Genomic DNA, 115,343 nt, shown 5'->3' with positions numbered 1-115,343 from the left:
TTTTATGCGCTGGCTGGAAAGTGAACAGGTCGAAGCGCAGGCGCAGCATGTGGTGATTGAAGGACGTGATTTCCTGATGGAAGCGCGTCCTATTTATCTGACTGCAGAAGAAGGACAAAGCGATCAGCCGGTCGGCGCGATGATCATGCTGAAATCCACTGCGCGCATGGGCCGCCAGCTGCAAAATTTGATTGTTACCGATGAATCAGAATTTGATCACATCGTTGCTGTCGCCCCCAAAATGCGCCAGGTCGTTGATCAGGCACGCAAACTGGCAATGCATGATGCGCCATTGCTGATTATTGGCGATACCGGCACCGGTAAAGATATGCTGGCTCGTGCCTGCCATTTACGTAGCGCGCGCGGCAAAATGCCGTTCCTGGCGCTAAACTGCGCCTCGCTGCCGGATGATGTGGCAGAAAGTGAACTGTTTGGCCACGCGGCGGGGGCTTATCCGAATGCGCTGGAAGGTAAAAAAGGGTTTTTCGAGCAGGCAAACGGCGGCTCGGTGCTGCTGGATGAGATCGGCGAGATGTCGCCAAGTATGCAAACTAAATTGCTGCGTTTCCTTAACGACGGCACTTTCCGCCGCGTTGGGGAAGAGCATGAAGTTCATGTGAATATACGCGTCATTTGCGCGACGCAGAAAAACTTAATTGAACTGGTACAGCGTGGCGAATTCCGTGAAGACCTGTTTTATCGTCTGAATGTGTTAACGCTTAACCTGCCACCGCTGCGCGATCGTCCCCAGGATATTTTGCCGTTGACAGAAATGTTTGTCGCCCGGTTCGCTGATGAACAAGGTATTCCACGTCCGCGCTTATCGCCTCAGCTCAATGCCTTTCTGACGCGTTATAGCTGGCCGGGTAATGTCCGTCAGCTAAAAAATGCGCTCTATCGCGCGCTGGCGCAGCTGGAGGGTTACGAATTACGTCCCCAAGATATTATCCTGCCGGAGCAGGCTTTAGATGTGTCACTGGATGAGGAAGCGATGGAAGGTACGCTGGATCAAATTACCAGCCGCTTTGAACGTTCAATTTTAACCCGTTTATACCTGTCTTATCCCAGCACACGTAAGCTGGCGAAACGGCTGGGCGTATCACATACCGCGATTGCCAATAAATTGCGCGAATATGGCCTGGGCCAGAAACGCCATGACAGCGAATAAATAGCAGTAAATAAAAAGCGGATACAGGTGATCCGCTTTTTGATCAGCTTAATTTCCAGAAAGGATTACTTCAGTGCTGCCAGCACTGCGTCGTAATCGGGTTCGTGGGTAATCTCATCTACCAGCTGGCTGTAGATGACGTTGTCATGCTCATCCAGCACCACTACAGCGCGCGCCGTTAAACCCTGCAACGCACCGTCCGCAATTTCCACACCATAATCATGTTTAAACTCTGCGCCACGCAGGGTTGATAACGTAACGACATTGTTCAGGTTATCTGCACCGCAAAAACGCGACTGAGCAAACGGCAGGTCGGCAGAGATGCACAGCACCACCGTATTGCTCAGTTCGCTGGCCAGCTGGTTAAACTTGCGCACGGAAGAAGCGCATACGCCAGTATCGATGCTTGGAAAAATATTCAGAACTTTGCGTTTTCCTGCATACTCAGAGAGCGATACGTTTGCCAGCGTTTTCGCGACTAACGAAAACGGTTTAGCCTGATCCCCTGCTTGTGGAAACTGACCGGCAACCGGTACTGGGTTACCCTGAAAATGAACAGTTTGAGACATACTCGTTCCTTTTAATGGTGAAAAGATCTGACGGAAATTTTGCGTCAGATCATGTATAGCCGTTGTTTATGACATATTTTTTAAGGGTTTACGAGCGCATTTATTGCGGTAAACCACGCGTTAAGTCCTGATAGCGCCCACTAAGGAGAGGTAATGAGAACGGTAAAAACGTATCCCGAAGCCTGGCCATTGCATACGCCGTTTGTCATTGCACGCGGAAGCCGTACTGAGGCCAGGGTTGTCGTTGTCGAAGTGGAAGAGGCGGGTGTCAAAGGAACGGGGGAAGCGACCCCTTACGCACGTTATGGTGAAAGCGAAGCTTTGGTGCTGAAACAAATCGCAACGCTGTTACCGCAATTACAGCAGGGCTTGACGCGTGAAGCCTTGCAGCAGGCGCTGCCTCCCGGCGCGGCGCGTAATGCCATTGATTGCGCGCTATGGGATTTGGCGGTGAATCAACAGCAGCAAACCCTGTGGCAACTTAGCGGCACAGCGATGCCCTCGTCAGTCGTGACCGCGCAAACGGTCAGCATTGATACGCCTGAAGCGATGGCGAGCAGCGCGCTGGCCTTGTGGCAAAACGGCGCCACGCTGCTAAAAATCAAACTGGATAACAGCTATATCACCGAGCGTTTGATGGCGATACGTGCAGCGGTGCCGGAAGCCACCTTAATTGTCGATGCCAATGAATCATGGCAGGCAGAAGGGCTGGCGGCGCGTTGCCAGCTGCTCGCGGATTTACAAGTGACCATGCTGGAGCAGCCGTTAGCGGCTGGCGAAGATGCGGCGCTGGCTAACTTTATCCATCCGTTACCGATTTGCGCGGATGAAAGTTGCCATACGCGTGACAGCCTGCCGTCGCTACGTGGTCGGTATGAGATGGTTAACATTAAGCTGGATAAGGCGGGTGGGCTGACAGAAGCCCTGGCACTGGCTGAGGCTGCGGCAAAAATGGGTTTTGAGGTCATGTTAGGCTGTATGCTTTGCACCTCACGCGCCATTCGTGCGGCGTTGCCGCTGATTCCCCAGGCGCGCTATGCCGATTTAGACGGGCCAACCTGGCTTGCGGTAGATGTCGAACCCGCCATTGAGGTGCAAAGCGGTAAAGTGATTATTACTGCCAGCGCAGCAGATTAATCATCATTTCAAGGTAGGATTCCGTAGCTTCGTCCACGGAAATAGCTGGCATTTCGGCGGTCACGCAGGGCAAGCCAAGATCGTTACACCAGCTACCAAACGAGCCCGGCGTGTCGTAACCGACGCTACTGACACGCGGTAGTGCGGTGTGCTGCGCCAGCCACTCCCCAATTGCAATCTGATGAGGATCGTCAATACAGGCCAGCGGCTCATGCCATGTCACAATCCAGCCTGGTTTGAGCTGATGGATGAGTGCGCACAATGCCTGCGTTTCCGGTTCAGAAGCGGGATGGGTGCCCGTTGATAATTTCACATCGCGATCGTCGGCCAGACTGTTCCAGCGATACACCGTGTTGCCGGGTTGCCAGTTAGCGGCCGGAAAGTTGCGATTAAGGTCAACGCCATTCGCGTTAGCGCGCAACCCGAGCTGGCATCCATCGGGATTTACCGCTAACACCACGTGATGGCGCCGCAGATGATCGGGTAAGGTGCGCAGTGCGGCAGACAGCGTAGCAATTGCTGCGTTTTCGTCGCCGTGGGTGCCCGCCAGAATCAAACCGCTGTCAATATCAGCGAGCGGGGCCGGAAACCATAACAGCGGTGCGCCCAACGCTGAGGTGCCATAACGCTGATAAGGTATAGCCAGTTTTCCACGCAGCGGTCGCGGATGTAATGACAACATATTTATATTCTCTCGAAGGGTTTAGCCTAAAAGTAGCTGAAAAGCCGGGGTGGGAAAATAGCTATTTATCAATCAGCAATTTGCGCTAAAGTGCCCAGGGACAAGCTGCGTTGGCAATGCCCTGATGCAGCGCTTCTTAGGGGTAAAGAGGTGATGATGATAACGACGTTTCGCATGACGCTGGTGGCACTTAGCCTGAGTACCATTGTCTCGCCCGTGCTGGCAGCCAATGTTCCCGCTGGAGCACAACTCGCCGAAAAACAGGAAATTGTTCGCCATATAAAAGACGAACCTGCGTCGCTCGATCCGCTTAAGTCCGTGGGATTACCTGAGATCCAGGTTATTCGCGATCTGTTCGAAGGCCTGACCAATCAAGATGCACACGGTAAAATTGTGCCGGGTGTGGCGCAAAGCTGGAGCAGCAGCGACAACAAAACCTGGATTTTCACCCTGCGTAAGAACGCACGCTGGTCCAATGGTGAGCCGGTTACCGCGCAGGATTTTGTTTACAGCTGGCAACGGCTGGTCGATCCCAAAAACAGTTCTTCTTTTGCCTGGTTTGCTGGCCTGAGCGGCATTGAAAATGCGACAGCGATTACCAAAGGTGAAATGAGCCCCGATAAACTCGGGGTCAGCGCGCTGGATAAGCAGCAACTGAAGGTTACGCTGGATCGACCGGTACCGTGGTTTCCGGGTTTAGTGGCTAACGTAGCGCTGTTTCCTGTGCCGCAAAAAGTGATTGCTAAAGAGGGCGACAGCTGGACATCGCCAGGTAAACTGGTAGGTAACGGCGCCTATCAACTTAGCGATCGCGTAGTAAATGAAAAAATTGTGCTGACGCGCAATCCTGAATACTGGGATAACGCCCATTCTGTGCTGACCCGCGTCACCTTTCTTCCGATTAACGAAGAGTCGAGCGCCACCAAACGTTATCGTTCGAATGACATCGATATTACGGAATCTTTCCCCAAAAACATGTATGCATTGCTGAAAAAGACGTTGCCAGGTCAGGTTTATACGCCGGATCAACTTGGCACCTATTATTACGCCTTCAACACGCAAAAAGGACCCACTGCGGACGTGCGGGTGCGTAAAGCGCTATCGTGGAGTATTGATCGCAACATCATTGCAGAAAAAGTATTAGGAACCGGTGAGAAGCCAGCGTGGCACTTTACGCCCGATGTCACTGCGGGCTTTAAACCGCTGCCATCATTTTTACAGCAGCATAATCAAAAAGAGCTGAACGCGCAGGCCAAAGCGCTGCTGGCTGCTGCGGGTTACGGCCCGGATAAACCGTTGCATCTTAAGCTGCTGTATAACACGTCAGAAAGCCATCAGAAGATTGCCATTGCAGTTGCGTCTATGTGGAAAAAGAATCTGGGTGTTGACGTCACGCTGGAAAACCAGGAGTGGAAAACTTACATCGACAGCCGAAACAGCGGTAATTTCGATGTAATTCGTGCCTCCTGGGTGGGCGACTACAATGAACCGTCAACGTTTCTGAGCCTGCTGACGACAGGGAATAGCAGTAATATTGCGCGTTTTAAAAACACCGATTATGACGCCGTGATGGCAAAAGCCAGTACTGAAACCAGCGATCAGGCGCGTAACGTTGATTATAATCGCGCTGAACAGATTCTTGCCGATCAGGCGCCCGTTGCACCCATTTATCAGTACACTAATGGCCGGTTAATCAAGCCTTGGGTGAAAGGGTATCCGATTACCAATCCAGAGGACGTGGCATACAGCCGCGAGTTGTGGATCGAAAAGCATTAATGCTGTCGGCCTGTCGCAGGCCGCAGTTTCACACCTTTCCTCACATTCAGAAGATTGCAACTGCTTACTGTCGCGCTAGACTGTATCGTATTGATTTTGATAATGAGACATCATCGTGGATGTGATTGAAGGTAAAGCGTTACAGATTTCAGATGCCATTATTGCCTGTCAGCTGGACGGCAAGGGCGGCCAGATTGCCATTGAAGATAAAGACGTCATCCATTGCGAAAAACCGTGCTGGCTGCACTTAAATTATACCCATCCTCAAAGTTTAGAATGGCTGCAATCGACACCGCTGTTGCCGGATTCGGTGCGCGATGCGCTGGCGGGGGATAGCATGCGCCCGCGCGTTAACCGCCTGGGCGATGGATTTATGATTGTGTTGCGCAGCGTGAATTACAACAGCGATTCGCGTCCAGACCAGCTGGTGGCGATGCGGCTGTTTATTAACGACAAGCTGATTGTTTCTACCCGCCGTCGTAAAGTCTATGCGGTAGATGAAGTGCTGACTGACTTGCAAAACGGTAATGGGCCGGTGGATTGTGGAAGCTGGCTGGTGGAAATTTGCGATGCATTAACCGATCACACCAGCGAATTTATTGAAGAACTGCATGACAAAATTATCGAACTGGAGGATGCGTTACTCGATCAGCGCATTCCGGCGCGAGGCGAACTTGGGCTGCTACGTAAACAATTGATTGTGATGCGACGCTATATGGCGCCTCAGCGCGATGTATATGCGCGCCTGGCCAGTGAAAAACTGCCGTGGATGGATGATAGCGAACGCCGCCGCATGCAGGACATTTCGGATCGTTTAGGGCGCGGCCTGGACGATTTAGACGCGGGCGTGGCGCGTACTGCCGTGCTGGCAGATGAACTGGCGTCAGTGATGGCTGAATCCATGAACCGCCGTACCTATACCATGTCGCTGATGGCGATGATTTTCCTTCCAGCCACCTTTCTTACCGGCTTATTTGGCGTTAACCTGGGCGGCATTCCCGGTGGCACGTGGCATTACGGTTTTAGCGTGTTTTGCTTGTTACTCGCCGTATTAGCGCTGGGCGTGGCGGGATACCTGAAACGGCGACGCTGGTTATAGGACACTAAAATTAGCGTTATCAAAAAGTTAAATGTAGATAAAAATTCCAGAAGGAACATTAAAGATGATCAATATCAATAATTCCTGGCGGAACCTGACGCAGAATCACTCCCGCAGGTGAATGCAACGTCAAGCGATGGGCGTTGTGCTCCATATTGTCTTACTTTTCTTTAGAATTAATACGTAACACCTTTTAATTCGAATCAGCCGGCCTTATCCGCCGGCTTTTTTTTACCTGACTGGCTCTGTCGTGCATTCTTTTCTATGCTTAAAGAACCTATGCAAGAGAAGGAGAACGGTATGAATGCGATTACTGCCAGCGAACCGATTCCAACCGATCCAACCCCTATCCCTGAGCCGATTCCACAACCGCAGCCGCAACCCGATCCGCCACCAGACCCAGAATTTCCACCGGTTATGGATCCGCCGCCACACAGATAAAAGAAAAGGGCGCACAGCAAAAACTGTGCGCCCTTAATATTTTCAGACGTTATTTGATCTGCAGTATATCGAGCCGTGCGCTCAGGTCGGGCGTCTCTTCGTCTTCTCTCCGCCAGCCAATCGGGTTTATTGGCAACGTTTCACGGTCAAAAGCCAGATCGCCGCCATCTACCACGTCATCACCATGCTTAATACTTTTGAAATCGAATAAATTGACGTCAGCCATATGGGACGGCACCACGTTTTGCATGGCGCTAAACATGGTTTCGATCCGGCCCGGGTAACGCTTGTCCCAGTCGCGCAGCATATCTGCCACCACCTGACGTTGCAGGTTAGGCTGCGAACCACACAGGTTGCAGGGGATAATAGGGAACTGACGCGCTTCGGAGAAGCGAATGATGTCCTTTTCGCGGCAATAGGCCAGCGGACGGATCACGATGTGTTTGCCATCATCGCTCATCAGTTTCGGTGGCATACCTTTCATTTTGCCGCCATAGAACATGTTCAAAAACAGCGTCTGCAAAATATCGTCACGATGGTGGCCCAGAGCAATTTTGCTGCAACCTAACTCACTGGCGGTGCGATAGAGAATGCCTCGACGCAGTCGTGAGCAAAGCGAGCAGGTAGTTTTGCCTTCAGGGATTTTATCCTTAACGATGGAATAGGTGTCTTCTTCGACAATTTTGTATTCAACGCCCTGCGCTTCAAGATATTCCGGCAGGATATGACCTGGAAAACCAGGTTGTTTCTGATCAAGGTTTACCGCTACCAGCGTGAAATTCACTGGTGCACTTTTCTGCAAACTGCGCAAAATTTCCAGCATGGTATAGCTGTCTTTGCCGCCCGACAGGCAAACCATAATGCGATCGCCTTCCTCAATCATATTGAAGTCAGCGATAGCTTCGCCCACATTGCGGCGCAGGCGCTTTTGCAGTTTGTTGAAATTATAGTGATCTTTTTTTGTATCTTTTTGACTTTGTTGCATTTAATTATTGCCTGACATTGGGGGGCACCAGGAAAGCGCAGCCATTTTGCTTGCGTCCTGGTCACTGACCGTAGCGACTTCAAATAGGGTGAATATGGTACGGATTGCCACGATGAAAGCCAGCATGATTTTAAGTGTCGCTCTGCGAATGTGGAACTCTTCCTAGCGTTAATCTGCCCCTGCAAAGCGCGCTAGCGTTACGTTGTAACGAAAAAGCGGATTCACTCTCCTGATGTCTTTTCAGTAAAGGCATCAAAACACTGATGCGACTGCACAGGGAGCAGAGTCCCGCGAGGCAAGTCAGGAAAAGGCGATAAGAGCCAAATGCTCATGCCGCAATAAAATGCGAAAGCCGATTAAATCGGCTATTGCTTTTTTCTCTACGATAAAAGAAAACGGTGGGTAAAAGCGTAATCGCCCATCCCTGGCGTGAAAAATCCATTAAGGCGCCTTTCCAGTAGTGCTACTTTGAGGTGCGACGGCTTATTTTGCCTCCTTTCCTGCCTGCTTCCCTGGCACGTTCCGGATCATTCTTGAAATTTCCTCCGCTTACTTTGCCGCCGGCGCTGCCAGCTTCGCTGGCACGTTCTGGGTTTTCAGCGAAATTCCCCGAACCGCCTCGGTGCTTCTGTTGTGTCATAGATAGGCCTCAACTAAGGGTGTTTTCTTTGAGAAGGACTAGCTAGTCACAGTAATAAGCGTAGCTGGTGGTTTCGATTATGCAAATCGGTGGCACACTTAATTCATTGATTTAAAATGTATTTTACCCGAACCGCCAGGTTTGCTGGCGGTAATTACCTCATAAAAGGCGGCATGCTTTTAGCCGTGGAAGGGAACCTCCGTCACCGTCAAACGCACAAATTAAATCATTTCCAGCGATTGCACTCCTTTGATTTCCATGGCTTTTTCATAGAGATGAGAACCTTTGGCTTTATGTGACAACGTCACCTGAACGCTCAGTTCACATAAACCGCTTTCCTGATCGCGATTGACTACCGCGATATGCCCATAGCGGATGCCCTCACGTTGCAAAGCCAAAAGCACCAGCGGCACACTTTTCGCTTTCAGTAACACCATAATGGTATGGTGTCGGCCAATGAGAAAATGGCTGATGCGGCGGAATACTTCTAACACCACCAGCGCGAGTACCGTCCCGTAAATACCGATTTCATACATACCGCTACCAATCACCAGACCAATGGCGGCCGTTACCCACAGTCCAGCCGCCGTGGTTAAGCCTTTAACGATTTGCTTTTGAATGATAATCGTTCCGGCGCCCAGAAAGCCCATGCCGCTCACGACCTGAGCGGCAATACGGCTGGGATCAAGGGCAACATGGTGATTATCCAGCATGTCGGCAAAGCCATATTTGGAGACCAGCATGAACATCGTGCTCCCAATGGCCACCAAAATATGGGTGCGTAAGCCCGCCTCCTTGGCACGCATCTGGCGCTCCATCCCAATTAACCCACCTAACACGCCCGCAAGTGCAATACGGATTAGCATATCCGTTAACATGGCTTTTCTCCGAAAGTGATAAACCGTTGTGGGCCTGCTGCCACAAGCACAGGCGCTAAACAGGATAATTCTGCTTGCAAAGCAACAAAGAAAATTTTGTAAAAAGCTGTTTCGCCTCTCGACCCCTTACGCTGCCTGACATATGCTGGCTCTGCCTCTAACCTCAACCCCGGAGTCCAACTGATGAAAGCAGCCACCTTTCTGCTGGCCGGTGCCGCTTTGTTGCTATCCGCCTGTAGCAGCCACGGCGATGACAATGAACCGCCACAGCAGGCTACCGCCGCCCATATTCAACCGCACGTTGTTATGTCTTCTTTAGCAGAAAGTAACTGCGCTAATGCTGGTGGTACGCTGGCATTTTCACATCAGTTAGATGGTTCGCGCATTGGCATGTGTCAGCTGGTTAATGGCCGTCGCTGTGATGAACAGGCGCTGATTGGCGGCCGCTGCGCGCGCTAAACCGTGCTGAAGGCCGGATTTTACCGGCCTGCGCACCTTTACGCTGACACCAGGTTAGGGCAGGTCTCGCCCTTACCGAGCTGCCTGAGATTACTTAGCGTGGTGGCTGAAATAGCCGTTAACGCTTCTGCCGTCAAAAATGCCTGGTGTCCGGTAAACAGGACGTTATGACAGGCCGATAAACGACGGAAAACATCATCCTGAATGACGTCATTTGATTTGTCCTCAAAGAACAAGTCGCGCTCGTTTTCATAAACATCCATGCCCAGCGAACCGATTTTTTGCTGTTTCAGTGCGTCAATCGCAGCCTGAGAATCAATTAATCCCCCACGGCTGGTATTAACGATCATCACGCCATCTTTCATCTGGCTGAATGCGTCGGCGTTAAGCAGGTGGTGATTCTCTGGCGTCAAGGGACAATGCAGCGTAATCACATCTGATTCGGCAAATAGAGTATGAAGATCGACATATTCTGCGCCCAGCACTAAAGCCTGCGGGCTCGGGAAAGGATCAAACGCCAGTAAACGCATGCCAAACCCTTTCAAAATACGCATGGTAGCAACGCCGATTTTACCGGTGCCAATCACGCCAGCGGTTTTGTTATGCATATTAAAACCGGTTAAGCCATCCAGTGAAAAATTAGCATCACGCGTGCGCTGATAGGCGCGATGAATACGGCGATTGAGCGTCATCATCAGGCCGATAGTGTGTTCTGCCACCGCTTCCGGCGAGTAGGCCGGTACGCGTACCACGTTGAGATTTAACGCCTTCGCTGCGGCTAAATCGACGTTATTAAACCCAGCACAGCGTAGCGCAATATGCTTCACACCCAGCGCCGCTAACTCTTCCAGAACCAGGCGACTACCGTCATCGTTAACGAAAATACAGACGGCATCACATCCCACGGCATTTTTAGCGGTCGTTTCCGTCAGCAAAAAGTCGAAAAACACCAGCTCATAACCATACGCCTGGTTCACCTGCTCAAGATATTTTTGGTCATAGTGTTTGGTGCTGTAAACCGCGATTTTCATCGTCTTGCTCCTGCATACGGGGATGTCCAAAGAATAACGTTTTCTGCCGCACTTTGCTGAATCACCTTCATTGTCTGTTCAGCAAACCTTCACCTTCCGCGCATAACATGCCATCATCTTTGTCAGATTCCTGTAAGGAAAAGGATTATTGTTGTCATGCCACGGATTTTCCGCCGACGACTTGCTGCGATTCTGGCGCTGATTCTGCTGGTGCTGGGCTTATTGCTGACCCTCACGCAATGGCTGCCGCGACTGGTCGGTATCTGGCTGCCACCCGATACGCGTGTTGAGCTGGAAGGCAGCCCCCGCTGGCGCAACGGCGGCCTGTGGTTTCCCCATATTCGTTATCTGGCGGACGATTGTGTCTTAGCTTCAGTGGATGCGGCGTCCCTGGGTTGGCACCCGTCGCGCTGGCAGCTTAACGTCGGTCAGGCTGCGCTGAACACTGACTGCCTGCAAAAGTTACCCGCGAGTGGAGATCAACCCACAGCACCGAAAAGTCTGGCCGAGTGGCAAGCGATGCTGCCTGGCGCCACTATTCATGTCGATAAATTCATGGTTGCGCCATGGCAAACCTATGCCGGACGACTGGATTTGAAACTGGAAAGCAACCAGCAACAGCTCCATTTTCAGGGCGACAACCTGCAACTTGATGCGGACTTACAAGGCCAGCAACTGCATATCAACAGCCTGACACTGAAAAATGCGGCGCTTACCGAACCCGTCACGCTAAAGGGGCAGCTTGAATTGCCTGAATTCGCTGACGGGCTACCGGTGAACGGTAAGGTCGAAGGTAAACTGGCGCTCGGCGCGCTGCCTGGGGCGCTTGATGTCACACTGAACTGGCAGCAGCAGCAAGGTTTATTGAGCGTCGCGATGCAAGGCATCCCGCAGCCGTTGCTGAATTTGCCGTGGCAGGCCAGCGCAGATCAAATCCACATTGAAAAGGGCCAGTATTACTGGCCGCTGGATACCCAGCCGCTGTCAGGTTTTATCAATATAACGCTGGATAACTGGCGATCCGGGCTGGAAGGGACGCGTATAACAGGCCGCTTCAATCTTCTGACCCAGGGGCGCGGCGGCAAAGGCAACGTAGTTTTGAACATCGGTCCGGGCAAGCTCAGCCTAACGCAAAGTCAGCTGCCGTTTCAGCTCACCGGTGAAAGCAAGCTGGCGGCGATACAGTTGTATGGCACTCTACCTGGAGAGCTCAACGGCCCGGTTCTCGATCCACTCCTCACGCTGAAACCTGGCGCACTGTTGCGTTCGCGTGGTCGTTTATTATCGACCCTGGAAGTGGATGAAGCGCGCTGGCCGCTGGCGGGCGTGCGTCTCTCTTCGCAGGGCATTGACGGGCGTCTGCAAGCGATTCTAAAGGCGCACGATCCCAGCTTTGGCCGCTTCACGCTGCACCTGGATGGTCGGGCGAATAATTTCTGGCCTGACAAAGGAGAATGGAACTGGCATTACTGGGGAACGGGTGAGATGGTGCCGCTTAACGCCCGGTGGGATCTCACGGGAACCGGCGGCTGGCAGGGAACGTTAATTCATCTTGATACCTTATCAACCGGCTTTAACCAGCTGAAATACGCGATGGTACAGGCCAGTAAACCCCGTTTAACGTTAACGGCGCCGGTTAACTGGCAGCGCGATCCGCAACACCCCTCCTTTAACGGCGGTTTTCAGATGAAGTCCGGCCAAACCCAATTCAGCTACGGTGGCTGGCTACCAGATTCTGAGCTGGAATTTGAAGCCAAAGGGCGCGACCCCAGTGATTTCGTCTGGCGTGGACAGCTAAAAGCGGAGGCTATTGGCCCATTGCGCGTCCATGGCCGTTGGGATGGCGAGCGCCTGCGCGGCGAAGCGTGGTGGCCCTCGCAATCACTGACTGTTTTTCAGCCGTTATTAAGCCAGGATCTGAAGATGAAAATTCAGTCCGGCGAACTGCGCGCACAGGTGGCTTTTTCCGCCGCGCCAGGACAGGGTTTTGAAGCAGGCGGTCACTGGACAGTAAAACAGGGCAGCGTCTGGACGTCAGACAGCCAAATCAACGGTGTCGATTTTTCGCTGCCCTTCCGCCTGAAGAACCAACGCTGGCAGCTTGGCGTACGCGGCCCGGTTTCTCTGCGTATTGCCGAGGTGAAAAACCAGTTTGCGCTGCAAAACATTCGGGCCGATTTACAGGGTGCCTGGCCGTGGTCTGAATCACATCCTTTAATCTTGCAGGATGTCAGTCTCGATGTGCTTGGCGGGCAAATCACGTTGCCGTCGTTGCGTATGCCGCAACATGAAGCGGCACGCGTTTCGCTGCGTGATATTAGCTTAAGCAAGCTGATTACCGCCATTAAGCCCAGGCAGTTTGCGATGTCCGGCAAGATTAACGGTGAATTACCGCTGTGGCTGAATAATCAGCGCTGGCTGGTTGAAGATGGCTGGATAGCCAATAGCGGGCCGCTGACATTTCGCATGGACAAAGACATGTCCGATGCGATAACCCATAACAATGTGGCGACCGGCGCAGCGCTGGACTGGTTGCGCTACATGGAGATTTCACGTTCATGGGCCACCCTTAATCTGGATACCCTGGGCGCGCTCACCATGAAGGCACAGGTGCAAGGCGTCAGCCGCTTCAGCAATCGTAATCAAACCGTCAATCTCAACTATCGTCATCAGGAAAACCTGTTCCAGCTCTGGCGCAGTTTGCGCTTTGGCGATAATTTGCAATCCTGGGTGGAGCAGAACGCCACCTTGCCAGTGAAGAAGGATCACCATCCATGAGCCTGAGGGCATTACTGATTTTGGCAGCCGGTCTGCCGCTGATCGGCTGCGTACCACGCATAGAAGTCGCCGCGCCAAAAGAGCCAATCACTATCAATATGAATGTGAAAATTGAGCATGAAATTCACATTAAAGTGGATAAAGACGTGGAAGCATTATTGAAAAACCAGAGCGATCTGTTTTGAGGAGAGACAGCATGAGACGCATGAGCGCTGCGCTGCTTCTGGTGTGGATGATTGCCCAGCCCGCATGGGCGTTAACGCTGGATGAAGCGCGTCAGCAAGGTCGTGTGGGCGAGACGCTTTCGGGTTATGTCGCCGCCCGCCAGCAGGACAACGAAACCCAGGCTTTAGTGAAACATATTAACGAAGGACGCCGTACGCAGTATCAGCGGCTGGCGCAGCAGAACGCTCTCACGACTTCAGACATTGCCAGCATCGCCGGTCAAAAACTGGTAAGCCGTGCAGCCGCAGGCGAATATGTGCGTGGTATTAACGGTCAGTGGCGACAAAAATAACCGGCTGACTCACAACATTTCACGTTGAGGAAGGCGGACAAAAATAAAAAGCATAAAAAAGCCGGGTATTAAACCCGGCAACATACAACGGCATCAAAAATGATTAAGCGGCAACGATTTGTTTGATGGCATTTTTAGCATCGTCAGTGGCTTTGGTCGCCACCTCTGGGCCGTAAGCGATGCCTTCAGCAAAGACGAAATTCACATCGCTGATACCGATGAAGCCCAGGAACCGCTTCACATAGGGGGTTAGCAGATCGGATGCGGTGTCTTTGTGAATGCCGCCACGGCTTGACAGAATCACGGCACGTTTACCTTTCACCAGACCTTCTGGACCTGCTTCGGTGTAACGGAAGGTCACGCCAGCGCGAGCAATCAGATCGAAGTAGTTTTTCAGCTGCGTTGGGATGTTGAAGTTGTACATTGGCGCAGCAATCACGATCACATCATACGCTTGCAGCTCAGCAATCAGCGCATCAGACAGTGACAGCGCTTCTTGCTGACGTGGGCTTAATGGCGCGTCAGAAGGGCGCAGCGCACCCACCAGTTCGCCGTCCAGCACCGGAATTGGGTTTGCAGCCAGGTCACGAAGGGTCACTTCGTCGCCATTAGCTTTTGCCTGATCAACGTAGTAGTCAGCCAGTTGGCTTGATTGTGAGTAACCGGCAAGAATGCTGGATTTCAGAACTAAAACTTTGCTCATGGTATTTTCCTGTCTGTAACGCGGAAGGCTTCCCGCTCAATGATTTACACTCTACGGTTAACAGCCGTAGGGTGAAAGCGCAATATTTCGAGAGCGATGTTCGAATTTATTGAACAAGCCAAACGGTCGTGCGGTGCCGTATATGCTATTATGCGCACAATTATTTATTTAATCAGCGGGTTAGCCCAGCCTCTGGGGCGCTGTATTTCACAGCGATACCGCCTGAGTAAGGTACGTCATTACTATGTCATCACCGGTTTCTTCTCCACTTGCACCGCTCTGGGCGCGGCTTGATGCCTTGATGCTGCGCGATCGTCAGCGCTTGCAACGCCGCCTGCACGGTGCAAAAAAAATTAAAAATCCTGCGGCGCAGCAAGATATTGCAGCAGAGCTCGAACAGGATTTCGCCGCTGCCGAACAGCGTGTGGCGCAGCGTATCGCCGCTACGCCTAAAATCACTTTTCCGGCGAATTTACCGGTTAGTCAAAAGCAGCAGGAGATTGCCGACGCAATTCGCGATCATCAGGTGGTGATTGTGGCGGGCGAAACCGGTTCAGGTAAAACGACCCAGCTGCCGAAAATTTGCTTAACGCTGGGGCGCGGCGTGAAAGGGCTGATAGGCCATACTCAGCCGCGCCGCCTGGCGGCCCGCACGGTGGCGAATCGCATTGCCGATGAACTGGAAACCTCTCTCGGTGGATGCGTTGGTTACAAGGTGCGTTTTAACGATCAGGTCAGCGAAACGACGCAGGTGAAGCTGATGACGGATGGTATTTTGCTGGCAGAAATCCAGCAGGATCGCCTGTTGTTGCAATACGACACGCTTATCATCGATGAAGCGCACGAGCGCAGCCTGAATATTGATTTTCTGCTCGGCTATTTGCGTGAGTTGCTGCCGCGTCGTCCCGATCTGAAAATCATTATTACGTCGGCAACCATCGATCCGCAGCGTTTTTCACGCCATTTTAACGACGCGCCGGTAATTGAAGTTTCAGGTCGCACGTATCCGGTGGAAGTGCGTTATCGTCCGATCGTGGAAGAGGCCGATGATGGCGATCGCGACCAGCTACAAGCCATTTTTGATGCAGTCGATGAGCTTGGCCATGAGAGCCGGGGCGATATTCTGATTTTCATGAGCGGTGAGCGTGAAATTCGTGACACCGCCGACGCGCTGATGAAGCGCAACCTGCCGCATACCGAGATTTTGCCGTTATATGCGCGCCTGTCGAATGCGGAACAGAACCGGGTATTTCAGCCACACAGCGGGCGCCGCATTGTGCTGGCAACTAACGTAGCGGAAACCTCGCTTACCGTACCGGGGATCAAATATGTCATCGATCCCGGCACCGCACGTATAAGCCGCTATAGCTTCCGCACCAAAGTGCAACGCTTGCCCATCGAACCGATTTCACAAGCCTCTGCTAATCAGCGAAAAGGGCGTTGTGGGCGCGTATCAGAAGGGATCTGCATTCGCCTCTATTCTGAGGATGATTTTCTCAGCCGCCCGGCGTTTACCGATCCTGAGATCCTGCGTACCAATCTGGCCTCGGTTATTTTGCAAATGACCGCGCTGGGATTGGGCGATATTGCTGCGTTTCCGTTTGTTGAAGCGCCGGACAAACGTAATATCCAGGATGGCGTGCGGCTGCTGGAAGAACTGGGCGCCCTGACGCTGAACGACGAAAACGGACACTACAAACTGACCGGCTCAGGTCGCCAGCTGGCGCAGCTCCCTGTTGATCCAAGGCTGGCTCGCATGGTGCTTGAAGCACAAAAATATGGCTGCGTGCGAGAAATCATGATTATCACCGCCGGTTTGTCGATTCAGGATCCCCGTGAACGGCCAGCCGAGAAAAAGCAGGCGTCGGATGAGAAACATCGCCGCTTTGCGGATAAAGAGTCAGACTTTCTTGCTTTTGTTAATCTGTGGAATTACCTGAGCGAGCAACAAAAAGCGTTGTCAGGCAATCTGTTCCGTCGTCAGTGCAAGAGTGACTTCCTTAACTATCTGCGTGTGCGCGAGTGGCAGGATATTTATACCCAGCTGCGTCAGGTGGTACGTGAACTCGGCATTCCGGTTAACAGCGAACCCGCTGGATTTCGCGAAATCCATTGCGCCTTGCTCACTGGCTTGCTGTCGCATATCGGTCAAAAAGATGCTGAAAAGCAAGAGTTCACTGGGGCACGCAATGCGCGCTTCGCCATTTTTCCGGGCTCAGGGTTATTCAAAAAGCCGCCAAAATGGACGATGGTCGCTGAACTGGTGGAAACCAGCCGGTTATGGGGGCGCATCGCCGCCCGCATTGATCCTGAATGGATCGAGCCGCTGGCGCAGCATTTGATTAAGCGCAGCTACAGCGAGCCGCACTGGGAGAAATCGCAAGGTGCGGTGATGGCAAGTGAAAAAGTGACGCTTTATGGTTTGCCGATTGTGGCCGCGCGTAAGGTTAATTACGGCCGCATCGATCCGACCTTGAGCCGTGAGCTGTTTATTCGTCATGCGCTGGTGGAAGGCGACTGGCAGACGCGCCACGCCTTTTTCCGCAACAATCAAAAGCTGCGTAGCGAAGTCGAAGATCTGGAACATAAATCACGCCGTCGTGACATCCTGGTTGATGATGAAACGCTATTTGCGTTTTACGATCAGCGTATCGGCAAAGAGGTGGTGTCGGCGAAACATTTTGATAGCTGGTGGAAGCAGGCCAGCCGCGATAACGCTGAATTGCTCAACTTTGATAAGCAGATGCTGATTAAAGAGGGCGCGAATAAAGTCAGCCAGCTTGACTATCCGAATTTCTGGCAGCAGGGCAACCTTAAACTGAAACTGAGTTATCAGTTTGAGCCTGGCGCGGATGCGGATGGCGTAACAGTGCATATTCCGCTCCCGCTGTTGAATCAAGTCGAGGATCAGGGCTTTGAGTGGCAGATTCCCGGCGTGCGGCGTGAATTAATTATCGCTCTCATTAAATCGCTGCCGAAGCCATTGCGCCGTAATCTGGTGCCTGCCCCCAATTATGCCGAAGCCTTTTTAGGGCGTGTAACTGCCATGGAACTGCCTCTGCTGGAGGCGTTAGCGCGTGAGTTTCGACGCATGACGGGCGTAACCCTGGAACGTGAAAACTGGCAATGGGATCAGGTGCCCGATCATCTTAAAATGACATTTCGCGTAGTGGATGAGCACAATCGTAAGTTACAGGAAGGCAAAGATTTGACCGCGCTGAAGGCGCTGCTGAAAGGTAAAGTGCAGGAAACATTGTCAAAAGTGGCTGACGACGGCCTTGAGCAGAGCGATCTGCATATCTGGAGTTTTGGCGATCTACCGCGCAGCTATGAGCAGAAGCGTGGCAGCTATCAGGTAAAAGCCTGGCCGGCGCTGGTTGATGAAAAAGACAGCGTAGCGATTCGCCTGTTCGACAGTGAGCAGGAACAACAAAAGATGATGTGGCGCGGGCAGCGTCGCCTGCTGTTGCTCAATATTCCGTCGCCCGTGAAATATCTCCATGAGAAGCTGCCCAATAAAGCTAAGCTGGGCCTGTACTTCAATCCCTACGGTAAAGTACTGGAGCTGATTGATGACTGCATCGCCTGTGGCATCGACAAGCTGATGGCAGAAGCGGGCGGGCCTGCCTGGCAGCAGGATAATTTCGAGAAGCTGCATGAAAAAGTGCGCGGCGAACTGAATGAAACGGTGGTCGCCATCGCCAGACAGGTCGAGCAGATCCTGACCGCCGTATTTAATATCAATAAGCGCCTGAAAGGACGCGTAGATATGACGCTGGCGTTGGCGTTATCGGATATTAAGACGCAGATGAACGGATTGGTTTATCGCGGTTTCGTGACCGGCAACGGCTGGAAACGGCTGGCCGATACGTTGCGTTATCTGCACGGTATTGAGCGTCGGCTGGAGAAACTGCCGGTCGATCCTCATAGCGATCGCGCGCGGATGTTGAAAGCCCAGGCGGTTGAGCAGGCTTATCAGGCGTGGCGCAATAAATTGCCACCGCTGCGTCAGAATGATGAAGAAGTCGTGAATATTCGCTGGATGATTGAGGAATTGCGGATCAGCTACTTCGCTCAGCAGCTTGGTACACCCTATCCGATTTCCGATAAACGAGTTTTACAGGCGATGGAGCAGGTTGCTTAACGAATAAATACGGGAAGGTTCGCTCGCCAGAAAGCCCGCCGGCGCTTTGCGCTTCGAAAACGCCTCACGGATGAAGCGGGCAAACAGACGCCCTGGATGCCAGTGAGATTCAGGCCGTCTTTACGCAATAACTCAGCCTCTTTGACGGAACACTCCAGTCAGGCTTTACGTTTTACTGCGCCAGGGCTTCTAGCTTATCGCGAAACGATGTCACAGCAATTGCCCGGTTATCCGCCAGATAGCGATCCTTCGCCGCTGGCGCTGAACTTTGCACGGCAATTAACTGCCAGCCTTTATCACTGTTCAGCAGCAACGGGGAGCCGCTATCGCCCGGCAGCGTATCGCACTGATGCGACAATACCGCCCGTTGCGCCCAGCCGGTGATCACACAATCGCTGTGCGAATAGAGCGTATCCAGATGATCTTCAGGATAGCCTGCCTGCGTCACCTTACGGCCTGCCTCTTTTAACGCCGTGGTCAGATCGCTACGCGAACCGGCAAAAAGGGGAATCGGTGTGATGGCGGAAGGGGGGTTACGTAAAATCACCAGGCCATAATCAAGGGAAGCCGCGCTGCTCGGCACGATCCAGCCTTCGCCGTCCGCTTTCAGATGGGTTGCAAGAGAAGGCTCAACGCGTGCATCAATATCGTGGATTTCATAACGCCAGCCTTTATCGCTGGCCATAAAACGCAGCGCCACGGGTTAATCAAAATTGCCCGGTGGCGTTAATAAGCAGTGACCGGCGGTTAACGCCAGATGGGGCGAAATGAGCGTTGCGGTGCATAAGTTGCCGCTTTCGGTCTCAAGTTGACCGATAGCATCCCAGGGGGAATCCATAATATCGCCGATCGCTTTGCGGTGATCTTTACCAAAAAACAGCGTTTTGATTTCGTCAGGATTGGGCGCGTCATCGTCATCATCGGCATGCACAACGGTGTTAAAACTGAATAATCCAATAAGTAACAAAATAGCCAGGCGCATAGTTCTCTCAGTGGCGAGAATAAGTAGGGGATGTTGTCATCACGCTTGAGCGATAACTATAGTCGGTGAGCGGTAAAAAAGGGAGTTTTATTGGGATTATCAGCACACTACAACGACCAGATAAAAAAGCAGGCTGCGACTATGCCGCACAGGATCATCACAATCAGAATAATTTCGAAGCGATAGCGATGCACCATTTCAGCTACTCCAGTAAAGAAACACCCGGCAGGACCGGGTGTTTTTAATCGTCGAATCTTCAGGGCTAAGGTTTATTTCTTAGCAGCTGGTTTTACTACTTTCTTGTGGTGAACTTTCTTAGCTGCCTGCGCTTTCTGTGGAGCCGCTTTTTTCACCGCTTTCTTATGGTGAACTTTCTTAGCTGCCTGCGCTTTCTGTGGTGCTGCTTTTTTCACCGCTTTCTTGTGGTGAACTTTTTTAGCTGCCTGTGCTTTCTGAGCGGCCGCTTTTTTGTGTTTCTTGTGCGCGGTTTTGTGTGCGGTTTTTGCTGGCGCAGCGGTGGTCGTTGCAGCAGTAGGAGCAGGTGCAGCGGTAGTTTCAGCCGCGAAAGCAACAGAGGACAGACCCATAGCAGCGGCGATCACCAGCGCAAATAATTTTTTCATTGCAAATTCCTCGGACTATTTTTTCATGAGTAGCCCACTGCGGGGCCGGTGATAAGACTCTATGTAAAGCGAGGAAAGGTTTCCGTGGGTGTTTGGTATCGGCGTGTAACGGATTGTACGAAGCAGGAGAAATGGCGGCTCCTGAGCCGCCAAAAACTTAACTGTTTAAGTAACGCTGCTCAAGATGCTGACGGAAACAGGCGGGGTTCAATGCTTCGCCAGTGGCGTTCAGCAGTAATTGCCGGGTAGAGAAACGGCTGCCATGCTGCCAAATATTTTGTTGTAGCCAGTCAAATACGGGCTGCAATTCGCCATCCTTAATGCATTCGCTCATCTGTGGAATGGCTTTTTTCACCGCCTGGAATAGCTGCGCCGCATACATCGCGCCGAGTGTATACGTTGGAAAATAGCCAAATGCGCCGTCGGTCCAGTGAATATCCTGCATACAGCCGTCACGATAATTGCCGCGCGTATCAATGCCGAGCGACTGCTGCATTTTTTCATCCCACAAGGCTGGAATATCGTCAACTTCAATCTCGCCTTCAATTAGCGCCCGCTCGATCTCGTAACGCAGCACGATGTGCGCGGGATAGCTGAGCTCATCGGCATCGACACGGATATAACCTGGCTTTACCTGCTGAGTCAGACGAACAAAATTGTCAGCCTGCAAGGCGGGCTGATCGCCCATCAGAATTTTTATGTGCGGCAAAAGGTAGTGCAAAAATTCACGGCTGCGTCCTAACTGCATTTCCATAAACAGGCTTTGCGATTCATGAACAGCCGTTGAGCGTGCCAGCGCCACAGGCTGGCCGCGCCACTGCTGGGGTAAATTCTGCTCGTATCGCGCATGTCCGGTTTCATGAATCACGCCCATCATGGCACTAAGAAACTCATTTTCGTTATAACGCGTGGTGATACGCACATCTTCCGGCACGCCGCCGCAGAACGGATGGACGCTGACGTCAAGGCGACCGTGATTAAAGTCGAACCCCAACGCTTTCATAATGTGCAATCCAAGCTCACGCTGAGTATGAATCGGGAAGGGGCCGCGCGGGTGGATAACCGTCTGTTGCGCCTGTTTTTCTACTACCTGCTGAAGCAGCTCCGGCAGCCAGGTTTTTAACTCACCGAAGGTGCTGTCGAGTTTGGCACTGGTCATGCCGGGTTCGAAAATATCCAGCAACGCGTCATAACGCGAGCTGCCATTCGCCTCCGCACGCAGTTGCGCTTCTTCACGACTTAAACGCACAACTTCTTTCAGATTGACGGAAAATCCTTGCCAGTCGTTAGCCGGACGTTGCTGACGCCAGGCGTGTTCGCAACGTGAACCGGCAATCGATTTGGCTTCAACTAAGGAGGCGGGTAGCAAGGTCGCTTGCTGATAAGCGCGACGCATTTCGTGCAGGTTAGCGCGCTCAACATCGTTCAGTGTTTGCTGTTCAGCAGCCTGAATCAGATCGCCAACACGTTTGTCGGTCAGGATCTCATGTTGCAGTACGCTCATTTCCGCCAGCGCTTCACCGCGTGCACGACTACCACCCGGTGGCATGGTGGTTTGCATATCGCATCCGGCGATGGCGGTAAGATGGCCGAAACGGGAAAGGCGCTGAAAAGTAGCGCTAAGTTGTTGATACGCTGAGGACACGTCATGCTCCTTGTCAAAGTTTTAACGCAGCGGAATTTCCCGCAAGGGTAGATCAACCGGCCAGCAAAAGCGAACGCTGGCACCGCCGAGCGGGCTACTCTCAATAGTCACATTACCGTTAAGCGCCTGGGCAATGGAATACACAATGGCCAGACCCAGCCCACAGCCACCGGTAGCGCGATCGCGGCTTGGATCCAGGCGGACAAAAGGTTCGAACACCCGCTCACGCTCTTCAGGGGGAATACCCGGCCCGTCATCTTCAACCTGTAGAAAGCCTAATGAACCGTCAAACCATAAGCTGATGCGCAGGCGTTGCTGAGCATAGCGCAGGGCATTGTTTATCAGGTTGTCTAACACGCGCTCCATTAATCGGGTATCGGAAATGCCATGATTTTCACGCTGCGGCAGGTCGAGATCGATTTGGGTTTGTGGATTGATGGTGCGGAAATCGTCCAGACGCTCCCGCAGCCAGTTCGCCAAATCGAGGGATTTTAGGTTTAAATCGACGCGTGGGCGATCGAGTCGGGCATAGGTGAGCAGTTCTTCAATCAGGCTTTCGAGCTGCCCAATATCACGGTTCAACGCGGCTGATTCAGCCTCCGTCAGGTTATCACTCATCTCCAGCCGGTAGCGCAGCCGTACCAGCGGAGTGCGAAGTTCATGAGCGATGCCATCAATCAGCTGCTTTTTACTGGCGACCAGCGTATTGATATTGTCCGCCATCTGGTTAAACGCAATGCCCAAACGAAACAGGCTTGAGGCGCTGTCAAAATGGGTGCGGACATTCAACTCGCCGCGTCCGAAACGCTGGGCTGCCTTTTCTAATCGCTGCATCTCCTTCCAGTGCGGGCGCATCCAGATAAATGTCGCTACCGATGTAAAACTGGCCCACCTGCCGATGTAAATCTGACCCACCTAGGGTAAAAATGGCAGTTTTAAGGCACTGCCAATGATGACATTGGAGACCAGAGTGGAGATTAGTGTTTTACACCGTCAGGGCATGTCGATACGCGCCATCGCGCGCCAGCTTTCATGCTCTCGTGAGACCGTTCGCAGATATATTCGTAGCCCGCTGCCCGTAGCGGATATGCGCTACAAGCCTCGCGCACCCAGACCCTGCAAGCTTGACCCGTTCAAGACCTATATCCTTGAGCGCGTGGCCGCTGCCAGGCCCCTCTGGATACCCGCCAGTGTGCTGCTGCGCGAGATCCGTCAGCGTGGTTACGAGGGTGGTTACAGCATGCTGACCGCTTTCCTGCACCCCATTAAGCAGCCCGTCACTGAAGAGGTAACACGCTTCGAGACCGAGCCTGGCTTTCAGATGCAAGTTGATTTCACCATCATCAGACTCGGTCATAACCCATTGCTGGCCTTTGTCGCCACGCTGGGCTGGAGCCGCGCGACTTTCGTCAAGTTTTACAGCAACCAGGACTCCGCTGCCTGGTGTGACGGCATTGAGTCTGCGCTCAGGTTCTTCGGCGGGACGCCGCATCAGCTGCTGTTCGACAACGCCAAGGCCATCATCATTGAGCGCGATGTCTACGGCCCCGGTAAGCATCGCTGGAACCCGCAGTTGATGCACGTCGCCGAGAAGTATGCCTTTACTCCCAAGGTCTGCCGACCCTATCGCGCCAAGACCAAGGGTAAGGTTGAGCGGTTTAACCATTACCTCAAGAACAGCTTTATCGTGCCTCTTACCGCGACCTTCCGGCAGGCCGGGCTGGTACTGGATGTACCTGCTGCCAACACACGCATCGGCGAGTGGCTGGTCACCGTCGCGAACACACGAGTGCATGGCACCACAGGCGTACCGCCTGAGCAGCGCATGCCGCGCGAGCGTGCTGCGCTATTGCCGTTACCGAAGGTCACGTTGGCATTGCCTGCACCTGTCCCAGCGCTCAGCCAGCGTCCGGTGCCGACCGAGAGCCTGCAACATCCTCTGGCAACGTACCAGGCCTTGCTCGAGGTGCCAGCATGAACCTTCAACATGATCGTATTGCCGCGCTCTGCGAGCAACTCAAGCTCGACCGCCTGCCGGCAGAGTGGCCGGGTGTGGCACAGGCGACCATCGACAACAGCGGCACGCATGCCGACTTCCTGGAAGCCGTTTTGCAGCTCCAGCATGATGGCCAGAACGAACGGCGTCGCCAGACCATTTTGCGGTTATCAGGCCTGCCGGTGATAAAAACACTGGAGCAGTTCGATTACGCCTATGCCAGTGGCGTTCCACGAAGTCAGATCCAGGAGTTGGCGGGTCTGACATTTATCGAACGTCAGGAGAACGTTGTCCTGCTCGGGCCTTCTGGCGTCGGCAAAACGCACCTGGCGACCGCCATTGGCTATAAGGCCGCGATGGCGGGTTTAAGCATTCGGTTCATTACCGCCGCCGACATGATGCTGCAACTGATGGCGTCACATCGTCAGGGTGACCTGAAGGGCTACCTGAACCGCGTCGTAGGTAAACCTAAGCTGTTGATCATCGACGAAGTGGGATATCTGCCGTTCGGTAAAATGGAGGCGAACCTGTTCTTCCAGGTAGTCGCTAAACGGTATGAGTCAGGCAGCGTGATCCTGACCAGCAACCTGCCGTTTACGCAGTGGTCCGGAACGTTTGGTGATGACGAGACACTGACGGCAGCGATGCTGGATCGGCTGCTTAACCATGCGCATATCGCCCAAATCAGCGGCCAAAGCTATCGACTGAAAGATAAGCTGAAAAGCGGTCAACTCCAGAAGAAAACGAAAGCAACAACGCTCGAATGATTCAAAGGGGGTGGGTCAGTTTTACTTTGGCAGGGTGGGTCAGAATTCGATCGGTATTGACAGATAAATACCGGCAGCGCCAGCGACATGCCGATAAAAACCAGCAGGGCAATGTCCAGCAGGCGCATCTGGTGTAGATAAAACAGATAAGGAATCGGCCCAACCGATAACACATAATGGCTACGCGGGATGTGTTGTAAGAACGTGTACTGATCGTCAAGCGCGACGATTTCACCGGCGCGCAGGCGCCGCATATCGTTTTCGTCCAGCTGATATTTATTCAGCGGTTCAATGTGCAGATCAAATGACAAGCCGAGATCAAGGCTTTTAATGGTTTTGTTCCAGTTGCGCGGGGGGATTTCACGTAGCTCGCTGCGGATCAAATACAGCGAGCTGGCCATCAAATCATTCATTGATTGTCGCCCGGCACGTTCAGCCGTGAATTTATAAACCAGACCCACCAGCAACGTCATTACCAGAAAGCAGACAAACAGCAGCAAATAGAACTGAATAAAAAGTTTTCTCATACAGCGCGTGTATCCCACGCCTGTGGAGCAAAAAGATACCCTTTGTTACGAATCGTTTTGATGCGGAACGGTTCGGTCGCGCTGTCGTGCAGCTTTTTGCGCAGGCGCGAAATAGCCACGTCAATACTGCGATCTAACCCATCATAACTTACACCGCGTAAGGTCTTGAGCAGCGCATCACGATTAAGGATCTGTCCGGCGTGGCTGGCCAGAAACCATAACAGCTCAAAATCTGCGGTAGAGAGGGCGATTTGCTCATCAAACAGGGTGACCTGACGATTGAGGGCATCAATCGTTAAAGAGCCAAAACGCAGCATTTTATGCGGCGTATTGCTGATGGGGGATTCACCCGTCTGGCCTTGTTGTGACTGGCGCAAATGAAGGCGTAACCGGGCCAGCAACACCGCAGGAGGAGTAGTTTTCAGAATATAATCTTGTGCGCCCATCTCAAGAGACAGAATATGGTTCATATCGCTGTCAAGCGACGTCAGTAACACAATCGGGCCTTGCCAGTTGGCGCGCAAATCACGGCAGATCGTCATGCCGTCTTTACCGGGCAACATAATATCCAGCATCACCAGATCGGGCTGTGCCTGAGCAATGGTTGCCTCAGCGCGATCGCCGCGCGTCTCAACAATCACATCTATATCATGACGCCCCAAATAAGCGGCAATCAGTGAGCCAACTTCAGGCTCATCTTCAACGTAAACGATTTTGTTCATAATGGGCAAAGGCATGTAAGTACGGGCCGCAGCATAACTTTTCCCGCTATTAAGTTCCGCGCTACCGCACGAAATATCCTTATGTTACTGGTATAGAGCCAGCATGATGTGGCATCATTAGCTCTGCGTTTTTTCGCGCAAGCTTCGGAACCGCAACGATAAACATGAGGAGCGTGAGTGTGTCTGATAAAGAGCTGGCTTCAGCCATATACTGTGACCGCATCTGCTTCAATTACACCGATTTCCTTTCCGCATCTTGTAAAAAACGCTGGAGTTTCGTTGATGCCATTTATGGCGTATTACCGATTTTTGGCATGGTAACACGCAAATCTGCGCACAGTTTACAGGCCAGCGATGAGCATCTAAAAGAATTAGCATTACAAATCATTTCAACGCAGGTGAGTGACGAGATTAACATTGCTCGCCTGATCACGCTGGCTGAACAGCAACATATCAGCCGCTTTGATATTCAGCTGCCTTATCCGCTCTCTGGCCAGCAACTGGATGCAATCCAGCAGGAATACCGTAAACCTCTGACGTTGTCACAGCAGGGTGACCTGCTGTGCGTCTCCATTCCCGGCCAGTCTCATTAGGCCATTAATCGCCACGTTGCAGGCAGTGTTGCTGCAATAATTAATCCCATTGCCACGCGTTCAAGTGACGTAAGCGCAATATCGCTACGGCCGCCACGGCGCGCAAATAAAAATAACAGCATACCTGGCGCATAGAGCACCACCGACATTAGCAGGTGCATTGGACCAGACGCATAAAGCAGCCAGATACCATATAGGCTGGCACCGATACCGATGGCTAACGCCAGCGGCTGTTGCTGACCGCGCACGACCTTGATGAGATATAAACCCACCAGTAAATAGGGCACCAGAATCATTTCGGACGCAATATTTAACAGCGTATTGTAATCGGCATGCGTCAGAGCGATAGCAATCAGGCAAATCTGAACGCTGCCATTCGTCAGCCAAAGTGAAGCAGCAGGCGCATTTCGCGGATTCTGACGAGCGATACTGCGGGGGAAAGCCCCTTGCTGTGCAGCAATAAAAGGGATTTCCGCTGCCATTATCGTCCAGCTCAGATAGGCGCCGCAAACGGAGACAATCAGTCCCAACGCAATAACCGCATCCCCTCCGTAACCAATCAAATGCGTCATTAAACCCGCCATGGAAGGATTACGCATTTCTGCCAGCTCAGCGCGCGGTACGATACCTAACGACAATAATGTCACCAGCAGGTAAACCAGCAGTGCAGCTAACACAGCCAGTAAGGTGGCGCGCCCGACATCTTTTTTATTTCGCGCCCGTGCAGAAACCACTACTGCGCCTTCAACGCCAATAAAGACCCACAAAGTAATTAGCATGGTCTGCTTAATTTGCTCCCACAGCGGTTGTCCGAGCGTGACGCCCGAAAAGTCGAAGTGAAAGCGGTCATAACTGAACGCCATTACGGCCAGGATGATGAACAGCAAGAGTGGAACTAATTTACCCAGTGTTGCCAGCAGATTGATAGCTGCCGCGGTTTGCACCCCACGAAGCACTAAACTATGTACCAGCCACAGGAGCACTGACGCGCCCAGCATAGCCTGCCAGGTGTTACCGTCGCCAAAAACGATACGATCCGGCGTGTCAGTAAAAAAGCTCAGCGCGGAAAATACAATCACCAGATAAGAAACGTTGGCGATCACCGCACACAACCAATATCCCCATGCTGAGCAGAACCCCATCAGTTCGCCAAAACCGGCGCGTGCGTAGGTAAAGATGCCGCCATCTAATTCAGGTTTAAGACGCGTCAGCATCAGCATGGCCAGCGCAAGAAAAATAATGCCAACCCCGGTAATTAGCCAGCCAATGAGCAACGCGGCTGGGCCGGCTACGGCTGCCATATTCTGTGGCAGGCTGAAAACGCCTGCGCCCAGCATGGAACTGAGCACCAGCGCTGTCAGGGCGCCAAGACCTAATTTTTTCTCCAAAACATCCTTCCTGCTAGCATAAGTAACTGGGTAAAACGGCGAATCTTAAATTTATATCGTAGCTCAGATGGAAAAGACGATAAAATCCCCTGAAAAGCAGGCGGCAGATTTTACGGAGTACAGGAAGAGATGGCAACGCGTGTTTATGCAAAATTGGGCAGGAATTATGCAAACAGCCGGGCGGCTGGCACCGCCCGGCGATGATTACTTAAAGAGGTCCGCGGTGACGGTTAAATTACCGCCGCTCTGATTCTGCCATTGGCGTGTGACGTGGTAATATTTGGCACCTTTATCAGCTGCGCGCTTCGCCACTTCTTCAGACACTTCGGTTGGTGAACCGAAATGACCAGTGAAGGTTACGGTATCAAATGGCTGCATTTGCGCTGCGGTAATCGCATTCACTTCCTGAATGGATTTCCCATCTGGCGTCGTTACGGTGTAACGTTTGCCAGTAGAGCTTTGCGTTTCAAAGAAGCGTCCCACGCTGCGGCTTGGTGTTTCAGACGATGCGACGCCCGGAAATTCTACTTTTTTCGCTGCTGCGCCACCCGCTGCCAGAGCAGTTTTACCTGACTGAGAATCAGCCGGAATCAGGTTCGGACTTTGTACCTTACGTTCTTTGGCATCCGCTTTATAAACATAGGCAGTGATGTATTGGTTGCCGCCGTTGTTGGCATCGATCTGACGAATAATAAAGAAAGAGGCTGCGCCTTTAGCTTTCGCGGCTCTGGAAATGGCGTCATTGACATCTGGCTGACTGGCGAAAAAACCACTGGCTGAGACGGTATCGAACGGCTCCAGTAAATAGGCTTCCGCCTTTGGCAGCTCTTTCACACCATTAAAGCTGCGATAGGTTTTTTTGTCTTTCTTTTCAGCTGCATTCGTTTTGTACAGATCGGCGGTGACGCGCCAGTTGCCGCTGTTGCCGTTGCTGTCATTGATACCCTGAATGTAGTAGTAGGCAGCGCCTGACTCATCTGCGCGCTTTGACACCGCGTCGGCAGCATCGCCAATCGCGTTGAAACGGCCGGTGATATTAATACGTTCGAATGGCTTCAACGCGGCCGCTTTTTCCGGCGTGAGTTCCTGTGCAGCAAATGCATTGGCTGCTAACAGCGATAACAAGGTGGACGCCAGAATAGTGTTCTTCAGCTTCATAAAAATGATCCTTCGCCTTACGCAAAAATGAGTACGAAAACGTGCTGGACTCTTGACGTATAACAGATTAGCCGCTGATTATTACATGTTATAAACAGGCTGTCGCAGCCATTTTTTGCGACATATCTCGTTAACCGCTATCGCTTTTTCATTCAATCGTCACGCCTTGCTGTTATGGCTGTGTTTCATTGGGATAACCACTATTAGTGGTAAGGCTTAATGTTATAACAGTTAATGCATTGTTAAATAAAGGTTTTTATCGAAGTGATGTGCGCCATGATACGATTTTTCATAGTCGATAATTTTATTTAACGGACGAATGCCAGTGATAAAAGGCGGAATTTATTCTGTGATACTGAATAATAATGTGAATGTCATAAGGATGTATTATCGCTATAGATCACTCGTCATATTTTCAGTAGGTTATAAACACTTCGAAACAAGTACATTTCATTCATAAGCGCCTGAAACAGTGTTTCAGGCGTTGTGTTGTTGTGTAGCTAACAGGCCATCATCCTTTAACCGATGAAAGGGAACATTATGTTAATTGGAATTCCCAAAGAACGGTTGTTAAACGAATCGCGCGTAGCTGCTACGCCAAAAACGGTTGAACAACTGATTAAGCTGGGTTTTAGCGTGACCATTGAGCATGACGCCGGTAAACGCGCAAGCTTTGAAGATGAAAGCTACGTTGCCGCAGGCGCGACACTTGCTGACCGCCAGCAGGTTTGGCAATCCGCTATCGTTTTGAAAGTGAACGCACCAGACGATGAGGAGATCTCGCTGACCCGTGAAGGCAGCACTCTGGTGAGTTTTATCTGGCCAGCACAAAATCCTGCACTACTGGAAAAACTGGCTGCACGCAATGTTACCGTGATGGCAATGGATTCGGTGCCGCGTATCTCGCGCGCTCAGTCCCTTGATGCGCTGAGCTCAATGGCGAATATTGCGGGTTATCGCGCAATTGTAGAAGCTGCCCATGAATTTGGTCGTTTTTTTACCGGGCAAATTACGGCAGCGGGTAAAGTCCCCCCGGCTAAAGTTATGGTGATTGGCGCAGGTGTGGCAGGGCTGGCGGCAATTGGAGCAGCAGGTAGTCTGGGCGCAATTGTGCGAGCCTTTGACACCCGGCCAGAAGTAAAAGAGCAAGTGCAGAGCATGGGCGCCGAGTTCCTTGAGCTGGATTTTGAAGAGGAAGCAGGTAGCGGCGACGGCTACGCCAAAGTGATGTCGGAAGCCTTCATCAAAGCCGAAATGGCATTGTTCGCGAATCAGGCTAAAGAGGTTGACATTATTGTCACCACCGCTCTGATCCCAGGGAAACCCGCACCAAAGCTGATCACCGAAGAGATGGTGGCCAGCATGAAACCGGGCAGTGTTATCGTCGATCTGGCGGCCCAGACCGGGGGAAACTGTGCTTTAACTGTCGCCGACCAGGTCACAGTAACGCCGAATGGCGTAAAGATTATCGGTTATACCGATCTGCCAAGCCGTCTGCCAACACAATCTTCACAGCTATACGGTACTAATCTGGTCAATCTGATTAAATTACTGTGCAGAGAAAAGAACGGCGACATTGCTGTCGATTTCGACGACGTTGTGGTGCGCGGTGTGACTGTGATTCGTGATGGCGAAATCACCTGGCCAGCTCCGCCGATTCAGGTGTCTGCCACACCGAAAGCGGCAGCTACCGTTGAGCCGGTGCAAAAAACTGACGCTAAACCGACATCACCGCTGCGTAAATACCTGCTGATTGCCCTGGCGATTGTGCTGTTTGCCTGTCTGGCAAACGTAGCGCCGGGCGAATTCCTGTCGCACTTCACGGTTTTTGCGCTGTCCTGCGTGGTGGGGTATTACGTGGTATGGAACGTGAGCCATGCACTGCATACGCCGCTGATGTCGGTAACCAACGCCATCTCAGGCATCATCGTGATCGGCGCGGTACTGCAAATGGGCCACGGCGGATGGGTCACGTTTATTTCCTTTATTGCGGTGCTGATCGCCAGCATCAATATTTTTGGTGGCTTTACGGTCACCCAACGCATGCTGAAAATGTTTCGTAAGGGGTAACACATGTCTGGCGGATTAGTCACTGCAGCATACATTGTTGCCGCAATTCTGTTTATTTGTAGCCTGGCTGGCCTCTCAAAACACGAGACGTCTAAGCAGGGTAATACCTTTGGTATCAGCGGGATGGCGATCGCGCTGATCGCCACTATCTTTGGTCCAGACAGCGGTAATGTGGCCTGGATACTGTTAGCGATGGTGATAGGCGGCGCGATTGGTATACGTCTGGCAAAAAAGGTCGAAATGACCGAAATGCCCGAGCTGGTCGCCATTCTGCACAGCTTCGTTGGTTTAGCCGCAGTGTTAGTTGGCATCAACAGCTATATCGACCATGCGCCTGGCCTGCCGGATGTGATGGAAAACATCCACCTGAGCGAAGTTTTTATCGGGATCTTCATTGGTGCCGTAACGTTTACGGGTTCACTGGTGGCGTTTGGCAAGCTGTGTGGCAAGATTTCATCGCGCCCGCTGATGCTACCGCATCGCCACAAGCTGAACCTGCTAGCGCTGATCGTTTCGTTCCTGTTACTGCTGTGGTTTGTTAATACCGACAGCACCGGCGCGCAGGTATTTGCGCTGTTAGTGATGATAGTGATTGCACTGGCTTTCGGCTGGCATCTGGTGGCGTCAATTGGCGGCGCGGATATGCCTGTGGTGGTTTCCATGCTGAACTCCTATTCGGGGTGGGCGGCAGCGGCAGCGGGATTTATGCTGAGCAATGACTTGCTGATCGTCACCGGCGCGTTAGTCGGTTCTTCGGGTGCCATTCTGTCCTACATTATGTGTAAGGCGATGAACCGCTCCTTTATTAGCGTTATCGCGGGTGGATTTGGTACGGATACCCGCATCGATAGCACAAGCGAAGAAGTCGGGGAGCATCGTGAAATCACCGCTGAAGAAACGGCTGAAGTGCTGAAAGCGTCCTCTTCGGTGATTATCACGCCAGGCTATGGAATGGCTGTGGCGCAAGCGCAGTATCCGGTTGCTGAAATCACCGATAAGTTGCGTGCTCGCGGTATTAACGTCCGTTTCGGCATCCATCCGGTAGCGGGGCGTTTGCCAGGACATATGAACGTACTGTTGGCTGAAGCCAAAGTGCCCTACGATGTCGTGCTGGAGATGGATGAAATCAATGACGACTTCAGCGATACCGATACTGTACTGGTGATTGGTGCTAACGACACGGTGAACCCAGCGGCGCTGGAAGATCCGCACAGTCCTATTGCCGGGATGCCCGTGCTGGAAGTGTGGAAAGCGCAGAACGTGATTGTATTTAAGCGTTCAATGAATACCGGTTACGCCGGCGTGCAGAATCCGCTGTTCTTTAAGGACAATACACAGATGTTATTTGGCGATGCCAAAGCCAGCGTCGAAGGTATTTTAAAAGCACTGTAGTAACCTGTAGAAAAAAGGGCGGCTAAATAAGCCGCCCTTTTTTCAATTCTAATGACGATTAATCGTCCTGATCCTCTTCGTCATCCAAATTAATCGGTGATTTAAAATCATCTGGCTTAATCGCCAGTAAATCACAGCGTAAATGATCGATAACCTGTTCAGCGGTATTACCAAGGAAAGCCGCCGATAAACCGGTACGTCCAATGGTGCCTAAAACCACGACACCTGCGTCTAAATGCCCGGCTAAATCGGGAATCACCTCTTCAGACAATCCCCTCGCAACGTGTGTGAACTCTTCACTAATCGAGAACTTTTGACGCAAGGCTTTCATTGCTACTAAATGCTGGCCGCGAATGGCGTCGTTATATACGCTGGGATCAAAGTCAGGCAGTTCGATGGCGATATTGATCGGCGTGATGGGATAAGCACCGACCAGATGTACTTCGGTGTGGTTAACCATTTCGGCAAGCTTCACCGTTTCGCGAATCAGTTTCTGATTCATTCCATCATGATGCGGCTCTTCGCTGGCGAGGTTAACTGCAACAACGGCTTTGCCGCCTTCCGGCCAGGGCTGATCTTTCACCATCCACACCGGACAAGGACATTTGCGCAACAGATGCCAGTCGGTAGGCGTAAAAATCACCGCTTCGAGGCGATCATGTTGATGCGCCATTTTCAGGACTAAATCATGATTGTGGCTCAAGACTTCCTGAATAATGGCTTCATAAGGTCGGTTGTGCCAGATAACCTTAATCTCAATTTCAACGCCCGCCTCAAGATAAGCATGCGCCTGTTCACAAATCCATTCAGTTCGTTGGCTAATAACACCCTGACGCATTGAAGAGCGTTCATCAGGCGAAAGCAGGGTAGTCATCTCATACGAAAAATCATAAATAGGCAAAAAGGCTTTGATTTTGCCGCCGATGAGTTGATTAAGATAAACCGCCCGGCGTAATGCCGGTTGATCGTCTTGTTGTGCATCAATGGCGACCAGAATATTTTGGTAGCGGGACATAAGGGCACTCTCCATAAACCAAAGCGATTGGATCAAAGATAGCCTATGTTCATGCGGGGAAAAAGAGAAAAAGTTGTTGCCGGATCAATTAAATAACATTTAACGAACCGGCAAATTTATTAAGCTGCCTGATGACTCTGTCCTGCGAGTTCAGCCAGTAACGAATGGTTTTCAATAGTAATATATTTTCCTTTAACCGCCAGCATGCCGCTTTTTTGGAAGCGTCCTAATAAACGACTAATCGTTTCAACGGTCAGGCCGAGATAATTACCAATGTCTCCGCGTGTCATAGTGAGGCGGATTTCGCGCTGTGAAAAACCGCGTTGACCAAAGCGACGCGAGAGATTCCAGACAAACGCCGCTAAACGCTCTTCTGCATTCTTTTTCGATAGCAGCAGGATCATATCCTGATCGCCTTTAATTTCGCCGCTCATCAGACGCATCATCTGCTGACGTAGGGCGGGCATTTTACCGGAAAGATCGTCCAGCGTTTCGAAAGGAATTTCGCATACCATTGCCGTTTCTAATGCCTGTGCAAAGCTGGGATGATTTCCGCCCATGATGGCATCAAATCCCACTAAGTCACCCGCCAGATGAAAACCGGTGATCTGTTCGTCACCTTGTTCAGTGATGGTATAGCTTTTTAGGGTGCCGGAGCGGATGGCGTAAAGCGATTTCAAATCATCACCCGCTTTGAAGAGTGTTTGACCTTTTTGGATGGGTTTTTTACGCTCAATAATATTGTCGAGTTGATCCAGCTCATGCTCGTTAAGCGTAAAAGGGATACATAGCTGGCTGATACTGCAATCCTGGCAGTGAATAGCACAACCGCCTGACTGAATACGTCGAATGCTGCGTTTTTCAGGTATCATAATGATAGCTCTACGATAGTTGCCTGGGGGGAATTTTAACATTTTTCAGGCTGAAGGGAACGTATGCAGGCAGCTTTAAGCTTACAAAGTATAAGGTTGGTTTAATAAATCTAAAACAGAGGAACCACGGGCCGTGAAGCTCAGGCAATGGCGGTTTTGTCACGAAATGTTGCCGTTTTTTTGATCAAAAACATAAATTTTCTTTTGCTGGCTCTCACCAAAAATGCGTTTAGCGTAGCAACTGCCTATTTACTATGATTTCTGACTGAGCCAGTTTTGCATTTCCTCAATAAAACAGGTGTGAATAACCATGAATCTTGATGACGACAATATTTTTCGAGCTGCCATGGGTGAGGTCATTCCACTGAAAGATACGGCCAATACCTTATGGTTAAAATCACCGTCTACTAAGGCACCCCGGCAGAGACAACCCGAAGCGGAGCAGGAAAACTTCCTGACGCGAGGCTATCTGGATATTGTGCCGCTGGATACCTTGCTGGAATACAAAGCGGATGGCATTCAGCAAGGTGTACTGGACAAACTGCGCAAAGGTGGATATCCCCTGGATGCCAGCCTGAATCTGCTGCGCCAGCCGGTTGAAACCTGTCGTCAGGCAGTGTTTAGCTTTATCCAGCAAGCACGCAAAGACAGCCTGCGTAATTTGCTGATTATCCATGGTAAAGGGCGTAACAATGAATCCCACGCTAACATCGTGCGCAGTTATTTGGCTCGCTGGCTGAAACAGTTCGATGATGTACAGTCTTTTTGCGTGGCCCAGAATCAACACGGCGGCAGCGGGGCGTGTTATATGTTGGTATGCGCAAAACCGATAAAGCGCGTCTGGATAACCGCGAACGGCACGCCAAACGCAGCCGTTAATTGTGGAATTTGCGGATGGTCGCCATCAGAACTTCAGCGCTCAGACTCAACGTATTACCGGTCCGGGTGATAATTCCCACCGGTTCGCCGGGGCCAGAAGAGTTAATCGGCAGGGCGCAAACGGCATTGTGGGTCAGATCTTCTTTAATCGCGCCAGAAGGGACAAACCAGATATAGTCATAACGTAATGCAAGCTGACGCGCCAGAGACGTTGATGACGTCTCGACACAATTAGGCGGCAGCACGCAGCCTTGTTCATCCAGCATCTGCTGAGCGATGCGGCGTGGTGCTGTACCTTTAGGTGAAATCACGACTGGCCACTGCATCGCGCGCGAAAGCGTGACGTTGTCACTCAGAAGCGGATGTTCGGGCCGCACCACCAGCTTTAACGTTTCGAGAAACAGTAATTCGTAGGTTAAACCGGTCATCATTTCGCTATCGGCCATTCGGCCAATGCCAATATCAAATTCGCCCGCTTTTAGTCCAGCCAGTAACACATTATTATGCAGCGTCGCAACCTGTACCGTCGTGTTCGATTGCAACTGATGAAAGCGATCCAGGATTTGTGGCAGCATACCCATGGCAGCCGTTGTCAGCGCACCTAAACGAATGATAACAGGACGATCGCTGAGCGGTTCATTAAAACTCTGGCCGGCGCGATTCAGCGCATCCAGAACTTTTACGGCGTGAATAAGAAATTGCTCACCCATCGTCGTGAGTTGCGCGCCCAACCGACCCCGCTCAAAAAGCCGTACACCGGTAAGTTCTTCCAGCTCATTAAGTGTTTTTGATAGCGCAGGCTGACTCAGACTAAGGGTTTCTGCCGCCCGGCCCAGCGTTCCCTGCTGCGCAACGGCAACAAAGGTATGTAAGTGACGCAAGCGAATGCGCTGATTAAAAATGATGTTTTTGTCCATTATTCAAACTTAATGATAATTTCAGCGTGCCAGCAAGCTTAAAAGCTGGAAATTGTTAACTTTACTGCAAAATTACATTAGCAAAATAGCGGCTCGCAGTGGAATCAGCAATAACCTACTGAAATTTGAAAAGAACATGCACCAAAGGGAGTGCCATCGCTGTTTTCAGAGCGGCAGGATAATCAATACCTTACTTATAAAAAGGTTGAATAATTATCAATACGCTATAAAAATCGAACGCCTTATTATTAACGATCGGCTATTATTAGCGCCGTTTTTTTTACTAAAACTGATGTTTAATCCCGATCGCGAAGTGAGGAGTTCTCAGTGACCAGCGTCGAGGCGGTGGATGTTCGCCAGTTAATCAACCAATGTGCGTTAAGCCGTTGGCAAAAAAGGCTGATCGCATTGTGTTTCATTGTGGTCGCCCTTGATGGTATGGACATCGCCATGATGGGATTTATCGCGCCAACGCTTAAAACGGCGTGGGGCGTAACTAATCATCAGTTAGGTATGGTAATCAGTGCAGCCTTGTTTGGACTGGCGCCAGGCGCCATGATCGCAGGACCGCTGGCCGATCGTTATGGTCGCCGAATGATGGTTATCCTCAGCGTCTTTTTCTTTGGTATCTGGACGATCGCCACCGCATTTTCACAAAATATCGAACAGATGATGCAGTTCCGCTTCCTGACCGGGCTGGGATTAGGCGCCGCCATGCCGAATGTGGGGACATTAGTCGCGGAATACGCTCCTGAACGTCGCCGCGCCTTTATTATTACCGTGGTATTTTGTGGCTTCACCTTTGGCGCCGCCAGCGGTGGTTTTGCGGCTTCGTGGCTGCTACCGCGTTATGACTGGCATTCGGTACTGTTACTGGGCGGCGCTTTGCCCTTAATGGTGTTGCCTTTCTTACTACGTGGCCTGCCTGAATCTGTGCGCTTTCTGATTAATCGGCGCGCATCCGCGGCACGTATTCATGCCGTTCTGGAACGTATGCTACCCGGCACCACACGGCCCGATACCGATTTTCATGCTATCGAACCCGTTTCTCAACAAAGCGGGGCCATCAGGACGGTTATTTCCCCGCGCTATTTGTTTGGCAGTATCATGCTGTGGGGCGGCTATTTTATGGGGCTGTTTCTGGTTTATCTGATTGGCAGCTGGCTGCCATCGCTGGTCAGTACATTAGGTATGTCGGTGACTGAAGCCGCGATCATCACTGCAATGTATCAGGCTGGCGGCACTATTGGTTCGCTGTTTGCCGGATGGTTGATGGATCGTTTCAATGCCAGTCTGGCCTTAGCGGCGATCTATTTCTGTGGCGGATTAGCAATTATCGCGCTGGGATTTTCACCTGCTCAGGTAGGCATAATGAGTGGCGTTGCATTCTGTAGCGGCTTCTGTTTTAACGGCGCGAATACCGGAATGAACGCGCTTGCTGCCAGTTATTATCCAACCCATGCCCGCGCCACGGGCTCCAGCTGGATGCATGGCGTGGGACGCATTGGCGCCATTCTCAGCGCCTTTGTCGGTGCGGAAGTCCTGTCGCTTGGCTGGTCGTTTAGTTCTATTTTTTCATTGCTCGCCGTTCCCGCCGTGATCACCAGCCTTATGCTGATACTGAAAAATCGCTATGGCTTTAAGCCGATCACAAAATCATGATTTTTCCCGCTGGCACTATAAGCATTGCATTTAAAGTAGCAGCAATGCTCATACTGCCAGGGGAACAAGATGGACAACTTTCAAAGTGCGGATGCCATCCGTACACGCTTCTCTCAGGCGATGTCAGCCATGTATCAACAGGAAGTGCCGCAATACGGTACGTTGATGCAGTTAGTGATGACGGTTAATGAACGCCGGTTAGAAGCCGATGCTGGCCTGAAAAATCGGCTGTCAGCAGCAGATGAACTCAGCCGCCTTAATATAGAACGTCATGGCGCGATTCGTGTTGGCCGCGCGGAAGAGCTCTCAATGCTGCGACAAATGTTTGCGGTGATGGGCATGTTTCCCGTAGGGTATTACGACCTCTCACAAGCCGGTGTGCCCGTGCATCCTACGGCTTTTCGCCCTGTTGATGATGCCGCCTTACGGCGTAATCCTTTCCGCATTTTCACTTCACTGTTGCGTCTTGAATTAATTGAAGATGAAGTGCTGCGCAAAAAAGCGGCAGAAATTCTGGCGGTTCGCGATATTTTCACGCCACGTTGCCGTCAGCTGATCCTGCAACATCAGCAGCAAGGTGGCTTACATGCAGAAGACGCTGCAATGTTTGTCGATGAAGCACTGGAAACTTTCCGCTGGCATTCGCATAGCAGTGTGGACAGTGAGACTTACCATGTGCTAAATCAGCAGCACCGGCTAATTGCTGATGTGGTGTGCTTCCCCGGCTGCCACATTAATCACCTGACGCCGCGGACACTGGATATTGATCGGGTGCAGGAAATGATGCCGTCGCGCGGTATCGATCCCAAAGTCCTGATTGAAGGTCCGCCCCGTCGCCAGATCCCTATTTTGCTGCGCCAGACCAGTTTTAAAGCGCTTGAGGAACCTGTAATTTTTAACGACGGGCATCAGGGAACACACACCGCACGTTTTGGCGAAATCGAGCAGCGGGGCGTGGCGTTAACCCCCAAAGGCCGCGCGCTTTATGATCGCTTACTGACCGAAGCGGGGAGCGGCACAGATAATCAACAGCATCAACAACAGCTTGCCCGCGTATTCCGTGATTTTCCTGATGATGAAGCGACTCTGCGGCAGCAAGCACTGGCATGGTTTGACTATCGTTTAAGCGAAAAAGGCCAGGCAACGCCACCACGCCACGGGGAAGACCTGGAGACGTTAATTGCTGAAGGGCGCGTGATAGCCGATCCTGTTATTTATGAAGATTTTTTGCCTGTCAGCGCCGCAGGCATTTTCCAGTCAAACTTAGGTGATAAAACGCAAGTGCACTCTGCCGGACAGTCCAGCCGCGCGAGCTTTGAGCGCGCCTTAGGAAGTGAAGTAAAAGATGAGATGCAGCTGTATGCTGAGCGGCAACAGCGTTCGCTTCAGCGCTGTGGCTTAGTGAACTAAAAGAGAAGGCGATACGCTTCGCCTTTTTTAGATTTATCCATCAGGCGCCTCTGCCGGTCACAATAAAATGCGAAAGAAAGCCACGCCGCTGCCCGTTCTGTAGTTTTGATTAGCTTGCTCAACGCTTTTTCCCTCTTCAGCATATTCTGCAAATGGGGTAAGCGTCTCATCCAGACCGTATTGACGCTCAGACAAAAGTGAGATCGACCTTCCAGGGCAGCAGATCACGGACCCGGTTCACCGGCCAGTCCTGGATATGACCGATGACGTAACGCAGCCACGCCTCCGGTTCCACGCCGTTAAGCCGGCAGGTGCCGATCAGCGAGTACAGTACCGCAGCACGTTCCCCGCCCGCGTCTGAACCCGCGAACAGCCAGTTTTTCCGCCCCAGGGCAACGCCACGCAGCGCGTTCTCTGCGATGTTATTGTCTATCTCGGCCCAGCCGTTGCTGCAGTACAGGTTCAGCGCATCCCACTGCTTCAGCAGGTACGAGAACGCCTTCGCCGTATCCGAGTGGCGCGACAGCACCTTCATCTGTGCCTGTACCCAGTCGTACAGCGACTGCATCAGCGGGACCGTCTGCTCTTTCCGGACCGCCAGCCGCTCCTCTGCCGGGCTGCCGCGTATCTCCGCCTCGATGGCATACAGTTTACCGATGCGCTTCAGCGCTTCGGTTGTGACGTCGGTCGGTGTGCGGACGTGAACGTCATGGATTTTTCGCCGGGCGTGCGCCATGCAGGCCGCTTCGGCGATACGGCCGTCTTCGTACAGTGCGTTGTAGCCGCCGTAAGCATCGGCCTGCAGGATACCGCTGTATCCGGCAAGGTGTTGCTGCGGATGTATCCCCTTACGGTCCGGCGAGTACGCGAACCACACCGCCGGGGGAAGCGGTGAGCCCGCGTTACGGTCGTCCCGCACGTAGACCCACAGCCGGGCCGTGCGGGTTTTACCGCTGCCCGGCTCCTGAACCGGCACAGGGATATCGTCGGTATGCACCTTGCCCGGAATCAGCACGTACTGGCGCAGCAGGTCATACAGCGGCTCCAGCAGTTCGCTGACCGCACCGGACCAGCGCCCCAGTGTGGCACGACTCAGCTCCACGCACTGACGCCGGTATATCTCTGACTGACGATAGTGAGGCGTGTGCTCTGCGAACTTTGCCGTGACGATGCGCGCCAGCAGCCCGGGACCCGCGTAGCTGCGCTCTATGGGTTTTGCCGGCATGGTCGCCTGAACGATGTGGTCACATCCACAGCAGGCCAGTTTTGGCCGCTGCGTTTCGATAACCTTAAAGGCGCTGCTGATGAGCTCCAGCTGCTCCGATACGTCGCAGCCCAGCGCGCTGAGCTCTCCGCCGCACGACGGGCAGGCGGTTTCTGCCGGCGACAGCGTGCGGGTTTCGCGGGGGAGTGTGGCCGGTAATGGTTTACGGGCAGAAGACTGGCGCAGCGGTTGCGGAACCACCGGGTCATGCTGCTCACCCAGCGCCTCAGCCATCTCCTCCTGCAGGGCGCCGATGCGCTCTTCAGCCTCGCGCACCTGGCGCTGCGTTTTCTCACGCAGCTTTTCGGAGCTTTTGCCGAACTGCATGCGCTGAAGCTTAGTGATCAGCGCCTTCAGCCGGTTGATTTCGCTGGCGTACGCCGCCACCCGCTGTGAGAGCAGGCGGTTATACTCCGCCATTTTGCGGATGGTGGTCTGCTGCTCCAGCAGCAGCGCCCTGAGCCGGGCGTTTTCATCGGGAAGGGATGCGTCCATAACCCCATTTTACAGCAGGTTATATCCGCAGGCCAGGCCGTTCAGTCCGCTGTGGGTGCTTCCAGTTAATGCCTTCCAGCAGCCTGGAGAGCTGCGCAGGCGTCAGATGCACTTTTCCGTCACGGGTCACCGGCCAGACGAAGCGCCCCCGCTCCAGTCGTTTGGTGAACAGGCACAGGCCGTCCCGGTCGGCCCACAGCACCTTTATCATGTCGCCGCGACGACCGCGAAAGATAAACAGATGACCGCTGAACGGATCGGTGCGAAGCGTGTTCTGCACTTTCGCTGCCAGCCCGTTGAAGCTACAGCGCATATCTGTCACGCCAGCAACCAGCCAGATCCGCGAACCTGCCGGAAAGCTAATCATGACTCACCCTCCCTGAGTTCGCTGACCAGTGCGCGCAGAAGTTCAGGCGTCAGCGGGCCAGTCAGGTTGAGGCTTCCACCTGGCAACGTCAGCCTGCAGCTGATGACCGGTGGCAGGTCTGCTGATACGACGCCGTTTTGCCTGGGCGGAGGGACAACAGGCTCCATAGTAACCGGAATCAGAGTCGCTCTGTTGGCCGGATCCAGTAGCCCCTGACGATGCAGATTGCGCCAGTTGAACAGCAGATTATCGTTAATGCCATGCTCACGGGCAATTTGAGCCACACAGGCGTCCGGCTGCAGGGTCAGCTCCGCCATGCGAATTTTGAATTCCAGAGGCCAGTCCGGCCGGCGTTTTTTTACAGGAAGATTTGTCTCAAGATTGAAGGCATAGAGCTCTTCCTCCAGGCGTTCAGGCGTGTATTCTTCCGACAATGGCCAGTTAATTCCGGTTCGTCGAAAACGCGTGAACATTTTATGTATGGCAGATGAGCTAAGGTTCAGTTGTTCTGCTATTTCACGGTAAGTCAGAGCCTCATTAAAGCGCAGGCTCAGCGCTGTGAAGATCCATGGTCTTCTGGTGTAAGGCGTATTTTTGTCCACGGTAGTGTCCATGTTCGCGAAAGTGTCCATGGTAGGAAACGCGGGCAAAAATAAAAGACGGTCTGGATGAGACGCTTACCAAATGGGCCTCAGTCATAGACAAGGTCTTAAGCCCTGCAAATAATGGAAAGACGCTTGAACAGGGAACTGGTAATGAAAAATGAAACAGGTCTGAGGATTATGACTGCGGAAGGCGAGTTGCGAGGGAGCATGGACGATGATCTCTTTGTCTTCAAAGGCATACCCTATGCCGCTGCGCCAGAAGGCCCGCTTCGCTGGCGCGCCCCGCAACCCGTTAAGCCCTGGCAGACTGTGCGCGACGCCACACTTTTTGGTGCTGCCAGTTGGCAGAACCGTGAATATTGCCTGGCTGTAGGCGGTGGCGATCCCGGGAATTTTAGTGAGGATTGTCTGTATCTTAATGTCTGGACACCAGACATCGAACCGGTGAAGCCGTTACCGGTGATGGTCTGGCTGCACGGCGGCGGCTACACTATCGGCGCGGGCGGGTTAGCGCCTTATAACGGCAAACCACTGGCATCACGCGGCGCGGTTGTCGTTACGGTCAATTACCGTTTAGGGCACCTGGGATTCTTTGCCCATCCCGCGTTGGACAAGGAATGCCCAGCCAATGGGATGGTGAATAATTTTGGCCTGCTCGACCAAATTGCCGCGCTGCAATGGGTACAACGCAACATTCCTGCTTTTGGCGGCGATCGCCGCAATGTCACCCTGTTTGGCGAATCATCAGGCGCACGTAGCGTGCTGTCGCTGTGCTGTTCACCGCTGGCCGAAGCTCTGTTCCATAAAGGCATCGTTCAAAGCGCCTACAGTTTGCCAGACGTACCACGCAAAAAAGCGTTGCAGCAGGGAATTAACGTAGCAAAACATTTTGGTTTAGACGAGAACGTCAGCGCTGAGCAGTTGCGTGACTTGCCAGCCGATGCGTTCTGGTCATTAGATCGGCCATTGATGACTGGTCCGGTCCCGATTGCGGGTGATGTCGTTTTACCTGAGCCGATGCTGGAGACATTTTTCGCTGCCCGACAACATCGCGTGCCGCTTATAGCGGGCAGCAATAGCGATGAAGCCAGCGTACTGGAATATTTCGATGTCGATGCCACAGCGATTCTTCATCAGTTGCGTGATAAAAATCGTTTCAGCTATCGCCTGTTAAAATGGATGTATGACATCCATGATGATAAATGCCTGGGTCGGGCAGTCGCGCGCGACATGGCCTTTAGCATCATCCCCTGGCTGGTTATGCGTGCGCAACATAATGTCGGCATGCCCGGCTGGCGCTACTGGTTTGATTACGTCTCGGAAAATGCCCGCGATCTTTATCCTCACGGCACCTGGCATGGCAATGAAGTCCCCTACGTAATGAATACTTTAGCCCATATGCCGAACGCGAATGATGATCGGGTCTATACCGCAAAGGATCGGGCCTTTTCTGATCGGGTAAGTCATTACTGGTTTACCTTTGCGCGCGATGCCAGCGAGTTTAAGCAGACGCTGGAAGGCGAAGTGCCCTGGCCTGCATGGCACCCAGGCGCAGACATCACGCTGTCACTGGGCGATCAACAACAGGATCGGCTGGTGCTAAAGCGCAACTTTATGAAGGCTCGCATGCGGCTGTTTCGCCTGATGATGACAAAGATGGTTAAGCTCTGAACGAACAATATTTTAATCTGTTAGCAAATTTATTTGCGTATAACACCACGATTATTAAGCTATTTACCAGCGGAAAACGGTAAGTTAGTTAACATAGCTAACAAACATGTTACATCTTCATTGTTCCCTGCCGATAACCCCTGTATGCCCGTTTTAAGCGGGCCAACACCGGTTATCACCGTAAAGGATTTGGTATGGGAATTTTCAAAAACTTCACAATTCGCACTGTCCTGCTCTCCGTTCTGGGGCTGTTTTGTTTACTCTGGAGCGGCGTCGGTCTGTTTAGTATTCATTCTCTTGGCACATTAAGCGAAGGCAATGAAGTTGACCGTCATCTTGTAGAACAAATGACAGTGCTGAGTCAGGGCAACGACCAATATTTTCGCGTTGTGACGAGGCTTTCACGTGTGATGGAAAGTAAAGCGTCTGGCGCAACACCCGCCGATAGCGCGTGGGAGCCGGTACAGCTTGCGCTCGGTAACATGACCCAAAAGCTGGCGCGCTTTAAGCAGCTGGCACCCGGCCCGATGGATGTCGAGGTGGTCAATAACGTTATCGATAGCTGGCAGAAGTTGCTGGATGAAGGCGTTTCGCCACAATTGCAACGTGCTCGCCAGGAAAGCGTTGATGCCTATCGCCAGCAGGCCAATAACGTTACGCCAGCATTAAGCCGCGCCTTTGGTGCCAGCGCCGAGAAGTTTAATCAGGCCGCGGCAGTTAAACTGGGCGAAACACGGATTGCTGTTGATCACCTGACCGCGATAACTAAAGTCATTATCATGATTGCGGTGATAGCAGGCTTACTGATTTTGCTGTTCACCGATCGTTACTTAGCGGCGATGCTGGTTAAGCCCTTAGGGCGGTTGCGTGCGCATTTCATCCTGATTGCCAATGGTGATCTGAGCCAGCCAGTACATGAATTTGGTCGCAACTGTGTGGGTAAACTGGTGCCGTTGCTGAGTGCGATGCAGGAGAGCCTGCGTGAAGCGGTTGGCGCTATTCGTAGCGGGGCTGAAAATATTTCACGCGGAGCCGCTGAGATTTCTGCCGGCAATAATGATCTGTCGTCACGCACGGAAGAACAAGCCGCGGCGCTGGAGCAAACCGCTGCCAGCATGGAACAGCTGACCTCCACGGTAAAATTCAATGCCGACAACGCGCGCCAGGCCAGTACGCTGGCTGAAACAGCTTCAACCACCGCGCAGCAAGGTGGCAATCTGGTCAGTGAAGTGATCAATACCATGAACGGCATTTCAGGTAGCTCGAAGAAAATTGCTGAAATTACCAGTGTGATTAACGGCATTGCGTTTCAGACCAACATCCTCGCCCTTAACGCGGCGGTTGAAGCGGCACGCGCCGGTGAACAAGGGCGTGGTTTTGCTGTGGTTGCCAGCGAAGTGCGTAACCTGGCGCAGCGCAGTGCCGGCGCAGCCAAAGAGATCGCGACGCTCATCGAAGACTCTGTACAGCGCGTGGAGAAGGGCGCTGAACTGGTTGGCACCACCGGTACAACCATGAATGACATTCTTAAATCGGTACAGAATGTGGATGCGATCATGAAGCAGATTGCGGCCGCCTCAGAAGAGCAAAGCAAAGGTATATCGCAGGTTGGCGTGGCAGTGACAGAAATGGATAGCGTTACACAGCAGAACGCCTCGCTGGTAGAGGAAGTTTCCGCCGCAGCCAGCGCGCTGGCGCTTCAAACCGAAGCACTACAAGCCTCGGTAGCGAAATTCCGCCTGTCAGAGAGCTGCCACGCTCTTCGGCCAGCGCCAGCGGTCAGCCAGCCATTAAAATCCCCCGCTTTGGTTCCGGCTCAGGCTAAACCGGTCGCCGACAACGGGGATTGGGTCACTTTCTGAGACTGACACAGCCAAGCCACCAAATCCTGCAGGAAAGGTGGCGCATCACCCGCCGGTCGCTGCAATAAACTGTACGCCGCCCCGGTCTTCACCTCGCCAGCGAAAGGCGCTATTAGCCTGCCGCTGGCAATATCATTCTCCACCAGATTACTGTCCGCCATAGTGACGCCAAATCCCTGAATGGCCGCACTGATAGCCAGATCCATGGTCGCGAAATGCTGATTACGCTTCATGGATACCTCTACCTGACAGGCATCCAGCCATAACTGCCAGTCGCGTGTATCATGGGTGGGATGCAAAAATGTCATACCCGCTAAATTAGCTGGCGTGGCGGGAGGCGGTGAGCCCGCCGCCATTACCGGCACCATCGATTCCTCAAATAACAGAATCGCTCCGGGTTGCGGCTTGCCATAGACAATCGCGGCATCAAAATTATCCAGTTGCGAAGCATGATCGAGCGTGGTGGTTAAGGCGACATGCAGCTCAGGGTGCTGTTGTTCAAGCAAAACCAGCCGTGGCACCAGCCAGCGCATGGCGCAGGTGGGCGCTTTAAGGCGAATGCTGGCATTACTGCGGCTGGCCTTTTCAGTTGCCTTCAGCATGATTCCAAAGCCCTGACGCAGTTCAGGCAACAGCGCCGCGCCCTGTGGCGTCAGGCGCAAGCCGCGCGCATGACGATCAAACAGGGCGAAACCCAGCCAGCTTTCCAGCGCTGCGATCTTACGGCTCACCGCGCCTTGTGTCAGGCACAGTTCGCTGGCCGCATGGGTGAGATTTTCATGGCGTGCCGTCACCAGAAACGCATGAATGGCATTGAGTGGAAGCGATGAGCGTGACACATGAACCTCAAGCTATGCATTTTTATCATGGCTATTATGACAACAATTCGCTTGTTGTCTCAAGCAGTAGTCCGTTGAATAGAAATTTACGCATTTTAGCTGTTTATGCATTTAACCGGAGTAACTATGTCTCTGAAATCGCCCGTACAGATCTCCTCAAAACTGCCCGACGTCGGCACCACCATTTTTAGCGTCATCGGACAGCTCTCGACCCAGCACAAGGCAATTAATCTGTCGCAAGGCGCACCGAACTTTCCCTGCGATCCCGCATTGGTAGAAGCGGTTAGCCGGGCAATGCGGGAAGGCCATAACCAATACGCTCCCATGACCGGCTTACCGGCACTGAGAGAAGCGTTAGCCAACAAAGTTCATGCGCTTTACGGCCAGCGCTACGATCCTGCCAGCGAAGTATTAATCACTGGCAGCGCCAGCCAGGGCATCTACATGGCGATTTCAGCGCTGGTGCATCCGGGGGATGAAGTCATTTTCTTCGAACCGGCGTTCGACAGCTATGCGCCAGTGGTACGTTTGCAGGGCGGCAAACCGATTGGCCTGAAATTGCAGATGCCAGAATTTGCCATTAACTGGGATGAATTGCAGGCAGCGCTGACGTCGCGCACCCGGATGATCATCATCAATACGCCGCACAACCCAAGCGCACAGGTGTTGACGCCAGCGGATCTTGACCGGCTGGCGGCCTTAACTCGTCACACCAATATTGTGGTGTTGTCTGACGAAGTATACGAACACATTCTGTTTGATGGCCGCAAACACTGTGGTATGGCAACACACCCGGATCTGGCCGAGCGCAGCGTCATCGTTTCGTCGTTCGGCAAAACTTTTCACGTTACCGGCTGGCGTGTGGGATATTGTCTGGCTCCGGCTGCGCTAATGACTGAACTGGTAAAAGTTCATCAGTTTATGATGTATGCCGCCGACACGCCGATGCAGGTGGGTTTCGCACACTATTTGCAAAATGCCGAAAATTATCTTTCGCTGTCGTCTTTTTATCAGCAGAAGCGCGATCATCTACAAACGTTGATGCAGAATTCCCCTTTCAGGCTGCTGCCGTGTGCGGGTTCGTTCTTTATGTTAGCGAGTTACGGTCATTTCAGTAACGAATCCGATAGCGAAATGGTTAAACGCCTTATTGTCGATCACGGTGTGGCCACCATTCCGTTATCGGCATTTTATATGGATGGCACAGACAATAAACTCATCCGTCTTTCGTTCGCAAAAGACGACGCGACGTTGCAGGCTGGCGCTGCGGCGCTGTGCGACGTCAAACAATAATCAGGGGTTAATGAAGAATGAAAAAACTGAATGCGCTGTTTCTCGCTCTGGGTATGATGACGTCAATACACGCATTTGCTCAGGAAAGCCTTCGTTATGGTCTCGAATCACAGTATCCGCCCTTTGAAAGCCGTAACGCGCAAGGTGAGCTGGAAGGATTCGACATTGATCTGGGGAATGCCATCTGTAAAGCAGGTAACTTTACCTGTAACTGGGTTGAAAGCAGTTTTGATGCGTTAATTCCGGCGCTGACCGCAAAAAAATTCGACGCAATTAACTCCGCAATGAATATCACTGAAGCGCGCGCTAAAAGCATCGATTTTACCAACCCGATTTACCGCATTCCAACCATGTTAATTGGTAAAGAAGGGCAGGTGACGGCCCCCACCGCAGACGCGCTGAAAGGCAAAACATTGGCGTATTGCAGGGTTCGATTCAGGAAACCTATGCCAAAAAGCATTGGGAATCACAGGGCGTTACCGTAACGTCATATCAGGATCAAAACCAGGTTTATAACGATATGGTCGCAGGTCGTCTGGACGGCACGCTGGTCATGTCTGCGGCTGGACAGTCAGGTTTCCTCAGCAAGCCGCAATGCAAGGGGTTTTCTTTTATCGGCAAGCCGGTAGAAGACGATACCATCCTGGGAACGGGCATTGGTTTTGGCTTGCGTAAAGGCGATGCCGGACTGAAGCAGTCACTGGATGCGGCAATTGTCAAAGTCCAGACTGATGGCACCGTGAAGAAGCTGGCTGAAAAATACTTTCCTGGCATTGATGTCAGCGTGAAGAAATAACTGGATACTGTCGGGCGCTATCACACCCGACAGTTTTCTCAGCGAGCCGCCAGATAACAGAGTTTTTCCGCAACCTGATAAGACTTCACAAACGAGGTAATGGGCAAAAATTCGAAACGCGAATGGAAATTATGCGCGCCGGTAAAGAAATTAGGCGTAAGCAAACCTTTTGCTGATAACGCAGCGCCGTCTGTACCGCCACGCATCGGTATCACCTTCGGCTCAATATCCAGTTCGGCCAGCGCCGTGAAAATCAAATCAATTGCCCGACGATCGTCACCCAGCGCATTACTGATGTTGCTGTAAATATCGGTTATAGCAATGTAGACGTGGCCGGTTGGGTAACGTGCGGCGATATCTTCGACTGCCTGTTGCAATTTCTCTTTGCGCGCCTGATAGCTATTCAGATCAAAATCACGAATCGAGGCTTTCAGCGTTGCCTGGCTGGCATTGGCCTGAATTTCATTGAACCAAATATAGCCTTCGCGGCCTTCGGTATGTTCGGGCGTCTCCTGACGATCAAACTGGCTGATAAAATCATGTGCCATCAGTAAAGGATTCACCAGCACGCCTTTACCTGACATAGGATGAGCAGGCACGCCAGTGAACTTTATTTCTGCCGACGCGCCGTTAAAGTTTTCATATACCACTTCGCCGAGTTCGCAGCAGTCGATTGTCCAGGCAAAATCGACGTTAAAGCGTGTTTCCAGGTCGAGAGCTTTTGCGCCTCGCAGGCCGATCTCTTCATCAGGCACAAACGCCACCACAATGTCGCCATGCTCGCCCTGAAGATTTTCCATTAGCGTCATGACTACCGTCACGGCCGCTTTGTTATCTGCGCCCAGCACGCTGGTGCCATCGCTGAAGATAATCTCTTCCCCCAGATAGGGCGCAATCTCTGGATGTTCATCACGGCGCAGCCAAATATCCTGCTGTACATTCAGGCACAGGTCTTCCCCTTGCCAGGTTAAAATTTGTGGATGAATATCTGGCGACAAGCCCACATCAACGGTATCAATGTGAGTGATAAAACCGATGCGCGGCGCATCAGGACGATTTCCACGCTTAATGGCGGTCACGGTGGCGTGCTGGTCGATAATGATCTCATCCAGCCCCAGCGTTTGCAGTTCGTCAGCGAGCAATTTCGCCATGGCATGTTGACTCGGCGTACTCGGCAGCGTGGTGGATTTCGCATCGCTTTGGCTGCTTACTGCCAGATAACGGAAAAATCGCTGCGTTAATTGCGTCTCTAATTTTACGGTCATCACTATTCCTTATTGTTCCAGGGTTCGCCAGCAAGCCGAATCATGCTATCAATTAAGCATCTCAATGATTCATTTAGATATTCTGCTCATCGGAAGTCAATAAAAAGCGAGGATGATAATGAAATTGAAGATAGCCATGTTAACGCTGCTTGCCGCTGGGATGAGTATGACCGCAAGCGTCAACGCGAAAACGTTAGTCTATTGCTCGGAAGGTTCGCCAGAAAACTTTAACCCACAACTCTACACCTCCGGTACTAGCGTGGATGCCAGTGCGGTGCCGGTATTTAACCGTTTGGTCGATTTTAAAACCGGCACTACCGAACTGGTGCCGAGCCTGGCTGAACGCTGGGAAATCAGCCCGGACGGCACGGTTTACACCTTTCATCTGCGACATAACGTTAAATTCCAGAGCAACAAATTTTTCAAACCCAGTCGCGATTTCAACGCGGATGACGTCATCTTCTCTTTTATGCGCCAGAAGGACCCCAGCAACCCTTATCACGCTGTTTCTGGCGGCACCTACGCTAATTTTGACAGCCTGGAACTGGCTACGCTGATCAAAAGCATTGAGCGCGTTGATGACCATACCGTGCGCTTTACGCTATCTCATGCCGAAGCGCCATTCCTCGCCGATTTAGCCTGGTATTTTGCGTCAATTCATTCCGCTGAATATGCCGACAAGATGTTGAAAGCGGGTACGCCTGAAAAAGTCGATATGAATCCCATTGGCACCGGGCCATTCGAACTGGCGCAGTATCAGAAAGATTCGCGCATTTTGTACAAAGCTTTTCCTGATTACTGGCAGGGCAAAGCCAAACTAGATCGACTGATTTTTAGCATCACGCCAGACGCGTCAGTGCGCTATGCCAGGCTGGAAAAAAATGAGTGCCAGGTGATGCCGTTTCCCAACCCGGCTGATTTAGAAAAGATGCGCGACAACGCAGACATCACGCTGGCACAGAAAGCGGGACTTAATACCGGTTTTCTGGCCTTCAATACCACCAAAGCGCCGCTGGATAACGTTCAGGTACGCCAGGCGTTAGCGATGGCAATCAACAAGCCCGCAATCATTGACGCCATTTTTAAGGGCACAGGCTCTGTGGCTAAAAACATTTTGCCGCCAGGCGTCTGGAGCGCAGATAAGGCGCTAAAAGATTACGATTACGATCCTGAAAAAGCCAAAGCACTGTTACAGCAGGCGGGTATTAAGCCAGGCACTGAAATCTCGCTCTGGGCCATGCCGGTTCAGCGTCCCTACAATCCAAATGCGCGCCGTATGGCGGAGATGATTCAGGCCGACTGGGCAAAAGTGGGAATCAAAGCCAATATTGTCAGTTACGAATGGGGGGAATATCTCAAGCGTGTACGCAGCGGCGAACACCAGGCGGCATTGATGGGCTGGACTACCGCGACAGGCGATCCGGATAACTTCTTCGGCCCGCTTTACAGCTGCACTTCGGCTAAAGGCGGTTCCAACGCCTCTAAATGGTGCTATCAGCCATTTGAAAAACTGATCACCGAAGCGCGAGCCGAGCCGGATCAAGGCAAACGCACCGCACTCTATATGCAGGCGCAACAGATAATGCATGATCAAATGCCTGCGGTAATGATTGCCCATTCGACCATCTTCGAGCCGGTACGTAAATCGGTGAGCGGCTATGAAGTCGATCCGTTTGGTAAGCATATTTTTTATCAGGTGGATATTAAATAGTGACTGCGGGCTGCGGCCCGCATTTTTATGTGCTCTGACGCAGTTTGCTGTCCATCCCAGTGATGGGCCGCTGGGCGGGTACATTCGTCGTCATATCCATGAACCAGCCAGTTTTACCGAGCAGGAGAAGCATGCGGCCCCCTTGAAGGCACTATTTGGTCGCCAGAAATCATTAATCCTGCTGGCGATTGGCCTGATGGTAATCTCAACAGCCGTCAACTACATGCTCAACTACATCCCGACTTATGCGACTAAAACGCTGCATTTCGGGATGGGTAGCCTTTAGCGCAACGCTGGTGGCCGGGATCATTTTAACCGTGGTGACGCCGATCATGGGATTATGGGCTGAGCGTCTTGGTCGATTGCCGCTGATGTGGGGTTCGCTGCTGTTGCTGATCGTGACTATCTCTCCGGCGTTTAAAGCGATGGTCAATCACACCACGCCAACCACGCTAATTTTGCTGGTGGGATGGATGGCATTGCTGAAGTTGCTCTCTTTCTCCACTGTGCCGTCAGTGATGGCCGATATCTTCCCGGTGACCACACGCACCCGCGGCATGGCGATCAGCTATAACGTGGCAGTGACGGTGTTCGGCGGATTCGCACCATTGATATGTAGCATGTTGATTAGCACCACCGGCATCAGGTTATTATTTAATGGCGGTGGCATTGTTAAGTGGTCTGGCCTTGTTGCGCAGCGGTAAACGCGTGACATAAAAACCGGGCCGCTGAATAAACGGCCCAGCTCTATTTAACTGAATTGCAGATAAGCAACGTGCGTTTGCAGAAACTCTTCCAGGCCATGTTTACCGTCAGCCCCGCCAACGCCAGATTTACGCCAGCCCGCATGAAAGCCTTGCATCGCTTCAAAGTTCTCACGATTGACATAGGTTTCACCAAACTTCAGCTTACGCAGCGCGTTCATCGTGGTATTGAGGTTTTGCGTATAGAGCGAAGAGGTCAGGCCATATTCACAATCGTTAGCTAATTCAATCGCCTCGTCCAGCGTTTTAAACGTCATTACCGGCAGTACCGGACCAAAGATCTCTTCCTGCATGATCTCCATATCCTGACGCACATGCGTGATGATAGTCGGCTCAAAGAAGAAGCCTTTATCACCGGCACGTTTTCCACCCAGCACCACGTTAGCGCCATCCGCAACGGCGTTCGCCACTTTTTGTTCCACGCGCTGTAACGCCACCGCCGTAATTAACGGCCCCATATCGATATCCGTTTGCTGCGCCGGATCGCCAAACTTAACCTCTTTAAACGCTGCGGTGAGGGCGGTGATAAAGCGATCGTAGATGCCTTCCTGCACATAGACGCGCTCAGCACAGTTACATACTTGTCCAGTATTGATCACGCGAGAACTGACAATGGCTTTGACGGCGATATCAAGATCCGCATCATCCATGACGATGGCAGGCGCTTTGCCTCCCAGCTCCAGGGAAACTTTCGTCACGTTTTTTGCCGCGGCAGCCATCGTCGCGACACCTGCGCCGACGCTGCCGGTCAGGCTGACTAATCCTACCTTTGGATTGGCCGCCAGCTCCTGGCCAACTTCCGGGCCGTAACCATAAACAAAGTTGATAACGCCTTTGGGTAAACCAATTTCTTGCAGGATTTCAGCAAAAATGCCGGCATTGTTGGGTGTAAGTTCACTTGGTTTGATCACGATGGTGTTGCCGGTAATCAGAGCAGGCGCTGCTTTACGGGCAATCAGAAAGAACGGGAAGTTCCAGGGCAGAATGCCAGTGGTCACGCCAATGGCTTTTTTAAACAGGAAAATGTTTTCGTTTGGACGATCGCTATTAATGATTTCACCTTCGTAACGGCGCGCCCATTCAGCCATGTATTCAAGGTAGTCAGCCGTAAACATCACTTCTGTTTTTGCCAGGCCTTGCGTTTTTCCACCTTCAGCAACAATCGTCGCAGTGAGTTCAGGCTCACGCTCGCGAACCGCTGCGGCGATTTTGCGTAACCAGACGCCGCGCTCAACGGCAGGTAACGCTTCCCAGCCAGGCTGCGCTGTTTCTGCGGCGGCAATCGCGCGGCTGGCGTCTTCAGCGTTGCCTTCAGGAATGCGCGACAGCAGCGCCTCGGTTGACGGGTTAATTACCTCAATCCACTTATCACTCTGATGGGAAACAAATTCGCCATTAATATAATGTTGAAGATGTATTGTCATTCGCAGGTTCTCCGCTATCGGTACGTTACAATTATGTAATCAATGCAGCGTGAAACAGTTCCGGGTGCAGCACCTTTTTCTGATTGCCAGCGCCTTACTTTGTATGGCAACCAACCGCAGGTTGGCATGACATTGACAGCAGATTTGTGAATTTGTTGTAAAATAAAGAGTGAGTTAAGTTAAATTGAGGGCGAAATCATGGCAAATGGTTGGGCGTCTGAAGGGGCAGTACAAGAGCAGATCGACAGTACAGTTAACGATGAAATTACGCGCGTGCGTCAGTCTCTGGGCCATGGCGAAAGCGCGACGGAATGTGAAGCCTGTGGCGAACCTATTCCCGAGGCACGGCGACGTGCGCTACAGGGCGTACGCTATTGTGTGGACTGTCAGGAGAAAATGGATAAGCAACAGAAAGGGGCTGGGCTGTTTAACCGCCGCGGCAGTAAAGACAGCCAACTACGCTAATACGCGCTTCAGGAGCCAGGCATGGCCAGGCCACTGCCGATAAACCAGGCTAAAAAACCCACGCCCGCAATAATAATGGCGATGGGAAACAGAATGCCAATTCTCATTATTTACCTGTTAATGACTGTTGTAAACGGGGTGCTAATGTTATCACGCTATTTGCAACACTGCGCGATGGGTTTTCAACATCGTGAATAACTGAAATTGTGTAGCGTCATCGACATCACGCGACACTTCACCCTTCTTGTAAGTCAGGCGGTGGATTTGTCCAGGCTGCCGCCAGACCACGAGCGCTGAGGCAATCAGCGCGCAATCTTCCGCGTTTTGCAGACACTCCACCGTCGCGTACTGCGATTCATCCAGCCCATTAATAAAAACGCTCACCGCGCCAGCAGGTAAAAAGGTGCGCAGATCATCCAACATTACGCGGCTGACCGAGCGTGAAAGAAGCAGCGTTAACCGCTTCGTTGTCATCACAATCCCTTATATTGATGAAAATTCGTTTATACGGTTTCAACACGCCGATGAAAAGCATTCTTTCTCTCTTTGCCAGACTGCCCGCTATGGCGGCAATCAGTACGAAAATGTGCTGCGCCACACCACAAAAAAACAAAAAATATCTTAATAATAAGCAGCTTAACAGGTTGAGCATCTGAATTTCCGACAAATGCTAATTTGTGATCTCCAACAGGAGTAACGGGCAAATATTGCCATCAGGCTGGCGTCTCCGGCAGCCATCCAAAGGCTGATGAATTCCTGCAAACCGTAGACTGCCTGTTAAGCGGGAACCGCTGGGTTTCCTGTAGGCCTCAACCTTACCAAGGAATAACAATGAACAGTGCCATTATTGCAGGTATCTTCTGGCATTTTGTCGGAGCTGCCAGTGCCGCGTGCTTCTACGCGCCTTTTAAACAGGTGAAAAGATGGTCATGGGAAACCATGTGGTCAGTGGGCGGTGTGATGTCATGGCTGATTTTGCCATGGGCGGTCAGCGCTGTATTACTGCCAGACTTCTGGGCATATTACGGCAGCTTTAACTTCTCTCAGCTGCTTCCGGTGTTCCTTTTTGGCGCTATGTGGGGCGTAGGGAACATCAACTATGGCCTCACTATGCGCTATCTCGGCATGTCGATGGGAATAGGTATTGCTATTGGCATTACGCTGATGGTGGGTACACTGATGACGCCGCTGATTCAGGGACGCTTTGGCGAGCTGTTTGCCTCAACGGGTGGGCGGCTAACGCTGCTGGGCGTGTTCGTCGCGCTGATTGGGGTGGCGATCGTGTCGCGCGCCGGTCTGTTGAAAGAGCGTGCGCTGGGCATTAACGCCGAAGAGTTCAACCTGAAGAAAGGCTTAGTGCTGGCGATCATGTGCGGCATTTTCTCGGCAGGCATGTCGTTTGCCATGGACGCAGCAAAACCCATGCATGAAGCCGCCGCGCAGACCGGTATCGATCCGCTCTACGTCGCGTTGCCTGGCTATGTCGTTATTATGGGCGGCGGTGCGCTGGTTAACCTGGCATTCTGTTTCTTCCGCCTGGCAACCAAACCCGAGCTGTCGGTGCGTAAGGATTTCTCACTGGCGAAACCGTTGCTGCTGGCTAACATCGCTTTTGCCGTACTCGGCGGCACCATGTGGTATCTGCAATTCTTCTTTTATGCCTGGGGCCACGCCAAAATCCCACCGCAGTACGACTATGTGAGCTGGATGCTGCACATGAGCCTGTATGTGCTGTGTGGTGGTTTGGTTGGGTTATTGATGAAAGAGTGGAAATCAGTCGGGCGTCGTCCGATTGGTGTGCTATCAATTGGCTGCGTCGTTATCGTCATCGCCGCTAACATCGTGGGTCTTGGCCTGGCGGCTTAACGTCAAAGCAATGGCGAGCCTGCAATGCAGGCTCGCTTTACGGTTTTGCCATAGCGGTGGTTTGGCTGGCGGGGCGAGGTGCAAAGAAACGCTGGCGCCAGGCACTGGGCGTCAGACCTGTATCCCGGGTAAACACCACCGAAAAATAGTTGCTGTCATCAAAGCCACAGCGGGCAGCGACTTCTCCAATCAGACAATCCTGAGTACGTAACAGATATTTCGCCTGGCAGAGTTGCAACTGACGCAGGTAATGACCAACGGTCATACCGGTTTGCTGGCGAAAAAGCTGTTTAAGCGCGCGTTCATTAAGTTGATTTTGCTGACAAAATAGCGCCAGATCGAAAGGACGAGCAATCGCGCCTTGTAAGGCTGACATCAGCAAGTCGAGCTGTTCGCCTTCAGGCAGTGCCCACGGGCGATCGGCTGCATAACCATGACGACGTAAAATCAACGCCAGTTGTAGGAATAATGCTTCAGATAACTGTATCGAAAGCGGATCGGTTTTGCGGCTTTCACGTTCAAGCTGGGTAATCACGCTGCGCGCTAACGCCATACCGCGCGTCGTTAAGCGCCAGCAGCGGGGTGCATCATCGCCTTGCGGTGGTAGCAGTTGATTCCACTCCAGCCCGAGACCAAAGCGGTCGCGACAGTACAAGATATTATCCAGCACCAGGTCGTTGACGCTATCGTAACTGTGGCAGTCATTATCGCGAATATAAAAGACGTCGCCGCAGGTGATTAGCCAGGGGCGATCGTTGAGGATATGCAGGCCATTACCGCGCCAGACGATAACAATCTCGCTGAACTCATGTCGATGAGGCGGAAAAGAGGGCTGAGGCATACGTTCGGCCACCGCCACCGGCAAACTGGCGGCGGGAAAGTAATCCTCTCGACTGAGTATCAACGTCATGGTTGACTCCTTTACAATATTTGTTGGCGCTCCGCGCGTGGAGCGCAGCCAAATTCGCGCCTGAACAGGGTAGAAAAATGGTTGCTGTCACCGAAACCGCACTGAAACGCGATATCGGTAATACGCATGTCACTGTGTCGCAAGAGATGACGCGCCTGTAGCAGGCGTAACCGGTTAAGATAGCGCTGCGGCGTACTGCCGGTTTGCTGCTTCATCTGTCGATGCAGCGTGCGTAGCGACAGCGAAAACTGATCTGCCAGCGCCTCCCAGACAATCTCATCACTGTAATGCTCATTCAGCCAGTCAAGCAATCGGTGTAACCGCGCTTCCTGATCCTGAGCCTGCTCATTGCGACAGGTCTCACGTAATAAAACCAGTAATTGTAAAAACAGCTGTTCCTGACGCGCCTGTTTTTCCAGCGACCACGCATCATCCTGCCGCATCTGGCTAACCACATTCAGCGCCTGAGCCATCACTTTGTGATTGATGCGCCAGTGCGAGGCATGCTGGCCTTCATCATCCACAGGCAGCAGCGCCTGCAACCCTGACAGAAAGCGAAACGCATCAGGGCTGCGATAAAGTACATTGGTCAGGCAAAGATTCGCTGTTTGTTCATAAAGATGACGATCGTGATCGCGCACAAAGCAGACGCAACCGGCACAGAGCGTTTGCGGCTGGCCATTAAACACATGAATTCCCGACCCCTGTTCTACTAATACTATTTTATGAAAATCATGATGATGTTCAGGAAAGGCCTGCTGCGGTACGCGAGGCTCAATAGCAATCGCGTAATCGCCTTCCGGGAAAAAATCAGCACTGTGTAGAATGGTCATAATCGCCTCTTGTTACTGTTAACAAAACTGTAACCGAGTCTAAACAGGCCGCCCGCACCTTACCTTGAATTTTTATCTTAACTCAGCAGGAATCATGCTGTTTATTCAAGAAATTCTCAGCAGATAACAGAATTGCGGCGAAGGTCACATCTCGTTCCTTGCTGCCTCTGTGATCTCTCTCACGAACTTCTTTGCAAGTCTGCCAGCGACAATGGCTCACTGGCAGTATGGGGAAGGTGGCAAAACCGCAAGGTTCCTACTCTGTGATCGTCAAATCACAGGAATAACACGCCATGAGTAAGCGAAATATCGTTGCCGTAGATTTAGGCGCTTCCAGCGGACGGGTAATGCTCGCGCAATGGGATGCAGCAGCTCGCCATCTCAGCCTACGGGAAGTGCATCGCTTCGCCAATCAGCGTCAGCACCGTGTCGGTTACGACTGCTGGGATGTTGAACAACTGGAGCAGGAGATTCGCGCAGGTCTGGCGCAGCTTGATGCTGAAGAAACAGTGGCAGACAGTATTGGCGTCGATACCTGGGGCGTAGATATAGTGTTGCTCGACGCTCAGGCCAAGCGCGTCGGCGAAGCCGTCAGTTATCGTGATGCACGGACCCACGGCATAATGGAACAGGCGCTGCGGGATTTAGGCAAAAACGCCATTTATAGCCGCACCGGCATTCAGTTTCTTCCTTTCAATACCCTGTATCAAATGCGGGCGCTGCATCAAATGCAGCCCGACTGGCAGGCTCGCGTGGCGCATGCCTTGATGATGCCGGATTACCTGCATTATCGCCTGACCGGCAACATGAACTGGGATTATACCAATGCCACCACGACGCAGATGCTCAATATTGAGAGCGGTGAATGGGATGCTGATCTGCTGGCCTGGGCGGGTGTCGATGCCAAATGGTTTGGCAAGCCGCAGGCGCCAGGTAATACCGTGGGTCACTGGCAAAGCGCCACTGGCGTACAGGTTCCGGTGATAGCTGTCGCCACGCACGATACCGCCAGCGCGGTGTTAGCGACGCCGCTGATACAGGACGATGCCGCCTATCTAAGTTCAGGCACCTGGTCACTGATGGGATTCGAAAGTTTACAACCTTATGCCTCTGAAGCCGCGCTGCGCGCCAATGTGACCAATGAGGGCGGTGCAGAGGGCTATCGCGTATTAAAAAACATCATGGGGCTGTGGCTGCTGCAACGTGTTTGTAGAGAGCTGAATATCGACGACCTGTGTGCCTTCATTGCTGATACAACGCATGAGCCTGCGTGTCGTTCGCTGATTAACCCCAACGATTCGCGATTTATCAATCCCGACAGCATGGTCAGTGAAATCCAAAATGCCTGCGCCGAGCAGGGCATGCCGGTGCCGCAATCAGCAGCTGCCTTAGCGCGCTGCATTTTTGACAGCCTGGCATTGCTTTACCGTGAGGTGATTAACGAACTTGCGGCGCTGCGCGGCAAACCCTTCAGCCAACTGCATGTGGTTGGCGGCGGCTGCCAAAACCATTTCCTTAACCAGCTGTGTGCCGATGCCTGCCAGATTCCGCTGCTGGCTGGGCCGGTAGAAGCCTCAACGCTAGGTAATATTGGTTGCCAGCTTATTGCGCTGGGTGAATTCACCGACGTGGCAGATTTCCGCCGCTGCGTGGCAGACAACTTCCCGTTAGAAAAATTTGAACCGCAAACTAACAGCGCCTTTGCTGCCTGTCAGGCACGCTTCACGGCGCTGAGTCAACCTGCTAAGGAACTTGCTTATGACTAAGCTGATTGAACAAGCCTTTGAACTGGCGAAACAACGTTACGCTGAAACAGGAGTCGATGTTGAACAAGCCATTCAGCGTCTGGACAGCGTGTCTGTGTCTATGCACTGCTGGCAGGGTGATGATGTACGTGGATTTGAAAACCCGCAAGGTACGTTGACGGGGGGAATCCAGGCAACCGGTAACTACCCAGGCCGCGCCCGTAATGCAGAAGAACTGCGCGCCGATCTCGATAAAGCCTTGTCATTAATCCCAGGCCCCAAGCGCCTCAATCTGCACGCCATCTATCTTGAAAGCGATCAACCTGTTGAGCGTGATGCGATTGAACCTAAGCATTTCGCCAACTGGGTAGAGTGGGCAAAGCAAAACGGTCTGGGACTCGACTTCAACCCAAGCTGTTTTTCGCATCCGCTGAGTGCCGACGGCTTCACGCTGTCGCATGCTGACAAAAACATTCGTCAGTTCTGGATCGATCACTGTAAAGCCAGCCGTCACGTCTCCGCTTATTTCGGCGAACAGCTTGGTACACCGTCAGTGATGAACATCTGGGTACCTGATGGCATGAAAGATATCACGGTTGATCGTATGGCACCGCGTCAGCGACTGCTGAGCGCACTGGATGAGGTTATCGCCGAGAAATTAAACCCCGCGCATCACATTGATGCAGTGGAAAGTAAGTTGTTTGGCATTGGCGCTGAAAGTTACACCGTAGGTTCCAGTGAGTTTTTCCTGGGCTACGCCAGCAGTCGCCAGACTGCGCTGACGCTAGATGCCGGTCATTTCCATCCAACGGAAGTCATCTCTGACAAAATTTCCGCCGCCATGCTCTATGTGCCACGCCTGCTGCTGCACGTTAGTCGTCCAGTGCGTTGGGACAGCGATCACGTTGTGCTGCTTGATGATGAAATGCAGGCGATTGCCAGCGAAATCGTGCGCCATCAACTGTTCGATAAGGTTCACATTGGCCTCGACTTCTTTGATGCCTCCATCAACCGCATCGCGGCGTGGGTTATTGGTACACGCAATGCGAAAAAAGCCTTACTGCGCGCCTTGCTGGAGCCAACGGATCACCTGCGTAAGATCGAAGCGGAAGGCGATTACACCGCGCGCCTGGCGCTGCTGGAGGAGCAAAAATCTCTGCCGTGGCAGGCCGTGTGGGAAGCCTGGTGTTTGCGCCATGATGTCCCGGCAGATGCCAGCTGGTTAAGTAATGTGCGCCATTACGAACAACAAATTCTGAGTCAACGTTAAGGATTCACTATGCAAAGCATTCTTTCTTCCTGGTTTGTTAAAGGAATGGTTAAAGCCACCAGTGATATGTGGTTGAAAGGCTGGGATGAGCGCAACGGTGGGAACGTCAGCTTGCGTTTGCTGGAAGAGGAAGTGAAGCCTTTTGCCGCAGATTTCTATGCCAAACCACGCTGCATTGAGCTGACGCAACCCGCACCAGCGCTGGGCAACTGCTGGTTTTTAGTCACCGGTTCCGGCAAGTTTTTCCGTAATATACAACTCGATCCGGCTGATTCTCTGGTTCTACTGCAGGTCGATGACAAAGGTCTTTCGTATAAAATTCACTGGGGCTTAATCAATGGCGGACTGCCTACGTCGGAACTGGCATCGCATTTTCAGTCGCACTGCGTACGCAAAGCGGTCAGTAATGGTGCCGATCGCGTCATCATGCACTGCCACGCCACCAATTTCATGGCGCTAAGCTATGTGGTTAAGCTGGATTCTGCACGCTTTACCCGTTTGTTATGGGAAGGCAGCACTGAATGTTTAGTGGTATTCCCAGATGGCGTCGGCATTTTGCCGTGGATGGTGCCCGGCACAGATGGCATCGGGGCCGCGACCGCAGAACAAATGGCATCACATACGCTGGTAATGTGGCCTTTCCACGGCATTTTCGGTACTGGCCCGACGCTCGACGAAGCTTTTGGCCTGATCGACACCGCTGAAAAATCGTCAGAGGTGATTGTGAAAGTGTTGTCGATGGGCGGCATCCGTCAAAGCATTACCACTGAACAACTGGTAGCGCTGGGTGAGCGTTTTGGCGTAACGCCATGGCAGGCAGCGTTAGACGTGGAGCCAGCTAATGCTGCGTAGAGCCTTTGTTATGCAGGTGCATGGGAATTGCCACGCTGAGTACGAGCGTCGTCATTCTCCCATCTGGCCAGCACTGGAACAGACACTGAAAGCACACGGTGCGCACAATTACGCTATCTGGCTGGATGCCGATCGTAATTTGCTTTTTGCCAGCGTGGAAATTGAGTCGGAAGAACGCTGGAATGCGGTAGCGCAGACGGAAGTTTGTCAGCGCTGGTGGGCGTCAATGAAAGATCTGATGCCGTCAAATCCAGACAACAGTCCGGTCAGTCAGGCGCTAAAGCCGCTCTTTTTCCTTGAGTGATTCCTTTAGTCATAAATATCCTCCGGCATAGCCGGAGGTTTTTCAAATGCGCCTGTAAGGCTCTGTTACCTACGACCTGACATCTGCATCCGGATTCGTTATTTACGGCCCGTAAACGGACTGCCCGGATACGGAATCGATAGAGCTGCTCTCCCAGCTTGTCCTGTTCCAGCTGGTGCCTTATGTATTCCTGTATCTTCGAAGTGTTTTTTCCACCGTATCTACGTAATACCTCCGGCACCAGAACTCTCGATTCCTGTATTTGTACTTTAAATCCCCAGGCTGTTCGGCGCAAAAAATGCATGATATTTACAGTTCCATCGGGTGCGCGCTAAGCTCTTTTCGTCCCCCCCATTGGGACTCCCTTTTGGTTTCTTGTTTAACTTTTGCAGTTGCCAGACCGCAAGGTAGTTTTAACAAATCAAAAGGGGTTTTTATAACTGACTTATCGCTGAAAACTTTACGGAACCCCCGGTCTGGCTGGGGGTTCCTGCGCACAAAAAACAGGGCGGTATATCCGCCCTGTTTTTAAACTTTCTGCTGACATAACCCAGTCAACGTTGGCCACATCGCCATAAGCGTATCGATAATGCTGTCTAAGTCTTCGCGCGATGCGCCTTCGCGGGCGCGCACCGACATGCCTTGCAGCATACAGGCAAGATAACGTGAAAGGGCGTCAATATTCACCGTAGGGGCTAATTCGTGGCGCTGCCGGCGAGCGGTTAAAAAACCTCTTAACGTCATTTCCTGTGACTGATGCTGCTGTTGCAGCATCGTTGCGATCTCACTCGACGATGCAGACAGAGCTGTTGAGGTGCAGATAAAAAAGCAGCCTGAAGGTGAATTCCGATCGGTAAAGCAGGCGGCAGTAGCACGAAAATAGCCTTCAATCGCTTTATCAACCGGCAGTTTGTCATCGTTAAGTGCAGCTTCACGGTAAGCGCTGAATTTTTCTATATAGCGCTCCATCGCTGCTCTGAACAGGCCCTCTTTATTAACAAACTCAGCATAGAGCGTAGGTGCTTTTGCGCCCGTCGCGGCAACTAAATCCGCCAGCGATGTGCCTTCGTAGCCATGTGTCCAGAAAAGTATCAGTGCCTTATCCAGTGCAGCTTCGCGGTTAAACACTTTTGGGCGGCCCCGACATTTCTTCACATCACAATCTGGTAGCTGGCTCATACATCCTCTCTGCTGTGAAAACACTCCATTAAATTACCGATCATTAAATAAACATGCAAGGCGGTCTGCCAGTATGACATAGATGCATTGGCAATTTGTGCGTTACCACAAGCCATTTGCTCCTGTGGTTAAAGTAAAAAGGGCAATAAATCCAGCGTTTACACGATTTTTATTAAAATAACGCTCGTTAAAAAAATATTGACGATGCCTGGGGTTCAGCTCTATCATTTATTTAACGGTCGTTAATTAATTTGCGACGCCGATTCTAAAACCTGATTTATAAGTGAGTAAATTATGAAAAGTATCAAAATCACGCTGGCCGCCGTTGCGCTTTCTAGCCTGACATTTGGCGCTTTTGCCGCAGAACAAGTCTCCAGCGATCCGCTGAATCAACAAAAGATTGGCACCATTTCAGCTCAGGGGGGGAGCAGTCTGGATTCAATCGAAGCACAGCTGAATGCGAAAGCGGAGGCTGCAGGTGCGAAATCATTCCGCATTACCTCAACAACCGGTCAGAACAAATTACACGGCACCGCCGTGATTTATCAGTAATTGAAAAGTTAAGAAGGGGTTCGTTATGAAAAGTTTGAACATTGCTGTGCTGGCGTTCGCGCTAAGCAGCGTTTCATTTGCATCACTGGCTGCGCAAAAAGTTCGTGAAGCACCGATGGATCAACAAAAAATCGGCGTGATTAGCGCCACCGGCAGTACCAATTTGACCTCACTGGAACAGCAATTGTCAGATAAGGCCAGCGATGTAGGCGCAAAGTCTTTCCGCATCACTTCGACCTCTGGCAGCAACAACCTACATGGCACCGCAGTTATTTATAAGTAATTGATTAAGCAGGCTTCAGATAAGGCGACTTATCTGAAGCCTTTTTTCTTAGCCATTAGAGCGTAACTGAGGATAACGACGGAAGATATAAACACACCACAGCAATGCAACCAGGCCAATGATTCCGCCTACATTACCCACATCAGCCATTTTCATATGCACGCTGACCTGGTTCCCCAGTAACGCGCCCGCGCCAATGCCAATATTATAAATTCCTGACATCAATGACATCGCAACGTCTGTTGCGTCCGGCGCCAGCGATAACACCCGCACCTGCATAGCCAGACCAATCATCATCATTGACATGCCCCAAATGACGCAAAGCGTTGAGATGGTGGCAGGACGAACCGCAGCGAAAATCAATAATCCCATGCACAGAGTGATTAAGGCGATAGCCGCGATTAACAGCGCAGAGGGAAATTTGTTACCCAGCGAACTAAACAGGAGACTGCCTAATATCCCCGCCGAGCCAAACAGCAATAGCAGCAGCGTAGTGAAGTTTTCACCGGAATTCGCCACCACTTGCATAAAAGGTTCGATATAGCTATATGCAGTGTAATGCGCCGTGACAACCAGCGTCACCAGCAAATACATGCTAACCAGCGCGGGGCGCCGGAACAGCATCGGGACGCTGCTGAGCGAGCCGGTATGTTCACTCGGTAAACGCGGCAGAATGCGCGCCAGCATAATCATCAGGACTAAGGCAGAGAGTCCGATCATACCAAAGGTGGTACGCCAGCCAAGATATTGCCCAACCACGCGGCCAATTGGCACGCCTAAAACCATGGCTAAAGCGGTGCCGGTCGCCAGCATACTCAGTGCCTGTGTTTTTTTCCCTGCCGGCGCGACACGTATCGCCAGTGAAGCAGTAATCGACCAAAACACCGCATGCGACAAAGCAATGCCGATACGTGAGACGATCAGCGAGTTAAAGTCCCAGGCAAAGGTTGAAAGTATATGGCTGCCGATGAAGATCAGGAACAATATCGCCAGCAACAAACGCCGTTCGACGTTCCGCGTCAGTAGCATCAGCGGTAGTGAGAGCAGCGCGACAACCCACGCGTAAATCGTCAGCATAATGCCGACATCAGCGGTTTTCATCGAAAAGTCAGCGGCAATATCGGATAACAGGCCAACAGGCACAAATTCAGTGGTGTTAAATACAAACGCGGCAATTGCCAGCAGCACCACGCGCAGCCAGGCCGTTTTACGGGAAACAGTAGTTGATTGCATGAAGAGTCAATTAGTCAGAACAGCGAAATTGGATGACATCGGGCATCCAGCGAAAGTGACGTGCATCACAAATATGTGACTATTGTGGATGAAGAAAGCAGATTGCGAAACCTCAAAGCACGGTTTTATTGCTGAATAATTTTTATCGCCTCAGCAAGGGCGATAGCCTGGGGTTATTGATCGCGACGGGGGCGAGGCATCATACGCAGCAGCGTGTTGTCTTTCAGAAAATAGTGATGAAACAGCGCCGCGACGGCATGCAGTCCCACCAGCCAGTAACCCAGCGGCGCCAGCGTTTCATGCCAGTCGGTCAGAGTATCAGACAGATCGAAACGGGGCTCTCTGGCTACCGGCATGGAAACGCCGAATAACCACCAGTCACGGCCACGCAGATAGCGTGAAGTCAGCCCTAAAACGGGCAGGGTAATAAACAATGCATACATCAGCGTATGGATCAGATGTGCCATACCCGTTTGCCAGCGCGGCGCAGAGGGCAGAATTTCAGGCGTGCGATGGCGTATGCGTAAAAGCAGCCGGGCCAGCATCAGGACCAGCACCGTTGCCCCGGCGCTGAAATGTGTGATGATCAGTGCGTAGCCCTGCCAGGATCCGCGCTGAACAAAACCACGTAACTCAATGGCGGAATACGCAACCACGATCAACAAAAACGTGAGCCAGTGTAGCGCAATCTGTGAAGCCGCAAATTTTTCCCGCATATTAATCCCAGATAAAACGTATCAAAGTGGCTAACATAACGGAAAATACGAAAACTACTTAACAAATTGACGCAGCGGCCGCGCTTTTTGTCTGCCGCGGCGGGCAGGCGATTATCAGAGACTGACCATATGCTTTAGGCCCACGCTATGCTGGACGTTCAGGTTTTTTTTTACCGTGACCGGGCAACAGTTATCACAGCCCAACGCGCCGGGATAATATTTTCGTGCTTGCTGAATCGCTGCTGTTGGGGTGTAGAAACTCCCTAAAAACAACCTGTCTTGCAGGGATGGCCGGTATTTACATCCGTAAGCATGAACGACGTGATTATCATTATAACCCGCCTGTTTATTGACGTAATAGTAAATAGCCATAGACACCTCATTGCTGTGAAAAATAAAAATTACATTTATCATTGGAATGAAAACGATTATAGCGGGAAATGAGGGGTTTTGTTTTGCATGGTCCTGATAAACAGGTGACTTATTGGCTGGGCATAAAAAAGGGCGCGGACGCGCCCTCGTAAAAATGATTAATTTAGCTACAGTTTTCGGCACTGCAAACGCCAGGCCACCAGCAATGCGAGCAGCAGCAGCGCAGCGATAAATAGCGTAATGCCTGCCCAGCCGTAGCTGTGCCAGAACACGCCGCCCAGGGTTCCGGCCACGCTGGAACCGACATAGTAGCTAAAAAGATAGAGCGATGAAGCCTGGCCTTTTGCCCGCCGGGCGCGAGGCCCAATCCAGCCGCTGGCGACTGAGTGAGCGCCAAAAAAACCGGCCGTGAATAGCATCATCCCAACAAAAATCAGCCATATCGAATTAAAAGAGGTAATAAGCAGGCCGGTCAGCATGATTGCGGTTGCGCCCAACATGACCGGACCACGACCCAGCTTACTGGTAAGCGCACCGGCTTTCGGTGAGCTCCACGATCCCGTCAGATAAACGAGCGACAGCAAGCCGACCACCGCCTGGCTGAGGTGCCAGGGCGCGCCTAACAGTCGATAGCCAATATAATTGAATAAAGTGACGAACGCCCCCATAAGCAAAAAGCCTTCGGCAAACAGCAGTGGTAAACCCTGATCGCGCCAGTGCAGGCGAAAATTGATAAACAGGCTGCGTGGCCGAAGCGAAGCAGGACGAAAATGGCGCGATGCCGGTAGAATTTTCCAGAACATTAAGGCCGATGCCAACGCGAAGCAGCCGATCACCGCAATCGCAATGCGCCAGTTAAAGAAATCCGTGATTACGCCGCTAAGCAAGCGGCCGCTCATCCCGCCAATTGAATTCCCGCTGATGTACAGGCCCATTGAAAAAGCGATCATACCGGGATGGATTTCTTCGCTCAGATAGGTCATCCCGACTGCGGCTACACCGCTCAGAGACAGGCCAATCAGCGCACGCATCAATAAAATCCCGTGCCAGCTGGTCATACACGCCGAAATCAGCGTACAAATCGCCGCGAGCATCAGGGCTGTAACCATTACCGATTTTCGACCAATGGCATCGGAAAGCGGGCCGGTTATCAGTAAACCCAACGCCATCAGCCCGGTAGAAATAGAGAGCGAAATGCTGCTTGCCGCCGGTGATACACCGAACTGTTGTGATAAGACCGGCAGAATAGGCTGAACACAATAAAGCAGCGCAAAGGTGGCAAGACCGGCAGAAAACAGCGCCAGGGTGACGCGCATAAATTGCGGCGTTCCCCGTTCAATCCAGCCTGACGACGACGTGGAATCAGGCGAAGGGGATAGCTCGTCATCATTGAGTATCACAGCCTGGGAAGAGCGACTCACGGAATTTCCTCATTTTTAGTAATAGATGCCCACTCTAGAAAAGCTGGATTAGGTTGTCTAATATATTAATAATCTCAAATAAGACGTATGAAATATGAATATTGAGCTTCGTCATCTTCGTTACTTTGTTGCGGTGGCAGAAGAGTTGCATTTTGGACGTGCCGCTCAGCGCTTAAATATTTCGCAGCCGCCGCTTAGTCAGCAAATCATACAGCTGGAGGCCGAAACGGGGGCGCAGCTGTTCAATCGCACCAATCGCAGCGTGCAGCTAACCGCCGCCGGGCAGCAGCTATTGCAAGACGCGCGCGTCATTTTGTTGCAGATGGAGCAGGCAGCAGCGCGCGCAGCGCGATTGCATCGTGGTGAAGAAGGGGAATTACGCATCGGTTTTACCTCATCCGCCCCGTTTACAGGGGTGCTTTCTGACGCGTTGTATCAGTTTCGCCAGCGCTGGCCGAGCGTGCATATTCAAATGCAGGAAATTAACACGCGTCAGCAACTGGCGCCGCTGCACGATGGCCGCCTCGACCTGGGGATCATGCGTAATACCCCGCTGCCAGCCGATTTGCGCCATCAGCTGTTACTCAGTGAGCCGCTTTATGCGGTAGTGCACTGGGCCCATCCCTTAGCTGATGCGGAAAAAATTTCGGTTCGCGATCTGGCGGCCGAGCCTTTTGTTTTTTTCGATCCGCTGGGCGGCACCGCGCTTTACAGTGAAATTTTGGCACTGCTGCATCGCTACCAGATCAAGCCCTACATTACTCAGGAAGTAGGCGAAGCAATGACGATTTTGGGTTTAGTCGCAACCGGATTGGGCGTGTCGATATTGCCCGCTTCCTTTCGCCGGGCACGACTGGCCGATGTTATCTGGTTGCCGCTGGAAGAAAGTGATGCGTTATCAGAGCTGTGGTTAGTCTGGTCGGGAGAGCGGGAAATAAATGCACAGATGGATCGAATGATGCAGCTTCTGGGGCGCGGTTCAGCAAATTAATTCTGCGTTCCCAAAGGTTTATGTGCGATAAATCACATTTCCAGTCAAATATTTTACGCTTCTGCGTAATCTGCCTCACCATATCTCATGTTTATTTAGAAGCTCGAAAATAACCGGGGGCAGGGTGTGAATCTGGACAGTCAACCTGGCCATATTGACCAAATTAAGCAGACCAATGCGGGCGTCGTTTACCGGCTGATTGACCTTTATGGTCCCATCTCGCGTATCGAACTCTCCAAACGAGCGCAGCTTGCGCCAGCCAGCATCACAAAAATTGTGCGTGAAATGCTGGAAGCGCATTTGGTACAGGAAACAGAGTTTCAGGAGCCAGGCAGTCGTGGGCGACCCGCGATTGGTTTAATACTGGATACCGAAGCCTGGCACTATTTAGCTATACGCCTGCATCGCGGCGAGATGACAATCACACTACGCGATCTTAGCAGCCGTTCACTGGTTGAAGATTGTCGGCCGTTACCCGCTGCACAAGAGCAGCCATTACTGGCTTACCTGATAAAAGAAGTCGATGCTTTTTTTATCCGCCACCAGCAAAAGCTGGAACGTTTGACAGCGATTGCTATCACCTTACCCGGCTTAATTAATGCGGCCTCGGGCGTGGTACATCGCTTGCCGGACTATGACGTGCAGGATATGCCACTGGGCGACACCCTGGCAGCGCGCACCGGATTACCGGTTTTCGTTCAGCATGATATTTCTGCCTGGACGCTAGCCGAATCGCTGTTTGGCGCCTCGCGCGGCGCGCAGGATGTGATCCAGATTGTCATTGATGAAACGGTCGGGGCAGGCGTGATTAGCGGTGGCAAATTGCTACATAAAAGCGGTCGCGCATTGGTTGAAATTGGCCATACCCAAATCGATCCTGATGGCAAACAATGTTACTGTGGGAATCATGGTTGTCTTGAAACGGTCGCCAGCACTGGCAGCTTATTGACACTGGTCGCGCAACGACTGGCATCACAGCCGGAGAATGCGTTGCATCAGCAGGCGTTAACACTTGAATCACTTTGCACTGCGGCACAAGCCGGCGATCGGCTGTCACATGATGCCATCGTCAGCGTTGGCCAACATATTGGCCGCATGCTGGCAATGATGGTGAATATCTTTAATCCACAACAAATTCTTATCGGTTCCCCGCTTAATCAGGCCGCCGATGTCCTGTTTCCGGCCGTTAGCCGGACCATTTATCAACAGGCACTGCCAGCATACAGCGCCCGTATACAACTTACGTCAACTGAGTTTCGGGAGCCAGGCACCCTAGGTGCCGCGGCGTTGGTTAAAGATGCGCTTTATAGCGGGCATCTGCTGGTAAAGCTATTACAAGGTTAAGCCTGACTGAACTTTGCGCTAACGCAAATTGCTTACCTATCCCTTTACTTAAAATGCGCCTTCGCACCAAAGGTTTATTGTCGAATGAAACCAAGTCCGAAGGAGAATGAGGTGGAAACACTATTTATCACGGGCACCGATACGGCTGTAGGAAAAACAGTCGTATCGCGTGCATTGCTGCAATGTTTTACCCAGGCGAACCTGAGCGCGGTGGGTTACAAGCCCGTTGCACGCTGTGCTACAGCTACACAAAATGGCCTGAGAAATAAAGATGCACTGATTCTGCAAAACGCATCTTCACTCCAGCTTCCTTATGAAGCCATTAACCCGCTGGTTTTCGCAGAAGAAGAAATTTGCCTCCATCCCTATAACGTCATTGATTATGAGCAGCTAACCCAGGGCTTAAACCGCCTGCGTCAGAAAGCCGGGCGTGTGGTCGTGGAAGGAACCGGCGGCTGGCGCAGCCTGATGAACGATGCACGTCCGCTTTCAGCGTGGGTAATTGAGTAACAGTTACCGGTGATTATGGTGGTGGGCATTCAGTCAGGTTGCATAAGCCACGCGCTGTTAACAGCAGAAAGTATTGTTCACGACGGGTTGCCGCTTCTGGGCTGGGTAGCGAATCGAATTAATCCCGGACTGGCGCACTATGCCGATATTATTGATGTGTTGCGTACGAAAATAGCCGCGCCTTTATTGGGTGAACTGCCTTATTTGCCTCGCCCCGAGCAACGCGATCTCACCTCTTACCTGCAGCTATCTTCATTAATCAGCACAGAGGTGCACTTTGAGCGTGCAAAAATCGCCCGAAAATAAAACAAAAAGGACCATTGCGCTAAATGGTGAACCTAAAGTTTCATGATCACCATCGCTTCCGTGAAATTAAATCCTGTTAAATAACAATTGTGTGGAAGGGATTCGACAGCTTCATCCGATGGGTGGCGCAGAAAATGCATCGGCTTAATAAATATTTTGCCGGAGCACCATCATGTCGCAATCCCATGAGAAAGGTTTGTTGTACGGGCTTGATGCCCGTATCGGTCCAGTCGCTGCATTTTTTGCTGCGCTACAGCATGCTCTTGCCAGCGTGGTAGGGATCATCACGCCGCCGTTGATCATTGGATCTGTTCTGGGGCTGCAGGCTTACACGTCTTATCTGATTAGCATGTCCTTACTGGTTTCCGGTCTGGGCACTTTTCTCCAGGCGCGTCGTTTTGCCGGAGTGGGTGCTGGCATGATTTGCCTGCAAGACACCAGCTTTGCTTTTCTTGGCGTAATGTTGTCTGGCGGTCTGATGGTTAAGGCGCGAGGTGGCTCGCCGGAAGAGATTATGGCGATGTTGTTCGGCTGCAACCTGGTCGCGGCCCTGATCCCCATGCTGTTAAGTCGCTGTGTGGGTCAGTTGCGTAAAGTATTAACGCCTGTGGTGACCGGCACAGTGATTACCCTGATTGGCATCAGCCTGATAAAAGTCAGCATCACCGACTGGGCTGGAGGACATAATGCTCAGGATTTTGGCGCGCCGGGTAATCTGGCATTAGGAGCATTAACGCTGCTGGTGATTATTGCCTTAAACCGTGCGCGTAACCGCTGGGCGCGCCTGGTTGCTGTTGTGGCCGGTATTGGGGTGGGTTGTCTGGCCGCAGCATTGACTGGACATTTGCAGCTCAAACCTACCGCCGGAACCGCCTGGCTGGTGATGCCTTCTTTCTTCAGGTTCGGCTTTGATTTTAACTGATCCATCTTTGTCCCGATAGCGCTGGTTTCGGTGATCGCTGTAATTGAAGCCGTAGGGGATCTCACCGCTAACTGTATGTTGTCGCAACAGCCTATCGTCGGGCCGCAATTTCAGCAGCGTTTACAAGGTGGAATTATGGCGGATGGCATCAGCTGCCTGTTAGCGGCCACGTTTTCTGCGTTTCCAAATACTACTTTTGCGCAGAATAACGGTGTAATCCAGATGACCGGGGTCGCCAGTCGTTATGTGGGTATGGTGCTGGGCCTAATGCTGGCGCTGTTAGGCATTTTTCCGGCTATCGGTTTGCTGTTGCAGCAGATTCCATCGCCGGTTTTAGGTGGGGCAACAGTGGTGATGTTTGGTAGTGTGGTCGCGGCAGGCATTCGGGTGATGACGCAATCGCCGCTGGGGCGTCGAGAAATGCTGATTGTTGCGATCTCTTTTGGAATTGGTTTAGGCGTAGAGGCGGTCCCCGATGTGCTTAAACAGTTTCCATTATTGATTAACAATCTGTTTGGTCATGCGGTAACCACAGGCGGCATGCTGGCGATTATCCTGAATATAATATTGCCAAACGAGCAGGGCACGCAGACAGTGCCACAAAGCAAAACGGTAAATGAGTAATCACGGTAAACGAGTAATAAAGGAAAAAAGGGCCATTTAAGGCCCTTTTTACTATGGATTCAGGCGACGGCGTGTTCGGCCTGAACTCAGATAATCCGCAATATAATCCTGCGAAATCTCCCCGCTATAGCGTCCCTCTTCATCAACAATGGGCATCCATACCGTGTTGTGCTCGTACAGTTTCGATAACACCACCCGCAGGTTTTCCTCTGCTTTACCGGTCACTTTAAAGGTATGTAGCTTCTCTTCGCAGTTGCCGCTGGCGTTACGCGCCTCGCGACGTTTTACAAAGCCCAGCGGTTTACCGTCATTATCTACCACGGTAATGGAACGCATGTCATTATCATCCATCGTGCCAAATGCTTCAGCCAGCGGCGTCGAACGCTTAACCGTAATGGTGGGTTGTTGATCGGTGACATCTCCCGCCTGTACCAGCAGCAGACGTTTCAGCGTTCGGTCCTGTCCGACAAACGAACCAACAAACTCATTTGCCGGGGTTGCCAAAAGCTCATCCGGGCTGGCGCACTGCACGATTTTACCCTGACCAAATACGGCAATGCGATCGCCAAGTTTCAGGGCTTCATCAATATCATGGCTCACCAGCATGACAGTTTTCTTTAGCTGGCGCTGCATATCGAGAAATTCGTTCTGGATCACTTCACGGTTGATCGGATCGACGGCACCAAAAGGTTCATCCATCAGCAATACCGGCGGATCCGCAGCCAGTGCACGAATAACGCCGATACGCTGCTGTTGACCACCCGACATCTCTCGCGGATAACGATGCAAAAACTTAGTGGGATCGAGCGCTACCATGCTCATCAGTTCTGTTGCCCGCTCGTGGCAGCGTTTCTTGTCCCAGCCCAGCATACGAGGCACAGCGGTAATGTTCTCTTCAATTGTCATATTCGGGAACAGGCCAATTTGCTGAATAACATATCCAATGTTGCGACGCAGCGTAGTCGTGTCCTGAGTACTGGTATCTTCACCATTAATCAGGATCTTACCGCTGGTCGACGGGATCAGTCGGTTGATCATTTTTAATGTGGTGGTTTTGCCGCAGCCTGACGGACCGAGCAGCACGCACATTTCCCCGGCCGGTACTTCCAGGCTGACATTGTCCACGGCTTTCACCACGGAGCCGTGCTTTTGCGTAAAGGTTTTCGTCAGGTTTTCCAGCTTTATCATTATCGAATCCCCTTAGGAGTCAGCGCCAGCTGCAAACGGTGCAGCAGCCAGTAAAAAATAAGGGCCAGCAGGCAAATTATCAGCGCCCCGGCAATTAACATACGAATATCACTGCCGCTGATGCCATCCAGCAGTAACAGGCCAAGCCCGCCAGCACCGATGACAGCAGCAATCGCCATTACGCCCACATTCATTACCACAGCGGTACGAATTCCACCGAAGATGACCGGTAATGCCATTGGAATTTCCACCCAACGCAGACGCTGCCAGAACGTCATACCGATGCCGCGTCCCGCTTCACGCAGGCCCGGCGGTAAGTTTTCCAGCGCGGTATGGGTGTTACGCACAATTGGCAACAGCGAATAAAGAAATACGGCGGTAATGGCGGGCAAGGCGCCAATGCCCTGACCGATCATTGAAAACAGCGGAATCATCAGGCCAAACAGGGCAATTGTCGGAATGGTCAGCACCACCGTTGCAATGCCCAGCACAGGCGTCGCCAGCCACTTAAACCGCACAATTAAAACCCCAAGCGGAACGCCGATGACGATGGCACATCCTACTGCCACCAGCACCAGCCAGGTATGCTGCCAGGTCAGGTTTAACAGGTTGTGCCAGTTATTCATGATGTAGTGAAGGGTATCCATAATGCCTCCTTACAGCATGTGTTTTGAGTTAAGGAAGTCGCGAGCCACCTGTTGAGGAGACTGATGATCAATGTCCACGCGTTTATTCATTTCAGTGATCGCGTCATCGGTAATCAGTGGCGTTAGCTGATTTAACGCCTCTGCCAGTCCCGGATGGCTATCCAGCACATCTTTACGGACCACTGGCGTGACGTTGTAACTTGGAAAGAAGTGCTTATCATCTTCAAGCACTTTGAGGTCAAAGCCCTTAACGCGGCCATCGGTGGTATAAATCAGACCCGCATCAACAAAACCATCACGCACGGCGTTATAGACCAGACCGGGATCCATCTGCCGAATCTGCGGGCGGTCCAGCGGCATGTCGTAGGTTTTTTGTAACGGTTTCAGGCCATCTGAGCGTCCGGCAAATTCCAAATCCAGTCCCAGACGCCAGTTGTGATCAGGATCGGTTTTGCGTACCTGCTCCAGCTTAGCCACTAACTGCGACATGGTGGAAATTCCCTCTTTCTCGGCACGTGAGCGCTGCATGGCAAAGGCGTAAGTGTTATTCATCGGAGCCGGGTCCAGCCAGACTAAACCCAGTCTGGCGTCCAGTTTCTTTACCGTTTCATAGGCTTCTTTTGACGACATCGTTTTGTTGATGTGGTTAAAGATAATCAGCGAGGTGCCGGTATATTCCCATGTCATATCGATCTGCTTATTCAGCATCGCATTACGGCCAATAGTGGTGGCGATATTGCGTTTCGGGATGATCTGAAAACCTTTCTTTTGCAGCCACATCACCGTCATTGCCGAAAGAATGTGCTGTTCGGTGAAACTTTTGGTCGCCATGACGATCGGAGCCGCAGCCTGTGCCGCCTGGCTCATCGCCAGCGTGGCGGTTAAGGCCAGGGCTGTGTTTTTTATCCAACGCTTTAGCATCGCAAAACTCCTTATGTTATGCCGCCGCATGCGGGCTGAGGAAACGGCCTAATGCGGCCAGCAACATATCCAGTATCAGTGCGACTAAAGCTGTTGCCACAGCACCGAGGATGAGAGTTGGGAAGTCATTCAGGTAGATGCCAGGAAAGATCAGTTCGCCAAAACTGCTGGCACCAATCAAAAATGCCAGCGGCGCGGTACCGACATTAATCGCCGTGGCAATACGCACACCTGCTAATATCACCGGTAGCGCATTGGGCAACTCCACCTGTCGCAGACGCTGAAGCTTAGTCATACCAATACCGTCTGCGGCTTCAATAAGCGAGGGAGGCACTGCATTCAAGCCGGCATAGGTGTTACGCACAATCGGCAGCAGTGAAGCGAGGAATAGCGCAATTAACGCCGGACGATCGCCAATACCAAGGAGCACCATCGCTAAGGCTAATACGGCAAGAGGAGGCAAGGTATTACCGACGTTGAAGATTTGCATCGCATATTCTGCCCATCGGCGGGCAAAAGGGCGGCTAAGGATGATCCCGCCAGGCACGCCGACTAACAACGCAAACAGCATTGACCAGAATACTAAGAAAAGATGTTGTTGCCCGAGATAGAGTAAATCGACTTTACGCGCAACCAGCGTATCCCAGCCAATCCCCCCGATGAGTACTGCCAGCACGACAATGATGGCAAGCAGAGCAAGGCCGGCGCGTTTAGCCAGCGAAGCATTTTGCATAATGTGAGTCTCCCTGTTTAATCAGTCGGTCTCATTTGTTATGACGAACAGTGACGGCACAACAGAAGCAACAAAACAGGTGGTCACTTCCAATACTGTGTCTGTCGTAAATTGCAGATAAAAGGGCCGTTTATCTGCGCTTTTTCAGCGAATACTGAGAAAGTTGTCTCAAACCTATAGCAGTGCAAAGCGAAGCACGCTAGTTTTTATGCGCAAAATCAGGCAGATAGAATACGGCCAAAAGCGTGGTAAACCCGCGTGGTTATTGGCGCGAGTTGACAATAAAAAAATTTCATCGACTTTAAGTGACGCCGTCACAACAACAGCGCACAACGAGGAAATTGCGGTGGTGATTTTTAGGCTAGCCTTGCAGCTTCAAAAGGGAGTGTTATGACTGAGAGCGCGCAACTTCAAACTGGCCAGCGGCATTGGGTATTAATCGCCTGCATGCTGGCGATGTTCATGGCGGCAATTGAGGTAACGATTGTCGCTACGGCCATGCCAACCATTATTGCTGAACTTGGCGGTTTTTCGCAGTTTGGCTGGGTTTTTTCTGTCTACCTGCTTACACAGGCCGTTAGCGTGCCTTTATATGGACGGCTTGCCGACATATGGGGACGTAAACGCATGCTGTTCCTTGGCACCTCTATTTTTCTGGCTGGCTCGATATTGTGCGGTTTCGCTCACAGTATGACGTGGCTGATTGTATTCCGCGCCTTTCAGGGGCTGGGGGCGGGGGCGATTATGCCGCTGAGTTCAACCATCGTTGCTGACATCTATTCACCCCGTGAGCGCGCCAGCGTTCAAGGGTGGTTGTCCAGCGTCTGGGGCGTAGCAGCGATAGTGGGCCCGCTTAGCGGCGCGTGGTTGGTGCAGCACTTTACCTGGTCGGTAATTTTCTGGGTGAACTTACCGATAGGTATTGTGAGCATGCTTATGCTGGCGCGCTGGTTGCCCGCGCATCAACTGGCCGAAAAACCTCAGCCGCTTAACCTGGCAGGCAGCGCATGGTTAATGCTGTGCATTAGCGCGTTGTTAACCGCTTTACTACAGGCTGAGCGCTTAGGTTACTGGCTGCTTTTGGTTGTTGCAGTGTCACTTTTTGCTGGCTGGCAGCTCAAACGCCACGAACAGCGGGCGGACGCGCCGCTGTTTCCTGCGATCATCTGGCGTAGCCGGGTAATCATTGCGGGCAATGCCGGTAATCTTATTATTGGCGCCGCGATGATGGGGATAAGCGCTTTTCTGCCTACCTGGATTCAGGGCATCACGGGCGGTTCGCCGTTACAGGCGGGAAGCGCGCTGGCAATGATGTCGATTGGCTGGCCGCTCGCCAGCACGTTTAGCGGGCGCCTGATGCTGGCTACCTCCTATCGCTTCACCGCTCAGCTTGGAGCTTTGTTATTGATCGCCGGCAGCGCCTTGTTGCTGTTGTTGCACCCTGAAAGCACGATTTATCAGGCCGGGCTTACCGCTTTTGTCATTGGCACCGGCATGGGGATGACCAGCACCACATTTTTAGTCTCGGTGCAGAATCATGCAGATTACGATATACGCGGCATTTGCACCGCATCGATCATGTTCAGCCGTATGATTGGCTCAGCCATTGGCACGGCATTAATGGGCGCGATCCTCAATATGAACCTGGTATGGCGACTGCCACATGCACAGGACCCGGTACAGCAAATTATGTCGGAAGAGACGCGCAACGCATTGAATCACGACACGCTACAGCATCTGGTGGCAGGAATAGCGGCATCGTTGCATTGGGTATTTATCGTCGCGCTGCTGATTGCTGTTTTAGCGCTATGGGTAGCGTGGCTGATGCCGCGTCAACGGCTGGAACATGAGGGGTAAAGAAAAGGGCGACAAGGTCGCCCTGAACGTTACTGAGCTGGCGCGTCCTGAGAACTGCCAGCACTGGCCGGGACGCTGGATTCATCGTCCCGGCTAATTTTCTTATAAACAATTTTCTGTGAGTCATTTTCGCAGTGACCCACGACCTGACCACCCGCTTGATCAACCTGATCATTAGCAACAATATCCAGCGTGAAGCCAGATTCAGGAACACCATTTTGTATGATCTTCTGGCTAATATCGGCTTTAACCGATTCGCAAGAAGCCTGCGCCAGTATCGGCATAGCGAATAACGTTGCAACTAACCATCCAGTCTGTTTCTTCATTACCTTCTCCTTATGTAACAGGTCCGTCATTACTATAGCAGCCGGTTAACATCAGGGGGTAACCGGGCGACCAGAGCGACGATCAAGGCAGCGTAAGGTATTGGGTTCCCAGTAGGCGTTGATGTTCATACTTTGCTCGCACTTATCGCGGGTATCAAACGCCCGGTCGGTTTTGTCGAACTCTTTCTCCACGCGTGTATTGACCTTATTACGCAACATACGCGTGTCGTTCCATTGTTCTTTGCTCTGACGTGCCGCTTCATTGCTGGCGGCGCTGCTGCCATCTTCAATAATCACCCGATTAGTGGTGGCGCTGGCAGTAAATGCTGATGCAGAAAGCAGGGCCACAATCAGGGCCGGAATCATTTTTTTCATCGTAATTTCCTTCGGTTAACGTAGACATCGCCAACGGGAACGGCTGTTACCACGGATAGGCTTAGTATATCATTGCCGTTTCTGTGCTCACCAGCGATGAGCCTTTCGTTTAAGTTTGTGAGAGAGAGATGCTGGTTAAAACCGTTTTACTGTTTTTCCTTACTGCGCTGGCAGAAATTATTGGCTGTTTTTTACCGTGGCTGTGGCTAAAGAAGGGCGCTTCGGTTTGGTGGCTGATTCCCGCAGCAGCAAGTCTGGCTCTGTTTGTGTGGTTGTTGACATTACATCCCGTTGCCAGTGGACGCGTGTATGCAGCGTATGGCGGCGTGTATGTTTTAACCGCGTTGCTATGGTTGCGTCTGGTGGAAGGGGTAAAGTTAAGCGTCTGGGACTGGAGCGGGGCTTCCATCGCCTTCATCAGGCATGTTGATCATGGTGATGGGTTGGGGACGAGCCTGAAAACAGCCAGCCGCGGTGGGCTGGCTGTTTATATCATGGCTTATGCACTTTCAGCCCTGCCAGCGTCTGGCTGACTGGCATCATCTCCAGGCTGTTTATATTGACATGTTTCGGCAATGTCGCTACCCAATAGACCGCTTCAGTCACATCCTGCGGCGTTAATGCTGTCGCCCCTTCGTAAACCTGTCCCGCTTTATCGTCGTCACCCTTAAAGCGCACACTAGAAAATTCAGTGCCGCCAACCAGCCCTGGCTCAATATCTGTCACACGTAGCGCGGTGCCGTGTAAATCCGTGCGCAGGTTAAGGCTGAACTGACGCACAAAAGCTTTGGTCGCGCCATAGACGTTACCGCCCGCATACGGCCAGCTTCCGGCAATCGAACCAATATTGATGATGTGGCCGATATTGCGCTCAACCATCTGTGGCAGCAGGGCGCGAGTCATATACACCAGTCCTTTCGTATTGGTGTCGATCATGTTTTCCCAGTCTTCAACATTTGCTTTATGCGCCGGTTCAATCCCCAGCGCCAGCCCGGCGTTATTCACCAGAACATCAATGTCGCGCCATTCAGACGGTAATGCGGCGACGGCTTCTTCAATAGCAGCGCGATTACGCACGTCCAGTTGCACCGTATAGACGTTATCTCCCAGCTCCTCTTTCAGCGCCTGTAAACGTTCGGCGCGGCGTCCGCTGGCAATAACCTTGTGACCTGTCTCAATGAATCGGCGGGTGATACTTTGACCAAAACCGGCTGTCGCACCGGTAACAAAAATAATCATCTCACTGTTCCTTATGTAATTTCAGGTTCGACCGTTTCACCATAACATTTAGATTTCCCTTCTGCCTGCCGAATTCCATAGCCCGCTGTAAATGAATTTTTCAACCAGCCGCAATGCGCTGTTTTGGCGCACCGCGCACGGTAATAGTGCATAAATTTTTCGATCTGAACTTCTCTTTCGTAATGAAAAATATATTTTCAGGGAAGCTTTTCGCGGAGCAAACGGTTGCCAATGTAAGCAACCGTTTGCGTTGAACTAACATATTCAATGTTATCAGCAATAACTCCCATTCATCATAACTGACTGATAATTAACAATAAAACAAGTAACAGCTTTGGCATAGTGTCGCTACCGATGTAAAACTGGCCCACCTGCCGATGTAAATCTGACCCACCTAGGGTAAAAATGGCAGTTTTAAGGCACTGCCAATGATGACATTGGAGACCAGAGTGGAGATTAGTGTTTTACACCGTCAGGGCATGTCGATACGCGCCATCGCGCGCCAGCTTTCATGCTCTCGTGAGACCGTTCGCAGATATATTCGTAGCCCGCTGCCCGTAGCGGATATGCGCTACAAGCCTCGCGCACCCAGACCCTGCAAGCTTGACCCGTTCAAGACCTATATCCTTGAGCGCGTGGCCGCTGCCAGGCCCCTCTGGATACCCGCCAGTGTGCTGCTGCGCGAGATCCGTCAGCGTGGTTACGAGGGTGGTTACAGCATGCTGACCGCTTTCCTGCACCCCATTAAGCAGCCCGTCACTGAAGAGGTAACACGCTTCGAGACCGAGCCTGGCTTTCAGATGCAAGTTGATTTCACCATCATCAGACTCGGTCATAACCCATTGCTGGCCTTTGTCGCCACGCTGGGCTGGAGCCGCGCGACTTTCGTCAAGTTTTACAGCAACCAGGACTCCGCTGCCTGGTGTGACGGCATTGAGTCTGCGCTCAGGTTCTTCGGCGGGACGCCGCATCAGCTGCTGTTCGACAACGCCAAGGCCATCATCATTGAGCGCGATGTCTACGGCCCCGGTAAGCATCGCTGGAACCCGCAGTTGATGCACGTCGCCGAGAAGTATGCCTTTACTCCCAAGGTCTGCCGACCCTATCGCGCCAAGACCAAGGGTAAGGTTGAGCGGTTTAACCATTACCTCAAGAACAGCTTTATCGTGCCTCTTACCGCGACCTTCCGGCAGGCCGGGCTGGTACTGGATGTACCTGCTGCCAACACACGCATCGGCGAGTGGCTGGTCACCGTCGCGAACACACGAGTGCATGGCACCACAGGCGTACCGCCTGAGCAGCGCATGCCGCGCGAGCGTGCTGCGCTATTGCCGTTACCGAAGGTCACGTTGGCATTGCCTGCACCTGTCCCAGCGCTCAGCCAGCGTCCGGTGCCGACCGAGAGCCTGCAACATCCTCTGGCAACGTACCAGGCCTTGCTCGAGGTGCCAGCATGAACCTTCAACATGATCGTATTGCCGCGCTCTGCGAGCAACTCAAGCTCGACCGCCTGCCGGCAGAGTGGCCGGGTGTGGCACAGGCGACCATCGACAACAGCGGCACGCATGCCGACTTCCTGGAAGCCGTTTTGCAGCTCCAGCATGATGGCCAGAACGAACGGCGTCGCCAGACCATTTTGCGGTTATCAGGCCTGCCGGTGATAAAAACACTGGAGCAGTTCGATTACGCCTATGCCAGTGGCGTTCCACGAAGTCAGATCCAGGAGTTGGCGGGTCTGACATTTATCGAACGTCAGGAGAACGTTGTCCTGCTCGGGCCTTCTGGCGTCGGCAAAACGCACCTGGCGACCGCCATTGGCTATAAGGCCGCGATGGCGGGTTTAAGCATTCGGTTCATTACCGCCGCCGACATGATGCTGCAACTGATGGCGTCACATCGTCAGGGTGACCTGAAGGGCTACCTGAACCGCGTCGTAGGTAAACCTAAGCTGTTGATCATCGACGAAGTGGGATATCTGCCGTTCGGTAAAATGGAGGCGAACCTGTTCTTCCAGGTAGTCGCTAAACGGTATGAGTCAGGCAGCGTGATCCTGACCAGCAACCTGCCGTTTACGCAGTGGTCCGGAACGTTTGGTGATGACGAGACACTGACGGCAGCGATGCTGGATCGGCTGCTTCACCATGCGCATATCGCCCAAATCAGCGGCCAAAGCTATCGACTGAAAGATAAGCTGAAAAGCGGTCAACTCCAGAAGAAAACGAAAGCAACAACGCTCGAATGATTCAAAGGGGGTGGGTCAGTTTTACTTTGGCAGGGTGGGTCAGAATTCGATCGGTATTGACAGGTAAGAAGCGTTAATGGCAGGGATTTCAACATAGCCGTGCAGGGACGGAACAATTTTTGAAATTTATGCTGACGGCCAAAGCCATGATGGCTAATTAAGAGAAACGTTACCTGTCAGAATCTGGCCGGACTGAAGCACCTTAAGTACCTTATCGAAACCGAAGGGCTGGGATAGGTGTCATTCCTTTACTGACGTATATTGCCGGAATGACACAGCATGTCTACTACTCCCGCTTAGTGACTAGTCGGATCAGTGATTTTAACCTGTTCCATCCATATCTTATTTTTTACCTGCTCCCACGGGCGGCTGTATATCAGTTCAATCACGCCATGACCGGCCTTTTCTGCTCTGAAGGTAAAAACCTGCGCGCCATCGCAGCCGGTCATGCCGGATTTACATTCGTCTGATTGTCTGTAATCAGATGAAACAAAGGATACCTGCGAAGGCAGGATGCGCAATATCCACGTTTAGCCGGTGGAAGGGTTTGCTGGCAGCGTTAGGGTGAACAGTTGTCCGGTGTTTACCTGTTGATGGTGCTGCGTTACCGCCGGTGCGCTGTGGTTTTCAGGCGCAACGGCACGCCCGGTCTGTGCTTCAGCCATGGTGGCGGCAGGAAGCAGTAATATGGACGCCATTGCGGCTGCGGTCAGTCGTTTTTTCATTTTCTTTCCTTTGTTAATGTCATTGACATTGAGAGGGATCCTTTCTGATTGCCGTCAGGCTCAGGCTTCAATACTGAGGACGGAGACAGGTAAAAATACAGGGGCCGCATTGTTGCATAAAATTTATCAGTCGCGATTTGATATGACATCGAATCCTGTTCCGTTGAGACGTGCCGGTTTTGACAGGACGTTAAAGCTGGTTTTATTGAATAAATCATAGCAGGGGAGCAAACAGCTTCGTACTGGTATTGTTGTTATGCAGTGCGAGGTTATTCCACGTTGTGTCCAGACATCCACTTAAGTCAACGCTTGCTTGCCAGAACCCGGTTATATCCTTTTCGGCTATGAGCGCTAAACCTCAAGCCCTGCATTTATATCGCAGGGCGCTTGTTTTCGCTCGCAGGCCAGGCATGGAGCCAGGCAGCTTCATCTTGACGGTAAAAATATGGCAGGCGGGGGCAGAGATATGAGTGTTGGATAAGCGGCGGAGTGTTAATTTAACATAATATACATTATGCGCCTTCTGGTTGGGAGTCCAATTTGATAATGCCACTTTTGGACATACGGCGAGTTTGTCACTTTATCTGGCTGCTCTCTGCTGATGCTGTTAACCATGTCGAAAAAAGCTACGCCGTCATTCAGGCTGTGTAATCGAAAAACGTCTGCGTCGCTGGAGCGTCTGCCTTGGCGAATTTATCCTTACGTTGAATTTAACAATTATTTGACGTATAAAAAGTGTCTCCGAGGGGCGTCCTGTAATGGGCTGAGACGGCGAAAGCCGAACCCTTTGAACCTGATCTGGGTCATGCCAGCGAAGGGACGGGTTGGCAATCGCACTCAGCAAATGCCTGTTCTTATCTCAGTATGCCCGGATCTCCACTTATCACTGGAGGTCCTGTGTCTCTTTCAATGTTCAACGGGGGTCTTTACGGACGCCTTCGCCAGCAGGCTGGTCATCACTGACACGATTATGTTTCTCATGATTTTGTTCAACAATTAGCGAGCGGCACCCTTCCCCAGCCCGCTTTTCGCCACTATCTCACGCAAGATTATCTGTTCCTGCTGCACTTCGCCCGCGCTTATGCACTGTTAGTTAGCAAGCTTCATACCTTGCCAGAAATGCGTGCTGCAACGATTTCCCTGAATGCCATCGTCAACGAACTGCCTTTACACCTTTCTTACTGCACACAATGGGGATTGAGCGAAAGCGACATCGTTAATCAATCCGAAACCGCTGAAACCATGAATTACACCCGTTATGTACTGGACACCGGGCATTCAGGCGATGCGCTGGATCTGCTGGCGGCATTGATGCCTTGCGTGGCCGGTTATGCCGAAATTGGTCTGCGATTGTTAAGCGATCCCGCTACGGTAATGGCCGGGAATCCTTATGCTGCCTGGATGCAAAACTACGGTGATGAAAGCTATCTGGCGGGCGTACAGGCTTCGCTGGAGCTGTTTGAATCCATTGCCCGCCAGCGCGGCGGTGAAGGCCGTTTTGACGCATTAGCCAACATCTTTACCACTGCGACCCAGTTAGAAAGCGCATTCTGGCAAATGGGATTAAATGCCACAAACGGGTTGAGTTCCTTATGAGCCTACGCAGCACACCGCCTGGCATTAAGGTGAGAGATCTCAGCCTGACATTCGGCCAGCACATCATTTTTAACCGGCTGAATCTTACTATCAGCGGCGGTCAGTTCGTTGCGCTGTTAGGTGCCAGCGGTGCAGGCAAAACCAGTCTGTTGCGGATTATTGCGGGGCTGTCACAACCCACATCCGGCACAGTCACTGGCAGTGATGATCTGCCTTTAACGGATCGCATCGCCTGGATGGGACAAAAAGATCTGCTGTATCCGTGGCTGACAGTGATTGAGAATGTCGCACTCGGCGCTCGCCTGCGTGGTGAAAGGCCCGATCGGGACTGGGCCAGGCACTTACTTGAACGCGTAGGGTTGCATCGTTACGAAAATGCGCTGCCCGCGACGCTGTCCGGCGGTATGCGGTAACGGGCGGCGCTGGCACGCACGCTGTACGAGCGCCAGCCGATTGTGCTGATGGATGAACCCTTCTCGGCGCTGGATGCCATTACCCGAACACAAATTCAGACGTTAGCGGCGGAGCTTCTGGCAGAACATACGGTTCTGCTGATCACCCACGACCCGGCGGAAGCCTGCCGCCTGAGTCACCAGCTGCTGGTGCTCTCACCGTATCCGGCAGGCATTGATGATTCACATAACATCGCAGGGTTGCCACCTCGTGCCCCTGACGATCCTGAACTGATGCGAAGCCAGGGCGAGCTGTTACAACAGTTACTCGAGGCGGCAGGATGAAGCAGAGTACCGGCACGCGTTTCGGCCGCGGATTAACGGTGTTTATCGGTTTGACGGCATTATGGTGGCTGGCAACCCTTAGCGACAGCATTCCCGCCTTCCTGTTGCCCTCGCCTTCGTCGGTGATCCAGGCGATGTGGAACAACCGTCTGTTTTTGGCTTATCACAGCCTGATTACGCTGTCAGAAATTGCCAGCGGATTAGCGATTGGTGTACTGCTGGGATGCGGCCTGGCGCTGGGCATGATTTTTTCGCCGCGCTTGCAACGCTGGCTGATGCCGCTGGTGCTGACCAGCCAGGCCATTCCCGTCTTTGCCCTAGCGCCGCTGCTGGTATTGTGGTTTGGTTTTGGTATGAGCGCCAAAGTCGTGATGGCGGTGCTGGTCATTTTCTTCCCGGTGACGTCCACTTTTTTCGACGGTATGCGCCGTGTTAACAACGATTACCTCGATTTAGCGCGCACCATGCGCGCCTCTCCGCTTGCCCTGTTACGCCACGTGCGGATCATGGCCGCCTTACCGGCCTTTGGCTCAGGTTTACGCATGGCGGCGGCCGTCGCGCCAATCGGCGCGATTATTGGCGAATGGGTCGGCTCGGCTGAAGGACTGGGCTACGTCATGCTCAATGCGAATGCTCGCATGCAAAGTGATATTTGTTTTGCCGCGTTATTTATTTTGGTGCTGATGACCCTTTTCATCTGGGCGGTAATCGATGCCCTGCTGCGCCGGCTGATCAACTGGATGCCGGAAAATGATTAATAACCTCAACAATAAGAGTAAAAACATGTTCAGACCGCTAGTAAAGGGCGTGTTATTCAGCGCGGCCTTCGTCACTCAGGCCAGCGCCAATGAAAAACTGACGCTGATGCTCGACTGGTACATTAATCCCGATCACGCCCCGATTATGGTGGCCGAACAGATTGGTGCGTTTAAAGCACAAGGGCTGGATGTAAAAATCGTCCCGCCATCCGATCCTGCTTTGCCGCCTCGCCTGGTTGCGGCAAAACAGGCCGATTTGGCCATTACTTACGAACCACAGATCCACTTCTTCGCCGATCAAGGCTTACCCCTGGTTCGGGTTGGTACGTTGATCAACACGCCGCTTAATACAGTTATCACGCTGGATAAAAATGTAAAATCGCCAGCCGACCTCAAAGGTAAAACGGTAGGTTATTCCGTTAGCGGTATTGAGCAGGCCACGCTGGCAACTATGCTGAAGCATGACAATCTTAATGCTGATGCGGTAAAGCTGATTAACGTTAATTTTCAGCTCACCAGCGCGTTATTGACCGGTAAAGTGGATGCGGTCATCGGCGGTTATCGAAATATTGAAGCGCTGGAAATAAAGCTGCAGGGCAAAGATCCGATGGTGCTGAATGTCGAAGATTACGGCGTGCCCGCTTATGATGAATTAATCATTGTGGCTAATCGTGATGCGGTCGCCGAGCCAAAGATTAAAAAATTCCTTATCGCACTGGAAAAAGGAGCCGAGTATCTCCAGGCGCATCCTGAAGAGAGCTGGAAAGTTTTTGCCAGCCGGCATCCTGAATTAAACACTGAATTAAATCATCAGGCATGGATAAAATCGCTGCCCTTATTTGCCACTCATCCGGCAAAACTGGATACAGCGCGTTATCAGGCGTATGAGCAGTTTTTATTTGATAACAAACTCATCAGAAAAATAACGCCCGTAAAAAATTACGCAACGGAAATTCATTAATCGAAAGGATCCGGCTTAATGTTCAGCCCGCCTCTTAACGCGGGCTTGCTATCAATCAAATTCAGCCACACCGCAGGCCTTAAAGGTTTTTCGCCCTCACCACATCTGCCATCACCGATAAAGCAATTTCAGCAGGGGTTTTGCTGCCAATCTTCATACCGACCGGGGCCTGTATTCGCCTCAGTTCTGCGTCACTCAGGCCGCCAATATCACCTAATCGCTGGCGTCGTTTGGCGCTGTTGCGGGCCGAACCCATCACGCCAAGATAAAAAGCGGGCGTGTTTACGGCCTCCATCATAGTTAGCTCATCAATACGCGGATCGTGAGTCAGTGAAAGAATGGCCATTTTGCTGCTAATTTTATGCTGTTCCAGCCATTTCGCCGGATGTTGCGGCACGATACAGACGTTAAGATCCGTACCAAATTGCTGTTCAATTTCTGCAAGCTGACTGGCTCGATGTTCACATACCGTCACCTTAAAACCGAGAATTAGCGCTAAACGAATGCATTCAAAAGCCACCACTGAATAACCCGCAATCAGTAATTGTGGGATCGCGCCAACCGGGATCACCACTTCTTCCTGGGAATGGGAAAGCACAGGTAATACCGTATCCGCAGGAAAGCATTCCCACTGCGCGCGCTGGCCGGGTTGCAATTTTTTTACCAGATAGTGTTTACCGAATAACGCGGCGTGCATAGCGCTCAGGAGTTCTGCACTGGCAGTATCAACAGGCAGATATTCGATGAGTACATCCACGCTGCCGCCGCACGGTAGTTCGACGTTGGGACGCAATCCGCCTTCGCCATAACGTACGATTTGACTGCTGTTCTGATAAGCCCCGCTGGCCAGCTGCTGGAGGAAATCCTCTTCAATACAGCCGCCAGACAGCGAACCGCAAGAGTCTCCCTGATTGTTGATGCCCATCATCGTGCCGGGCGCCCGCGGCGATGAGCCATAAGTATGCAAAACCGTGCAAAGCCAAACAGGTTGCGATGACTGAAGCCAGCGTATAGCGCTGTCTATCACGCGTTGGTCAAGCGTAATCATGCATTTCTCCCTGACGCTAAACTGGCGGGGTAATCGACATCGCTCAGGCAACCCGGATCGTCTAAAGGAAGTAACGTTGCGGGATGCGTTGTCAGCAGCGAGCGGGCGCCTTCATCGTGTTCCAACGCCACCAGCTGTGAGTAAAAAAATTTGCTGAAACCTACCGGATGTCCCGGCTGGTTATTCACCCAGGGGCGAACAACCTGTTCGGACCGTAATGCATCCATCACCGCCAGGTAACTGGACGTTTTCAGCCACGGCATATCACCAAGCGCAACGATCCAGCCGTCATAAGTCGCCGCTGCGTGTACACCCGCAGCAATCGATTCACCTAAGCCGCGACTTTGACAATAAACCGGCTGGCAGCCGCTTAGCAGGGAGTGAATCGCCCGATCTTCGGGTTGGGTAACCACGAAAACATCTGCGCCCGTTGCCAGCGCCTGATTTAAGCTATGGCTCAATATCGGTAACCCCCGAATTTTCGCCAGTAATTTTTGCCCGCCGCCCTGCTCGCGAAAACGCCGACCAAAACCGGCTGCCATTACCAAGATTGCACATTTCATTAATTACGCACCGGCTTTGCCATAAGAAAAGCGCGCAGGCGACACAGCCCTGCACGCCGATTCTGGGTTTAAATCAGTTTATCCATCGTGATGGGTAAATCGCGTATCCGCTTACCGGTTGCATGAAAAACAGCATTGCTGATAGCGGCTGCCATGCCGACAATGCCCAGTTCACCAACTGCTTTGCCGCCCATGACGGTGGCTTTGTAATCGGGTTGCCCGACGTCAATGGTCGTAATTTCTGGCACATCCGCGTTTACGGCAATCCGGTAATCGGCAAGGTTGTTATTAATCACCCGACCGTTGCGCGGGTCGATCTGCCCCTCCTCCAGTAACGCCTGACTCATCCCCATGACCATTCCGCCGATCCACTGACTGCGCGCCAGGGTGGGGTTGTAAAGTCGCCCGCTGTCAAATGCGCCGACCAGACGTTTAACCCGAACCGTGCCGAAATCTTCATCCACGGCAACTTCGACAAACAGCGCGCTCCAGCTATGCGCTGAAACGTCTTCAGGTTGAGTGATGGTACTTAATGTACTGATTAACTTCTTACGCTCTTCGGCAGAAGCATCTTTTTCAAAGGTGTTGGCGGTTATATTCAACGCGGGTAAACCCACCAGCTGCAACAGCTGTTCGAGCGTGACTTTACGGTTGGGACGCATCGACATAATGACTGCGTTATCCGTTATCACCAGTTTGTCGCGTGGTGTGCCGTGCAACGGCGAACCTTGCGTCTCCGTTGCCAGCGTGAACAGCCGCTCACGTAATGCCACGGCGGTCTTAAATACCGCCGCCGTCAGGTTGCCCGCTAGCTGCGACCCCCCTGCCACCCCTGCCAGCGGAAGCCGGGTGTCGCCCAATGCTACGCTAATGCGATCTTGCGGAATTTTCAGTACATCGGCAGCCGTCTGCGCCAGAATGGTGTAAGTGCCGGTGCCAATATCCGCACCAGCACTTTTTACAGTCAATTGTCCGTTCGATTGTAAAACCAGTTCCGCTTCAGCGGGTTGTCGGCTGACCGGATAGGTCCCTGATGCCATTCCCCAGCCGATCAGTTCACGGCCCTGGCGCATTGAACGTGGCGCCATGCTCCGTTTGCTCCAGCCGAAAGCTTCAGCGCCCTTTTGATATGCCTCTTTCAGTTGACGAGAACTCCACGGTTTTTTCATCTGATAATCATAATCTGCCCAGTTTTTCAGGCGCAACGTCAGTGGATCCATATTGAGCTCGTAAGCCATTTCATCCATGGCGACTTCGAGGCTGAACGCGCTGGGATTTTCCCCCGGCGCACGCATCCAGCCAGGGGTTACCGTATTGATAGGCACCACGCGGTGATGCGACGTAATGTTTTCAATACTGTACATCCGGGCAGTGACGTGATTTGTGCCCTCGGCAAACACATCATCAAGCGAAGTCTCGTTATATCCGTCATGAATAATGGCAAGGATTTTGCCCTCACGCGTGGCGCCCATCTCCAGAGATTGATGCGTGGATGCCCTGCCTCCAAAGCCCGTAAAAGTTTGCGGACGCGTTAAACAAACCTTCACGGGACGTTTCAGCTCGCGTGATGCGGCACAGGCTAAGGCAACATGGGTGGCCGGTGATGCTTTTGAGCCAAATCCTCCGCCGACATACGGTGAGATGATTTCAACGTTTTGACTTTCAATGCCCATCCATTCAGCAATTTCCTTACGTGCGCCAGACACCCACTGACTGGGTTCCCATACCGTCAGCCTGTCGTCTTGCCAGTGAGCAATGCAGGCGTGCGGCTCCATCGGCTGATTATATTCACGCGGCGTAGCGTACTTCTGACTGATCCTGACTTCTGCGGTTTCCATCGCCTGTTTTGCGTCGCCAAGCGTGATAGTCAGCGACGACTGATCCTGCGGCGTTGCCCCGTTGTCTTCAGGAAAAATCAGTGCAGGCGTTTCAGCGTATTCCACCCTGATCAAAGAGGCCGCATACGTAGCCTGCTCAAACGTGTGCGCCACGACCAAAGCAATATTTTGCCCGTTGTGGATGATGCGATCGTTCTGGATCGGCGTATACGTTGACTGCGCCGCCCCGCCTTCGGCTATTGCCTTTGGCTTATTGATCTTCAGGCTATTGAGATGGGAATAGACGGCGACCACGCCTTCGGCATTGCGAGCGGCTTGCGTATCCATTCCAGTCATGCGACCGCTGGAGATTGTCGATTGTACAACCACGCCATACAGCAGATTATCAACCTGATATTCTGCTGCGTATTTCGCATGGCCGCTAACTTTGAGCGTGCCATCTTTCCGCTGCGGCACAGCGCCCAGCCCGTGTTGAGAATGATTTTGAGCGCAGTCAGGCGCTTGTTTTTGCTGAGCAGCGTGTGTGTTTTTCACTTGTAGACCTCCGGCGGCGGCAACAGAAACTGCAGCAGTGGCTTTAAGCAGATTTCGTCGCGTTTTGTCGGTAAAGTTTTTCATGTCAGTTTCCCCACGCTTAACAAGGCCCGACTAATGACGCGCGGTACAAGAATAATTTTGGCGTGGTTATGCGACAACGCACGGGCATTGATTACCGCCCGTTCCGCAGCCTGCCGAATCAGGGTTTCATTGAGTGTTTTACCGCGTAGCGCCTCTTCAACTTCATAAGCGCGCCAGGGGATAGTCGCGACGCCACCTAAAGCAATATGCACGTCTTTGATGGTTTCCCCTTGCATCTCAAGCCCAACAGCGGCGCTGGCCGCGGCAAATTCATACGAGGCGCGATCGCGCACCTTCAAATAATGAGACTGAACCAGGGCTGATGTTAATGGCACTTCCACCGCCACAATCATTTCATCATCCGCAATATCATGTTCCTGATCGGGGGTATCTCGCGGCAGCAGGTAAAATTTTTCAACCGGTACGCGGCGTTCCTGCTGTTGGGCATTGCGTAAAATCACCTGCGCCTGAAAAGCCGTTAACGCAACAGCCAGGTCGCCAGGGTATACCGCTACACAGGCTTCGCTGGCGCCTAAAATGGCATGGCCATTATTGATGCCGTCAATGGCTGAACAGCCTGAACCCGGATGACGCTTATTGCAGGCAGGAAAGGTTTCAGGATCGCGAAAATAGGCGCAACGCGTGCGCTGGCGCAAATTACCGCCAATGGTCGCCATATTACGAATCTGCGGTGAAGCCGCCTGCCAGAGGCTTTCGTAAATGGCCGGAGCCTGGCGCTGGCAATCAGGATGCGCCGCTAATTCACTCATGCGCACTAATGCGCCGACGCGCAGGGTTCCGCTGTTAATGTTAATTTCGCGCAGTGTGGTTAAACGCGAAATATCCACTAGCTGCTGTGGCGTTTCGACATTGCATTTCATCAGGTCAAGTAGCGTTGTGCCGCCCGCCAGAAATCGGGAGGGGCCAGCAACGTTCAGCCTGACGGCTTCGTTGGCAGAGTCCGGCGTTTTGAAGGTAAATTCATTCATGATGCGCATCCCCTGACATTTCTGTGGCGGCCTGTTTAACGGCTTCGACGATATGGGGATAAGCGCCGCAGCGGCAGATATTGCCGCTCATGTATTCACGGATCTCCGCCTCGCTGCCCGCGTGCCCTTCCTTGATACAGGAGACAGCAGACATAATCTGGCCCGGTGTGCAGTAACCACACTGAAAAGCATCGTTAGCCATAAAACAGGCCTGCACCGGATGGAGATTGCCTTGCTTATCGGCTAATCCTTCGATTGTGGTCACCTCGCCGCCCTGAGCCTGTACCGCCAGCATCAGGCAGCTCAGTACCCGTTGGCCGTTAAGGTGCACGGTACAGGCCCCACACTGGCCCTGATCGCAGCCTTTTTTGGTGCCGGTTAACTGAAGATGCTCACGAAGCGCATCCAGCAGCGTGACCCTTGGATCAATCGTCAGGCGCTGCGTTTCATCATTGATAACCAGTTGGATAGTTATTTTCTCAGACATTGCTTTTACCTGTTCCAGTGAAGGGAAAGATCAAGCCAGTTGATGTCTTTATCATTGCCGCAATGTAAAACGACGACACCAGCAAGCAAAACTCAGAAACATCCAGGCTTGCGCCTTAAACGCCGTCAGCGAAGGATGCGATTCCAGCCTTTTGCGGGCAGAATAAAAACCACACTATTTACGGTGTGTTATAAAAATCCTAACAGAAATTTCTAAAACCATTATGCCAATTGATTCATGAGCCTGTTTAGCTCACTAATAAATGGATGAGAAAAGGCGTGATCGCACAAAGAGTGAAAAGGATGAAGCCTGGACAGAGAGATCAAGCGGAATGATAACCGGCAACGCAGGCGATTTCAGATGTCTGCGTTGCGTCTCATTACAGCCCGGCAATACGCCGTAAATCGGCTTCTGCCCCAGGTGCTACCGCCAGAACCTGAGCGCCTTTGTTGAGGCGTTCGCCTTCAGTATTAAACGGGTGACACCAACCGCCCGCTTCTTTCACCAGGCAATAACCTGCCAGGCAATCCCAGGCATGCATATAAGGTTCGTAATAACCGACAACGCGCCCTGCTGCTACCCAGGCCAGCATAAGCGCACCAGAACCAATACGAATAAAATTGCCGCCCTCTGCCAGTAATGACGCCAGAATCTCGCCAACTTTTTCCGGGCTGACGTAGCTGTTAGCCCCAAAACCGGTGACGTGATTTTGTAACGTCCGGGTGGCATCGACCTGCAGTTTTCGGCCATTTAAAGTCGCCCCTTTGCCCTGCGCCGCAACGTAACATTCCTGATAATAAGGCGCAAAAATCACGCCAATAACCGGCACGCCTTCGTGCAGCACTGCCACAGATACGCACCAGTTTGGCATGCCATTTAAAAACGGGCTGGTGCCATCAATAGGATCAACCACCCAGGTGTAGGCGGTGCTTCCTGGCTGAAAACCATACTCTTCGCCCAGGAAACCGTCTTCTGGAAACGCTTCTCGAATACGAGCAGCAATGAGTTGCTCAACGTCCCGATCGGCAATTGAGACGACATCCTGCAAATCATATTTGGTTTCCACTACCAGCGTTTCGCGTTGATTAAAATAGTTCAACGCCATCGCACCTCCGCTCCGTGCGACTTCTTCGGCTAACGTCAGACGGCTGAGTAAATCTGTTTGCTGTTGTTCCATAAGTTGTCCTTGTAATAAACCGAATTAACGGGCGATCAGGGCAAGCCCCTGCGGTTTGAAATCCACCGCAACGGTTGTCGATAGCGGCAGCCTTTGCTCCATCATCGAGTCGATAATAAATAGTGATCCCAGCTCGGTTTGAACTTCATATTCGATATGATCGCCAAGCCAGGTGCTGTGGGTGATCTCTCCCTTCAATGCGCCCGGCCCTTCACCACGCAGCGTGATAAACTGCGGCCGCACTGCAAGCTGGGCTGCACCGGCCTGTGCCACCGAACCGCGTATGCGGTATTGCTGGCTGCCGACTTTTACCAGAGCATCGCTGCCATCCAGACGTTCAACTTCACACGGCACGATATTGGCTTCCCCCATAAAATCCGCGATAAATACTGAGCTGGGCGAGTGGTAAAGCTCCTCCGGCGCGCCTTGCTGAGCAATATCGCCCTCTTTCATGACAATGATTTTATCGGATACTGCCAGCGCCTCTTCCTGATCGTGAGTCACATACACAGCGGTAAAGCCCAGCCGTTGCTGTAAATCACGAATATCGGTGCGTACTCGCCTTCTCAGGCGCTCGTCCAAATTAGATAGCGGCTCATCCAGCAGCAGTACCTGCGGCTCCAGCACCAAAGCACGGGCAACCGCAATACGCTGCTGTTGTCCGCCTGACAATTCTGACGGCAGCCGCAGCCCTTGATGTTCCAGTCCCACTAGCTTTAATCCTTCACGGGCGCGATCCCGCGCTTCCCGTTTGGTGATGCCGGATGAAAGTAGCCCGTACATCACATTGTCCAGGGCGTTCATATGGGGAAATAGCGCGTAAGACTGAAAAACCATCGCCACGTCTCTTACATTGGCGGGTAGCTGGGTAACATCCCGACCCCCAATTAAAATCCGGCCCGATGTCGGATGCTCCAGCCCGGCTAATAGCCGCAAAGTGGTGGTTTTGCCACACCCGGAAGGCCCCAGCAGCGTGACCAGCGTACCCGCCTCGACAGTTAAAGAGAGATCGGGCAGCGCAGTAAAATCCGCAAAACGCTTAGCGACATGTTCAAACACAACTGAACCTGGCGAAATCATACGGCTCTCTCCTGGGTTAAGGCGGTGGAATTAGGGGGTGTGGGAATATCAATCGTGCGGCTGGCACGGCGCAATCGACGCTCACCGACCAGTAGCTGAAACGCGCCGATGATGATCAGCATGACCACGATCAACACCGAGGAGTACGCAATCGCAACGCCATATTCACCGTTTTCGACCAGGCCGACGATATACGAGGTCGCCATATTGTACTGGGCGCTGACCAGAAAAATGACGGCGCTAATCGAGGTGATGGCGCGCACGAAGGCATAGACCAGAGCAGCGCTGATGGCGGGTTTTAGCAGCGGAAGCACAACTTTGCGCAAGGTGCGAAAACTGTTGGCACCCAGGGTTAACGAGGCTTCATCAAGGCTTTTATCCAGCTGGCTCATTGCGGCAATGCCGCCACGTACGCCTACTGGCATATTGCGGAAAACAAAGCAGGCAATCAGGATCATTGCGGTTCCGGTGATTTCCAGCGGCGGCAAATTATAAGCCATAACATAGCTGACGCCGATGACGGTGCCGGGAATAGCAAAGCTCAACATCAGCATGAATTCAAACGTTTGTCGTCCTGCAAATTTTTGCCGCACGATTAACCATGCGGTAAGGAGACCGACAAGGGCGGTAAGAGGAGCCGCGATCAACGCAATTTCCAGCGTGGTCCAGAATGAATTCCAGGCCACACCGCGCCAGATGACGCTGCCATGGTTAATGCTGATGCCAAATGCATGAATGTAGTGATCGAAGGTAAGATTATTATTCAGTCCCCAGGACTGAACGAAACCGCCGATCAGGATCATGCCGTAAATCACCAGGGTAAACATGCCCCACGGGATCACCATACCGTACACGCTGTAACGCACTACGCCTGGCAGTTTTCCATGCATGCCGCCATCGCCTTTGCCAGTAACGGTGGCGAAACTTTTACCGGACAACCACAGGCGCTGAATGAGAAAGGCCGCGAGTGTAAAGCTCAGCAGGATCATTGCCAGCACCGCAGCGCGACTCGGGTCGTTTTGCGCCCCCACCACGGAGAAAAAGATCTCCGTTGACAGCACGCCGTGACTGCCGCCCAGTACCATGGGATTACCGAAATCAGCCATGCTTTCGATAAAGCTGATCAGAAAAGCATTCGCCAGGCCCGGCGCCATCAGTGGCAGAGAGATGCGGCTGAAGGTGCGCCAGCGATTCGCACGCAACGTTTGCGAAGCTTCTTCCAGCGAAGGGCTGACCCCTTCCACCACGCCAATCAAGACTAAAAACGCGATCGGCGTGAAGGACAAAACCTGGGCTATCCAGATGCCGGTTAAGCCATACAGCCAACGGCCTGGTTCAACACCAAATAGCGCGGCGAGGTGTACGGTTATTACGCCGGATCGACCAAATCACAAGATTAATGCCAGGCCAATAACAAAAGGCGGCGTGATAATCGGTAAAACCGTCAACATGCGCAGCGCTTTTTTACAGGGCAGCGGTGTGCGTGTGGCAGCCAGCGCAAAGGCTAACCCTAAGAGCGTTGAGCCGCTGGCAGTCATAATAGCCAGCCATAAAGTACGCCAGGCCGTGCCGCAGGTTCCGCCTGTCAGGCATGACAGGCTCCAGATAACAGGATCCTGAATGTTGCTGATCAAACCATCTGGCTTGAAACTACCGTCAATATCCTGCACTGAAGCAACGAACAGGCTCAGTACCGTATAAAGCACAAAAAGCGTGACCAGTGCCACCAGCGAAACGATTGAGGCAACGACAAACGCATCACCTCTCAGGACACCGCGCTCGGCCAGCGCAAAGGAGAAAATAAACAGGAAAACAGTCAGCAGCAGCAGCGCACCTGCCCCCATGGCGGGCTGCCCTTGCGCTAATGGCCCAAACCTGTTTTCCAGCCAGAGCCAGCTCCAGCCGCTGTAGCCTATAGCATGCCCTTCCATCACTAAATAGATGACGCCTGCCGCGCTTAACAGCAGTAGCAGCCGGCTTCGTGCCTGAGTTACAGGAAGAAAGCCGCAGAGCGCGCACAGCAAAAACAGCCCAGCGGCAATGCCCAGCCACGAATGCTGAAAGGCGATAATTTGCCAGAGTCCGGGCGCGCTCGCCGCATCTGTCCACAACGTTGCCAGCCAGCCTCCGCTAAAAAAGCCATTTTCCAGGCTGTACCACGGCAACAAAAGCAGCGCGATGGCGCCCGCGATTAGCACGCCGGTTAAGCGGCGGTTATACGCATTCATTAATTACCTCGACCTGAATAGGAAGCGGAAATCAGGCTTATGCCACCGCTGTTCAGCGTGAAAATGGTCCGGTAAGCGCTACCGAACGTAACGATCTAACTACTGCGCGCTGGCGCCGATCTCTTTATCCCAGCGCCCTAACAGCGCTTTGCGTTTTGCCGAGTCGCCATAGGTTTTAAAGTCATAATCGATCAGCTTGATGTTCTCAAAGCGCGGGGCGTATTCAGAAATCTCAGCATGACGATTTGACGGCAGCTGGAAGGATTTCGCCTCTTTCATATGCGACTGTGCCTCAGCGCTGAGCGCCCAGTCATACCAGGCTTTCGCGTTGGCCAGATTACGGGCGCCTTTAATAATCGACATGGAGCCGATTTCATAACCCGTCCCTTCGCACGGTGCGACGGATTTAATGGGAAAGCCATCGACCTGCATAGCAACCGCATCATGCATAAAAACAATACCTACTGTGGTTTCGCCACGCGCCGCTGCTTTTACCGGTGCCGAACCTGATTTGGTATATTGAGAAATATTGGCATTAAGCTTTTTCAAATAGTCGAACGCCTTGTCTTCGCCCATGATTTGCACCAGCGTCGCCAGCGTGTTGTAGGCGGTCCCGGAGGAGTTAGGATTAGCGATTTGAATCTCGCCTTTGAAAGCGGGATCGATTAAATCTGACCAGCAGGCAGGGGCTTTGAGCTTTTTCTCTGCCAGCAATTTAGTGTTATAACCCCAGCCTAATGCACCTGCATAAATACCCACGGTGCGGTATTTTGAAATCTCAGCCTGCTTTTTCGCCCAGTCCAGCTGCTGGTAAAGCAGAGGCGATTTATACGGCTGCGTCAGCCCTTCTTCCGCGGCCTGCATATGCGGATCGCCCGTTCCGGCCCACCAAATATCCGTTCTGGGATTGCGTGCCTCGCTGCGAATGCGTGCATAGGCCTCACCCGCTGACAGTCGCACCATATTGACTTTAATGTCGGAATGCGACTGACTAAAAATGCGCGTCATGTGCTCACAAACCACCACGTCTGCGGAACAAATCATGTTGAGATTACCTGCGGCATGAACGGCAAAGGGCAATGTCGTACAGCTCAGAACGATTACGGCGGCGAGCGATGAGTAACGCATTTTATTCTCCTGATTTTTCGGGTGGCGCTTCACTGGCGCCTGTTTTTGCACGTGTGTGCAAATTAGTAAGGAAGCGCAAACACCCTGTCAATCTGCTTGTTGTGCAATTGTTAGGCGGCGTCACAAATTTGAAACATTACGTGCTAAATATTTTTTGCACAGCTTTGCAATCTCAGGCAGACTCACTCCATTCCGTGGGTGGTATGGAAAAGGCAAATGAACAATGATAAAGGGGGGTAAGCGCGCAAGATGTGGCGAACAGAGCAGGCGTTTCCCGCTCTGCCGTTTCCCGGACCTATACACCAGGAGCGAGTGTTTCAGCGGCAACGCGTGCGCGCGTATTAAAAGCAGCGGAAGAACTGGGGTATCACGTTAACCATTTAGCGCGCGGTTTGGTACGTAATCGTAGCGGTATCATTTGCCTTATCGCCTCGGAAGTGAATACGCCCTACCGTGCTAATCTGGTGCGCTGGCTAACGCAGTGCCTGCAGGAAGCGGGCAAAATCGCCATGCTGATTAACACCGATCGCTCCGATCACAGCGTTTCTGCTGCCTTACAGCAGGCCATTAACTTTCGTGCCGATGCGTCAATTATCCTTTCTGGTATGCCAGACAGCGCCATTACACGGCTTTGTTCGAAACATGGTCAACATCTGGTCCTGATCAACCGTGATGAAGCCTTGCCGGGCTCGTTAAGCATTAATCTTGATTCCCGCGCTGCTGCCGACATGGCGCTGAAAGCTTTTTTACGCGCAGGTTGTCGTCATCTTGCTTTTGCTAATTCTTTAGCCGGCACGCCCAGCCTGATAAAGCGTGAAAAAGATTTTCTTGCCGCCGCAGATAAAGCAGGACTGGCGGTAACGGTAGAACGCTTTGGTTCCACCTCATATGAAAGCGGGCAAATCCTCGCGCATCGCTTGCTGACGCGTGACGATCGTCCTGATGCGGTATTTTGTGTCACCGATCTTATTGCCTGTGGTTTTATGGATGAAGCCCGGCATCGCTTTTCGCTGCGTATACCGGAAGATTTATGCATCGTAGGTTACGACAACATCCCGCAGGCAGGCTGGTCGTCTTACAATCTCACCACCTTTGCCCAGCCGGTTGAGCAGTTCGCGCGCGATGCCGTGCAATGGCTGATTGGTACTGAACGCCAGGATCACACCTTACAGCTCCATGCTGAGCAAGAGCAAACATGTCGCATTTATCAGGCAGAGGTGAAATGGCGCAGTTCAGTACGTGGCGGATAAATCGCCTTTTAAAAATTGTGTTATCCGGCATTTTAATTTGCGGGAGAAACTTTTCCCGCAAATTAAATAGCTTTCCGTTTTCCCCCGCCATTATGCTTGCTTTGCTTTCGTTATTATCTGAATTGTTTTCGCTCCCTGGTTAAATAGTCAGCGTTTAGATGTGACAAATATCACCTTTATGCCAGACTTATATTTTCCGATAACAATGTTCAAGGAGCTACAGATGACAACGCCAACGAACAAGACCCTCGATTTGAATGAATTTCCTAAACCACCTTTTGAAGAACAACCGCAAAACCCGCCAGGCTTAGCAGGAAAAATGGTACCGGTTCCTGACCATGGTGAAACCAGTTATCGCGGCAGTGGCCGTCTTACCGGCCGCAAGGCGCTGATCACCGGGGGAGACTCAGGTATTGGCCGTGCGGTTGCCATTGCCTACGCACGTGAAGGCGCAGACGTGGCAATTAATTATCTGCCTGAAGAAGAATCGGATGCAAAAGAAGTTATTAAGCTGATTCAGGCTGAAGGACGTAAAGCGATTGCGCTGCCAGGTGATATTCGGACGGAAGCATTTTGCCAGCAACTGGTTAAAGAAGCTGTCGAGCAATTAGGGGGTCTGGATATTCTGGTGAATAACGCTGGACGCCAACAATTTAATGAGTCCATTCGTACCTTGAGTACCGAAGATTTCGACGCGACGTTTAAAACTAACGTCTATGCCATGTTTTGGATCACCAAAGCCGCTGTCGATTATTTACCGCGTGGCGCAAGTATTATTAATACTTCTTCCGTTCAGGCGTTTAAGCCCAGTGAAATTCTGCTGGATTATGCGCAGACCAAAGCGGCAATTGTCGCCTTCACTAAAGCGCTTGCTAAGCAGTTAGGTGAAGAAGGCATTCGCGTCAACTCCGTCGCGCCAGGACCGTTCTGGAGCGCATTACAATCCAGCGGCGGCCAGCCCCAGGAGAAAGTTAAGCAGTTTGGCGCTTCAGCACCGCTCGGTCGTCCAGGCCAGCCGGTTGAAATTGCGCCGCTTTATGTCACCCTGGCCTCAACCGAAACCAGTTATACCTCCGGCCAGGTATGGTGCACCGATGGGGGCACCGGCACGCTGTAATCTTTTCCCCTTCTGTGGCCGCTTAATGCGGCTACTTTTTTGATCTTTTCTTACAGGGACAGTCATGGAAAACCAGACATTTTCTACGCCGGAACGTGAGAACGGTTTTGCCGAACTGGGGAGTTACGCCGCGATAGGTGAAGGACGTTCAGTAGCGTTAATTGCGCCCGACGGTTCGATTGACTGGTGGTGTGCGCCTAATCTGGACTCTAAACCGCTGTTTGATCGTCTGCTTGATCCGCAGGTCGGCGGCTATTTCCAAATTGTTCCTGACGCGCCTTATCGCGTAACACGTCAATATCGTGAGAACAGCAACGTACTGGAAACGCAGTTTGAAACAGAGTCTGGCTGTGTACGTATTACTGAATCCATCAATAGTACGCTGGCGGGTAGACTACCGTGGAGCGAACTCGTCCGCCGTATTGAAGGGATCGAAGGTCAGGTTAAGTTGACCTTTCACCTGCGTTTCGGGACGGCGGCAGAAACGCGTTCACCGTGGGTTGCCGACAGCGATCAGGGAAAAGTTTTTCATATCGCGAAGGTAATGGCGATGGTGCGCACCAGCGAAGATGTTGAAATCGATTACTTAGATGATGAAAAAGTCACGGGGCGGTTGCTCACCTCGCCCGGCTCGCGCTCGTTATGTGCCCTGTTAATCAGTGAAAATGAACCCCTGGCCGTGCCGGAACTTGCATCAATCGACAAACGTATCGAAACCAGCGATACCGCATGGCGCGATTGGGTAGACAGCCTGAGCTACCAGGGCAGTTTTCCCGAGCTGGTTAAGCGTTCTGCCTTATCGCTAAAATTTTTGTGGTATTCACCAACCGGCGCGCTGGCTGCGGCAGCAACTACCTCGTTGCCGGAAGGCATAGGTGGCGAAAAAAATTATGATTATCGTTACGCCTGGGTGCGAGATGCCAGCCTGATCATTAAAGCATTCGTCTATCTGGGCGCGCTTGAAGACAGTAAGGCGGCTTTCTCCTGGTTGTCGCAAACGATCATTCGCCACGGCGTCAACCTGCGGGCCTGCTACACGCTTAAGGGCGATGCGGTGCCTGAAGAGCGCTATCCTGCTTTAGCCGGTTATATGGGATCGCAGCCAGTACGCGTCGGCAATAATGCGCGCGATCAGGTGCAGCTCAGCATGTTTGGCGATATGTTGGCAACGGCTCAGCTATTTATCAGCGCGGGACACGTATTAGACCTCACCACCTCCCGCATGTTGGGTGAACTGGCCAACAGCTGTGCCGATAACTGGCGGCAGATGGATTCAGGCATCTGGGAACTGCCCGAACAATACCATTACACACACTCGAAGATGGCCTGCTGGCTGGCGCTCGATCGTGCAGTGGCAATGGCCGAAAGTCAGCATATTGAGCCGACCTGGGTTGGACGCTGGAAGCGCGAACGCGATCGCATTCGTGACTGGATTGAAACGCATTGCTGGTCGGAGCAAAAACAGGCATATGTGTTTTACGTCGGCAGTGAACAGCTTGATGCCTCGCTGGCACTGACTCATCACTATGGCAAGACGGTGAATCCTGACCGCATGCTCGCCACTTATCAGGCGATCAGAAAAGAGCTGGGCAATGACAGCGCCATGCTTTATCGCTATAGCGGCGCTGAAAAAGAAGAAAGCACGTTTCTCGCTTGTTCATTCTGGCTGGTTGAAGCCTGGGCAGCCTTAGACGAAAACGATTTAGCGCAGCAATCAATGAACGAGATTCTGGAAACGTTTAACCAGCATGGCAACGTCGATATTTTTAATGAAATGTTTGATGTGCGAAGCAATAGCTGGCGCGGCAATATGCCGCAGGGTTTGAGCCATCTGGCGCTAATTTGTGCCGCACAAGAGATAAAGCAGGAAAAATAGAGCGGGCATTTTTCCTATTGTAAGGCTGCTAAAATCTTAAATGCCGCTTTGACGCGTTCTGGATTGGGATAATTTTTATTAGCCAGCATAACAATACCGGTGTTCTGATCGGGGATAAAAGCAATATAAGCGCCGAATCCTCTGGTCGCACCGGTTTTATGTATCCAGGCTGCACGAACCGGCGGGCGCACGGGGAGTAACCTTTCTGTGGGTTGAGCCTTCAGCGCCACGCTGTTATCACTGGCATCGGCCACGGTTTGCGCTTTTACCGGCCAGTCATACATTTCCCACCCCAGCCCCTGATACATCGAACCGGTTTTAAAATAGCGTGACTGCGATGTGAGTATGGCATTTCTGAGCACAGTATTGCCGGAAGATAAGCCATTGGGATTCGCGTTCGCCTGCATGAAAGTTAGCATGTCGCGTGCGGTGGTTTTTACGCCATACGCTTCGGCATCCAGCATACCCGGCGAAACGCGGATCGGCTGTTTATCTTTGTATCCCCAGGCATAATCGAACATCATCGATTTTGGCACGGTGATAAAGGTGCGCGTCAGGCGCAAAGGCTGAAAGACATGCTTTTGCATCGCCGCTTCAAAACTGCCCTTCACCATCAGATGACCAAACAAACCTATGCTGGCATTAGAATACTGACGCGTGGTGCCAGGCGCTGCTTGCGGCTGCCATTGCTGGTAATAGTTGCGCAGTGAATCCTCATCGGTCACCGTATCGGGCAGTTGCAAGGGCAGATTCCCCGCCGTGTAGGTGGCAAGATGCAGCATGCTGATCGTTTGCCACTGCGGCCCTGAAAGCGCTGGCCAGTATTTTTTCACCGGATCGTTTAGCCGTAATTCTCCCTGCCTTACCAAAACACCCGCCAGCACGCCAGTGAAGTTTTTGCTGACCGATCCTAATTCAAAAATGGTGTTTTCAGTAACCACACGACGCGATTCCAGGCTGGCCACGCCAAAATTAACGAACTGCGTGCGGCCTTTATACAAAACCGCGACCGACATGCCGGGAATCGCCTGTTGTGCAAGCAGCGGTTCGAGGGTCTGTTTAACCACAGCAGTAACCTGCTGTGAGGTTAGCATCGGTGATGCGGCCAACCAACTGGGCGCAAGAGAAAAAAATAAGATCAGAGGGAGCAGCTTTTGCATTATCGACGCGTTGTTTCTTCACGGAACCAGATTATTTACATTGAGAGGCATATGATTGCACGCATATCTGCGCCTGTGAACTACAGGAACCATTATCCCTGTTTTTACATTGCGAACGTTCAACATAACAATTCGTCTGGCAAGCAGAAACATCACATTTGGCGGCAATGGGCGTTAACTGCGCAATGGGCGCACGAGAAGGAAGATAGCGGGTCGTTTGAGCGAAGGTGCTGCCGACCAAAAGACTGGACAACAGCACGCTGAGGCTGAGGATAAGTTTCATGATCGATCTCCAGAGGGACGCTGTAATCAGTATGGCCAATGCGGTACGTCACGTCTGAAAAATCTTTCTAATTTGCGGTCTGCGGCGGATGTAACCTGAATGCCGTTACGCCACGCTGATAAATATCGTTGAGCTGCTGAATGTAGCGCGACGGACAGTGCTGCTCTTTGATACGCGTAATGGCGGCCTCGCCTTTTTGCTGCACGATACCGGGGTTTTCTATGATTTCCAGCAACACGAGTTTAAGCGCATTAACCAGCGCCTGTCGCAGCTGATCCCTCTCCGCTACGCTGCCTATGCTGTACTCCCGGTCATCGTTCAATGTGCCGCCGATGCACCAGCCCGCCTCGGGCGGATTGATTTCAGGCAATGCGCGTACGTTGCTGGTTATCACCGGGCAACCGTTGGACTGCATTTCTAATACCGAGAATCCATATGTCTCCTGCCAGGTTGGCAGCAAACCAAGGTCACTGTTGCGGAACAGTTCCATCAGGGCGGCATTATCCATTCGCGACTGATGTTTGAAACAGGAATAACGCTGAATGCGGTTTTCAATATCGCGATAGAACGCTTCATTGTCCTGATATTGACGATGAGCAATATTATGACGCTTGCTGAGTTCGCCAATTAACTGAACGTCCAGTTGCGATTCATCAATCTTTTTTTCCTCCAGCAGCTGCGAAATGGCCAGCACCACTTCGGCTCCCCCTTTGCGGTAAAACTCATTACCGGCAAATACCAGCCGTAGTTTTCCTAGCGGGCGCGGCAGTTTTTGCTGGCAAAAAAGCGGTTGTGGAGGATGAAGTACCACCGTTTTTTCCCGCATACGTTTGGCAATATCAGGCGTATGTTTAAACAACTTCATCTGAATGTTTAATGTTGCCTCTGAAATCGCAATTAAACCGAAGCAGTTATCTTTTAATACATGTGGGATCAGGCGGTGCAGCTCAGTATTCTCATGCTTAGCCACACCCGCGACAGGCAATACGCGCGGCAATTCAGTCTCGAAAGTGGCTAACCATTTATGTCGCGTGATCGCCACTTCGTTAAACAAATGTAAAATATCTGGTTTTTTTGTTGCTAAAAAAGGAATCGGAAGAAATACAAATACTTTATTTTTTTTAAGTACCCGTGTGCGAAAAGGGTTCATAAAATAATAGATATTGCGTTTCTTTAGATTGATATAGGTGTTTTCCGGGTTAACTAAGATATTACGTTGCTCCGGGTACTGGTTATTTGTTATGCCTATTTTCATAATTTACTTTCGATGTGAAATGTTATTCGGGTGATCTATAACATGAGGTTCGCAGGCGTGGGACTGAGGAATATCTTAAAAGATATAATAATCTCTACAGTTGATAAATATTAATGGATGAAACCTCAGCCATCTTTATCGTCTGGGTATTTTTTAACGTGATTTTTAATAAAGTGAACCTGAGCTTATCTGAGTCTGTTCGTATAAATTCGTGATTTGTCATGCTATTTTACCGGAAAAAAATCACTGGCTGTGAAGACGCCATCGGTATTATCAGGCGTCATGGTGAAACACCAGACGCGCACTATCTAAAATCAGTTGATAACTTTTAAACTGATTAGCAAAACTGTAAAAAAAAGGAAAATTTATACTGGCAATGCTTAACTAAAATGGAGTTATGCCCCCTGCTATCACCCACCTGAAACAAAAGATACAGGCTGCTTTTCAGCCAATCCATACGCACCATTATGGGGCGCAATTGCACCATCTAACAGTGCAAATCAAAAATCCCCTTCTGCCGTAACCATCGACATGAAGATGTTATTTGCTGATTCTTAAGTGATAAAATGCGTATTGCACACTCTTTTTCAGTTGGTACGAAAGTTGCAAAGATAACATCAAACTGAAGGAGACACTATGAAAGCAATTGTGATCGGCGGTGGTATTGGCGGCATGAGTACGGCGATTGCGCTGGAAAAGATGGGTTATGAAACAGCTGTTTTTGAAGCAGTTAAAGAAATTAAACCGGTGGGTGCCGCAATATCCATCTGGCCAAATGGCGTTAAATGCTTAAACGCATTAGGGATGAAAGCTTCCCTGCGCGCATTAGGCGGCAATATGACGTATATGGCATATAACGATTTCGCAACCGGTACAACCTTAACGCGTTTTAGCATGGCCCCGCTGGTGCAACAGGTTGGAGAATATCCGTACCCGGTTGCCAGGGCAGAATTGCAAGCCATGTTGATTGATACCTATGGCCGTTCGCGCGTTAACGTTGGCAAACGCGTTATTCAGGTAGAGCAAAACGAAAACGGCGTAATCTCCACGTTCGACGATAACAGCCAGGCCAGCGGTGATTTTTTGATTGCAGCCGACGGCACACATTCAGTGATTCGGCAATATGTATTAGGCGAAACCCTCGAACGCCGCTATGCCGGTTATGTGAACTGGAACGGCCTGGTTGAGACGGATGAAAGCATCGCTCCCGCTAATCAATGGACCACATTTGTAGGTGAAGGTAAGCGCGTCTCGTTAATGCCTGTTAGTGGTAATCTTTTTTACTTCTTTTTTGATGTGCCTTTGCCGAAAGGTCTGGCGGAAGATCGCAGCACGGTAAAAAAAGATCTGCGTGGCTATTTTAGCGGCTGGGCTGAACCGGTGCAGAAGCTGATCGCGGCTATCAATCCAGACACGACAAATCGGGTCGAGATCCATGATATTGAGCCCTTCAGTCGTTTTGTCAAAGGCCGAATCGCATTGCTTGGCGACGCCGCCCACAGTACCACGCCCGATATTGGCCAGGGTGGATGCGCAGCAATGGAAGATGCGATTGTGCTGGCATCAACGCTGGCGGCGCATTCGTTAGGTATTGAAGATGCGCTACTGCGTTACCAGGCGCGTCGCGTTGAACGCGTAAAAGATTTAGTACTGAAGGCGCGTAAGCGAAGCGATGTCACACACGCTAAAAATCCAGCGATTACCGCTGAATGGTATCGATCGCTTAAAACGGAAACCGGTGAGCATGTACTGGCGGGAATGTGTGAAACCATTGAAGGTGGTCCGCTCGGTTAATTCAGGAAGAAGGCAACAGGCGGTGGCAAACCAGCCCACCGCCCTGCTATTAACCGCTTATTCAGCTAAACCGCGATTCTTCAGCATCGGTCCAGTTTGCGGTTCTGCCCCCCGCCAGCTTGCATACAGCTTTTTCAAATCACTGCTGTTGCCGCGCGACAGGATTTTTTCACGGAAAATCTGGCCATTTTCGCGCGTTAATCCGCCGTTTTCGACAAACCACTGATAGCCGTCATCAGCCAGCATCTGCGTCCAGATATAGGCATAATAACCCGCCGCATAGCCGCCGCCCCAGATATGCTGAAAATAGCTGGAACGATAGCGTGGCGGAACGGCCGCTAATGCCAGATTATCGCTTTGCAGCGCCTGCTGTTCAAAGCTGTCCACTGAGGATACAGCCGTGCTGCTGTTCAGGCTGTGCCAGTGCAAATCCAGCAGCGCGGCTGCCAGCAATTCGCTCATGTCATAGCCTTTATTGAATTTTTCGGCGCGAATGATTTTCTCATGCAGTCCGGCGGGCATCGCTTCGCCCGTTTGATAATGACGTGCAAAATGGCGAAATACCTGCTTTTCGCTGGCCCAGTGCTCGTTGAGCTGCGATGGAAATTCGACAAAATCACGTGGCGTGGCGGTGCCAGATAAACTGGGATACCGCTGGCTGGCAAACAGCCCATGCAGAGTATGCCCAAATTCGTGGAACAGTGTGATGACATCATCCCAGCTTAATAATGCCGGTTCACCGGCTGGTGGTTTTGTGTAGTTGCACACGTTGTAAATCACCGGTTTGCTATTCAGCAGCGTGGACTGATTGACAAAATTGCTCATCCACGCGCCGCCGCCCTTGCTGTCACGCTTGAAAAAATCGGTGTAGAACAGCGCCATCGGCGTGTTATCCGCATCGAAAATCTCATATACCTGCACATCAGGATGATAAACCGGCAAATCATGGCGCTCAGTGAAGGTAACACCGAATAGCTGAGTCGCTGCCCAAAAAACACCGTTTTTCAGTACCGTGTTCAGCTCAAAGTAGGGTTTGATTTGGCTTTCATCCAGATCATATTGCGCATGGCGTACCTGCCCGGCGTAAAAGCGCCAGTCCCACGCGCTCAGGGTAAAACCACCGTGTTGCTGATCAATGGTTTGCTGAATCACTGAGGCTTCACGTTCGGCACGGGCGCGGGCGGCGGGAACAATGTTACGCATAAAAGCAAAAGCGGCATCCGGCGTTTTCGCCATTTGATCCTGTAATTGCCAGGCCGCAAAACTGGCGAAACCCAATAGTTTTGCCTGTTCGGCGCGCACTTGCGCCAGACGCAGCACTAACGCTCGCGTATCGTTATCATCGCCCTTTTCGCAGCGTGTCCAGGCCGCGTGGAACAGGGTCTGGCGGGTATCGCGATTGATCAAACTTTGTAAGGCAGGTTGCTGAGTCGTGTTTTGCAATACCAGCAGCCAGCTCTTTTCCAGACCACGCGCCTGCGCTGCCGCCTGTGCTACCGCAAGATCCGCCGCGCTCAAGCCAGCAAGCTGTTGTGCCTCTGCTATGACTAAACCGCCAGCTTTGGTTGCCGCCAGCAGTTTATTAGTGAATTTCGTGCTCAGCTGGGCCGCTTCCTGGTTCAGCGCTTTTAGCGCCTGCTTTTGCGCGTCTGGCAGATTAGCGCCTGCCAGTTGAAAATGTTGCCAGGTGACTTCAACTAAACGTTTGGATTCAGCGTCCAGTTTTGCTCGCTGTTGGTACACCGCATCCAGGCGGTCGAACAGCGAGCGATTGAGCGTAATTTCATCATCCAGCGCCGTAAGCTGCGGGCTAATCTCTTCATCAATCTGTTGCAGATAATCGCTGGTATGCGCAGACGTCATCGCACTAAACACTAAATTAACGCGATTTAATAACTGACCGCTGCGTTCCAGCGCTTCATAGGTATTAAGGAAAGTCGGCTCATCTTTATTACTGGCAATCGCCAGCACGTCCTGGCGCTTCTCTTCAATACCGGCCTGTAAAGCGGGCAAAAAATCCTGCTCCTGAATCTGATCAAAGGGCGGAGCCTGATACGGCAAGGGGCTGACACTGAAGAAAGGGTTCTGTCGGGTATTCATGATGATGACTCCTGGACGACCAACGCAAAAAACTCATCCTGGCAGGTTGCCTGCTGTTGAACAACTCAGACGAGCACCTGCTGCTGATAAATACTGATAATTTCGCCAGCAATCGCGACGGGAAGCTTGCCTTTTACATCGGGTAAACCAATCGGGCAACGCAGGCACGCCAGGCTATCGGCTGGAATGCCTTTGCCTTCCAGCCGATAGCGAAACCGCTGTGCTTTGGTTTGTGAGCCAATCACACCGGCATAACGGAAATCACCGCGCTTTAAAATCGCTTCGCTCAGCGCCAGATCAAGCGGATGATGATGGGTCATCACCACAAAATAGCTACCGGGTGCCGCTTGTGCCACGCAATCCAGCGGATCTTCTGGTTGAATTACCACCACCCCTGGCGGGACATGGGTAAACTGCCCGGCACGACTGTCGATCCAGCTGATGTGACAGGGTAACGTTGACAGCAGATTGACCAGCGCCAGACCAACGTGCCCTGCGCCATAAACCTGGATCATCGGCTGCGCCTGCAATAGCGGTTCAAACAGCAGGGTTGTCATACCGCCGCAGCATTGCCCGAGGCGTGCGCCAAGAGAAAAATTTTCGCTGTGCGGCGTTTGCTGGCCGCTCTGCAACATGTCGCGCGCCTGGGCGATGCATTGATATTCAAGATGGCCGCCGCCGATGGTCAGAAAAGTTTCATGGGGCGTCACTACCATTTTGCTGCCGCTATCGCGCGGCACCGAACCGCGCTCGCTTAGAACGGTAATTAATACGCAGCTTTGACGCTTTTCACGCAGCACGTGCAGCACGGTAATCCAGTCATGATAAATCATCACACGCTCCTGCCAGCCGCTGTGCGCCCCAAAATACCCGTTCAGGCGTGGCGGGCGCATCCAGCATCGGATGCTGGCGATAGCCATCAACGCTGGCAATGGCATCCTGTAATGCGCACCAGGCGGCAATACCGAGCATAAATGGCGGTTCGCCGACCGCTTTGGAATGGAACACGGTGTCCTGCGGATTCTGACGATTTTCTACCAGCGTGACGCGCATATCGGGCGGCACATCGCTGATCGCCGGAATTTTATAGCTGGCCGGGCCGTCAGTGAGCAGCCGCCCTTTGTCATTCCACACCAGCTCTTCGCAGGTCAGCCATCCCAGCCCCTGCACGAAACCGCCCTCCACCTGACCGGTATCAATCGCTGGATTAAGGGATGCGCCAACGTCATGCAGAATATCGGCTCGCAACAGGCGATATTCACCGGTCAGCGTATCAATCACCACCTCGCAGCAGGCGGCCCCGTAAGCAAAGTAGTAGAACGGCTTACCCCGGCCGGCCAGACGGTCATAATGAATACCCGGCACGCGATAATAGCCGTTTGCTGACAGCGGCACCTGATTAAACCATGCCAGCTGTGCCACTTCGGCAAAGGTGTAATATTTTTCACCCGCGTGAATGATGCCGTTGCGGAAACCTATTGCGCTGGCGCTGCAATTGTGGATTTTGCAGAGCATTTTCGTTAACCGATCTCGCAGAATCTCAGCCGCGTTCTGTGCCGCTTTACCGTTCAGATCGGTGTCGCTTGAAGCCGCAGTTGGTGAGGTATTAGGGACTTTGCCGGTATCAGTGGCGGTGATTTGGATCTTATCGACGTCAATTTGCAATACTTCGGCTACGATCTGCGCCACTTTGGTGTTCAGGCCCTGGCCCATCTCGGTGCCGCCGTGATTAAGCTGAACCGTGCCGTCGGTGTAAATCAAGATCAACGCGCCAGCCTGATTGAGAAAACTTGAGGTGAATGAGATACCAAATTTAACGGGTGTCAGCGCCAGCCCACGTTTCAGAAACGGGCTGTTGGCGTTGAAATGGGTTATCTCAGCGCGGCGTTCCTGATATGCGCTGCTGCGCTCCAGCTGTTCGGTCATCTCATCCAGCAGATTATCCTCAACCTGCTGATGATAATGGGTGATGTTACGTTCGGTTTTACCGTAGTAGTTGCGCTTGCGCAGCGTCAGAGGATCCAGGCCGCGTTCGCGGGCGATATGATCCATGATCTGTTCAATCGCCACCATGCCTTGTGGGCCGCCAAAGCCGCGATAAGCAGTGTTCGAGGCCGTATTGGTGCGGCAGCGATACCCGGTAATCAGCGCATCACCTAAGTAATACGCGTTATCAGCGTGGAACATAGCGCGATCAACGATCGATCCACTAAGATCGAGTGAATAACCGCAGTTTCCGGCCAGATCAATTTTTACGCCGCAAAGTCGTCCTTCATCATCGACGCCCACCTCGTAGCGGACAAAGAATGGATGACGCTTACCGGTAATGCGCATGTCGTCACGTCGTGCCAGACGCATTTTCACGGCGCGCCCGGTTTGCCGTGCCGCCACGGCGCATAAGCATGCGACACCAGCGGCCTGGGTTTCTTTGCCTCCAAATCCCCCGCCCATACGGCGCATATCAATGGTGACTTTATTCATGGTAATACCCATGACTTCAGCCACCAGCTTTTGTACTTCGGTTGGGTTTTGCGTGGAGGAAAAAACCTGCAGCGTGCTGTCCTCGCCAGGGATGACAAGCGCCGTCTGCGTTTCCAGATAGAAATGCTCCTGTCCCCCGATATGAAATTGCCCTTTAATGCGATGTGGCGCACGCGCTAACGCCGCATCAGCGTCTCCTCGCTGATGAACATGCGGCTCCTGGACAAAACTGCCTTGTGCCAGGGCCTGTTCGACATCTAACAACGGCTCCAGCACTTCATATTCGATGATAGCGGCTTCAGCGCCCAGGCGAGCAGCGTCGGCTGTTTCGGCGGCGACGGCAATGATGATTTGTCCAGCGTAATCAACTTTTTCGTGTGCCAGCAGCGGCTCGCCCGGTTCAAGTGGGCCAACATCGTTGACGCCCGGTACATCTTGCCAGGTTAATACGCTGACTACGCCGGGAATGGCGTAACAAGGCTGAATATCTAAACGCGTAATATGCGCATGGGCATGTTCGCTCAAACGTGGACACAGATGTAGCAGCCCCGGTAACTCAGACTTATCATCAATGTAAATTGCTTCGCCGGAAACGTGTTTTTCTGCGCTTTCATGCTTATTGGCCTAGTGGGAGCGAAGCTGCAAAATGCGACATCTGATTTTTAACTGGATCTGAGTAAAAATCACTCACCTGTGAGATATTTGTCGATGCAATTACCCATTGATGATTCAGGGAGTTGAAATGTTGTCACAGGAGCGGACTTTTGATGACTGGGACAAGTGGCGTTTGTTTACAGCCTCCCACTCACAGCTTCAGCCCCCCTTTGTTAAATTTATCCTGTTGATTTTCTTTTTGTATATTGCGATGTAGCCCGAAAAAATAAGGCGGTTTTATATAGAAATAAAAAACCCCGCCTCATTGGGTTACGTAATGAGGCGGGGCTAATGAGATGGTCATCCCCACCCTGTGAGCGGTGTTCAGACCGGAGACATGGTGTACACTTTTTAACATTGTTTACCCATCTGAATGACCTCTTTTTGAGGTCGATTACACCCACTTTATGACTGTACCACCACACTTCATAAACACCGTCAGCGCCACTTTCGTTTGTCCCCAATGGCGAAAAATCAGCCAAACGGTTCTGGGGGATGGATGGTTTTAATTACCTATATGTGAAATCGGATCCTCGACGGGCTGTTATAACCTTCAGTTCCCCGCCACATTGCATTGATAGTCCTGAATTTCGCCAGCCGAACCCAGATTCAGATCGGTCAACTTCAAACGGTTCGCCAACAGCAGCATCTCGCCCTGCGGACTGACAACCAACGCCAGACCATAATTGCTGATGCTGTCGCCCTGCTCAACCACATAGTTTTGCAGCAAGCGAAAAGGATCTTCTTTAGTCAAATCGGTATCCGACAATTTTCTGGCCAGATATTGATGGCCGACCAATTTCACCGCCAACGGACGCCACTATTGATCAATTTGGTGTGCCTGTTCACTCAGCACGTTATAGACATCCTGCCGCAAGCAGGCAACGTGAATATGCAGTTGATTTTGAGAGCGGCCATACTTCGAATTGACCGCCAGAGAAACCCATGCATCTTTTAACGGTTTACCCATTTCTGTGGAGATATGTGTGCGGTTATTCCAAGCTACAGCGAGATAAGGCGGAGCCTTTTCTGTTTGCAATGTGGGGCTCTCGATGCCGCTGACTTTTTCGGTCGGCATTACCAGATCGTGGTAAGGACCCTTGTTATCTTTAAAGAGCACATAACCATCGGTTAAATCGACCCTTAAGCACGGTGCCGGATTATTGTTCTGCTGCTGATTAGGTACGCACTGCTGGCTGACGATCTGCCATAGTGCATTCGGATTGCCACGCCCGAAGAACCACCACAGCACTGCAGCCAGCAGTAAAATAACAAGCAAAATAATTAATAGTCTGAAAATTCTTTTCATCACGACGCCTTGTTGTCTATTTGATACTGGAGTGCCCGTTTGTGGGAGGTACTGGCATCCCTGACACCATTGTTGTTGCTGCCGTTATTGATCAATTTTTTCTCTGGCGGAAGCAGGTATATAGATATCGCTCCCGTTCTGCCAGCGTCCGGAGAGACGACGCCTTGCGGAGACCATATCTGTGAATTCAGGTTATACCTTTTAAGCATAGCTCTGGGGTGTTGTACTTTTTCCAGAAGATAATAATCTAGAGGAAGTGACACAAGTGATATCCGGTAATCCGAAATGACATGTGCCACATTGGTATTTTTATTTTTTTCACCTGCAGGCAACGCCAGACAGGCTGGCGAGATTAACAGCATCGCCATATATAATGTTCTAATTTTAATCAGAAAACTCCTTTTAGACAGTAAAAAATCATTTAACACAGACACTAACTTTGATGCTCATTCGCCTTAATGCTAAATGTTAACCTCCGGCCTTATCCCGCAAACGACTAACAGTCTGCCGCGAGGTGCCAAATTCTCTGGCAATAGCGCTAATGCTTGCTCCAGCGTTAAGACGTTCCAGCACCACCTTTTGCTGTTCCTCATTGAGTGACGAAGGGCGACCGAAGCGTTTTCCCGAAGCCCTAGCTCGCGCAATACCCGAATGCGTGCGCTCAATCAGCAGGTCTTTCTCAAACTCAGCGACAGCCGAGATCACCTGCATGGTCATTTTCCCCGCCGGGCTGGTCAGATCCACGCCACCCAGGGCCAGGCAGTGAACCCTGATACCCGATGCCGCCAGTTGTTCCACCGTTTTCCTGACGTCCATAGCGTTTCGTCCAAGACGATCCAGTTTAGTGACAATCAGAACATCGCCATTTTCCATTCTGTCGAGCAGGCGGGTAAATCCCGGGCGCTCGCTGGCAGCAACGGAGCCACTGATGTGCTCCTCGAGCAGCCGCTGGGATTTGACGGCAAAACCGGCAGCCTCTATTTCCCTGCGCTGGTTTTCCGTGTTCTGCTCCAGTGTGGAAACACGGCAGTAGGCAAAAGCGCGTGACATAGTTAAAATCCCGTCCGAAAAGTATGTCCGAATCATAATGCATATCCGAAATTAATTTCACTTACTTTCGGACAGTATTGAGATCCAGTGTACGAAACCGAACGGTTCCGGACACTATCAGGCGGCCAGCGCCAGCCGCTGATCCATGTTCAGCTCGATACGACCATACGGATTAACATGGTGGTATATCAATGGCGTCAGACCACGCCAGTCTTCTTCTGTCATTCGCTGCTGCCAGAGCGGCTCTGCCAGCACATTCTGGATCAACAATGTATTGATATAGACCAGACTGATTTGCAACAGGTGCAGAGAGAGCATCGACAGCTCCTGATCCGCAGGCCGGTTGCTGGTGAATTCTCCGTGTTCGCCATAAAAAATAAATTTATTGGCACTGTTCCAGTTTTCAACGACGTTGAGACCCGCATTAATTTCGCAACGCAGTGACTCATCGTGCAAATAACGGCAGAGGAAGATAGTCTTAATCGCTTTGCCCAGCTCTGCGAGTGCCTTATAGGTAGGGTGCTGAATGTTATTGCGGGTGAATCGTCGTAATATGGCCTCGGGTTCTGCTGTTCCGGTTCTCAGTGCCGCAGTATATTTGATTATCTCGTCATACTGTTGTGCAATAAGCTCCCAGTCGATCCCCCGGGTTAAAACCGGCGTCAAATGCGGGTACAACGAGGCATCTTCCTTTTCACACACATACAGTTTCTGTCGGGCGATCGCTTTCAGGCGCGGCAACAGATCGAACCCCAGCACATCACTGAACGCAAAAGCCACCTCACTTTGCCCGTGGCTGTCCACATACTGGTGGTTGATTTCCATGTCGGTACAGTGCTGCAGAACACCTTCCATCATCGCGGCCAACTCCGAT

Annotated in this window: 98 protein-coding genes, 16 pseudogenes and 1 riboswitch (2 of these 115 running past the window's edge); of the genes and pseudogenes, 49 read left to right on the top strand and 65 right to left on the bottom strand. The window is 52.0% G+C overall.

Features of this window, described 5'->3' with window-relative positions:
* On the top strand, nt 1–1,168 hold the 3' portion of the coding sequence (gene tyrR, locus H2P46_RS05800) for a transcriptional regulator TyrR (protein WP_193404228.1). Its footprint begins 398 nt before the window's first position; 1,168 of the gene's 1,566 nt are visible here — the last part of the coding sequence; its start codon lies beyond the left edge, outside the window; it ends in the stop codon at nt 1,166–1,168.
* A 65-nt stretch (nt 1,169–1,233) separates the two neighbouring features.
* Here tyrR and tpx read toward each other — a convergent pair whose 3' ends face one another.
* Nucleotides 1,234–1,737 (bottom strand): thiol peroxidase, encoded by a 504-nt coding sequence (tpx, locus tag H2P46_RS05795; protein ID WP_193404227.1) that lies wholly within the window; start codon nt 1,735–1,737, stop codon nt 1,234–1,236.
* A gap of 153 nt (nt 1,738–1,890) precedes the next feature.
* Here tpx and ycjG point away from each other — a divergent pair, with 153 nt between their 5' ends.
* Nucleotides 1,891–2,874 carry an L-Ala-D/L-Glu epimerase gene (gene ycjG, locus H2P46_RS05790; protein ID WP_193404226.1) on the top strand — a complete coding sequence of 328 codons (984 nt, stop codon included), beginning with the start codon at nt 1,891–1,893 and terminating at the stop codon, nt 2,872–2,874.
* Here the strand turns inward: ycjG and mpaA are convergent.
* The gene (gene mpaA / locus H2P46_RS05785) at nt 2,852–3,556 is read right to left on the bottom strand and encodes a murein tripeptide amidase MpaA (protein WP_193404225.1); all 705 of its coding nucleotides are present in this window, start codon (nt 3,554–3,556) and stop codon (nt 2,852–2,854) included. The genes ycjG and mpaA overlap by 23 nt on opposite strands.
* Before the next feature lie 156 nt (nt 3,557–3,712).
* Between mpaA and H2P46_RS05780 the strand changes: the two genes are divergently transcribed.
* The 3 genes from H2P46_RS05780 to ynaL all read left to right on the top strand — a co-directional run bounded on the left by H2P46_RS05780 (nt 3,713) and on the right by ynaL (nt 6,872).
* Nucleotides 3,713–5,332, top strand: a complete 1,620-nt coding sequence (locus H2P46_RS05780) for a peptide ABC transporter substrate-binding protein (protein WP_193404368.1) — start codon at nt 3,713–3,715, stop codon at nt 5,330–5,332.
* Nucleotides 5,333–5,447: 115 nt separating this feature from the next.
* Nucleotides 5,448–6,431, top strand: a complete 984-nt coding sequence (zntB, locus tag H2P46_RS05775) for a zinc transporter ZntB (RefSeq protein ID WP_193404224.1) — start codon at nt 5,448–5,450, stop codon at nt 6,429–6,431.
* 264 nt (nt 6,432–6,695) lie between these two features.
* Nucleotides 6,696–6,872: a proline-rich small protein YnaL gene (gene ynaL / locus H2P46_RS05770; RefSeq protein WP_193404223.1), complete on the top strand. Its 177-nt coding sequence runs from the start codon at nt 6,696–6,698 to the stop codon at nt 6,870–6,872.
* Nucleotides 6,873–6,921: 49 nt separating this feature from the next.
* Here the strand turns inward: ynaL and ttcA are convergent, their stop codons facing one another.
* From ttcA to H2P46_RS05755, 3 genes are all read right to left on the bottom strand, one after another.
* On the bottom strand, nt 6,922–7,857 hold the full coding sequence (gene ttcA, locus H2P46_RS05765; RefSeq protein ID WP_193404222.1) for a tRNA 2-thiocytidine(32) synthetase TtcA: 936 nt from the start codon (nt 7,855–7,857) through the stop codon (nt 6,922–6,924).
* A gap of 463 nt (nt 7,858–8,320) precedes the next feature.
* Nucleotides 8,321–8,497: a con-10 family general stress protein gene (locus H2P46_RS05760; RefSeq protein WP_193404221.1), complete on the bottom strand. Its 177-nt coding sequence runs from the start codon at nt 8,495–8,497 to the stop codon at nt 8,321–8,323.
* Nucleotides 8,498–8,718: 221 nt separating this feature from the next.
* Complete coding sequence (locus H2P46_RS05755) at nt 8,719–9,375, bottom strand: MgtC/SapB family protein (RefSeq protein WP_193404220.1); 657 nt, start codon at nt 9,373–9,375, stop codon at nt 8,719–8,721.
* Nucleotides 9,376–9,558: 183 nt separating this feature from the next.
* On the opposite strand from H2P46_RS05755, the gene H2P46_RS05750 reads away from it, so the two are divergent.
* Complete coding sequence (locus tag H2P46_RS05750) at nt 9,559–9,834, top strand: putative hemolysin (protein WP_193404219.1); 276 nt, start codon at nt 9,559–9,561, stop codon at nt 9,832–9,834.
* Nucleotides 9,835–9,872: 38 nt separating this feature from the next.
* On the opposite strand, the gene H2P46_RS05745 is transcribed toward H2P46_RS05750, so the two are convergent.
* Nucleotides 9,873–10,865, bottom strand: coding sequence for a 2-hydroxyacid dehydrogenase (locus H2P46_RS05745; protein WP_193404218.1), 993 nt, complete (start codon nt 10,863–10,865; stop codon nt 9,873–9,875).
* Between the two features lie 156 nt (nt 10,866–11,021).
* Here H2P46_RS05745 and H2P46_RS05740 point away from each other — a divergent pair, with 156 nt between their 5' ends.
* From H2P46_RS05740 to H2P46_RS05730, 3 genes are read left to right on the top strand one after another with little or no spacing between them, the layout of a single operon-like run.
* On the top strand, nt 11,022–13,643 hold the full coding sequence (locus H2P46_RS05740) for a YdbH family protein (protein ID WP_193404217.1): 2,622 nt from the start codon (nt 11,022–11,024) through the stop codon (nt 13,641–13,643).
* Nucleotides 13,640–13,828, top strand: coding sequence for a YnbE family lipoprotein (locus H2P46_RS05735; RefSeq protein ID WP_193404216.1), 189 nt, complete (start codon nt 13,640–13,642; stop codon nt 13,826–13,828). Before H2P46_RS05740 ends, H2P46_RS05735 begins: the two co-directional genes overlap by 4 nt.
* Nucleotides 13,829–13,839: 11 nt before the next feature.
* Complete coding sequence (locus H2P46_RS05730; protein WP_193404215.1) at nt 13,840–14,160, top strand: YdbL family probable chaperone protein; 321 nt, start codon at nt 13,840–13,842, stop codon at nt 14,158–14,160.
* A gap of 103 nt (nt 14,161–14,263) precedes the next feature.
* On the opposite strand, the gene azoR is transcribed toward H2P46_RS05730, so the two are convergent.
* Nucleotides 14,264–14,863, bottom strand: coding sequence for an FMN-dependent NADH-azoreductase (azoR, locus tag H2P46_RS05725; RefSeq protein WP_193404214.1), 600 nt, complete (start codon nt 14,861–14,863; stop codon nt 14,264–14,266).
* A 244-nt stretch (nt 14,864–15,107) separates the two neighbouring features.
* On the opposite strand from azoR, the gene hrpA reads away from it, so the two are divergent.
* Nucleotides 15,108–19,007 (top strand): ATP-dependent RNA helicase HrpA, encoded by a 3,900-nt coding sequence (gene hrpA, locus H2P46_RS05720; protein WP_193404213.1) that lies wholly within the window; start codon nt 15,108–15,110, stop codon nt 19,005–19,007.
* A 172-nt stretch (nt 19,008–19,179) separates the two neighbouring features.
* Here hrpA and H2P46_RS05715 read toward each other — a convergent pair.
* The 5 genes and pseudogenes from H2P46_RS05715 to H2P46_RS05700 form a co-directional block, all read right to left on the bottom strand.
* Nucleotides 19,180–19,989 (bottom strand): annotated as a pseudogene (locus H2P46_RS05715) (trypsin-like serine peptidase).
* Between the two features lie 107 nt (nt 19,990–20,096).
* On the bottom strand, nt 20,097–20,186 hold the full coding sequence (gene ydgU, locus H2P46_RS23485) for a small membrane protein YdgU (RefSeq protein ID WP_476738965.1): 90 nt from the start codon (nt 20,184–20,186) through the stop codon (nt 20,097–20,099).
* A gap of 75 nt (nt 20,187–20,261) precedes the next feature.
* Nucleotides 20,262–20,612 (bottom strand): annotated as a pseudogene (asr, locus tag H2P46_RS05710) (acid resistance repetitive basic protein Asr); the annotation flags it as partial.
* A 157-nt stretch (nt 20,613–20,769) separates the two neighbouring features.
* On the bottom strand, nt 20,770–22,257 hold the full coding sequence (locus tag H2P46_RS05705) for a carboxypeptidase M32 (protein WP_193404211.1): 1,488 nt from the start codon (nt 22,255–22,257) through the stop codon (nt 20,770–20,772).
* A gap of 21 nt (nt 22,258–22,278) precedes the next feature.
* A pseudogene (locus tag H2P46_RS05700) lies at nt 22,279–23,133 on the bottom strand (ATP-binding protein); the annotation flags it as partial.
* 73 nt (nt 23,134–23,206) lie between these two features.
* Here H2P46_RS05700 and istA (H2P46_RS05695) point away from each other — a divergent pair.
* Nucleotides 23,207–24,235 (top strand): IS21 family transposase, encoded by a 1,029-nt coding sequence (istA, locus tag H2P46_RS05695; RefSeq protein WP_193403243.1) that lies wholly within the window; start codon nt 23,207–23,209, stop codon nt 24,233–24,235.
* Nucleotides 24,232–25,020 carry an IS21-like element helper ATPase IstB gene (gene istB / locus H2P46_RS05690; RefSeq protein ID WP_193404138.1) on the top strand — a complete coding sequence of 263 codons (789 nt, stop codon included), beginning with the start codon at nt 24,232–24,234 and terminating at the stop codon, nt 25,018–25,020. Before istA (H2P46_RS05695) ends, istB (H2P46_RS05690) begins: the two co-directional genes overlap by 4 nt.
* Nucleotides 25,021–25,082: 62 nt before the next feature.
* On the opposite strand, the pseudogene H2P46_RS05685 reads toward istB (H2P46_RS05690), so the two are convergent.
* Together H2P46_RS05685 and rstA are read right to left on the bottom strand one after the other, a co-directional pair.
* Nucleotides 25,083–25,547, bottom strand: a pseudogene (locus tag H2P46_RS05685) (sensor histidine kinase); the annotation flags it as partial.
* Nucleotides 25,544–26,269, bottom strand: coding sequence for a two-component system response regulator RstA (gene rstA, locus H2P46_RS05680; protein ID WP_193404210.1), 726 nt, complete (start codon nt 26,267–26,269; stop codon nt 25,544–25,546). The pseudogene H2P46_RS05685 and the gene rstA, both read right to left, overlap by 4 nt.
* A gap of 179 nt (nt 26,270–26,448) precedes the next feature.
* On the opposite strand from rstA, the gene H2P46_RS05675 reads away from it, so the two are divergent.
* The gene (locus H2P46_RS05675) at nt 26,449–26,862 is read left to right on the top strand and encodes a hypothetical protein (protein WP_193404209.1); all 414 of its coding nucleotides are present in this window, start codon (nt 26,449–26,451) and stop codon (nt 26,860–26,862) included.
* On the opposite strand, the gene H2P46_RS05670 is transcribed toward H2P46_RS05675, so the two are convergent.
* Nucleotides 26,859–28,250: an amino acid permease gene (locus H2P46_RS05670; protein ID WP_193404208.1), complete on the bottom strand. Its 1,392-nt coding sequence runs from the start codon at nt 28,248–28,250 to the stop codon at nt 26,859–26,861. The two genes, H2P46_RS05675 and H2P46_RS05670, sit on opposite strands and share 4 nt — an antisense overlap.
* A gap of 204 nt (nt 28,251–28,454) precedes the next feature.
* Nucleotides 28,455–29,408 carry a DUF1471 family protein YdgH gene (ydgH, locus tag H2P46_RS05665; RefSeq protein WP_193404207.1) on the bottom strand — a complete coding sequence of 318 codons (954 nt, stop codon included), beginning with the start codon at nt 29,406–29,408 and terminating at the stop codon, nt 28,455–28,457.
* A gap of 540 nt (nt 29,409–29,948) precedes the next feature.
* On the opposite strand from ydgH, the gene pntA reads away from it, so the two are divergent.
* Together pntA and pntB are read left to right on the top strand one after the other, a co-directional pair.
* Complete coding sequence (gene pntA / locus H2P46_RS05660; protein WP_193404206.1) at nt 29,949–31,478, top strand: Re/Si-specific NAD(P)(+) transhydrogenase subunit alpha; 1,530 nt, start codon at nt 29,949–29,951, stop codon at nt 31,476–31,478.
* Between the two features lie 3 nt (nt 31,479–31,481).
* Nucleotides 31,482–32,870: a Re/Si-specific NAD(P)(+) transhydrogenase subunit beta gene (gene pntB, locus H2P46_RS05655; protein ID WP_193404205.1), complete on the top strand. Its 1,389-nt coding sequence runs from the start codon at nt 31,482–31,484 to the stop codon at nt 32,868–32,870.
* A 58-nt stretch (nt 32,871–32,928) separates the two neighbouring features.
* Here pntB and uspE read toward each other — a convergent pair whose 3' ends face one another.
* Complete coding sequence (gene uspE, locus H2P46_RS05650; RefSeq protein WP_193404367.1) at nt 32,929–33,885, bottom strand: universal stress protein UspE; 957 nt, start codon at nt 33,883–33,885, stop codon at nt 32,929–32,931.
* A gap of 119 nt (nt 33,886–34,004) precedes the next feature.
* Complete coding sequence (locus H2P46_RS05645) at nt 34,005–34,757, bottom strand: FNR family transcription factor (protein WP_193404204.1); 753 nt, start codon at nt 34,755–34,757, stop codon at nt 34,005–34,007.
* A gap of 310 nt (nt 34,758–35,067) precedes the next feature.
* Here H2P46_RS05645 and smrA point away from each other — a divergent pair.
* Nucleotides 35,068–35,636 (top strand): annotated as a pseudogene (gene smrA, locus H2P46_RS05640) (DNA endonuclease SmrA).
* Here smrA and H2P46_RS05635 read toward each other — a convergent pair.
* Complete coding sequence (locus H2P46_RS05635; protein WP_193404203.1) at nt 35,633–36,553, bottom strand: LysR substrate-binding domain-containing protein; 921 nt, start codon at nt 36,551–36,553, stop codon at nt 35,633–35,635. The pseudogene smrA and the gene H2P46_RS05635 sit on opposite strands and share 4 nt — an antisense overlap.
* A 327-nt stretch (nt 36,554–36,880) precedes the next feature.
* On the opposite strand from H2P46_RS05635, the gene H2P46_RS05630 reads away from it, so the two are divergent.
* Together H2P46_RS05630 and hglS are read left to right on the top strand one after the other, a co-directional pair.
* The gene (locus H2P46_RS05630) at nt 36,881–38,215 is read left to right on the top strand and encodes an MFS transporter (protein ID WP_193404202.1); all 1,335 of its coding nucleotides are present in this window, start codon (nt 36,881–36,883) and stop codon (nt 38,213–38,215) included.
* Between the two features lie 69 nt (nt 38,216–38,284).
* Nucleotides 38,285–39,625 (top strand): 2-oxoadipate dioxygenase/decarboxylase HglS, encoded by a 1,341-nt coding sequence (gene hglS / locus H2P46_RS05625; protein ID WP_193404201.1) that lies wholly within the window; start codon nt 38,285–38,287, stop codon nt 39,623–39,625.
* A gap of 57 nt (nt 39,626–39,682) precedes the next feature.
* Here hglS and H2P46_RS05620 read toward each other — a convergent pair whose 3' ends face one another.
* From H2P46_RS05620 to tnpA, 4 genes are read right to left on the bottom strand one after another with little or no spacing between them, the layout of a single operon-like run.
* Nucleotides 39,683–39,820 carry a hypothetical protein gene (locus H2P46_RS05620; protein WP_193404200.1) on the bottom strand — a complete coding sequence of 46 codons (138 nt, stop codon included), beginning with the start codon at nt 39,818–39,820 and terminating at the stop codon, nt 39,683–39,685.
* Nucleotides 39,813–41,384 carry an IS66 family transposase gene (gene tnpC, locus H2P46_RS05615; RefSeq protein WP_193404199.1) on the bottom strand — a complete coding sequence of 524 codons (1,572 nt, stop codon included), beginning with the start codon at nt 41,382–41,384 and terminating at the stop codon, nt 39,813–39,815. Before tnpC ends, H2P46_RS05620 begins: the two co-directional genes overlap by 8 nt.
* 19 nt (nt 41,385–41,403) lie before the next feature.
* Nucleotides 41,404–41,751 (bottom strand): IS66 family insertion sequence element accessory protein TnpB, encoded by a 348-nt coding sequence (tnpB, locus tag H2P46_RS05610; RefSeq protein WP_193404198.1) that lies wholly within the window; start codon nt 41,749–41,751, stop codon nt 41,404–41,406.
* A complete protein-coding gene (gene tnpA, locus H2P46_RS05605) occupies nt 41,748–42,383 on the bottom strand; it encodes an IS66-like element accessory protein TnpA (protein ID WP_193403483.1) in 636 nt (211 codons plus the stop codon). The genes tnpB and tnpA overlap by 4 nt, the downstream gene beginning before the upstream one ends.
* Before the next feature lie 123 nt (nt 42,384–42,506).
* Here tnpA and H2P46_RS05600 point away from each other — a divergent pair, with 123 nt between their 5' ends.
* Nucleotides 42,507–44,027, top strand: a complete 1,521-nt coding sequence (locus tag H2P46_RS05600; protein WP_193404197.1) for a carboxylesterase/lipase family protein — start codon at nt 42,507–42,509, stop codon at nt 44,025–44,027.
* Nucleotides 44,028–44,221: 194 nt separating this feature from the next.
* Nucleotides 44,222–45,889, top strand: a complete 1,668-nt coding sequence (locus H2P46_RS05595; RefSeq protein ID WP_193404196.1) for a methyl-accepting chemotaxis protein — start codon at nt 44,222–44,224, stop codon at nt 45,887–45,889.
* Here the strand turns inward: H2P46_RS05595 and H2P46_RS05590 are convergent.
* Nucleotides 45,844–46,728, bottom strand: a complete 885-nt coding sequence (locus tag H2P46_RS05590; RefSeq protein ID WP_193404195.1) for a LysR substrate-binding domain-containing protein — start codon at nt 46,726–46,728, stop codon at nt 45,844–45,846. The genes H2P46_RS05595 and H2P46_RS05590 overlap by 46 nt on opposite strands.
* A gap of 126 nt (nt 46,729–46,854) precedes the next feature.
* On the opposite strand from H2P46_RS05590, the gene H2P46_RS05585 reads away from it, so the two are divergent.
* Nucleotides 46,855–48,021 carry a methionine aminotransferase gene (locus tag H2P46_RS05585; RefSeq protein WP_193404194.1) on the top strand — a complete coding sequence of 389 codons (1,167 nt, stop codon included), beginning with the start codon at nt 46,855–46,857 and terminating at the stop codon, nt 48,019–48,021.
* A gap of 17 nt (nt 48,022–48,038) precedes the next feature.
* Nucleotides 48,039–48,817 (top strand): annotated as a pseudogene (locus tag H2P46_RS05580) (transporter substrate-binding domain-containing protein).
* 38 nt (nt 48,818–48,855) lie between these two features.
* Here the strand turns inward: H2P46_RS05580 and pepT are convergent.
* Nucleotides 48,856–50,082 carry a peptidase T gene (pepT, locus tag H2P46_RS05575; protein ID WP_193404193.1) on the bottom strand — a complete coding sequence of 409 codons (1,227 nt, stop codon included), beginning with the start codon at nt 50,080–50,082 and terminating at the stop codon, nt 48,856–48,858.
* 118 nt (nt 50,083–50,200) lie between these two features.
* On the opposite strand from pepT, the gene H2P46_RS05570 reads away from it, so the two are divergent.
* Both H2P46_RS05570 and H2P46_RS05565 read left to right on the top strand, forming a co-directional pair.
* Nucleotides 50,201–51,793 (top strand): ABC transporter substrate-binding protein, encoded by a 1,593-nt coding sequence (locus H2P46_RS05570; RefSeq protein WP_193404192.1) that lies wholly within the window; start codon nt 50,201–50,203, stop codon nt 51,791–51,793.
* A gap of 64 nt (nt 51,794–51,857) precedes the next feature.
* Nucleotides 51,858–52,510 (top strand): annotated as a pseudogene (locus tag H2P46_RS05565) (MFS transporter); the annotation flags it as partial.
* A 34-nt stretch (nt 52,511–52,544) separates the two neighbouring features.
* Here the strand turns inward: H2P46_RS05565 and aldA are convergent.
* Entirely contained in the window at nt 52,545–53,981 is a 1,437-nt protein-coding gene (gene aldA, locus H2P46_RS05560) for an aldehyde dehydrogenase (RefSeq protein WP_193404191.1), read from the bottom strand.
* Between the two features lie 198 nt (nt 53,982–54,179).
* Between aldA and H2P46_RS05555 the strand changes: the two genes are divergently transcribed.
* Nucleotides 54,180–54,446, top strand: coding sequence for a DksA/TraR family C4-type zinc finger protein (locus H2P46_RS05555; protein WP_193404190.1), 267 nt, complete (start codon nt 54,180–54,182; stop codon nt 54,444–54,446).
* An 8-nt stretch (nt 54,447–54,454) separates the two neighbouring features.
* Here H2P46_RS05555 and H2P46_RS05550 read toward each other — a convergent pair whose 3' ends face one another.
* Genes H2P46_RS05550 through H2P46_RS05540 form a run of 3 tightly spaced genes read right to left on the bottom strand, consistent with a single transcriptional unit; the run spans nt 54,455 to nt 55,113 of the window.
* Nucleotides 54,455–54,553, bottom strand: coding sequence for a YoaK family small membrane protein (locus H2P46_RS05550; RefSeq protein WP_193404189.1), 99 nt, complete (start codon nt 54,551–54,553; stop codon nt 54,455–54,457).
* A 43-nt stretch (nt 54,554–54,596) separates the two neighbouring features.
* Nucleotides 54,597–54,920, bottom strand: coding sequence for a hypothetical protein (locus H2P46_RS05545; protein ID WP_193404188.1), 324 nt, complete (start codon nt 54,918–54,920; stop codon nt 54,597–54,599).
* The gene (locus H2P46_RS05540; protein WP_193404376.1) at nt 54,859–55,113 is read right to left on the bottom strand and encodes a hypothetical protein; all 255 of its coding nucleotides are present in this window, start codon (nt 55,111–55,113) and stop codon (nt 54,859–54,861) included. Before H2P46_RS05540 ends, H2P46_RS05545 begins: the two co-directional genes overlap by 62 nt.
* Before the next feature lie 164 nt (nt 55,114–55,277).
* Here H2P46_RS05540 and rhaT point away from each other — a divergent pair, with 164 nt between their 5' ends.
* Entirely contained in the window at nt 55,278–56,312 is a 1,035-nt protein-coding gene (rhaT, locus tag H2P46_RS05535) for an L-rhamnose/proton symporter RhaT (protein WP_193404187.1), read from the top strand.
* A gap of 37 nt (nt 56,313–56,349) precedes the next feature.
* Here the strand turns inward: rhaT and rhaR are convergent, their stop codons facing one another.
* The gene (rhaR, locus tag H2P46_RS05530; protein WP_193404186.1) at nt 56,350–57,222 is read right to left on the bottom strand and encodes an HTH-type transcriptional activator RhaR; all 873 of its coding nucleotides are present in this window, start codon (nt 57,220–57,222) and stop codon (nt 56,350–56,352) included.
* A gap of 11 nt (nt 57,223–57,233) precedes the next feature.
* Nucleotides 57,234–58,055, bottom strand: a complete 822-nt coding sequence (gene rhaS, locus H2P46_RS05525) for an HTH-type transcriptional activator RhaS (protein WP_193404185.1) — start codon at nt 58,053–58,055, stop codon at nt 57,234–57,236.
* Between the two features lie 293 nt (nt 58,056–58,348).
* Here rhaS and rhaB point away from each other — a divergent pair, with 293 nt between their 5' ends.
* Genes rhaB through rhaM form a run of 4 tightly spaced genes read left to right on the top strand, consistent with a single transcriptional unit; the run spans nt 58,349 to nt 62,226 of the window.
* Nucleotides 58,349–59,821, top strand: coding sequence for a rhamnulokinase (gene rhaB, locus H2P46_RS05520; RefSeq protein ID WP_193404184.1), 1,473 nt, complete (start codon nt 58,349–58,351; stop codon nt 59,819–59,821).
* Nucleotides 59,814–61,070: an L-rhamnose isomerase gene (locus H2P46_RS05515; RefSeq protein WP_193404183.1), complete on the top strand. Its 1,257-nt coding sequence runs from the start codon at nt 59,814–59,816 to the stop codon at nt 61,068–61,070. The genes rhaB and H2P46_RS05515 overlap by 8 nt, the downstream gene beginning before the upstream one ends.
* A 9-nt stretch (nt 61,071–61,079) precedes the next feature.
* Nucleotides 61,080–61,922 carry a rhamnulose-1-phosphate aldolase gene (gene rhaD / locus H2P46_RS05510; RefSeq protein ID WP_193404182.1) on the top strand — a complete coding sequence of 281 codons (843 nt, stop codon included), beginning with the start codon at nt 61,080–61,082 and terminating at the stop codon, nt 61,920–61,922.
* On the top strand, nt 61,912–62,226 hold the full coding sequence (rhaM, locus tag H2P46_RS05505) for an L-rhamnose mutarotase (RefSeq protein ID WP_193404181.1): 315 nt from the start codon (nt 61,912–61,914) through the stop codon (nt 62,224–62,226). Before rhaD ends, rhaM begins: the two co-directional genes overlap by 11 nt.
* Before the next feature lie 98 nt (nt 62,227–62,324).
* On the opposite strand, the pseudogene H2P46_RS23390 reads toward rhaM, so the two are convergent.
* Together H2P46_RS23390 and H2P46_RS05495 are read right to left on the bottom strand one after the other, a co-directional pair.
* A pseudogene (locus H2P46_RS23390) lies at nt 62,325–62,514 on the bottom strand (transposase); the annotation flags it as partial.
* Between the two features lie 240 nt (nt 62,515–62,754).
* Nucleotides 62,755–63,405 (bottom strand): TetR/AcrR family transcriptional regulator, encoded by a 651-nt coding sequence (locus H2P46_RS05495; RefSeq protein WP_193404180.1) that lies wholly within the window; start codon nt 63,403–63,405, stop codon nt 62,755–62,757.
* Between the two features lie 294 nt (nt 63,406–63,699).
* Here H2P46_RS05495 and bhsA (H2P46_RS05490) point away from each other — a divergent pair, with 294 nt between their 5' ends.
* The gene (gene bhsA, locus H2P46_RS05490; RefSeq protein WP_193404179.1) at nt 63,700–63,957 is read left to right on the top strand and encodes a multiple stress resistance protein BhsA; all 258 of its coding nucleotides are present in this window, start codon (nt 63,700–63,702) and stop codon (nt 63,955–63,957) included.
* 25 nt (nt 63,958–63,982) lie between these two features.
* Complete coding sequence (gene bhsA, locus H2P46_RS05485; protein ID WP_193404178.1) at nt 63,983–64,240, top strand: multiple stress resistance protein BhsA; 258 nt, start codon at nt 63,983–63,985, stop codon at nt 64,238–64,240.
* A gap of 48 nt (nt 64,241–64,288) precedes the next feature.
* Here the strand turns inward: bhsA (H2P46_RS05485) and H2P46_RS05480 are convergent, their stop codons facing one another.
* The 4 genes from H2P46_RS05480 to H2P46_RS05465 form a co-directional block, all read right to left on the bottom strand.
* The gene (locus H2P46_RS05480) at nt 64,289–65,473 is read right to left on the bottom strand and encodes a sugar transporter (RefSeq protein WP_193404177.1); all 1,185 of its coding nucleotides are present in this window, start codon (nt 65,471–65,473) and stop codon (nt 64,289–64,291) included.
* A gap of 173 nt (nt 65,474–65,646) precedes the next feature.
* Nucleotides 65,647–66,189, bottom strand: coding sequence for a cytochrome b561 (cybB, locus tag H2P46_RS05475; RefSeq protein WP_193404176.1), 543 nt, complete (start codon nt 66,187–66,189; stop codon nt 65,647–65,649).
* 114 nt (nt 66,190–66,303) lie between these two features.
* A complete protein-coding gene (locus tag H2P46_RS05470) occupies nt 66,304–66,561 on the bottom strand; it encodes a hypothetical protein (RefSeq protein WP_193404366.1) in 258 nt (85 codons plus the stop codon).
* Nucleotides 66,562–66,728: 167 nt separating this feature from the next.
* Nucleotides 66,729–67,982 (bottom strand): MFS transporter, encoded by a 1,254-nt coding sequence (locus tag H2P46_RS05465; protein WP_193404175.1) that lies wholly within the window; start codon nt 67,980–67,982, stop codon nt 66,729–66,731.
* Nucleotides 67,983–68,076: 94 nt separating this feature from the next.
* Here H2P46_RS05465 and H2P46_RS05460 point away from each other — a divergent pair, with 94 nt between their 5' ends.
* The 4 genes and pseudogenes from H2P46_RS05460 to H2P46_RS05445 all read left to right on the top strand — a co-directional run bounded on the left by H2P46_RS05460 (nt 68,077) and on the right by H2P46_RS05445 (nt 72,679).
* On the top strand, nt 68,077–68,973 hold the full coding sequence (locus H2P46_RS05460; RefSeq protein WP_193404174.1) for a LysR family transcriptional regulator: 897 nt from the start codon (nt 68,077–68,079) through the stop codon (nt 68,971–68,973).
* Nucleotides 68,974–69,099: 126 nt separating this feature from the next.
* A complete protein-coding gene (gene mlc / locus H2P46_RS05455; RefSeq protein ID WP_193404173.1) occupies nt 69,100–70,317 on the top strand; it encodes a sugar metabolism global transcriptional regulator Mlc in 1,218 nt (405 codons plus the stop codon).
* A 111-nt stretch (nt 70,318–70,428) separates the two neighbouring features.
* Nucleotides 70,429–71,133 (top strand): annotated as a pseudogene (gene bioD, locus H2P46_RS05450) (dethiobiotin synthase).
* Between the two features lie 172 nt (nt 71,134–71,305).
* Nucleotides 71,306–72,679: pseudogene (locus tag H2P46_RS05445) on the top strand (nucleobase:cation symporter-2 family protein).
* A gap of 51 nt (nt 72,680–72,730) precedes the next feature.
* Here H2P46_RS05445 and osmV read toward each other — a convergent pair.
* From osmV to H2P46_RS05425, 4 genes are read right to left on the bottom strand one after another with little or no spacing between them, the layout of a single operon-like run.
* Nucleotides 72,731–73,867 (bottom strand): osmoprotectant ABC transporter ATP-binding protein OsmV, encoded by a 1,137-nt coding sequence (osmV, locus tag H2P46_RS05440; protein ID WP_193404172.1) that lies wholly within the window; start codon nt 73,865–73,867, stop codon nt 72,731–72,733.
* Complete coding sequence (osmW, locus tag H2P46_RS05435) at nt 73,867–74,514, bottom strand: osmoprotectant ABC transporter permease OsmW (protein WP_193404171.1); 648 nt, start codon at nt 74,512–74,514, stop codon at nt 73,867–73,869. Before osmW ends, osmV begins: the two co-directional genes overlap by 1 nt.
* A gap of 9 nt (nt 74,515–74,523) precedes the next feature.
* A complete protein-coding gene (locus H2P46_RS05430; RefSeq protein WP_193404170.1) occupies nt 74,524–75,435 on the bottom strand; it encodes a glycine betaine ABC transporter substrate-binding protein in 912 nt (303 codons plus the stop codon).
* Between the two features lie 16 nt (nt 75,436–75,451).
* Nucleotides 75,452–76,168, bottom strand: coding sequence for an ABC transporter permease (locus H2P46_RS05425; RefSeq protein ID WP_193404169.1), 717 nt, complete (start codon nt 76,166–76,168; stop codon nt 75,452–75,454).
* A 390-nt stretch (nt 76,169–76,558) separates the two neighbouring features.
* On the opposite strand from H2P46_RS05425, the gene H2P46_RS05420 reads away from it, so the two are divergent.
* Nucleotides 76,559–78,025 carry an MDR family MFS transporter gene (locus tag H2P46_RS05420; protein ID WP_193404168.1) on the top strand — a complete coding sequence of 489 codons (1,467 nt, stop codon included), beginning with the start codon at nt 76,559–76,561 and terminating at the stop codon, nt 78,023–78,025.
* Nucleotides 78,026–78,054: 29 nt separating this feature from the next.
* On the opposite strand, the gene H2P46_RS05415 is transcribed toward H2P46_RS05420, so the two are convergent.
* The gene (locus tag H2P46_RS05415) at nt 78,055–78,351 is read right to left on the bottom strand and encodes a DUF1161 domain-containing protein (protein ID WP_193404167.1); all 297 of its coding nucleotides are present in this window, start codon (nt 78,349–78,351) and stop codon (nt 78,055–78,057) included.
* Between the two features lie 51 nt (nt 78,352–78,402).
* Entirely contained in the window at nt 78,403–78,726 is a 324-nt protein-coding gene (locus tag H2P46_RS05410) for a DUF1283 family protein (protein ID WP_193404166.1), read from the bottom strand.
* Nucleotides 78,727–78,857: 131 nt separating this feature from the next.
* On the opposite strand from H2P46_RS05410, the pseudogene H2P46_RS05405 reads away from it, so the two are divergent.
* A pseudogene (locus H2P46_RS05405) lies at nt 78,858–79,185 on the top strand (YnfA family protein).
* A 33-nt stretch (nt 79,186–79,218) separates the two neighbouring features.
* On the opposite strand, the gene ydfG reads toward H2P46_RS05405, so the two are convergent.
* Entirely contained in the window at nt 79,219–79,965 is a 747-nt protein-coding gene (ydfG, locus tag H2P46_RS05400; protein WP_193404165.1) for a bifunctional NADP-dependent 3-hydroxy acid dehydrogenase/3-hydroxypropionate dehydrogenase YdfG, read from the bottom strand.
* 428 nt (nt 79,966–80,393) lie between these two features.
* Here ydfG and istA (H2P46_RS05395) point away from each other — a divergent pair, with 428 nt between their 5' ends.
* Together istA (H2P46_RS05395) and istB (H2P46_RS05390) are read left to right on the top strand one after the other, a co-directional pair.
* Nucleotides 80,394–81,422, top strand: coding sequence for an IS21 family transposase (gene istA, locus H2P46_RS05395; RefSeq protein WP_193403243.1), 1,029 nt, complete (start codon nt 80,394–80,396; stop codon nt 81,420–81,422).
* The gene (gene istB, locus H2P46_RS05390; protein WP_193403211.1) at nt 81,419–82,207 is read left to right on the top strand and encodes an IS21-like element helper ATPase IstB; all 789 of its coding nucleotides are present in this window, start codon (nt 81,419–81,421) and stop codon (nt 82,205–82,207) included. The genes istA (H2P46_RS05395) and istB (H2P46_RS05390) overlap by 4 nt, the downstream gene beginning before the upstream one ends.
* Nucleotides 82,208–82,503: 296 nt before the next feature.
* On the opposite strand, the gene H2P46_RS23385 is transcribed toward istB (H2P46_RS05390), so the two are convergent.
* Entirely contained in the window at nt 82,504–82,728 is a 225-nt protein-coding gene (locus H2P46_RS23385; protein WP_193404164.1) for a protease inhibitor I42 family protein, read from the bottom strand.
* Nucleotides 82,729–82,737: 9 nt separating this feature from the next.
* A complete protein-coding gene (locus tag H2P46_RS05380; RefSeq protein ID WP_193404163.1) occupies nt 82,738–82,932 on the bottom strand; it encodes a hypothetical protein in 195 nt (64 codons plus the stop codon).
* Nucleotides 82,933–83,666: 734 nt separating this feature from the next.
* Nucleotides 83,667–83,769: riboswitch (TPP riboswitch) on the top strand.
* A gap of 72 nt (nt 83,770–83,841) precedes the next feature.
* Between H2P46_RS05380 and tenA the strand changes: the two are divergent.
* From tenA to H2P46_RS05360, 4 genes and pseudogenes are all read left to right on the top strand, one after another.
* Nucleotides 83,842–84,528: pseudogene (gene tenA / locus H2P46_RS05375) on the top strand (thiaminase II).
* Nucleotides 84,525–85,265: pseudogene (locus tag H2P46_RS05370) on the top strand (ABC transporter ATP-binding protein). The pseudogenes tenA and H2P46_RS05370 overlap by 4 nt, the downstream one beginning before the upstream one ends.
* On the top strand, nt 85,262–86,023 hold the full coding sequence (locus H2P46_RS05365; protein ID WP_193404162.1) for an ABC transporter permease: 762 nt from the start codon (nt 85,262–85,264) through the stop codon (nt 86,021–86,023). Before H2P46_RS05370 ends, H2P46_RS05365 begins: the two are co-directional and overlap by 4 nt.
* Before the next feature lie 25 nt (nt 86,024–86,048).
* The gene (locus H2P46_RS05360) at nt 86,049–86,984 is read left to right on the top strand and encodes an ABC transporter substrate-binding protein (protein WP_193404161.1); all 936 of its coding nucleotides are present in this window, start codon (nt 86,049–86,051) and stop codon (nt 86,982–86,984) included.
* A 79-nt stretch (nt 86,985–87,063) separates the two neighbouring features.
* On the opposite strand, the gene H2P46_RS05355 is transcribed toward H2P46_RS05360, so the two are convergent.
* From H2P46_RS05355 to H2P46_RS05315, 9 genes and pseudogenes are all read right to left on the bottom strand, one after another.
* Nucleotides 87,064–88,032, bottom strand: coding sequence for an XdhC family protein (locus H2P46_RS05355; protein ID WP_193404160.1), 969 nt, complete (start codon nt 88,030–88,032; stop codon nt 87,064–87,066).
* Nucleotides 88,029–88,595 (bottom strand): nucleotidyltransferase family protein, encoded by a 567-nt coding sequence (locus H2P46_RS05350; RefSeq protein WP_193404159.1) that lies wholly within the window; start codon nt 88,593–88,595, stop codon nt 88,029–88,031. The genes H2P46_RS05355 and H2P46_RS05350 overlap by 4 nt, the downstream gene beginning before the upstream one ends.
* A gap of 68 nt (nt 88,596–88,663) precedes the next feature.
* A complete protein-coding gene (locus H2P46_RS05345) occupies nt 88,664–91,051 on the bottom strand; it encodes a xanthine dehydrogenase family protein molybdopterin-binding subunit (protein WP_193404158.1) in 2,388 nt (795 codons plus the stop codon).
* Nucleotides 91,048–92,040, bottom strand: coding sequence for an FAD binding domain-containing protein (locus tag H2P46_RS05340; RefSeq protein ID WP_193404157.1), 993 nt, complete (start codon nt 92,038–92,040; stop codon nt 91,048–91,050). The genes H2P46_RS05345 and H2P46_RS05340 overlap by 4 nt, the downstream gene beginning before the upstream one ends.
* Nucleotides 92,033–92,527, bottom strand: a complete 495-nt coding sequence (locus H2P46_RS05335) for a (2Fe-2S)-binding protein (RefSeq protein WP_193404156.1) — start codon at nt 92,525–92,527, stop codon at nt 92,033–92,035. Before H2P46_RS05335 ends, H2P46_RS05340 begins: the two co-directional genes overlap by 8 nt.
* A gap of 379 nt (nt 92,528–92,906) precedes the next feature.
* Nucleotides 92,907–93,704 carry an inositol monophosphatase family protein gene (locus H2P46_RS05330; protein ID WP_193404155.1) on the bottom strand — a complete coding sequence of 266 codons (798 nt, stop codon included), beginning with the start codon at nt 93,702–93,704 and terminating at the stop codon, nt 92,907–92,909.
* A 24-nt stretch (nt 93,705–93,728) separates the two neighbouring features.
* Nucleotides 93,729–94,784, bottom strand: a complete 1,056-nt coding sequence (locus tag H2P46_RS05325) for an ABC transporter ATP-binding protein (RefSeq protein ID WP_193404154.1) — start codon at nt 94,782–94,784, stop codon at nt 93,729–93,731.
* A pseudogene (locus H2P46_RS05320) lies at nt 94,781–97,012 on the bottom strand (ABC transporter permease). Before H2P46_RS05320 ends, H2P46_RS05325 begins: the two are co-directional and overlap by 4 nt.
* A 99-nt stretch (nt 97,013–97,111) precedes the next feature.
* Entirely contained in the window at nt 97,112–98,140 is a 1,029-nt protein-coding gene (locus H2P46_RS05315; protein ID WP_193404153.1) for an ABC transporter substrate-binding protein, read from the bottom strand.
* Between H2P46_RS05315 and H2P46_RS05310 the strand changes: the two genes are divergently transcribed.
* The 4 genes from H2P46_RS05310 (at nt 98,128) to H2P46_RS05295 (ending at nt 102,383) form a co-directional block, all read left to right on the top strand.
* A complete protein-coding gene (locus tag H2P46_RS05310; protein ID WP_193404152.1) occupies nt 98,128–98,367 on the top strand; it encodes a hypothetical protein in 240 nt (79 codons plus the stop codon). The genes H2P46_RS05315 and H2P46_RS05310 overlap by 13 nt on opposite strands.
* A 24-nt stretch (nt 98,368–98,391) precedes the next feature.
* A complete protein-coding gene (locus H2P46_RS05305) occupies nt 98,392–99,390 on the top strand; it encodes a substrate-binding domain-containing protein (RefSeq protein ID WP_193404151.1) in 999 nt (332 codons plus the stop codon).
* 223 nt (nt 99,391–99,613) lie between these two features.
* Nucleotides 99,614–100,507: an SDR family oxidoreductase gene (locus tag H2P46_RS05300; protein WP_193404150.1), complete on the top strand. Its 894-nt coding sequence runs from the start codon at nt 99,614–99,616 to the stop codon at nt 100,505–100,507.
* A gap of 64 nt (nt 100,508–100,571) precedes the next feature.
* Complete coding sequence (locus tag H2P46_RS05295) at nt 100,572–102,383, top strand: glycoside hydrolase family 15 protein (protein WP_193404149.1); 1,812 nt, start codon at nt 100,572–100,574, stop codon at nt 102,381–102,383.
* A 14-nt stretch (nt 102,384–102,397) separates the two neighbouring features.
* On the opposite strand, the gene ampC is transcribed toward H2P46_RS05295, so the two are convergent.
* The 3 genes from ampC to H2P46_RS05280 all read right to left on the bottom strand — a co-directional run bounded on the left by ampC (nt 102,398) and on the right by H2P46_RS05280 (nt 105,081).
* Nucleotides 102,398–103,546, bottom strand: coding sequence for a class C beta-lactamase (gene ampC / locus H2P46_RS05290; RefSeq protein ID WP_420846530.1), 1,149 nt, complete (start codon nt 103,544–103,546; stop codon nt 102,398–102,400).
* A 28-nt stretch (nt 103,547–103,574) separates the two neighbouring features.
* Nucleotides 103,575–103,826 carry a hypothetical protein gene (locus tag H2P46_RS05285; protein ID WP_193404147.1) on the bottom strand — a complete coding sequence of 84 codons (252 nt, stop codon included), beginning with the start codon at nt 103,824–103,826 and terminating at the stop codon, nt 103,575–103,577.
* A 67-nt stretch (nt 103,827–103,893) separates the two neighbouring features.
* Complete coding sequence (locus H2P46_RS05280; RefSeq protein ID WP_193404146.1) at nt 103,894–105,081, bottom strand: glycosyltransferase; 1,188 nt, start codon at nt 105,079–105,081, stop codon at nt 103,894–103,896.
* A gap of 636 nt (nt 105,082–105,717) precedes the next feature.
* Between H2P46_RS05280 and hpxO the strand changes: the two genes are divergently transcribed.
* Nucleotides 105,718–106,875, top strand: coding sequence for an FAD-dependent urate hydroxylase HpxO (gene hpxO, locus H2P46_RS05275; protein ID WP_193404145.1), 1,158 nt, complete (start codon nt 105,718–105,720; stop codon nt 106,873–106,875).
* A 57-nt stretch (nt 106,876–106,932) separates the two neighbouring features.
* Here the strand turns inward: hpxO and dcp are convergent, their stop codons facing one another.
* The 7 genes and pseudogenes from dcp to H2P46_RS05240 form a co-directional block, all read right to left on the bottom strand.
* On the bottom strand, nt 106,933–108,975 hold the full coding sequence (gene dcp, locus H2P46_RS05270; RefSeq protein WP_193404144.1) for a peptidyl-dipeptidase Dcp: 2,043 nt from the start codon (nt 108,973–108,975) through the stop codon (nt 106,933–106,935).
* Between the two features lie 65 nt (nt 108,976–109,040).
* Entirely contained in the window at nt 109,041–109,808 is a 768-nt protein-coding gene (gene xdhC, locus H2P46_RS05265) for a xanthine dehydrogenase accessory protein XdhC (RefSeq protein ID WP_193404143.1), read from the bottom strand.
* Nucleotides 109,795–112,080 (bottom strand): annotated as a pseudogene (xdhB, locus tag H2P46_RS05260) (xanthine dehydrogenase molybdopterin binding subunit); the annotation flags it as partial. The pseudogene xdhB and the gene xdhC, both read right to left, overlap by 14 nt.
* A gap of 583 nt (nt 112,081–112,663) precedes the next feature.
* Nucleotides 112,664–113,419, bottom strand: a pseudogene (locus H2P46_RS05255) (CDP-diacylglycerol diphosphatase).
* Nucleotides 113,419–113,787 carry a PhoPQ-activated pathogenicity-related family protein gene (locus tag H2P46_RS05250; RefSeq protein WP_238938937.1) on the bottom strand — a complete coding sequence of 123 codons (369 nt, stop codon included), beginning with the start codon at nt 113,785–113,787 and terminating at the stop codon, nt 113,419–113,421. Before H2P46_RS05250 ends, H2P46_RS05255 begins: the two are co-directional and overlap by 1 nt.
* Nucleotides 113,788–113,887: 100 nt before the next feature.
* On the bottom strand, nt 113,888–114,469 hold the full coding sequence (locus H2P46_RS05245; RefSeq protein WP_193404142.1) for a recombinase family protein: 582 nt from the start codon (nt 114,467–114,469) through the stop codon (nt 113,888–113,890).
* A 117-nt stretch (nt 114,470–114,586) separates the two neighbouring features.
* Nucleotides 114,587–115,343: the 3' end of a Tn3 family transposase gene (locus H2P46_RS05240; protein ID WP_193404141.1), read on the bottom strand. The gene runs 2,195 nt beyond the window's last position; only the last 757 of its 2,952 coding nucleotides appear in the window; the start codon falls outside the window, past its right edge; it ends in the stop codon at nt 114,587–114,589.

This window comes from Mixta mediterraneensis (assembly GCF_014946725.1).
GTDB classification, from domain to species: domain Bacteria; phylum Pseudomonadota; class Gammaproteobacteria; order Enterobacterales; family Enterobacteriaceae; genus Pantoea; species Pantoea mediterraneensis.
This window is presented reverse-complemented; position numbering and strand designations above follow the sequence as displayed.

What these genes read in the sequence shown, in the direction of transcription:
- tpx (WP_193404227.1), bottom strand. Translation starts at nt 1,737, where the DNA reads ATGTCTCAAACTGTTCATTTTCAGGGTAACCCAGTACCGGTTGCCGGT.
- ycjG (WP_193404226.1), top strand. Translation starts at nt 1,891, where the DNA reads ATGAGAACGGTAAAAACGTATCCCGAAGCCTGGCCATTGCATACGCCG.
- mpaA (WP_193404225.1), bottom strand. Translation starts at nt 3,556, where the DNA reads ATGTTGTCATTACATCCGCGACCGCTGCGTGGAAAACTGGCTATACCT.
- H2P46_RS05780 (WP_193404368.1), top strand. Translation starts at nt 3,713, where the DNA reads ATGATAACGACGTTTCGCATGACGCTGGTGGCACTTAGCCTGAGTACC.
- ynaL (WP_193404223.1), top strand. Translation starts at nt 6,696, where the DNA reads ATGCTTAAAGAACCTATGCAAGAGAAGGAGAACGGTATGAATGCGATT.
- ttcA (WP_193404222.1), bottom strand. Translation starts at nt 7,857, where the DNA reads ATGCAACAAAGTCAAAAAGATACAAAAAAAGATCACTATAATTTCAAC.
- H2P46_RS05760 (WP_193404221.1), bottom strand. Translation starts at nt 8,497, where the DNA reads ATGACACAACAGAAGCACCGAGGCGGTTCGGGGAATTTCGCTGAAAAC.
- H2P46_RS05755 (WP_193404220.1), bottom strand. Translation starts at nt 9,375, where the DNA reads ATGTTAACGGATATGCTAATCCGTATTGCACTTGCGGGCGTGTTAGGT.
- H2P46_RS05750 (WP_193404219.1), top strand. Translation starts at nt 9,559, where the DNA reads ATGAAAGCAGCCACCTTTCTGCTGGCCGGTGCCGCTTTGTTGCTATCC.
- H2P46_RS05745 (WP_193404218.1), bottom strand. Translation starts at nt 10,865, where the DNA reads ATGAAAATCGCGGTTTACAGCACCAAACACTATGACCAAAAATATCTT.
- H2P46_RS05740 (WP_193404217.1), top strand. Translation starts at nt 11,022, where the DNA reads ATGCCACGGATTTTCCGCCGACGACTTGCTGCGATTCTGGCGCTGATT.
- H2P46_RS05735 (WP_193404216.1), top strand. Translation starts at nt 13,640, where the DNA reads ATGAGCCTGAGGGCATTACTGATTTTGGCAGCCGGTCTGCCGCTGATC.
- H2P46_RS05730 (WP_193404215.1), top strand. Translation starts at nt 13,840, where the DNA reads ATGAGACGCATGAGCGCTGCGCTGCTTCTGGTGTGGATGATTGCCCAG.
- azoR (WP_193404214.1), bottom strand. Translation starts at nt 14,863, where the DNA reads ATGAGCAAAGTTTTAGTTCTGAAATCCAGCATTCTTGCCGGTTACTCA.
- hrpA (WP_193404213.1), top strand. Translation starts at nt 15,108, where the DNA reads ATGTCATCACCGGTTTCTTCTCCACTTGCACCGCTCTGGGCGCGGCTT.
- ydgU (WP_476738965.1), bottom strand. Translation starts at nt 20,186, where the DNA reads ATGGTGCATCGCTATCGCTTCGAAATTATTCTGATTGTGATGATCCTG.
- istA (WP_193403243.1), top strand. Translation starts at nt 23,207, where the DNA reads ATGATGACATTGGAGACCAGAGTGGAGATTAGTGTTTTACACCGTCAG.
- istB (WP_193404138.1), top strand. Translation starts at nt 24,232, where the DNA reads ATGAACCTTCAACATGATCGTATTGCCGCGCTCTGCGAGCAACTCAAG.
- rstA (WP_193404210.1), bottom strand. Translation starts at nt 26,269, where the DNA reads ATGAACAAAATCGTTTACGTTGAAGATGAGCCTGAAGTTGGCTCACTG.
- ydgH (WP_193404207.1), bottom strand. Translation starts at nt 29,408, where the DNA reads ATGAAGCTGAAGAACACTATTCTGGCGTCCACCTTGTTATCGCTGTTA.
- pntA (WP_193404206.1), top strand. Translation starts at nt 29,949, where the DNA reads ATGTTAATTGGAATTCCCAAAGAACGGTTGTTAAACGAATCGCGCGTA.
- pntB (WP_193404205.1), top strand. Translation starts at nt 31,482, where the DNA reads ATGTCTGGCGGATTAGTCACTGCAGCATACATTGTTGCCGCAATTCTG.
- uspE (WP_193404367.1), bottom strand. Translation starts at nt 33,885, where the DNA reads ATGTCCCGCTACCAAAATATTCTGGTCGCCATTGATGCACAACAAGAC.
- H2P46_RS05645 (WP_193404204.1), bottom strand. Translation starts at nt 34,757, where the DNA reads ATGATACCTGAAAAACGCAGCATTCGACGTATTCAGTCAGGCGGTTGT.
- H2P46_RS05635 (WP_193404203.1), bottom strand. Translation starts at nt 36,553, where the DNA reads ATGGACAAAAACATCATTTTTAATCAGCGCATTCGCTTGCGTCACTTA.
- hglS (WP_193404201.1), top strand. Translation starts at nt 38,285, where the DNA reads ATGGACAACTTTCAAAGTGCGGATGCCATCCGTACACGCTTCTCTCAG.
- tnpC (WP_193404199.1), bottom strand. Translation starts at nt 41,384, where the DNA reads ATGGACGCATCCCTTCCCGATGAAAACGCCCGGCTCAGGGCGCTGCTG.
- tnpB (WP_193404198.1), bottom strand. Translation starts at nt 41,751, where the DNA reads ATGATTAGCTTTCCGGCAGGTTCGCGGATCTGGCTGGTTGCTGGCGTG.
- tnpA (WP_193403483.1), bottom strand. Translation starts at nt 42,383, where the DNA reads ATGGACACTTTCGCGAACATGGACACTACCGTGGACAAAAATACGCCT.
- H2P46_RS05600 (WP_193404197.1), top strand. Translation starts at nt 42,507, where the DNA reads ATGAAAAATGAAACAGGTCTGAGGATTATGACTGCGGAAGGCGAGTTG.
- H2P46_RS05595 (WP_193404196.1), top strand. Translation starts at nt 44,222, where the DNA reads ATGGGAATTTTCAAAAACTTCACAATTCGCACTGTCCTGCTCTCCGTT.
- H2P46_RS05585 (WP_193404194.1), top strand. Translation starts at nt 46,855, where the DNA reads ATGTCTCTGAAATCGCCCGTACAGATCTCCTCAAAACTGCCCGACGTC.
- pepT (WP_193404193.1), bottom strand. Translation starts at nt 50,082, where the DNA reads ATGACCGTAAAATTAGAGACGCAATTAACGCAGCGATTTTTCCGTTAT.
- H2P46_RS05570 (WP_193404192.1), top strand. Translation starts at nt 50,201, where the DNA reads ATGAAATTGAAGATAGCCATGTTAACGCTGCTTGCCGCTGGGATGAGT.
- aldA (WP_193404191.1), bottom strand. Translation starts at nt 53,981, where the DNA reads ATGACAATACATCTTCAACATTATATTAATGGCGAATTTGTTTCCCAT.
- H2P46_RS05555 (WP_193404190.1), top strand. Translation starts at nt 54,180, where the DNA reads ATGGCAAATGGTTGGGCGTCTGAAGGGGCAGTACAAGAGCAGATCGAC.
- H2P46_RS05550 (WP_193404189.1), bottom strand. Translation starts at nt 54,553, where the DNA reads ATGAGAATTGGCATTCTGTTTCCCATCGCCATTATTATTGCGGGCGTG.
- H2P46_RS05545 (WP_193404188.1), bottom strand. Translation starts at nt 54,920, where the DNA reads ATGACAACGAAGCGGTTAACGCTGCTTCTTTCACGCTCGGTCAGCCGC.
- rhaT (WP_193404187.1), top strand. Translation starts at nt 55,278, where the DNA reads ATGAACAGTGCCATTATTGCAGGTATCTTCTGGCATTTTGTCGGAGCT.
- rhaR (WP_193404186.1), bottom strand. Translation starts at nt 57,222, where the DNA reads ATGACGTTGATACTCAGTCGAGAGGATTACTTTCCCGCCGCCAGTTTG.
- rhaS (WP_193404185.1), bottom strand. Translation starts at nt 58,055, where the DNA reads ATGACCATTCTACACAGTGCTGATTTTTTCCCGGAAGGCGATTACGCG.
- rhaB (WP_193404184.1), top strand. Translation starts at nt 58,349, where the DNA reads ATGAGTAAGCGAAATATCGTTGCCGTAGATTTAGGCGCTTCCAGCGGA.
- H2P46_RS05515 (WP_193404183.1), top strand. Translation starts at nt 59,814, where the DNA reads ATGACTAAGCTGATTGAACAAGCCTTTGAACTGGCGAAACAACGTTAC.
- rhaD (WP_193404182.1), top strand. Translation starts at nt 61,080, where the DNA reads ATGCAAAGCATTCTTTCTTCCTGGTTTGTTAAAGGAATGGTTAAAGCC.
- rhaM (WP_193404181.1), top strand. Translation starts at nt 61,912, where the DNA reads ATGCTGCGTAGAGCCTTTGTTATGCAGGTGCATGGGAATTGCCACGCT.
- H2P46_RS05495 (WP_193404180.1), bottom strand. Translation starts at nt 63,405, where the DNA reads ATGAGCCAGCTACCAGATTGTGATGTGAAGAAATGTCGGGGCCGCCCA.
- bhsA (WP_193404179.1), top strand. Translation starts at nt 63,700, where the DNA reads ATGAAAAGTATCAAAATCACGCTGGCCGCCGTTGCGCTTTCTAGCCTG.
- bhsA (WP_193404178.1), top strand. Translation starts at nt 63,983, where the DNA reads ATGAAAAGTTTGAACATTGCTGTGCTGGCGTTCGCGCTAAGCAGCGTT.
- H2P46_RS05480 (WP_193404177.1), bottom strand. Translation starts at nt 65,473, where the DNA reads ATGCAATCAACTACTGTTTCCCGTAAAACGGCCTGGCTGCGCGTGGTG.
- cybB (WP_193404176.1), bottom strand. Translation starts at nt 66,189, where the DNA reads ATGCGGGAAAAATTTGCGGCTTCACAGATTGCGCTACACTGGCTCACG.
- H2P46_RS05470 (WP_193404366.1), bottom strand. Translation starts at nt 66,561, where the DNA reads ATGGCTATTTACTATTACGTCAATAAACAGGCGGGTTATAATGATAAT.
- H2P46_RS05460 (WP_193404174.1), top strand. Translation starts at nt 68,077, where the DNA reads ATGAATATTGAGCTTCGTCATCTTCGTTACTTTGTTGCGGTGGCAGAA.
- osmV (WP_193404172.1), bottom strand. Translation starts at nt 73,867, where the DNA reads ATGATAAAGCTGGAAAACCTGACGAAAACCTTTACGCAAAAGCACGGC.
- osmW (WP_193404171.1), bottom strand. Translation starts at nt 74,514, where the DNA reads ATGGATACCCTTCACTACATCATGAATAACTGGCACAACCTGTTAAAC.
- H2P46_RS05430 (WP_193404170.1), bottom strand. Translation starts at nt 75,435, where the DNA reads ATGCTAAAGCGTTGGATAAAAAACACAGCCCTGGCCTTAACCGCCACG.
- H2P46_RS05425 (WP_193404169.1), bottom strand. Translation starts at nt 76,168, where the DNA reads ATGCAAAATGCTTCGCTGGCTAAACGCGCCGGCCTTGCTCTGCTTGCC.
- H2P46_RS05420 (WP_193404168.1), top strand. Translation starts at nt 76,559, where the DNA reads ATGACTGAGAGCGCGCAACTTCAAACTGGCCAGCGGCATTGGGTATTA.
- H2P46_RS05415 (WP_193404167.1), bottom strand. Translation starts at nt 78,351, where the DNA reads ATGAAGAAACAGACTGGATGGTTAGTTGCAACGTTATTCGCTATGCCG.
- H2P46_RS05410 (WP_193404166.1), bottom strand. Translation starts at nt 78,726, where the DNA reads ATGAAAAAAATGATTCCGGCCCTGATTGTGGCCCTGCTTTCTGCATCA.
- ydfG (WP_193404165.1), bottom strand. Translation starts at nt 79,965, where the DNA reads ATGATTATTTTTGTTACCGGTGCGACAGCCGGTTTTGGTCAAAGTATC.
- istA (WP_193403243.1), top strand. Translation starts at nt 80,394, where the DNA reads ATGATGACATTGGAGACCAGAGTGGAGATTAGTGTTTTACACCGTCAG.
- istB (WP_193403211.1), top strand. Translation starts at nt 81,419, where the DNA reads ATGAACCTTCAACATGATCGTATTGCCGCGCTCTGCGAGCAACTCAAG.
- H2P46_RS05380 (WP_193404163.1), bottom strand. Translation starts at nt 82,932, where the DNA reads ATGAAAAAACGACTGACCGCAGCCGCAATGGCGTCCATATTACTGCTT.
- H2P46_RS05365 (WP_193404162.1), top strand. Translation starts at nt 85,262, where the DNA reads ATGAAGCAGAGTACCGGCACGCGTTTCGGCCGCGGATTAACGGTGTTT.
- H2P46_RS05360 (WP_193404161.1), top strand. Translation starts at nt 86,049, where the DNA reads ATGTTCAGACCGCTAGTAAAGGGCGTGTTATTCAGCGCGGCCTTCGTC.
- H2P46_RS05355 (WP_193404160.1), bottom strand. Translation starts at nt 88,032, where the DNA reads ATGATTACGCTTGACCAACGCGTGATAGACAGCGCTATACGCTGGCTT.
- H2P46_RS05350 (WP_193404159.1), bottom strand. Translation starts at nt 88,595, where the DNA reads ATGAAATGTGCAATCTTGGTAATGGCAGCCGGTTTTGGTCGGCGTTTT.
- H2P46_RS05345 (WP_193404158.1), bottom strand. Translation starts at nt 91,051, where the DNA reads ATGAAAAACTTTACCGACAAAACGCGACGAAATCTGCTTAAAGCCACT.
- H2P46_RS05340 (WP_193404157.1), bottom strand. Translation starts at nt 92,040, where the DNA reads ATGAATGAATTTACCTTCAAAACGCCGGACTCTGCCAACGAAGCCGTC.
- H2P46_RS05335 (WP_193404156.1), bottom strand. Translation starts at nt 92,527, where the DNA reads ATGTCTGAGAAAATAACTATCCAACTGGTTATCAATGATGAAACGCAG.
- H2P46_RS05330 (WP_193404155.1), bottom strand. Translation starts at nt 93,704, where the DNA reads ATGGAACAACAGCAAACAGATTTACTCAGCCGTCTGACGTTAGCCGAA.
- H2P46_RS05325 (WP_193404154.1), bottom strand. Translation starts at nt 94,784, where the DNA reads ATGATTTCGCCAGGTTCAGTTGTGTTTGAACATGTCGCTAAGCGTTTT.
- H2P46_RS05310 (WP_193404152.1), top strand. Translation starts at nt 98,128, where the DNA reads ATGAGTAACGCATTTTATTCTCCTGATTTTTCGGGTGGCGCTTCACTG.
- H2P46_RS05315 (WP_193404153.1), bottom strand. Translation starts at nt 98,140, where the DNA reads ATGCGTTACTCATCGCTCGCCGCCGTAATCGTTCTGAGCTGTACGACA.
- H2P46_RS05300 (WP_193404150.1), top strand. Translation starts at nt 99,614, where the DNA reads ATGACAACGCCAACGAACAAGACCCTCGATTTGAATGAATTTCCTAAA.
- H2P46_RS05295 (WP_193404149.1), top strand. Translation starts at nt 100,572, where the DNA reads ATGGAAAACCAGACATTTTCTACGCCGGAACGTGAGAACGGTTTTGCC.
- H2P46_RS05285 (WP_193404147.1), bottom strand. Translation starts at nt 103,826, where the DNA reads ATGAAACTTATCCTCAGCCTCAGCGTGCTGTTGTCCAGTCTTTTGGTC.
- H2P46_RS05280 (WP_193404146.1), bottom strand. Translation starts at nt 105,081, where the DNA reads ATGAAAATAGGCATAACAAATAACCAGTACCCGGAGCAACGTAATATC.
- hpxO (WP_193404145.1), top strand. Translation starts at nt 105,718, where the DNA reads ATGAAAGCAATTGTGATCGGCGGTGGTATTGGCGGCATGAGTACGGCG.
- dcp (WP_193404144.1), bottom strand. Translation starts at nt 108,975, where the DNA reads ATGAATACCCGACAGAACCCTTTCTTCAGTGTCAGCCCCTTGCCGTAT.
- xdhC (WP_193404143.1), bottom strand. Translation starts at nt 109,808, where the DNA reads ATGATTTATCATGACTGGATTACCGTGCTGCACGTGCTGCGTGAAAAG.
- H2P46_RS05250 (WP_238938937.1), bottom strand. Translation starts at nt 113,787, where the DNA reads ATGGCGATGCTGTTAATCTCGCCAGCCTGTCTGGCGTTGCCTGCAGGT.
- H2P46_RS05245 (WP_193404142.1), bottom strand. Translation starts at nt 114,469, where the DNA reads ATGTCACGCGCTTTTGCCTACTGCCGTGTTTCCACACTGGAGCAGAAC.